This is a genomic window from Achromobacter sp. 10T422 (genome assembly GCF_056394065.1).
On sequence record NZ_JBFTHD010000006.1, the window covers coordinates 167,902 to 278,810 of the forward strand.

At 64.9% G+C, this 110,909-nt stretch carries 108 protein-coding genes and 6 tRNA genes (2 of these 114 only partly in view); 71 read left to right on the plus strand and 43 right to left on the minus strand.

All coding sequences use genetic code 11. The features are described 5' to 3' along the window. The 4 genes from phnF to phnN form a co-directional block, all read left to right on the plus strand. Nucleotides 1-710, plus strand: partial view of a phosphonate metabolism transcriptional regulator PhnF gene (gene phnF / locus AC1DB0_RS17220; protein ID WP_447982407.1) — the 3' portion only. The gene continues 13 nt to the left of window position 1, outside the view; 710 of the gene's 723 nt are visible here — the last part of the coding sequence; the start codon falls outside the window, past its left edge; its stop codon occupies nt 708-710. Nucleotides 711-822: 112 nt separating this feature from the next. Then, complete coding sequence (locus AC1DB0_RS17225; protein ID WP_476758011.1) at nt 823-2,016, plus strand: alpha-D-ribose 1-methylphosphonate 5-triphosphate diphosphatase; 1,194 nt, start codon at nt 823-825, stop codon at nt 2,014-2,016. Between the two features lie 2 nt (nt 2,017-2,018). Then, complete coding sequence (locus tag AC1DB0_RS17230) at nt 2,019-2,762, plus strand: DUF1045 domain-containing protein (protein WP_476758010.1); 744 nt, start codon at nt 2,019-2,021, stop codon at nt 2,760-2,762. A gap of 74 nt (nt 2,763-2,836) precedes the next feature. Next, nucleotides 2,837-3,421 (plus strand): phosphonate metabolism protein/1,5-bisphosphokinase (PRPP-forming) PhnN, encoded by a 585-nt coding sequence (gene phnN, locus AC1DB0_RS17235; protein WP_476758009.1) that lies wholly within the window; start codon nt 2,837-2,839, stop codon nt 3,419-3,421. A 150-nt stretch (nt 3,422-3,571) separates the two neighbouring features. On the opposite strand, the gene AC1DB0_RS17240 is transcribed toward phnN, so the two are convergent. After that, nucleotides 3,572-4,567, minus strand: a complete 996-nt coding sequence (locus AC1DB0_RS17240; protein WP_054422518.1) for a LysR family transcriptional regulator — start codon at nt 4,565-4,567, stop codon at nt 3,572-3,574. A gap of 109 nt (nt 4,568-4,676) precedes the next feature. On the opposite strand from AC1DB0_RS17240, the gene AC1DB0_RS17245 reads away from it, so the two are divergent. The 3 genes from AC1DB0_RS17245 to AC1DB0_RS17255 all read left to right on the plus strand — a co-directional run bounded on the left by AC1DB0_RS17245 (nt 4,677) and on the right by AC1DB0_RS17255 (nt 8,090). After that, entirely contained in the window at nt 4,677-6,536 is a 1,860-nt protein-coding gene (locus tag AC1DB0_RS17245) for a gamma-glutamyltransferase family protein (RefSeq protein WP_175171433.1), read from the plus strand. Nucleotides 6,537-6,609: 73 nt separating this feature from the next. After that, a complete protein-coding gene (locus AC1DB0_RS17250) occupies nt 6,610-7,584 on the plus strand; it encodes a Bug family tripartite tricarboxylate transporter substrate binding protein (RefSeq protein ID WP_054422520.1) in 975 nt (324 codons plus the stop codon). Then, nucleotides 7,581-8,090, plus strand: a complete 510-nt coding sequence (locus AC1DB0_RS17255; protein WP_175171431.1) for a GAF domain-containing protein — start codon at nt 7,581-7,583, stop codon at nt 8,088-8,090. Before AC1DB0_RS17250 ends, AC1DB0_RS17255 begins: the two co-directional genes overlap by 4 nt. Before the next feature lie 43 nt (nt 8,091-8,133). Here AC1DB0_RS17255 and phnE read toward each other — a convergent pair whose 3' ends face one another. From phnE to phnC, 3 genes are all read right to left on the minus strand, one after another. Next, a complete protein-coding gene (gene phnE, locus AC1DB0_RS17260; RefSeq protein WP_054422522.1) occupies nt 8,134-8,928 on the minus strand; it encodes a phosphonate ABC transporter, permease protein PhnE in 795 nt (264 codons plus the stop codon). 123 nt (nt 8,929-9,051) lie between these two features. Beyond that, nucleotides 9,052-10,035, minus strand: a complete 984-nt coding sequence (gene phnD / locus AC1DB0_RS17265) for a phosphonate ABC transporter substrate-binding protein (RefSeq protein WP_054422523.1) — start codon at nt 10,033-10,035, stop codon at nt 9,052-9,054. Between the two features lie 205 nt (nt 10,036-10,240). After that, on the minus strand, nt 10,241-11,083 hold the full coding sequence (gene phnC, locus AC1DB0_RS17270; RefSeq protein WP_175171430.1) for a phosphonate ABC transporter ATP-binding protein: 843 nt from the start codon (nt 11,081-11,083) through the stop codon (nt 10,241-10,243). 207 nt (nt 11,084-11,290) lie between these two features. Here phnC and AC1DB0_RS17275 point away from each other — a divergent pair, with 207 nt between their 5' ends. The 5 genes from AC1DB0_RS17275 to AC1DB0_RS17295 all read left to right on the plus strand — a co-directional run bounded on the left by AC1DB0_RS17275 (nt 11,291) and on the right by AC1DB0_RS17295 (nt 13,927). Beyond that, on the plus strand, nt 11,291-11,722 hold the full coding sequence (locus tag AC1DB0_RS17275) for a GFA family protein (RefSeq protein WP_447982413.1): 432 nt from the start codon (nt 11,291-11,293) through the stop codon (nt 11,720-11,722). 52 nt (nt 11,723-11,774) lie between these two features. Continuing rightward, entirely contained in the window at nt 11,775-12,146 is a 372-nt protein-coding gene (locus tag AC1DB0_RS17280; protein ID WP_175171428.1) for an ArsR/SmtB family transcription factor, read from the plus strand. Continuing rightward, nucleotides 12,139-12,678, plus strand: a complete 540-nt coding sequence (locus tag AC1DB0_RS17285; RefSeq protein WP_054422527.1) for an SRPBCC family protein — start codon at nt 12,139-12,141, stop codon at nt 12,676-12,678. Before AC1DB0_RS17280 ends, AC1DB0_RS17285 begins: the two co-directional genes overlap by 8 nt. A gap of 522 nt (nt 12,679-13,200) precedes the next feature. Then, nucleotides 13,201-13,464, plus strand: coding sequence for a translation initiation factor IF-1 (infA, locus tag AC1DB0_RS17290; RefSeq protein WP_006221179.1), 264 nt, complete (start codon nt 13,201-13,203; stop codon nt 13,462-13,464). A gap of 175 nt (nt 13,465-13,639) precedes the next feature. Next, nucleotides 13,640-13,927, plus strand: a complete 288-nt coding sequence (locus AC1DB0_RS17295; RefSeq protein ID WP_175171426.1) for a hypothetical protein — start codon at nt 13,640-13,642, stop codon at nt 13,925-13,927. A 135-nt stretch (nt 13,928-14,062) separates the two neighbouring features. Here AC1DB0_RS17295 and AC1DB0_RS17300 read toward each other — a convergent pair whose 3' ends face one another. From AC1DB0_RS17300 to mog, 3 genes are all read right to left on the minus strand, one after another. Beyond that, nucleotides 14,063-14,947, minus strand: a complete 885-nt coding sequence (locus AC1DB0_RS17300; protein ID WP_476758006.1) for a peptidoglycan DD-metalloendopeptidase family protein — start codon at nt 14,945-14,947, stop codon at nt 14,063-14,065. A gap of 8 nt (nt 14,948-14,955) precedes the next feature. Continuing rightward, nucleotides 14,956-15,294, minus strand: a complete 339-nt coding sequence (locus AC1DB0_RS17305; RefSeq protein WP_054422529.1) for a hypothetical protein — start codon at nt 15,292-15,294, stop codon at nt 14,956-14,958. Between the two features lie 79 nt (nt 15,295-15,373). Continuing rightward, entirely contained in the window at nt 15,374-16,006 is a 633-nt protein-coding gene (gene mog / locus AC1DB0_RS17310; protein WP_346551015.1) for a molybdopterin adenylyltransferase, read from the minus strand. A 262-nt stretch (nt 16,007-16,268) separates the two neighbouring features. On the opposite strand from mog, the gene AC1DB0_RS17315 reads away from it, so the two are divergent. The 4 genes from AC1DB0_RS17315 to AC1DB0_RS17330 all read left to right on the plus strand — a co-directional run bounded on the left by AC1DB0_RS17315 (nt 16,269) and on the right by AC1DB0_RS17330 (nt 19,950). Further along, complete coding sequence (locus tag AC1DB0_RS17315) at nt 16,269-17,393, plus strand: D-alanyl-lipoteichoic acid biosynthesis protein DltD (protein WP_054422531.1); 1,125 nt, start codon at nt 16,269-16,271, stop codon at nt 17,391-17,393. Nucleotides 17,394-17,406: 13 nt separating this feature from the next. Further along, the gene (locus AC1DB0_RS17320; RefSeq protein WP_255696068.1) at nt 17,407-17,532 is read left to right on the plus strand and encodes a hypothetical protein; all 126 of its coding nucleotides are present in this window, start codon (nt 17,407-17,409) and stop codon (nt 17,530-17,532) included. A gap of 107 nt (nt 17,533-17,639) precedes the next feature. After that, nucleotides 17,640-19,115: an inorganic phosphate transporter gene (locus tag AC1DB0_RS17325; RefSeq protein WP_342067040.1), complete on the plus strand. Its 1,476-nt coding sequence runs from the start codon at nt 17,640-17,642 to the stop codon at nt 19,113-19,115. Between the two features lie 175 nt (nt 19,116-19,290). Beyond that, entirely contained in the window at nt 19,291-19,950 is a 660-nt protein-coding gene (locus AC1DB0_RS17330) for a DsbA family protein (protein ID WP_054422533.1), read from the plus strand. A gap of 101 nt (nt 19,951-20,051) precedes the next feature. On the opposite strand, the gene AC1DB0_RS17335 is transcribed toward AC1DB0_RS17330, so the two are convergent. The 4 genes from AC1DB0_RS17335 to AC1DB0_RS17350 all read right to left on the minus strand — a co-directional run bounded on the left by AC1DB0_RS17335 (nt 20,052) and on the right by AC1DB0_RS17350 (nt 22,464). Further along, complete coding sequence (locus tag AC1DB0_RS17335) at nt 20,052-20,399, minus strand: AzlD domain-containing protein (protein ID WP_175171422.1); 348 nt, start codon at nt 20,397-20,399, stop codon at nt 20,052-20,054. After that, entirely contained in the window at nt 20,396-21,109 is a 714-nt protein-coding gene (locus AC1DB0_RS17340; RefSeq protein ID WP_476758005.1) for an AzlC family ABC transporter permease, read from the minus strand. The genes AC1DB0_RS17335 and AC1DB0_RS17340 overlap by 4 nt, the downstream gene beginning before the upstream one ends. A gap of 96 nt (nt 21,110-21,205) precedes the next feature. After that, on the minus strand, nt 21,206-21,520 hold the full coding sequence (locus tag AC1DB0_RS17345; RefSeq protein ID WP_054422535.1) for a chaperone modulator CbpM: 315 nt from the start codon (nt 21,518-21,520) through the stop codon (nt 21,206-21,208). 2 nt (nt 21,521-21,522) lie between these two features. Beyond that, nucleotides 21,523-22,464, minus strand: coding sequence for a DnaJ C-terminal domain-containing protein (locus tag AC1DB0_RS17350; RefSeq protein WP_476758711.1), 942 nt, complete (start codon nt 22,462-22,464; stop codon nt 21,523-21,525). Nucleotides 22,465-22,704: 240 nt separating this feature from the next. Between AC1DB0_RS17350 and AC1DB0_RS17355 the strand changes: the two genes are divergently transcribed. The 6 genes from AC1DB0_RS17355 (at nt 22,705) to fabI (ending at nt 29,630) form a co-directional block, all read left to right on the plus strand. Further along, the gene (locus AC1DB0_RS17355) at nt 22,705-23,034 is read left to right on the plus strand and encodes a DHCW motif cupin fold protein (RefSeq protein WP_054422537.1); all 330 of its coding nucleotides are present in this window, start codon (nt 22,705-22,707) and stop codon (nt 23,032-23,034) included. A gap of 116 nt (nt 23,035-23,150) precedes the next feature. Continuing rightward, nucleotides 23,151-23,786, plus strand: coding sequence for a glutathione transferase (gene yfcF, locus AC1DB0_RS17360; protein WP_175171420.1), 636 nt, complete (start codon nt 23,151-23,153; stop codon nt 23,784-23,786). 237 nt (nt 23,787-24,023) lie between these two features. Then, the gene (locus AC1DB0_RS17365) at nt 24,024-26,648 is read left to right on the plus strand and encodes a DUF3141 domain-containing protein (protein ID WP_476758003.1); all 2,625 of its coding nucleotides are present in this window, start codon (nt 24,024-24,026) and stop codon (nt 26,646-26,648) included. Continuing rightward, nucleotides 26,645-27,589 (plus strand): phosphate acetyltransferase, encoded by a 945-nt coding sequence (locus AC1DB0_RS17370; RefSeq protein ID WP_054422540.1) that lies wholly within the window; start codon nt 26,645-26,647, stop codon nt 27,587-27,589. Before AC1DB0_RS17365 ends, AC1DB0_RS17370 begins: the two co-directional genes overlap by 4 nt. A gap of 71 nt (nt 27,590-27,660) precedes the next feature. After that, entirely contained in the window at nt 27,661-28,845 is a 1,185-nt protein-coding gene (locus AC1DB0_RS17375) for an acetate/propionate family kinase (protein ID WP_476758002.1), read from the plus strand. Next, nucleotides 28,842-29,630, plus strand: a complete 789-nt coding sequence (gene fabI / locus AC1DB0_RS17380; protein ID WP_054422542.1) for an enoyl-ACP reductase FabI — start codon at nt 28,842-28,844, stop codon at nt 29,628-29,630. Before AC1DB0_RS17375 ends, fabI begins: the two co-directional genes overlap by 4 nt. Nucleotides 29,631-29,709: 79 nt before the next feature. On the opposite strand, the gene AC1DB0_RS17385 is transcribed toward fabI, so the two are convergent. Then, nucleotides 29,710-31,398 (minus strand): SulP family inorganic anion transporter, encoded by a 1,689-nt coding sequence (locus AC1DB0_RS17385; protein ID WP_181953184.1) that lies wholly within the window; start codon nt 31,396-31,398, stop codon nt 29,710-29,712. A gap of 320 nt (nt 31,399-31,718) precedes the next feature. On the opposite strand from AC1DB0_RS17385, the gene AC1DB0_RS17390 reads away from it, so the two are divergent. Beyond that, nucleotides 31,719-32,711 carry a Bug family tripartite tricarboxylate transporter substrate binding protein gene (locus tag AC1DB0_RS17390; protein WP_476758001.1) on the plus strand — a complete coding sequence of 331 codons (993 nt, stop codon included), beginning with the start codon at nt 31,719-31,721 and terminating at the stop codon, nt 32,709-32,711. A 132-nt stretch (nt 32,712-32,843) separates the two neighbouring features. Here AC1DB0_RS17390 and AC1DB0_RS17395 read toward each other — a convergent pair whose 3' ends face one another. From AC1DB0_RS17395 to tkt, 3 genes are all read right to left on the minus strand, one after another. Next, nucleotides 32,844-34,040, minus strand: coding sequence for a phosphoglycerate kinase (locus AC1DB0_RS17395; protein WP_054422544.1), 1,197 nt, complete (start codon nt 34,038-34,040; stop codon nt 32,844-32,846). A 93-nt stretch (nt 34,041-34,133) separates the two neighbouring features. Next, the gene (gap, locus tag AC1DB0_RS17400) at nt 34,134-35,144 is read right to left on the minus strand and encodes a type I glyceraldehyde-3-phosphate dehydrogenase (protein ID WP_006221200.1); all 1,011 of its coding nucleotides are present in this window, start codon (nt 35,142-35,144) and stop codon (nt 34,134-34,136) included. A 14-nt stretch (nt 35,145-35,158) separates the two neighbouring features. Continuing rightward, complete coding sequence (gene tkt, locus AC1DB0_RS17405; RefSeq protein WP_476758000.1) at nt 35,159-37,195, minus strand: transketolase; 2,037 nt, start codon at nt 37,193-37,195, stop codon at nt 35,159-35,161. A 241-nt stretch (nt 37,196-37,436) separates the two neighbouring features. Here tkt and AC1DB0_RS17410 point away from each other — a divergent pair, with 241 nt between their 5' ends. Continuing rightward, nucleotides 37,437-37,859, plus strand: a complete 423-nt coding sequence (locus tag AC1DB0_RS17410; protein ID WP_476757999.1) for a hypothetical protein — start codon at nt 37,437-37,439, stop codon at nt 37,857-37,859. A gap of 33 nt (nt 37,860-37,892) precedes the next feature. Further along, entirely contained in the window at nt 37,893-38,624 is a 732-nt protein-coding gene (locus AC1DB0_RS17415) for a 16S rRNA (uracil(1498)-N(3))-methyltransferase (RefSeq protein ID WP_175171414.1), read from the plus strand. 96 nt (nt 38,625-38,720) lie between these two features. On the opposite strand, the gene AC1DB0_RS17420 is transcribed toward AC1DB0_RS17415, so the two are convergent. From AC1DB0_RS17420 to AC1DB0_RS17435, 4 genes are all read right to left on the minus strand, one after another. Then, nucleotides 38,721-39,188 carry a barstar family protein gene (locus AC1DB0_RS17420; protein WP_054422548.1) on the minus strand — a complete coding sequence of 156 codons (468 nt, stop codon included), beginning with the start codon at nt 39,186-39,188 and terminating at the stop codon, nt 38,721-38,723. Next, entirely contained in the window at nt 39,185-40,414 is a 1,230-nt protein-coding gene (locus AC1DB0_RS17425) for a patatin-like phospholipase family protein (RefSeq protein ID WP_425286181.1), read from the minus strand. Before AC1DB0_RS17425 ends, AC1DB0_RS17420 begins: the two co-directional genes overlap by 4 nt. After that, a complete protein-coding gene (locus AC1DB0_RS17430; RefSeq protein WP_342067605.1) occupies nt 40,395-42,683 on the minus strand; it encodes an NADP-dependent malic enzyme in 2,289 nt (762 codons plus the stop codon). The genes AC1DB0_RS17425 and AC1DB0_RS17430 overlap by 20 nt, the downstream gene beginning before the upstream one ends. 136 nt (nt 42,684-42,819) lie before the next feature. Then, entirely contained in the window at nt 42,820-43,707 is an 888-nt protein-coding gene (locus AC1DB0_RS17435; RefSeq protein WP_476757998.1) for an FAD-binding protein, read from the minus strand. Between the two features lie 43 nt (nt 43,708-43,750). Here AC1DB0_RS17435 and AC1DB0_RS17440 point away from each other — a divergent pair, with 43 nt between their 5' ends. Beyond that, nucleotides 43,751-44,911 carry a pyridoxal phosphate-dependent aminotransferase gene (locus tag AC1DB0_RS17440; RefSeq protein WP_175171411.1) on the plus strand — a complete coding sequence of 387 codons (1,161 nt, stop codon included), beginning with the start codon at nt 43,751-43,753 and terminating at the stop codon, nt 44,909-44,911. Nucleotides 44,912-44,992: 81 nt separating this feature from the next. Here AC1DB0_RS17440 and AC1DB0_RS17445 read toward each other — a convergent pair whose 3' ends face one another. After that, on the minus strand, nt 44,993-45,811 hold the full coding sequence (locus AC1DB0_RS17445) for a lytic transglycosylase domain-containing protein (RefSeq protein ID WP_054422551.1): 819 nt from the start codon (nt 45,809-45,811) through the stop codon (nt 44,993-44,995). Nucleotides 45,812-45,893: 82 nt separating this feature from the next. Between AC1DB0_RS17445 and ubiD the strand changes: the two genes are divergently transcribed. Next, the gene (gene ubiD, locus AC1DB0_RS17450; RefSeq protein ID WP_175171410.1) at nt 45,894-47,438 is read left to right on the plus strand and encodes a 4-hydroxy-3-polyprenylbenzoate decarboxylase; all 1,545 of its coding nucleotides are present in this window, start codon (nt 45,894-45,896) and stop codon (nt 47,436-47,438) included. Nucleotides 47,439-47,531: 93 nt separating this feature from the next. Here ubiD and AC1DB0_RS17455 read toward each other — a convergent pair whose 3' ends face one another. From AC1DB0_RS17455 to AC1DB0_RS17470, 4 genes are all read right to left on the minus strand, one after another. Next, a complete protein-coding gene (locus tag AC1DB0_RS17455; RefSeq protein ID WP_175171409.1) occupies nt 47,532-47,879 on the minus strand; it encodes a hypothetical protein in 348 nt (115 codons plus the stop codon). A gap of 3 nt (nt 47,880-47,882) precedes the next feature. Then, nucleotides 47,883-48,299 (minus strand): phage holin family protein, encoded by a 417-nt coding sequence (locus AC1DB0_RS17460; protein ID WP_054423290.1) that lies wholly within the window; start codon nt 48,297-48,299, stop codon nt 47,883-47,885. Nucleotides 48,300-48,368: 69 nt separating this feature from the next. Then, complete coding sequence (locus AC1DB0_RS17465) at nt 48,369-48,686, minus strand: ElaB/YgaM/YqjD family protein (RefSeq protein WP_006221213.1); 318 nt, start codon at nt 48,684-48,686, stop codon at nt 48,369-48,371. 83 nt (nt 48,687-48,769) lie between these two features. Then, complete coding sequence (locus AC1DB0_RS17470) at nt 48,770-49,495, minus strand: hypothetical protein (protein WP_082387012.1); 726 nt, start codon at nt 49,493-49,495, stop codon at nt 48,770-48,772. 239 nt (nt 49,496-49,734) lie between these two features. On the opposite strand from AC1DB0_RS17470, the gene cysG reads away from it, so the two are divergent. Further along, the gene (gene cysG / locus AC1DB0_RS17475) at nt 49,735-51,132 is read left to right on the plus strand and encodes a siroheme synthase CysG (protein ID WP_476757997.1); all 1,398 of its coding nucleotides are present in this window, start codon (nt 49,735-49,737) and stop codon (nt 51,130-51,132) included. A gap of 60 nt (nt 51,133-51,192) precedes the next feature. On the opposite strand, the gene upp is transcribed toward cysG, so the two are convergent. The 3 genes from upp to AC1DB0_RS17490 form a co-directional block, all read right to left on the minus strand. Further along, nucleotides 51,193-51,831, minus strand: a complete 639-nt coding sequence (upp, locus tag AC1DB0_RS17480) for a uracil phosphoribosyltransferase (protein WP_054422556.1) — start codon at nt 51,829-51,831, stop codon at nt 51,193-51,195. A gap of 156 nt (nt 51,832-51,987) precedes the next feature. Further along, nucleotides 51,988-53,436 (minus strand): D-alanyl-D-alanine carboxypeptidase/D-alanyl-D-alanine endopeptidase, encoded by a 1,449-nt coding sequence (gene dacB, locus AC1DB0_RS17485; RefSeq protein ID WP_054422557.1) that lies wholly within the window; start codon nt 53,434-53,436, stop codon nt 51,988-51,990. Nucleotides 53,437-53,547: 111 nt separating this feature from the next. Continuing rightward, nucleotides 53,548-54,702 (minus strand): ABC transporter substrate-binding protein, encoded by a 1,155-nt coding sequence (locus AC1DB0_RS17490; protein WP_476757996.1) that lies wholly within the window; start codon nt 54,700-54,702, stop codon nt 53,548-53,550. Nucleotides 54,703-54,928: 226 nt separating this feature from the next. On the opposite strand from AC1DB0_RS17490, the gene queA reads away from it, so the two are divergent. The 7 genes from queA to AC1DB0_RS17525 all read left to right on the plus strand — a co-directional run bounded on the left by queA (nt 54,929) and on the right by AC1DB0_RS17525 (nt 62,414). Further along, nucleotides 54,929-55,987 carry a tRNA preQ1(34) S-adenosylmethionine ribosyltransferase-isomerase QueA gene (gene queA / locus AC1DB0_RS17495; protein WP_476757995.1) on the plus strand — a complete coding sequence of 353 codons (1,059 nt, stop codon included), beginning with the start codon at nt 54,929-54,931 and terminating at the stop codon, nt 55,985-55,987. Then, on the plus strand, nt 55,984-57,120 hold the full coding sequence (gene tgt, locus AC1DB0_RS17500; RefSeq protein WP_476758712.1) for a tRNA guanosine(34) transglycosylase Tgt: 1,137 nt from the start codon (nt 55,984-55,986) through the stop codon (nt 57,118-57,120). Before queA ends, tgt begins: the two co-directional genes overlap by 4 nt. Before the next feature lie 249 nt (nt 57,121-57,369). Further along, nucleotides 57,370-57,714, plus strand: a complete 345-nt coding sequence (yajC, locus tag AC1DB0_RS17505) for a preprotein translocase subunit YajC (RefSeq protein ID WP_006221220.1) — start codon at nt 57,370-57,372, stop codon at nt 57,712-57,714. Between the two features lie 113 nt (nt 57,715-57,827). Beyond that, nucleotides 57,828-59,708, plus strand: a complete 1,881-nt coding sequence (gene secD, locus AC1DB0_RS17510) for a protein translocase subunit SecD (RefSeq protein ID WP_054422561.1) — start codon at nt 57,828-57,830, stop codon at nt 59,706-59,708. Between the two features lie 54 nt (nt 59,709-59,762). Further along, a complete protein-coding gene (gene secF, locus AC1DB0_RS17515; protein WP_054422562.1) occupies nt 59,763-60,698 on the plus strand; it encodes a protein translocase subunit SecF in 936 nt (311 codons plus the stop codon). Between the two features lie 281 nt (nt 60,699-60,979). Then, nucleotides 60,980-61,657: a VOC family protein gene (locus AC1DB0_RS17520; protein WP_476757993.1), complete on the plus strand. Its 678-nt coding sequence runs from the start codon at nt 60,980-60,982 to the stop codon at nt 61,655-61,657. 37 nt (nt 61,658-61,694) lie between these two features. After that, nucleotides 61,695-62,414 carry an alanyl-tRNA editing protein gene (locus tag AC1DB0_RS17525; protein WP_054422564.1) on the plus strand — a complete coding sequence of 240 codons (720 nt, stop codon included), beginning with the start codon at nt 61,695-61,697 and terminating at the stop codon, nt 62,412-62,414. Nucleotides 62,415-62,599: 185 nt separating this feature from the next. On the opposite strand, the gene AC1DB0_RS17530 is transcribed toward AC1DB0_RS17525, so the two are convergent. After that, nucleotides 62,600-63,367 carry a phosphatase PAP2 family protein gene (locus AC1DB0_RS17530; RefSeq protein ID WP_082387013.1) on the minus strand — a complete coding sequence of 256 codons (768 nt, stop codon included), beginning with the start codon at nt 63,365-63,367 and terminating at the stop codon, nt 62,600-62,602. Nucleotides 63,368-63,538: 171 nt separating this feature from the next. Between AC1DB0_RS17530 and miaB the strand changes: the two genes are divergently transcribed. The 5 genes from miaB to lnt all read left to right on the plus strand — a co-directional run bounded on the left by miaB (nt 63,539) and on the right by lnt (nt 69,158). After that, nucleotides 63,539-65,005: a tRNA (N6-isopentenyl adenosine(37)-C2)-methylthiotransferase MiaB gene (gene miaB, locus AC1DB0_RS17535; RefSeq protein ID WP_054422565.1), complete on the plus strand. Its 1,467-nt coding sequence runs from the start codon at nt 63,539-63,541 to the stop codon at nt 65,003-65,005. Then, nucleotides 65,002-66,027: a PhoH family protein gene (locus AC1DB0_RS17540; protein ID WP_054422566.1), complete on the plus strand. Its 1,026-nt coding sequence runs from the start codon at nt 65,002-65,004 to the stop codon at nt 66,025-66,027. The genes miaB and AC1DB0_RS17540 overlap by 4 nt, the downstream gene beginning before the upstream one ends. Next, a complete protein-coding gene (ybeY, locus tag AC1DB0_RS17545) occupies nt 66,017-66,493 on the plus strand; it encodes an rRNA maturation RNase YbeY (protein ID WP_156336562.1) in 477 nt (158 codons plus the stop codon). Before AC1DB0_RS17540 ends, ybeY begins: the two co-directional genes overlap by 11 nt. Nucleotides 66,494-66,642: 149 nt before the next feature. Further along, nucleotides 66,643-67,533 carry an HlyC/CorC family transporter gene (locus AC1DB0_RS17550; RefSeq protein WP_441372332.1) on the plus strand — a complete coding sequence of 297 codons (891 nt, stop codon included), beginning with the start codon at nt 66,643-66,645 and terminating at the stop codon, nt 67,531-67,533. Next, nucleotides 67,530-69,158, plus strand: coding sequence for an apolipoprotein N-acyltransferase (gene lnt, locus AC1DB0_RS17555; protein ID WP_054422569.1), 1,629 nt, complete (start codon nt 67,530-67,532; stop codon nt 69,156-69,158). The genes AC1DB0_RS17550 and lnt overlap by 4 nt, the downstream gene beginning before the upstream one ends. Nucleotides 69,159-69,229: 71 nt before the next feature. Here the strand turns inward: lnt and AC1DB0_RS17560 are convergent, their stop codons facing one another. Next, on the minus strand, nt 69,230-70,285 hold the full coding sequence (locus AC1DB0_RS17560; protein ID WP_476757992.1) for an aldo/keto reductase: 1,056 nt from the start codon (nt 70,283-70,285) through the stop codon (nt 69,230-69,232). Nucleotides 70,286-70,295: 10 nt separating this feature from the next. Beyond that, nucleotides 70,296-70,439 carry a hypothetical protein gene (locus tag AC1DB0_RS17565; RefSeq protein WP_447982422.1) on the minus strand — a complete coding sequence of 48 codons (144 nt, stop codon included), beginning with the start codon at nt 70,437-70,439 and terminating at the stop codon, nt 70,296-70,298. A gap of 207 nt (nt 70,440-70,646) precedes the next feature. Here AC1DB0_RS17565 and AC1DB0_RS17570 point away from each other — a divergent pair. From AC1DB0_RS17570 to AC1DB0_RS17610, 9 genes are all read left to right on the plus strand, one after another. Then, a tRNA-Ala gene (locus AC1DB0_RS17570) sits at nt 70,647-70,722 on the plus strand. A 34-nt stretch (nt 70,723-70,756) separates the two neighbouring features. Continuing rightward, nucleotides 70,757-70,832, plus strand: a tRNA-Glu gene (locus tag AC1DB0_RS17575). Between the two features lie 69 nt (nt 70,833-70,901). Continuing rightward, nucleotides 70,902-70,978, plus strand: a tRNA-Asp gene (locus tag AC1DB0_RS17580). A gap of 103 nt (nt 70,979-71,081) precedes the next feature. Then, nucleotides 71,082-71,157: transfer RNA gene (locus tag AC1DB0_RS17585), tRNA-Ala, on the plus strand. 45 nt (nt 71,158-71,202) lie between these two features. After that, nucleotides 71,203-71,278: transfer RNA gene (locus AC1DB0_RS17590), tRNA-Glu, on the plus strand. An 81-nt stretch (nt 71,279-71,359) separates the two neighbouring features. Beyond that, a tRNA-Asp gene (locus AC1DB0_RS17595) sits at nt 71,360-71,436 on the plus strand. Nucleotides 71,437-71,755: 319 nt separating this feature from the next. Continuing rightward, nucleotides 71,756-73,249 (plus strand): helix-turn-helix transcriptional regulator, encoded by a 1,494-nt coding sequence (locus AC1DB0_RS17600; protein ID WP_420840162.1) that lies wholly within the window; start codon nt 71,756-71,758, stop codon nt 73,247-73,249. A 254-nt stretch (nt 73,250-73,503) separates the two neighbouring features. Continuing rightward, a complete protein-coding gene (bioB, locus tag AC1DB0_RS17605) occupies nt 73,504-74,601 on the plus strand; it encodes a biotin synthase BioB (protein WP_476757991.1) in 1,098 nt (365 codons plus the stop codon). Next, entirely contained in the window at nt 74,598-75,563 is a 966-nt protein-coding gene (locus AC1DB0_RS17610; RefSeq protein WP_476758054.1) for an EamA family transporter, read from the plus strand. Before bioB ends, AC1DB0_RS17610 begins: the two co-directional genes overlap by 4 nt. A gap of 10 nt (nt 75,564-75,573) precedes the next feature. Here the strand turns inward: AC1DB0_RS17610 and AC1DB0_RS17615 are convergent, their stop codons facing one another. Together AC1DB0_RS17615 and AC1DB0_RS17620 are read right to left on the minus strand one after the other, a co-directional pair. Continuing rightward, nucleotides 75,574-77,178, minus strand: a complete 1,605-nt coding sequence (locus tag AC1DB0_RS17615; protein WP_476758053.1) for an MFS transporter — start codon at nt 77,176-77,178, stop codon at nt 75,574-75,576. Between the two features lie 86 nt (nt 77,179-77,264). Continuing rightward, entirely contained in the window at nt 77,265-77,768 is a 504-nt protein-coding gene (locus tag AC1DB0_RS17620; RefSeq protein WP_054422572.1) for a peroxiredoxin, read from the minus strand. Nucleotides 77,769-78,033: 265 nt separating this feature from the next. Here AC1DB0_RS17620 and AC1DB0_RS17625 point away from each other — a divergent pair, with 265 nt between their 5' ends. Continuing rightward, the gene (locus AC1DB0_RS17625) at nt 78,034-78,459 is read left to right on the plus strand and encodes a hypothetical protein (RefSeq protein WP_175171512.1); all 426 of its coding nucleotides are present in this window, start codon (nt 78,034-78,036) and stop codon (nt 78,457-78,459) included. 1,272 nt (nt 78,460-79,731) lie between these two features. On the opposite strand, the gene AC1DB0_RS17630 is transcribed toward AC1DB0_RS17625, so the two are convergent. Next, nucleotides 79,732-80,616, minus strand: a complete 885-nt coding sequence (locus AC1DB0_RS17630; RefSeq protein ID WP_054422573.1) for a dienelactone hydrolase family protein — start codon at nt 80,614-80,616, stop codon at nt 79,732-79,734. 64 nt (nt 80,617-80,680) lie between these two features. After that, nucleotides 80,681-84,400 (minus strand): DUF748 domain-containing protein, encoded by a 3,720-nt coding sequence (locus AC1DB0_RS17635; RefSeq protein ID WP_476757990.1) that lies wholly within the window; start codon nt 84,398-84,400, stop codon nt 80,681-80,683. Between the two features lie 136 nt (nt 84,401-84,536). Here AC1DB0_RS17635 and moaC point away from each other — a divergent pair, with 136 nt between their 5' ends. Genes moaC through AC1DB0_RS17660 form a run of 5 tightly spaced genes read left to right on the plus strand, consistent with a single transcriptional unit; the run spans nt 84,537 to nt 87,472 of the window. Further along, nucleotides 84,537-85,025 carry a cyclic pyranopterin monophosphate synthase MoaC gene (moaC, locus tag AC1DB0_RS17640; protein WP_175170036.1) on the plus strand — a complete coding sequence of 163 codons (489 nt, stop codon included), beginning with the start codon at nt 84,537-84,539 and terminating at the stop codon, nt 85,023-85,025. Next, complete coding sequence (locus tag AC1DB0_RS17645) at nt 85,006-85,257, plus strand: MoaD/ThiS family protein (protein WP_054422576.1); 252 nt, start codon at nt 85,006-85,008, stop codon at nt 85,255-85,257. The genes moaC and AC1DB0_RS17645 overlap by 20 nt, the downstream gene beginning before the upstream one ends. A 5-nt stretch (nt 85,258-85,262) precedes the next feature. Beyond that, the gene (locus AC1DB0_RS17650; RefSeq protein WP_054423294.1) at nt 85,263-85,745 is read left to right on the plus strand and encodes a molybdenum cofactor biosynthesis protein MoaE; all 483 of its coding nucleotides are present in this window, start codon (nt 85,263-85,265) and stop codon (nt 85,743-85,745) included. Next, nucleotides 85,742-86,263 (plus strand): molybdenum cofactor biosynthesis protein B, encoded by a 522-nt coding sequence (gene moaB, locus AC1DB0_RS17655; protein ID WP_476757989.1) that lies wholly within the window; start codon nt 85,742-85,744, stop codon nt 86,261-86,263. Before AC1DB0_RS17650 ends, moaB begins: the two co-directional genes overlap by 4 nt. A gap of 3 nt (nt 86,264-86,266) precedes the next feature. Further along, nucleotides 86,267-87,472: a molybdopterin molybdotransferase MoeA gene (locus AC1DB0_RS17660; protein WP_476757988.1), complete on the plus strand. Its 1,206-nt coding sequence runs from the start codon at nt 86,267-86,269 to the stop codon at nt 87,470-87,472. A gap of 40 nt (nt 87,473-87,512) precedes the next feature. Here the strand turns inward: AC1DB0_RS17660 and mobA are convergent, their stop codons facing one another. From mobA to AC1DB0_RS17675, 3 genes are all read right to left on the minus strand, one after another. Next, nucleotides 87,513-88,142, minus strand: coding sequence for a molybdenum cofactor guanylyltransferase MobA (gene mobA, locus AC1DB0_RS17665; protein ID WP_476758052.1), 630 nt, complete (start codon nt 88,140-88,142; stop codon nt 87,513-87,515). A 16-nt stretch (nt 88,143-88,158) separates the two neighbouring features. Next, entirely contained in the window at nt 88,159-89,274 is a 1,116-nt protein-coding gene (gene moaA, locus AC1DB0_RS17670) for a GTP 3',8-cyclase MoaA (RefSeq protein WP_476758713.1), read from the minus strand. A 68-nt stretch (nt 89,275-89,342) separates the two neighbouring features. Beyond that, nucleotides 89,343-90,422 (minus strand): substrate-binding domain-containing protein, encoded by a 1,080-nt coding sequence (locus tag AC1DB0_RS17675; protein WP_346551067.1) that lies wholly within the window; start codon nt 90,420-90,422, stop codon nt 89,343-89,345. A gap of 144 nt (nt 90,423-90,566) precedes the next feature. On the opposite strand from AC1DB0_RS17675, the gene AC1DB0_RS17680 reads away from it, so the two are divergent. The 7 genes from AC1DB0_RS17680 to AC1DB0_RS17710 all read left to right on the plus strand — a co-directional run bounded on the left by AC1DB0_RS17680 (nt 90,567) and on the right by AC1DB0_RS17710 (nt 99,807). Next, nucleotides 90,567-91,124: a formate dehydrogenase subunit gamma gene (locus tag AC1DB0_RS17680; RefSeq protein WP_476757987.1), complete on the plus strand. Its 558-nt coding sequence runs from the start codon at nt 90,567-90,569 to the stop codon at nt 91,122-91,124. Next, nucleotides 91,121-92,701 (plus strand): formate dehydrogenase beta subunit, encoded by a 1,581-nt coding sequence (locus AC1DB0_RS17685; protein ID WP_476757986.1) that lies wholly within the window; start codon nt 91,121-91,123, stop codon nt 92,699-92,701. Before AC1DB0_RS17680 ends, AC1DB0_RS17685 begins: the two co-directional genes overlap by 4 nt. A 15-nt stretch (nt 92,702-92,716) precedes the next feature. Then, nucleotides 92,717-95,593, plus strand: a complete 2,877-nt coding sequence (fdhF, locus tag AC1DB0_RS17690; RefSeq protein ID WP_054422584.1) for a formate dehydrogenase subunit alpha — start codon at nt 92,717-92,719, stop codon at nt 95,591-95,593. A 36-nt stretch (nt 95,594-95,629) separates the two neighbouring features. Then, a complete protein-coding gene (gene fdhD, locus AC1DB0_RS17695) occupies nt 95,630-96,463 on the plus strand; it encodes a formate dehydrogenase accessory sulfurtransferase FdhD (RefSeq protein ID WP_476758051.1) in 834 nt (277 codons plus the stop codon). An 18-nt stretch (nt 96,464-96,481) separates the two neighbouring features. Then, a complete protein-coding gene (locus AC1DB0_RS17700) occupies nt 96,482-96,739 on the plus strand; it encodes a formate dehydrogenase subunit delta (protein WP_054422586.1) in 258 nt (85 codons plus the stop codon). Nucleotides 96,740-96,865: 126 nt separating this feature from the next. Further along, nucleotides 96,866-98,533: an OFA family MFS transporter gene (locus AC1DB0_RS17705; RefSeq protein ID WP_054422587.1), complete on the plus strand. Its 1,668-nt coding sequence runs from the start codon at nt 96,866-96,868 to the stop codon at nt 98,531-98,533. Between the two features lie 140 nt (nt 98,534-98,673). Beyond that, nucleotides 98,674-99,807, plus strand: coding sequence for a methyltransferase (locus AC1DB0_RS17710; RefSeq protein ID WP_054422588.1), 1,134 nt, complete (start codon nt 98,674-98,676; stop codon nt 99,805-99,807). A gap of 140 nt (nt 99,808-99,947) precedes the next feature. On the opposite strand, the gene AC1DB0_RS17715 is transcribed toward AC1DB0_RS17710, so the two are convergent. From AC1DB0_RS17715 to AC1DB0_RS17725, 3 genes are read right to left on the minus strand one after another with little or no spacing between them, the layout of a single operon-like run. After that, a complete protein-coding gene (locus tag AC1DB0_RS17715; protein WP_476757984.1) occupies nt 99,948-100,736 on the minus strand; it encodes a DUF1345 domain-containing protein in 789 nt (262 codons plus the stop codon). 31 nt (nt 100,737-100,767) lie between these two features. Further along, on the minus strand, nt 100,768-101,292 hold the full coding sequence (locus tag AC1DB0_RS17720) for a chromate transporter (RefSeq protein WP_054422589.1): 525 nt from the start codon (nt 101,290-101,292) through the stop codon (nt 100,768-100,770). Beyond that, on the minus strand, nt 101,289-101,864 hold the full coding sequence (locus tag AC1DB0_RS17725) for a chromate transporter (RefSeq protein ID WP_454669628.1): 576 nt from the start codon (nt 101,862-101,864) through the stop codon (nt 101,289-101,291). The genes AC1DB0_RS17720 and AC1DB0_RS17725 overlap by 4 nt, the downstream gene beginning before the upstream one ends. Before the next feature lie 140 nt (nt 101,865-102,004). Between AC1DB0_RS17725 and AC1DB0_RS17730 the strand changes: the two genes are divergently transcribed. The 4 genes from AC1DB0_RS17730 (at nt 102,005) to AC1DB0_RS17745 (ending at nt 104,743) form a co-directional block, all read left to right on the plus strand. Beyond that, the gene (locus tag AC1DB0_RS17730) at nt 102,005-102,937 is read left to right on the plus strand and encodes a LysR family transcriptional regulator (RefSeq protein ID WP_054422591.1); all 933 of its coding nucleotides are present in this window, start codon (nt 102,005-102,007) and stop codon (nt 102,935-102,937) included. A gap of 9 nt (nt 102,938-102,946) precedes the next feature. Beyond that, the gene (gene murI / locus AC1DB0_RS17735) at nt 102,947-103,750 is read left to right on the plus strand and encodes a glutamate racemase (RefSeq protein ID WP_175170044.1); all 804 of its coding nucleotides are present in this window, start codon (nt 102,947-102,949) and stop codon (nt 103,748-103,750) included. A gap of 121 nt (nt 103,751-103,871) precedes the next feature. Then, a complete protein-coding gene (locus AC1DB0_RS17740) occupies nt 103,872-104,297 on the plus strand; it encodes a universal stress protein (RefSeq protein ID WP_054422593.1) in 426 nt (141 codons plus the stop codon). Nucleotides 104,298-104,314: 17 nt separating this feature from the next. Next, nucleotides 104,315-104,743 (plus strand): universal stress protein, encoded by a 429-nt coding sequence (locus AC1DB0_RS17745; RefSeq protein ID WP_054422594.1) that lies wholly within the window; start codon nt 104,315-104,317, stop codon nt 104,741-104,743. A 27-nt stretch (nt 104,744-104,770) separates the two neighbouring features. Here the strand turns inward: AC1DB0_RS17745 and AC1DB0_RS17750 are convergent, their stop codons facing one another. Genes AC1DB0_RS17750 through AC1DB0_RS17760 form a run of 3 tightly spaced genes read right to left on the minus strand, consistent with a single transcriptional unit; the run spans nt 104,771 to nt 107,195 of the window. Beyond that, on the minus strand, nt 104,771-106,174 hold the full coding sequence (locus AC1DB0_RS17750) for a sensor histidine kinase (RefSeq protein ID WP_427945408.1): 1,404 nt from the start codon (nt 106,172-106,174) through the stop codon (nt 104,771-104,773). After that, nucleotides 106,171-106,833, minus strand: a complete 663-nt coding sequence (locus AC1DB0_RS17755; RefSeq protein ID WP_054422595.1) for a response regulator transcription factor — start codon at nt 106,831-106,833, stop codon at nt 106,171-106,173. Before AC1DB0_RS17755 ends, AC1DB0_RS17750 begins: the two co-directional genes overlap by 4 nt. Further along, the gene (locus AC1DB0_RS17760) at nt 106,833-107,195 is read right to left on the minus strand and encodes a PepSY domain-containing protein (RefSeq protein ID WP_420865312.1); all 363 of its coding nucleotides are present in this window, start codon (nt 107,193-107,195) and stop codon (nt 106,833-106,835) included. Before AC1DB0_RS17760 ends, AC1DB0_RS17755 begins: the two co-directional genes overlap by 1 nt. 178 nt (nt 107,196-107,373) lie before the next feature. Between AC1DB0_RS17760 and AC1DB0_RS17765 the strand changes: the two genes are divergently transcribed. The 5 genes from AC1DB0_RS17765 to AC1DB0_RS17785 all read left to right on the plus strand — a co-directional run. Then, nucleotides 107,374-107,712 (plus strand): PepSY domain-containing protein, encoded by a 339-nt coding sequence (locus tag AC1DB0_RS17765; protein WP_476757982.1) that lies wholly within the window; start codon nt 107,374-107,376, stop codon nt 107,710-107,712. A 96-nt stretch (nt 107,713-107,808) separates the two neighbouring features. Continuing rightward, complete coding sequence (locus AC1DB0_RS17770) at nt 107,809-109,122, plus strand: PQQ-dependent sugar dehydrogenase (RefSeq protein WP_476757981.1); 1,314 nt, start codon at nt 107,809-107,811, stop codon at nt 109,120-109,122. A 170-nt stretch (nt 109,123-109,292) separates the two neighbouring features. Then, nucleotides 109,293-109,745 (plus strand): azurin, encoded by a 453-nt coding sequence (gene azu, locus AC1DB0_RS17775; protein ID WP_175170049.1) that lies wholly within the window; start codon nt 109,293-109,295, stop codon nt 109,743-109,745. 114 nt (nt 109,746-109,859) lie between these two features. Next, nucleotides 109,860-110,564 (plus strand): SDR family oxidoreductase, encoded by a 705-nt coding sequence (locus tag AC1DB0_RS17780; protein WP_054422599.1) that lies wholly within the window; start codon nt 109,860-109,862, stop codon nt 110,562-110,564. Nucleotides 110,565-110,664: 100 nt separating this feature from the next. Next, nucleotides 110,665-110,909, plus strand: the beginning of a protein-coding gene (locus AC1DB0_RS17785; protein WP_476757980.1) for a DUF1800 domain-containing protein. Its footprint extends 1,270 nt past the window's final position; 245 of the gene's 1,515 nt are visible here — the first part of the coding sequence; it begins with the start codon at nt 110,665-110,667; its stop codon lies beyond the right edge, outside the window.

A 110,909-nucleotide genomic window follows, 5' to 3' on the forward strand; every position in this document is an offset into this window, starting at 1 on the left:
GTTCCGGCATCGCCGTCTGGCGGCAAATTGGCGAGTCCCTGGCGGACGACATCCGCAACAAGCTCTACATGGCGGGCGAACAGCTGCCGTCCGAGCCGGAGCTGGCCGCCAAGTTTTCCGTCAACCGCCACACCATCCGGCGCGCCATGGGCGAGCTGGAGCAAAGCGGCCTGGTCCGGATCGAACAGGGCCGCGGCACCTTCGTGCAGGAACATGCCATTGATTACGCCATCGGCAAGCGCACGCGCTTTTCCGAGAACCTGCGCAGCCAGGGCGTGCTGGGCCATGTGGAATCAATGGGCAGCCAGACCTTGCGCGCCGCCGACATCGCCAAGCACCTGGGGCTGACGCGCACCGCGCCGCTCTTGCGCGTGCAGATCGTGGGCAAGGCCGAGAACCGGCCGATCAGCGCTTCAGAACATTTCTTTGACGAAAAGCGCTTTCCGGATTTTGCCGACCGCCTGACCGCGTTGCGTTCGGTGTCGAAGGTGTACGCGCACTACGGCATTGGCGACTACACGCGCAAGTGGTCGCGCATTACCGCCACCCTGCCCTCGCCTGAAATCGCGCGTCTGCTGGGCCAGCCCAAGACGCGCCCGATTCTTCAGGTGGAAGCGCTGAACGTGGACCAGGACGGCGCGCCGCTGCAATACAGCATCACCCGCTTTGTGGGCGATCTGGTGCAGTTGATGGTGGCGGACGACAGCTGAACGGCATGGCCGCCGCCGCCCGTGGCGTCACGGCGGCGGCTGAAACTGAAATTGAAAGCAACTCTACTCATCTAGACATCTGGTTGTCATGCAACGTCGATAACGTCACGCTATGAACTCACACGCCCCCTCGCCCCTGGCCGGTGTCACAGGCCAACGCATCCTGACGCCGCGCGGCGTCGAACAAGCCAGCCTGCGCTTTCAAGGCGAGCTGATCGCTGACGGCGGGCCCGCGCCCGCCCGGGGCGCACCCTGGTTCGACGCGGACAACCTGCTGGTTTTGCCCGGCATTGTTGACCTGCATGGCGACGCCTTCGAACGCGCCATCATGCCTCGTCCCAGTGTCACCTTTCCGTATGACAGCGCGCTGTTCGACGTCGACCGCCAATTACTCGCCAACGGCATCACCACCGAATTCCACGGCGTCACCCTGTCTTGGGAAGGCGGCTTGCGCGGCGAAGCCTATGCCGAACGCATGTTCGACGCGCTGGACCGCATGAAGCTCATGATGGGCGCGCGCCACTACGTGCATCTGCGGTTCGAAACGCACCACGTGGGCGGCGTGGATTTGGCTCAACAGTGGATACGCGATGGCCGCGTGCGCTTTCTGGCCTTGAACGACCACCTGCCCAGCATGGCGCGCCGCCTGGGTGACGACCGCAAGCTGATGCAATACGCCAACCGCGCCGAATGCGATCTGGACACCTTCCAGGAGCGCATCCGCGCGGCGATGTCTGCCGCGGATTCCGTGGCCGACGCCATGCGCGAGCTGACCCTGTGTGCGCAAGCCGCCGGTTTGAAGGTGGCCTCGCACGACGACCCCGACGCCGCCACGCGCCGTTACTACCATCAGCTGGGCTGCGGCGTGGCGGAGTTTCCGCTGACCCGCGACGCCGCGTGCGTGGCGCGCGACCTGGGCAACTCCGTGGTGTTCGGTGCGCCCAACGTCGTGCGCGGCGGCAGCCACACGGGTGCGCCCAGCGCCACCGAGATGGTGCGCGACGGCTTATGCGACATCCTCACGTCCGACTACTACTACCCTGCCCCGCTGGCTGCCGTGATGCGGCTGGTGCAGGACGGCGTGCTGCCGCTGGCGCAAGCGTGGAATCTGGTGTCGATGAATCCGGCACGCGCCGCGGGCTTGAAAGACCGTGGCGCGCTGACGCCGGGGCTGATTGCCGACGCCATTGTCGTAGACGACCATATTGCCGGGCTGCCCCGCGTGGTGGCCGCGATTGTCGGCGGCGAACTGCGCTACGCCACGCGCGCATTCGGCGACGACCACAGCCACCGCATGGCGGCCTGACCATGCCGCTTGCCCATCGCTACGCCCTGTACCTGGCGCCCACCGGCCCGTGGCGCGAACATGGCAGCCGCTGGCTCGGCCGTTGCGCCGACACCGGCCTGGCCCTGCCGTCGTTGCCGGGCCAGTTGGACACGCCGCCAGCCTGGACGCAGGCGCCGCGTCACTACGGCCTGCATGCCACCTTGAAGGCGCCATTTCGCTTGCGCACGGGCGCCACGCCGCAAGCCGTGGACGCCGCCGCACGCGAACTCGCCCGATCCAACCAAGCATTTGATGTCGCGCTGGAATGCGAAACGCTGCGCGGTTTTCTCGCGTGGTGCATCGCCGAAGATGACGCCCAAGGGCAAGCCCACATCCAGGCGCTGGCCAATGCGGCCGTGCAGCAGCTCGATGACTTGCGCGCTCCGCCCACGCCTGAGGAAACCGCACGCCGCCAGCCGCAATGGCTATCGCCCGAACAGCAGGCCATGCTGGCGCGCTGGGGCTACCCCTACGCCTTCGACACCTACACGTTCCACATCACGCTGACGGGAAAGCTCAGCGGTGATGCGCTGGAACAGGCGCAACGCCGCGTCGCGGCCTTTGCCGACCCCTTGCGCGGCCAGCGCATGGCGGTGCCGGGCGTCAGCGTGTATGTGCAGGCCACGCCCGGCGCGGATTTTGTCGCGGCGCGCCACTACCATTTCGATGGCGCGCATACGGATGCGATCGGGGCGGACTATCTGCAAGGGCCCGCGGCGCCATGACACTTCCTGACCCATCTCCTGCCCTGGTTCCAGCCCCATCTGCTGCCCCGGTTCCATCCCCATCTGCTGCCCCCTTGCCCACATTCGTCACGCCGCCCGCCAGCGGCGCGCGGCTGATCTACTTGATGGGCGCATCAGGCAGCGGCAAGGACACCTTGCTGCGTCTGTTGCGCGCGCATCTGACGGATGACGAGCCGGTGCTGGTGGCGCACCGCTACATCACGCGTGACAGCGGCGGCACCGAAGATGCGCTGCGTCTGTCCACCGAAGAATTCGCGCGCCGCGCCGCGCTGGGATGCTTCGCCCTGCGCTGGGCGAGCCACGGCTTGCATTACGGCATCGGTATCGAGATCGACACCTGGCTGGCGTATGGCGCGGCGGTGATTGTGAATGGGTCGCGTGAACACCTGGAACAGGCGCATGCGCGCTACCCGGCGATGACGGCGGTGGAAATCACGGTCGACCCCGCAAGGCTTGCCGAACGGCTGGCGGGACGCGGACGAGAAAGCGCCGAGCAGATCGTGCAACGCTTGTCGCGCGCGACGCAGGCGTTCGCGGTGCCGCAGAGCTGCGCGTTGAAGCGGATCAGCAATGACGCCGAGCCGGAAGCGGCGGCCGCGACGCTGCTGGGGATCGCGCGGGACATGCTGGCGCGCTAAGTTTGGCTGACTATGGCTGGCTGACTATGGCTGGCTGACTATGGCTGGCTGACTACGGCTGGCTGACTACGGCTGGCTTGCTACGCCTGGCTGACTACGGCTGGCTTGCTACGCCTGGCTGACTACGGCCGGCTTGCTACGGCTGGCTTGCTAACCGCGCGGGGTCGACACCGCGTTACCCGCCGCACTGGCCACCGCCCCTTCCGGCAGCGCGCCATCGCCACACAATTCCGAAAGAATTTCGGAAAAGCGTTCTTCCGCCGCCAGCACCTGGTCCCGCTTGCGGCGGATCAGATTGATCGGCGGCAGCTCCCAGCCGAAGTCCCAGGGCAGCATGCCCAGCTTGCCGCGCTGGCAAAGTTCGCGCGCGATGTCTTCGGGCACCACCGACATCAGCGATTCATTCATCGTCAGCATGCCCTCGATCACATCGGTGGAATAGGCCTCAAGCACGGGGGACGGCGCACGCAGCCCCGCGCGGATGAAGTGTTCGATGATCAATTGACGCGTAGGCGTATTCGCCGCCGGCAATACCCAGTTCATTGCCGCCACCGCCGCCCAGTCGGGCTTGCGGCGCGCAAGCCGCTGCGCCAGCCGGCTATGCGCAATCAGCCGCGGCCGTTGACGGTACAGCACGCGGTGGATCAGGTCGTCCAGCATCACCGTGGACGTCGCGCGGCTGATGACGCAATCCAGCTCGTGCCGGCGCAGCATGGGCACCAGATGATCGGTGGTGGCGCGGTGCAGCGTCAGCGTGACGCCATAGCGCTGATGCAGCCGGCTGATGGCCGCCGTCAACAAGGCGCTGGACACGTAGGGCACCACGCCCACGTTCAGGTGCGCGGAATGGCCCGCATGCAGCGCTTCAACTTCGCGCGCCCACAAGTCCAGATCGCTTTGCATGTGCCGCGCGCGCACCAGCGCCAGATCGCCCAATGGCGTGGGCAGCAGGCCGCGGCCGCTGCGCACGAACAGCGGGCCGCCGAAGATGTCTTCAAGCTCGGCCAGCGCCTTGGTGACGGCGGGCTGGCTGATGCCGGTGGCGGCGGCCACACGGGTCAACGAGCCATGCGCGGCGATGTTGATCAGCAGCGCCAGATGGCGGTGCTTCAGGCGGTTGGCCAAACGGGCGGCATCCCAGCTCACGGTTTTCTCTATAACTATACGGTTATCGAATTATGCCAATAAATATGAATCCAGTTATTTCACGATCCTATACTTCAGGCATTCCCAACCGCTGCCGGCCCCGTCGACCATGAGCGCATCCGCACCTTCACCCGCATCTCCGTCGTTCACCACCCGCCCTGAAATCCGCGGCACCTTCGGCGTGGTCTCGTCCACGCACTGGCTCGCCTCGCAAGTGGCGATGGGCGTGCTGGAGCGCGGCGGCAATGCGTACGACGCGGCCGTGGCGGGCGGCTTCACCTTGCAGATTGTGGAGCCGCACCTGAACGGCCCGGGCGGCGAAGTGCCCATTCTGTTCTGGAGCGAAAACGAAAAGCGCATGCGCGCGCTGTGCGGCCAAGGCCCCGCGCCCGCGCTGGCCACGCCCGCTTACTTTCGTGGGCTGGGCGTGGAGCTGGTGCCGGGCATCGGGCTGCTGCCCGCTACCGTGCCGGGTGCGTTCGGCGCGTGGCTGACCCTGCTGCGCGACTACGGCACCTGGGAATTGGCCGATGTGCTGCAGCCCGCCATCGACTATGCGCAGAACGGCTTTCCGCTGGTGCCGCGCGTGTCGCAAGCCATTCTTGCCGTGCAGGCCTTGTTCCGCGACGAATGGACGAGCTCGCGCGATGTCTGGCTGCCCGATGGCCGCGTGCCCGCGCCCGACGCCTTGTTCCGCACGCCCGCCATCGCCGCCACCTACGCCCGCATCCTGGACGAAGCGCATGCGGCCAGCAGCGACCGCGTGGGCCGCATCGACGCCGCGCTGGCCTGCTGGTATCGCGGATTTGTTGCCGACAAGATCGACGCCTTCTACACCCACGAAGCCGTGCGCGACACCACCGGCCAACGCAATCGCGGCCTGCTGCGCAAGTCGGACATGGCCGATTGGCGCGCCACGTATGACGAACCCGTTACCACGCAATACGGCCGCTACACGGTGGCCAAATGCGGCGTGTGGTCGCAAGGGCCAGTGCATTTACAGCAGCTGGCCATGCTGCGGCATCTGGGTGTGGATGGCCTGGACCCGACCTCGCCCGAATTCGTGCACCGCATCGCCGAAGCCGCCAAGCTGGCGTTCGCCGATCGCGCCGCCTGGTATGGCGACCCCGATTTTGTGCAGGTGCCGCTGGCTGCCTTGCTGAGCGATGCCTACGCCAAGACGCGCGCCGCCAGCATTCTTGGCACCGCGTCTGCCACCTTGCAACCGGGCAGCCCGGCAGGCGTGGCGCCGCGCCTGCCCGACCTGGCCGCTGCCGACCGCACACTGGCCGCCTCCGACACGCGCTTTGGCGTGGGCGAGCCGACGTTTGCCGCCTTGCCGCCCGTGGCCGAATGGGCCGCACGCGAAATCTTCGTGGGCGACACCTGCCAGATCGACGTCATCGACCGCGACGGCAACATGGTGGCGGCCACGCCGTCGGGCGGCTGGCTGTCGTCCAGCCCGGTCGTGCCGGGGCTGGGCTTTCCGCTGACGACCCGTTTGCAGATGACGTGGCTGGACGACGGCGTCGCCGGCCAGCTGCAACCGGGCAAGCGCCCGTGCACGACGCTGTCGCCGGGCCTGGTGCTGCGCGACGGCCAGCCTTATATGGCGTTTGGCACGCCGGGCGGCGATCAGCAGGATCAATGGACGGTTGCCTTTTTCCTGCGCCACGCCATGGGCATGAATCTGCAAGAGGCCATCGATGCGCCGTCCTGGCACATCGACCACTTCCCCGGTTCGTTCTGGCCGCGCACGCAAACGCTGAACCGTCTGACGGTGGAATCACGATTGCCCGAGGCCACCATTGAAGCGCTGCGCGCCGCCGGCCACGACGTCAAGGTCGGCCCCGCGTGGTCCGAAGGACGCATCAGCGCCTGCACACGCGAACCCGGGGCGGGCGGCGGCCTGCTGCTGCGCGCCGGCGCCAACCCGCGCGGCATGCAGGGTTACGCCGTTGGCCGATAGCCACACAACGAACACGCATCTATTTTCTTTCCAGCCGGCGTCCAGACCGGCACTGACACAAGGGGTAAACATCATGAAAGTGCAATTCAAACGACTGCTGCGCGCGTGCGCGCTGGGCCTGGCCCTGGCCGCACCCGCGGTGTCGCAGGCCGCCTGGCCTGAAAAGCCCATCACGCTGATCGTGCCGTGGGCGGCAGGCGGGTCCACCGACATCCTGGCGCGCGTGCTGTCCGAAGGGCTGACCCAATCGCTCGGCCAGCCCGTCATCGTGGAAAACCGTTCGGGCGCATCGGGCAACATCGGCACCGCCTTCGTCGCGCGCGCCAAGCCCGATGGCTACACGCTGCTGGTCGGCTCGATGAGCACGCACACGATGAACCAGGCGCTGTATTCCAACATGCCGTTTGACGGCGTGAAGGACTTCACGCCCATCGCCGAATTGGCGTTGGTCACCAACACGATGGTGGTGCATCCGTCGGTGCCGGCCACCAACGTGAAGGAATTCGTCGACTACCTGAAAGCGCACCCGGACACCGTGGCGTACGCGTCCGCCGGCCAGGGTTCGACCAACCACCTGAGCGCCGCGCTGTTCGAAAAAGCCGCTGGCGTGAAGATGATGCACATCCCGTATCGTGGCGGCGCGCCTGCGGTGCTGGACACGGTGGCGGGCCGCACGCAAGTGCTGTTCAGCGCCGGTACGCAAACCCTGCCGCACGTGCAGACGGGCAAACTGAAGCTGCTGGCCGTCACCGAAGAAAAGCGCTCGCCACTCATGCCCGACGTGCCGACGGTAGCCGAAACGCTGCCGGGCTACGAGCTGTCGGTTTGGTACGGCGCGTTTGGCCCCGCCGGCATGCCGCCTGAACTGACCGCCCGCCTGAACCGCGAAATCAACCTGATTCTGAAGCGTCCCGACGTCATCAAGAAAATGGGCGACATGGGCGTGCTGCTGACGGAGACCACGCCGGAACAATTCGGCCAGATCCTGACGCGCGACGCCGACAAGTACGGCAAGCTGATCAAGGAATTGGGAATTACCGCCGAATGACATCGCAACCGACTTCCGTCACGCCAGCCTTGGCCGGCGTGCACGCGGTCGCGCTGGCGTACGCCGCCGCCGACGCCACGGCGGCGTTCGCGGCGATCGACGCCTACGCCCGCGCCTCGCTTGAACACACGCTGTGCACCGTCAACCGCTACGACGCCGACGCCATGCGCGTCGTGCGCCTGTACAGCTCCAACCCCAAGGCTTACCCGCCCGGCGGCAGCAAAGACAAAAACGGCACCCCCTGGGGCCGCCATGTGTTGCTGGAGCAACGCGTGTTCGTGGGCGAAGGCGTCGACGCCATCCGCGAATTCTTCAACGACCACGACGCCATCCGCGAGCTTGGTTTGCAATCGGTGATCAACGTGCCCGTCGTCTACGGGGACACCTGCCTGGGCACGGTGAACTTCCTGATGACGCGCGCGCAAGTGTCCGAGGCTGATGTTGACAACGCAAGACTGGCGGCGCTGCTGGCGCTGCCGGCGTTTCTGGCGTTGCGGCAGGCGTAAGTCAGTTGGGCCGCCTGCACAAACAGGCCCCCACTCCGCATTGCTAAATCAACGCCCGCCGAATCCTTGACGACAGCATGTCGATCACGATCACGAACGCGACGATGATGATCATCACTGCGCAGGTTTCGGCGTAGCGGAAGCTGCGGATGATTTCCCACAGGACGGTGCCGATGCCGCCCGCGCCCACGATGCCGACGACGGACGCCGACCGCACGTTGGATTCAAAGCGGTACAGCGAATACGAGATCCACAGCGGCAGCACTTGCGGGATGACGCCGTAGACGATTTCTTCCAGTGCGTTGGCGCCGGTGGCGCGCACGCCTTCGACCGGACGCGGGTCGATGGCTTCGACCGCTTCGGAAAACAGCTTGGCCAGCACGCCCGTGGTGTGTACCCACAAGGCCAGCACGCCGGCGAACGGCCCCAGGCCGACGGCCACGATGAACAGCATCGCGAACACCATTTCGTTGATGGCGCGGCACGCGTCCATCAGGCGGCGCATTGGCTGGTAGACCCACGCGGGCACCATGTTCGACGAGCACAGCAGCCCCAGCGGCACCGCCACGACGATGGCCAGGAATGTGCCCCACACCGCGATCTGCACCGTCACGATCATCTCGTCCAGGTACATGCGCCAGTCGCGGAAATTGGGCGGGAAGAAGTCGGCGGCGAATTGGGCCATGTTGCCCGAGTCGCGCAACAGGTCCATCGGCCGCATGTCCGCGCCCTGCCATGACATGACCAGCAGCGCGAGGACGACGGCCCAGACAAGCAGGACCGGCAGCGACGAACGCGGCGCGGCAGGCAGGCGGGAAGAGTGAGTGGCTAGGTTCATGGCGTCAGGCGGTCCGCGTGATGGCGTTCAACAAGGGCAAGGCCGGCGCACCTGATGGCGCGCCGCCTGACCGTCTTAATGCTTGGCCAATTGCTTGGCTTACTACGTGGCTAATTGCTTGGCTTACTGCTTGGCGACGGCGGGCTGGCCCAGGCTGGCCAGCTTGCTATCGATGTCCGCCAATTGCTTTTGCTTGTCGGCTTGGCCCAGCGTGCTGTCCGCTTCGACCTTGGCCTTTTCACGCGCCAGTTCGATCTGGCGGATCGGCACCAGTTGCTGGTTGTCGGACGCGCGGAAGCCCTGGTAAGTCAGCGCCTTCAGGTTGGCCATTTCACGCTCGGCGTCCTTGCCCTTGCCGTAGTTGATGAAGAAGTCGCGGATGCGGCCCTTCAGGTCAGCCGGCAGGTCGCTGCGCATGACGAGCGGGTCAGCCGGGATCAGCGGCGACTTCCACAGCACGCGCACGCTGTCGTTGGCGTCTTTGCCGGTGCTCAGGCGATAGCGCTCCAACGCTTCGGTGTTATTCACCGCCACGTCTACCTGCTTGTTGATGACGGACAGCAGGTTGGCTTCGTGGTTGCTGGCGCGCACCGTCTTGAAGAAGGTCTTGGGTTCGATCTTGTTGGCGGCCCACAGGTAGTAGCCAGGCACAGCGGTGCCGGACGTGGAGTTCGGATCGCCCGCGCCGTAGCTCAGCTTGCCGCCGCTTTTCAATACGTCGTCCAGCGTTTTCAGGTTGCTGTCCTTGTTGACGATCAACAGCGACCAGTAGCCCGGGTTGCCGTCCTTGTCGATGACCGAGGCGAACACTTCGCCCTTGGCGCGGTCCACGGCCTCGATGGCCGACTTGTTGCCGAACCAGCCCATCTGCACCTTGTTGAAACGCATGCCTTCGATGATGCCGGCGTAGTCCGACGCGAAGAACGGTTTGACCGGCACGCCGATGGCGCGGCTCAGGTCATCAATGACGGGCTGCCAGACGGACTTCAGGTTGGTCGACGACTCGGTCGAGATGATGCCGAAGTTCAACGTCTTGGCGTCTTGCGCGTAAGCCTGCGTGGACAGCGCGGCGGCGGCGATCAGGGTGACGAAGGTTCTGCGTAGCATGGATGGCTCCGGGGGAAATGGCCAAAAGTGACTGGGGCGAAAGTGACTGGGGTAGAGGTGACCGAGGGGCAGAACAGGCCGCGTGTGAGGCTGCATGTCAGGCCGCATGTCAGGCTGCACGTCAGGCCGCATGTCAGGCTGCACGTCAGGCCGCATAGGAGGCTGCATGCCAGGCCGCATGTGAGGCTGCATGTCAGGCCGCACGTCAGGCGGCTTGCGCCAGCTGAGACAACGGCGCCAGGCCCGGCATGGCCGGCGCCTGTTGCGTGTATTCGGGAAGCAGCTCGCTGAGTTCCGATCCGTACAGGTTGCGCAGCATCTCGGGCGTCAGGTCGGCGGCGCGGCCGTCGTAGACGACCTTGCCGTGGCGCAGCGCCACCACGCGCGGGCAATAGCGCAGCGCCACATCCACCTGATGCAGCGACACCACCACGGCCACCTTGCGGCTGCGGTTGATCTGCGCCAGCGTGTCCATCACGCGGCGCGACGATTCCGGGTCCAGCGACGCGATGGGTTCGTCCGCCAGGATCACGCGGGCGTTTTGCACCAGCGTGCGCGCAATCGCGGCGCGCTGCTGCTGGCCGCCCGACAAGGTGGAGGCGCGCTGAAATGCGTAGTCGTCTATACCAACCTGCGCAAGCGCATCCAGGCCCTGGCGCACTTCAGCGCGCAGAAACCAGCGGGTCAGGCTGCGCCACAGCGGCACACGCGGCAACAAGCCCGTCAGCACATTGGTGATGACCGGCAGGCGGCCCACCAAATTGAATTGCTGGAACACGAAACCGATGCTGGCGCGCGCACGGCGCACGTTGCGGCTCAGGCGGCCATTCTGTTGAATGAGCTGGCCATTGACCGTCACGCTGCCCTGGCCCGCATCACCCGCGACAAAGCCCGCCAGATGACGCAGCAAGGTGGATTTGCCCGAGCCCGATGCGCCCAGCAAGGCCACCATTTCGCCGTCGGCGATTTGCAGGCTGACGTTGTCCAGCGCTTTGGCGCCGGCATGGAACGTCTTGCTCAAGGCATGTACTTCGATGGCGTACGTCATCGCTTGATCCCCTTGTATGTGGTCATTGCGGCATTCTGTTTTGGGCGCATGACAGCGCGATGACCCGGAGATTGAATCCGTTGACAGAAAATACGGGGTCAGCAATCGATTGAAAGACCTGCGTCATAAATGCCCCGGCCGGCCTGTCGCAGCGGTTTGACGGCGCGGGTATATTCGAACTGTTTCCCCACTTGCCGGGCGGTCATCATGATCAAAGGTTCCTGCCTCTGCGGCCGCGTTGAATATGAAATCGACGGCCCTCTCACCAACGCCCTCAATTGCCATTGCGTGATGTGCCGCAAGTCGCATGGCGCCGCCTTTCGCAGCCGAGCGTCGGTTCAAGTCACCGACTTCAAATGGACCAAGGGCGAAAACCACGTCACCTGGTATGCCTCGTCGCCGGGCAATTACCGCGGTTTTTGCGAAGCCTGCGGCACGCCGTTGCTCAGCCGCTTCGACCAGACTCCGGACACCTATGGTTTGCCATTGGGCGCCCTGGACGATGATCCCGGCATCAAACCTTCCGCGCACTGTCATGTAGGCAGCAAGGCGCCGTGGTTCGACATCACGGACAACCTTCCGCAACACCCGGGCGCCATCGAAGACGCGCACGAACCCGCCGCGCAGGCCGTTACATAAATTCTCAACCTGATGGTTGAACAACTGCGGTGGCCGATTTATATTCAACCGCATGGTTGAACTTATTCCCTCCCCCGCTCTGGATGCCGTCTTTCGCGCGCTGGCCGACCCCACGCGCCGCGACATGCTGCGCACCCTGGCGCAAGGGGATCACACCATCGGAGAGCTGGCCGCGCCCTTGCGCATGAGTTTTGCTGGCGCCTCCAAACATGTGCAGGCCCTGGAACGCGCCGGTCTCATCCGGCGCACCATCCATGGCCGCACGCACGTGTGCAGCCTGAATCCCGAACCCATGGCCGAGGCCATGCAGTGGCTGCGCTTCTATGAACAGTTCTGGGCGGGCAAGCTGGATGCGCTGGAATCGGCGATTGCCGCCAGCGCCGGCGTGGCCCCGTCCACTTCCCATGGAGAGCAACATGAGTGAACACGGCGTCGTCCTGGACCCCACTTCCCTGCGCTTTACCCGCACGCTTCCCGCCAGCGTGGAAACCGTCTGGGCATTTCTGACCGAATCCGACAAGCGGGGCCGCTGGCTGGCCACTGGCGACATGGAGCTGCGCGAGGGCGGCGGCGTGACCTTGCGCTTCGTGCACGCGGACCTGTCATCGGTAAAGGAACCCACGCCCGAGCCTTACAAGCCGTATGAGAACGGCGTCACAACCCATGGCGTGATCACCCGGTGCGAGCCGCCCCGGCTGCTGGCCTTCACATGGGGCGGATCGCAGGGCGTGCCGTCCGAGGTCACGTTCGAATTGACGCCGCAAGGCGAAGGCACGCTGCTGGTGCTGACACACCGCAAACTGAACTCGCGCAACGACATGGTGGACGTGGCAGGCGGATGGCACACGCATCTGGGCGTGTTGTCGGCCCGCTTGGCAGGGCGCGATCCCGGCCCCTTCTGGTCGGCGCATCGCGGCTGGGAAGCCGACTACCAGGCGCGCATCCCGGGGGCGTAGAGTCGTTCAGCAACAACTATCACGGCGCAACGACAGATAAAAACTGGCTAATCGTTGCGCTTTGCTGTAACATCAGTCCGTGATTTTTCCGCAAAAACCGGGCTTCGGTCACTCTGCGTACCCAACCTGTACTCCTTCGGGTCAATCCCCTAGATACCCAGGCAGTTCCCGGTTTGGGAATGGATTTGGGAACAAATCGCACCTCTGCCAATTGCGCCGCGTTACCCCAGCACGACCCCCGCGCCGCCCGGCATTGCAGCAAACGATCCAACCCGCTTCTTCCGGCGCTGTGCGCTTGCACGGTGCCGCGACCAAGCCGCGCACCGCGCGCACATTGCCCACGCTGCGCGAGTATCCGTCATATCAGACATCCCCTTGTGATGCCGTGGCCCTTACCCGCGCTTGCCCGAACGTTTTACGTTCAAACCGCTGGACCTGGTTATCTGTGTCCAACGCGCTTGCCGCTACATGCGGCGCGTCATGCCGCCGGCCTGGCTGCGCGTATTGATCAAGGAGTAGAGAATGGCTAAAGAAGAACTCATCGAATTGGATGGCATTGTTGACGAAGTGCTGCCCGATAGCCGCTACCGCGTCAAACTGGACAACGGCATCGAAGTCGGCGCCTACGCCTCCGGCCGTATCCGCAAGCACCGCATCCGCATCTTGGCGGGCGACCGCGTCACCCTGGAAATGTCGCCTTATGACCTGACCAAGGGCCGCATCAACTTCCGCCACAAAGACGAACGCGCTCCCGCGCCGCATCGTCCCCAGCAATACCGCCGTTAAGCCAGGGCCTCAGGGCCGGCTCTGGGCCGGCTCCCTGACCCTGCTGCGCGCGGGCCTCGGGCCAAGACTGGCCTTAAGCCCAAGCCGCGACATGCCGTAATGCGTGGGACGTCCATTCGTGAAAGAATGGCCCCCAAGTCAGGCGCAATGTCTGACGGGATACGCATGAAGCAAGATGGATCTCAAACAAGAATTGCAAGCCGCTGCTGACCAGCTTTCCCTGGCACGACGAAGGTTCGTGAAGGGGGAAGAAGGCCTGCGCCTGCTCAATCAGTCACGCGAGGCGTTCATCAACAGCCTGCGCAATACCGGCCTGACCTACGCCGAAGCCAAGATCAAGTACGACAACTGCCTGGATGACCAGGAAGCCGAGCAGCTCCACGTGCGCCAGCAGATGGAGTATGCCGAGCGCATGCACCAGTTCGTGCTGAACAAGATAGCGCAACAGACCGCCACGGTCTGACGCGCGCATGGCCGGGCTGGGCTGGGCTGGGCTGGGCTGGGCTGGGCTGGGCTGGGCTGGGCTGGGCCAGGTTGGGCCGAGTTTGGTCAGATTTGGCGGCAGTGACCCCGCCGCCGCCCAGCGTAGCCCCCCCGATCAGGGCTTGAACGCCCCGATGAAAATGGCGGGGTCCACCCGCGCATCGTTCAGGCTGACATTCCAGTGCAGATGCGGCCCGGTCGCCCGGCCCGTCGCCCCCACCTTGCCCACCACACCGCCACGCGGCACCTCGTCGCCCACCTTCACATCGATGGCCGACATGTGGCAGAACATGCTGACGAAGCCTTGGCCATGGTCCAGGAACACCGTCTTGCCGTTGAAGAAATAATCCCCCACCAGCACCACGATGCCCGCTGCCGGCGCCTTGATCGGCGTACCCGCCGGCACGGCGAAGTCCAGCCCGGAATGCGGGTTGCGTTCCTGGCCGTTGAAAAAGCGCCGCAAGCCGAAGGGGCTGGACAGGCGCCCGCCGTTCACCGGACGGTCCAGCAACAGGTTGCTGGGCGTGACGCCCGCGCGATACGTCCGATTGGCCGCGCTTTGCTCGGCCATTTCGCGTTCGATGCGCTTCATGTCGTCGGGATTGGGGTCCACCTGACGCGGATTCTTCAGCGTGATGTGCTGCGCCACGTATTCCTTGGCGCCCACCTTGAACGGCAGCTTGCGCGGGCCGCGCGCATCCGTCACCACCGCCTGCTGTTCGCCAGGCTTCACGCTGAGCGGAATGCCGATGATGGCGATCCACTGCTTGCCCCCTTCGCGCACGACCAGCACGCGGCGGTCCAGGAACGTGACTTCGGGCGCGCGCTCGGCGTCACCCAGCGGCAACACGGCAACGCCGCCCGGCACGGGCGCATTGAGTTTGCGGGTGATGAAGCCCTGCTGCGCCTGAGCGCGAGCCGGCAGGCTCAGACTGAGGGCGGCGGCGGCAAGACCCAAGCGCAGGATGTCGCGGCGCTGGAATGCAACGGTTACGGGCATCGGGGCGCTTACAGGCACAGGTTCGCCGGTTCGATGATGCTTTGATCGCGGCGCGCGATGCGGGTCGACAGGCGCGTTTCGGTCTTGCCCTTCCAGGTGGTCGTCGTCAGCACGGCTTCGACGCCCAGGCTGTCTTCCTGGACCAGTTCAAAGCCGTTGCGCACGGCGTTCTGCTTGAAATTGACGCCCATATTCTTCCAGGCGGAGGCCACGCAGGTCGTGTAGTCCTCGGCCGTGCGCTGGGTGGCGCCATAGAAGACCGGGTCGCGCTGGCGCACGTCTTTGACATTGGCGCAGGCCGACAGGGCAGCCAGGACGGTAAGGGACAGGGCGATGCGAACCTTCATACGGTCAGACTCTCAAGCAGAAAATGGTGGACGGAAGCGGGGTGGACAAAAGCGGCCAAAACTATAACGCAGCGGTCAATCAGGCCTTGGGCGCGCGGCGGGCCGATTTGGGGCGGAAGGCGTCGATGACCTGGGCATGCGTTTCCGCGTAGGGGCCGCCGATCAGGTCGATGCAATAGGGAATGGCGGCGAAGATGCCAGGCACGAGCACGGCGCCGTCGTCGCCCTTCAGCCCTTCCAAGGTCTCGCGTATGGACTTCGGCTGGCCAGGAAGGTTCACGATCAGCGCGGCATGCGACGGCGTTTCGCGGATGACGGCGACCTGGCGCGACAAGATCGCCGTGGGCACAAAACGCAGGCTGATCTGGCGCATCTGTTCGCCAAAGCCCGGCATTTCCTTGGTGCCGACCGCCAGCGTGGCCTCGGGTGTGACGTCACGGCGAGCCGGCCCGGTGCCGCCTGTGGTCAGCACCAGGTCGCATCCGCAGATGTCGACCAGTTCAATCAGCGTTTCGGAAATGCGGGCCGGTTCATCGGGAATCAGCCGGTCCACCGCCTGCCACGGCGACGCGAGCGCCGAGCCCAGCCATTCGCGCAGCGCGGGCAGCCCCTGATCCTGGTAGGTGCCAGACGAGGCGCGGTCAGAGACGGACACCAAGCCGATGATCAGGTCGTCGGGATGGCGGCGGGCGATACGGGGGATGGCGGTCATGGGCGGCTGATATCGGTAAGGAGATTTGGGAAGACAGCGCGGCGCGGTCAATCCTGGAAATCCTTAAAGCGCGCCGCGATGTCGATGCTATCGCATTCTTTCCCAGGAGGAAGCGCTGCCCCGGCCGGCTCAAGCGCCCTCGCCTTGTGGCAAAAATGCGAATCGCCGCCGCTTGGGGTTTGCCGCGCTTGTTCCGGTCATACGCGCTGGATAACATCCGCTAACAATCTAATTCGAGTTTCCAGCGCGCCCGCCTCATTCCATGTTCAAACGCACTCTTCGGCAGCACGCGCTGGCCGCGGCRCTGGCCCTGTCCGCCGCCGTCGTTGCCGGCTGGGTCGCCTGGCACCCGCTGGCCTTGAAGACCGAGCCAGTCCCCGCCGCCGCACCCGGCATCTACATCCCCAACCTGGGCAACACCCTGAATGAGCAGACGCGCAACCTGTCGCGGCTGAGCCAGGCGCTGCGCACCGGCGACCGGCTGGTGATCCTGGGGTCGTCCGAGCTGACCAGCAACGACCTGCGCTTCGTGCCGTATCGCTACCTGGCCGACGAATTGCAGATGCCCGTGCTGGCGTATGGCCATTCGGGCTTCCAGTCTCTGGGCATGCAGTTTGTGCTGGCCGCGCTGGCCAATGACCTGTCGCCCGCGTCCCGGGTGGTGATCATGCTGTCGCCCGGCTGGTTCGATGGCGACGGCGGACTGAGCGCGGACGAGTTCAACGAACACGCCAACCCGCTCTTGCCGCGCCTGCTCAAGCAGCCCGAGGGCCGGGCGGAACTCGCCCGCTGGCTGCAAGACAAGGGCGACGCCCGCGTGGCCTGGTCGATGATGGCCGAACAGGCCTACGTGTTGCGCCAGCGCCTGGTGGATCTATGGGCGCCCGCGTACGCCGCATCCGCCCCCGTGCAGGAACCGGAAGGCCCGGCCGCCGCCGCGCGCGTCGTCGACTGGGATGCGCTGGCCCAAGAGGCCCAAAGCGCGGAACAGAGCCTGATGGCCGGCAACCGCTATGCCGTTCGCGATGACTTCTTCAACAAGTACCTGCGCACGATTCCCGAAGGCGGCAAGACCGCCTACCAGCCACAGCCCCTGACCGGGCGCGACGAGCTGCGCGAATTGACCGCGCTGATGGCGCTGCTGCGCCAGCACAACGTGAACGCGCTGTTTGTGATGCAGCCGCTGCACCCAATGGTGTTCAAGGATCTGAATCGCTTTGAACCCGTGCAACGCGAAGTGGCCTCGTTGTGCCAGCGCTACGCCATGACCTGCATGGACATGTACAGCGCGCCGTTCGAAGTCGGGATGCTGCGCGACGTGCAGCACCTGGGCGAACTGGGCTGGCTGCGCGTGAATCAGAAAATCGCCGAGACCTTCCGGCCATGACAGGCGCCCAGATATGAAAAGAACCCTTTGGCTGTGCCTGTTGTATCTGGGCGTGCTGGCCGTGCTGCTGATTCAGGCCGACACGGCCGCCAACCTGGGCAAACCGATGGAAATCGAGTTCCAGTACTCCAAGTTCTGAAGCGGCTGACGGGGACGGACCAGGCTTTGGTTTTCCAACGCAACCAGGGTCAGGTCACAAATCTGCAATAATCGGCTCCTCTCGCCGGAACCTCGCCCCCCGCCTCCATGTTCGACCTCTTCCACGGCCTAGATCTCTGGGTCGGCCTCAGTCTTGTGCTGGCCCTGACATTCGTCCTGGCCTTTGAATTCATCAATGGCTTTCACGACACGGCAAACGCCGTGGCCACGGTCATTTACACCAAGGCCATGCCGCCGCATCTGGCGGTAGTGCTGTCCGGCATTTTCAACTTCCTGGGCGTGCTGCTGGGCGGCGTGGGGGTGGCATACGCCATCGTGCACCTGCTGCCGGTGGAGCTGCTGATCAATGTGGATACGGGACGCGGGCTGGCCATGGTGTTCGCCATGCTGGCCGCGGCCATCGCCTGGAACCTGGGCACCTGGTACTTCGGCATCCCGGCGTCAAGCTCGCACACGCTGATCGGTTCGATCCTGGGCGTGGGCCTGGCCAACGCCTTGATCACCGACTTGCCGCTGGCCGATGGCGTCAACTGGGGCAAGGCGGTCGATATCGGCCTGTCGCTGGTAGCCTCGCCCATCGCCGGCTTTGTGGTGGCGGGCGGGTTGTTGCTGCTGCTCAAGCGGTGGCTGCCGGTCTCGAAGATGCACAAGACGCCTGACCAGCGCCGCGCCATCGACAACAAGAAGCACCCGCCCTTCTGGAATCGCCTGGTGCTGGTGCTGTCCGCCATGGGCGTGAGCTTTGTGCACGGCTCCAATGACGGGCAAAAGGGTATTGGCCTGATCATGCTGGTGCTGATCGGCATCGTGCCGGCCAACTTCGTGCTGGATACGACCAGCACCACCTACCAGATCGAACGCACCCGCGACGCGGCGAACCATCTGAACGTGTTCTACCAGCGCAACGAAGCGATGCTGGGCGACTTCCTGGCGCTCAAGCGTTCGGATTCCACCACCGAACTGCCGCGCAATTTCCGCTGCGACCCCGAACTGACCGTGCCGACGATTGCCGCCCTGCAAACCGACCTGGCGGGCGTCAGCAACTACGCCGACCTGTCGGCAGAAAAGCGCATCGACGTCCGCCGCTATCTGCTGTGCCTGGACGATACCGCCAAGAAGGTGTCGCGCATTGAAGGGCTGCCCGCCCGTGAACGCGCCGACTTGCAACGCCTGCGCGCCGACCTGACCGCCACCACCGAATACGCGCCCTTCTGGGTGATCGTGGCGGTGGCCCTGGCGCTGGGCGCGGGCACCATGGTGGGCTGGCGCCGCGTGGTGCTGACCGTGGGCGAGAAGATCGGCAAGCAAGGCATGACGTATGCGCAAGGCATGTCGGCGCAGGTGACGGCGGTGGCCGCCATCGGCCTGGCCAACGTGTTCAGCCTGCCCGTGTCCACCACCCACGTGCTGTCCTCAGGCGTAGCAGGCACGATGATCGCCAACAAGACCGGCCTGCAAGGCAACACCGTGCGCAACATCCTGCTAGCCTGGGTGCTGACCCTGCCCGCGTCGATGGCGCTGGCGGCCGGCCTGTTCTGGATCGGCGTGCAGATCGCGGGGTAATGGCTGGCTGTGGTTGGCCAATGGCCGGCTGATGGCCCGCTAATGGCTGGCTAATGGCTGGCTAATGACCGGCTAATGGCAAGACGGCCGTGCGGGCAATCCGCACGGCCGATGCAACACTCTGGCAACCGCGCCAGGGCTGTTTTTCAGCAAGGCCCGCGTCTACCATGGCGCCATGGCTACCTCGACCCCCACCCTGCATTACATTTTTGATCCGCTTTGCGGCTGGTGCTATGGCGCCGCGCCGCTCGTGGACGCCGCCCGCCGCGTCGCCGGCCTGCAAGTCACGCCCCATGGCGGCGGCATGATGACCGGCGGCAACCGCCAACCCGTCTCTGACGCCTTGCGACGCTACGTCATGCCGCACGATGAACGCATCGCGGGCCTGACGGGCCAGACTTTCGGCAAGGACTACTTCGACGGTTTACTGCGCGACACGGGCGCCGTGTTCGACTCCGAACCGCCCACCACCGCCATCCTGGCTGCGCAAACGCTGGCGGGCCGCGGGCTGGACTTGCTCAAGCGCTTGCAAGTGGCGCACTACGTGGAAGGCAAACGCATTGCAGACCCGGTGGTGCTGAAGTTGCTGGCTCGCGAAATTGGCCTGGACGGCGATGCGTTCGATGCCGCCTACGCAACGGCCGAAGGCGCGGATACCGCCGCCCACATCGCGGCCAGCCGGAAGCTGCTGGCACAGGTGGGCGGCACGGGCTTTCCCACCATGGCGCTAGAGCAGGACGGCGTGTACACGCTGCTGGAACCGGCCAAGTATCTGGGCCGTCCGGAACTGTGGCAAGCGGATTTGCAGGCGCGCGTGCAAGGCAAGAAGGCGTAAAACAAGGGGCGGCGTTCAGCCCGCTGGGTTCAGTACGCCGCAATCACCCCGCTGCACTCACCCCCGCTGCATTCACCCCCGCCGCGTTCACCCCGCCGCGTTCACCCAGCCAACGCCAGCAACACGCCATACCCCGCCATTCCCAACAACACGGCGACGCCAGTATTGGCGACAAGGCGCGCGGCCACGCCCGTGACGACCAAGCCACCCACATAAGGCGCGATGCGGGCGGCGTCCGCCCCCGCATCCATCAAGTCAGGCACGATCACCGCCGCCGCGATGCCCGCCAGCAAGCTGGGCCCCAGCGCGGCCAGCGCCGAGCCTTCGCGTGACAAATGGCGCAACAGGCGGCTGCGTTCGGACAACATGAAAGGCAGCGCGCGCGTCAGATACGTAATGACGGCCATCGCAATCACCGCGCCCCAAAAACCCAAGCCTTCGGCGTTCATGCTGACCTCTTCAAACGGTAGGCCACGCAGCCGACGATGGCGCCGACCAGAATCGCCAGCGTCGTATGGCCCATGGCGGCCGCGGCGGCCGCGCCCGCCACCGCGGCGATGACGGGCAAGCCCATGCCGCGCTTGGCGCTCTGGCACACCAGCGCCATGAACAACGCGGGCAAGGCGAAACGCATCACTTGCGACAGCATCGGGTAATGGCGTTCCAGCCCGTCGCCCGCGTAGACACCCACCGCCGTGCCGGCGATCCACGTCAGCCAGGCGCCCAGCCCCAGCGCAATCATCCAGCCCTGGCGCCGCGCAGGCGGCACGGTTTGCAGGCGATTGAAGGCCGTGGCGAAGACCTCATCAGTCAGCAGAAATGCGACCTTCAACCGGTCGCGCAGCGCCGCCGGCAGAAAGCGCGACAGCAGCGGGCCATACAGCAGATGGCGCGCATTCAACAGCGAACACAGCGCCACCACCCATAACCAGGGCGTGCCGGCCTTGATCGAGGCCAGCAGCAGGAATTGGCTGGCCCCGGCGTAGACAAATACGGAAATCAGGATGACTTGCAGCGGGGTCAGCCCCGCCGCCATGCCCGCAATGCCGAACGTCACGGCCACCGGGAAGTAGCCGATCATGACGGGCAGGCAGGATTTCAGGCCATCCAGGCGCGCGCTGGCCGCGGGGGCCTGCGCGGAAGGGGAAGACGTCTCCAAGATGCGTTTCGCTTGTTTGTTGTGGCAAAGCAAGCGCGTAGTTTACTGGCCCCTTATCCCCTCTTCTGCCCCTCTGCCCCTCTGCCCCGGCCGTAATCAGCGGTCCGTTCCCTCCAGCGCACGCAGGTGCGCCTTCAGGCGGCGCACTTCCTGGCTCAGGTCCAGGATCAGCGCCACGGCATCCAGGCTGGCGCCGAAATCATGCTCAAGGCGGCGGGCGTGCAGGGCGCGCTGCAAATCGACGCTGTAGAAGCACCATTCCGCCTGCTGGCCGCTGGCGTTGACGATGCCGACCTCTACCAACTGAGCGACCCATTCCACTTCCGCGCCGCATGCGCGCGCCAGGTCGTCCGCGCTGAGCGGCTGTGATTTGCCCACGACGGTGGCGCTGGTGATGACAACTTTCTTCATGATCAAACCCCCATGTGGCGCCGTGGGTTGAAGGGCACGTCTTGCTGGAGCTTGCGGTAGGCCGCCTTGGCCGCCTCGCTATCGGCAGGCGGCAACACCAGGTCCAGCACCAAGTACAAATCGCCCGGCGGATCACCTGGTATGCCGCGCCCGCGCAGACGCAGCTTGCGCCCATTGCCCGAGCCAGCCGGAATCGACACTTCAACGGTGCCGCCCGGCGTGGGCGTGTTCACCTTCGCGCCCAGCGCGGCTTCCCAGGGCGCCACCGGCAGCGTCATGTAAAGGTCACGCCCTTCCGCCCGATATTGCGGATGCGGCTTGAAGCGCACTTCCAGGTACAGATCGCCATTTTCTCCGCCGCCGTAACCGGGCATGCCCTGCCCCRACAGCCGGATGTACTGGCCTTCACGCACGCCCGCCGGAATGCGCACGCTGAGCGTGCGCGTCTTCATGTGGGGGCGGCCCTGGTCGTCCATCTCCATGGCCCGTAGGCTGATGTCGCGCGTCGCGCCCTTGAGCGCGTCTTCCAGGTCGACTTCGATGGCGGCGTGATGGTCGTCTCCGCGCGCACGAAAATCCTGCTGGCGCGCGCCGCCGCGCTGGCCGCGTCCGCCAAACAGTGACGAAAAGAACTCGCTGAATTGCGCTTCGTCGCCGGGCGCTGCGCCGCGGTGGAATTCGAAGCCTTCGTCCCAGCCTGGCGGCGGTTGGAAGCCGCCATCGGGCGACACGCCAGCCGCAAGATTGTCATAGGCCAGGCGCTTTTCTTGGTCGCGCAAGACGTCATAGGCCTCGTTGACGTCGCGCATGCGGACCTCGGCGTCGCTTTCCTTGCTGACGTCCGGATGGTATTTGCGGGCGAGTTTGCGGTATGCGCGCCGGATTTCGTCTTCCGACGCGCCGCGCTCCACCCCAAGAATGCTGTAGTAGTCCTTGAACTCCATGTTCCAGCCCACCTTAACGGTTTCGGCCGCGCGCGGCGGCGCCGCATCCGGCCTTGAATATCAAGAAGATAGGGGTTGCGAACCGATTTTTCAATGTCATTCGCCAGGGCGGCTGGCCGCGTTTGGAAGCATTTGGGCCGTAAGCGTCAGTGACTTGTCGCATCAGTGGCGTAGTATCTGATTTTTACCGGTCGGCCCCACCCTTTGCCCGTCCGCCCGGATCACCCCGCAGGATTCACGATGAAGATGAGCAACATCCCCTTCGGCACCACTGATTGGTCCGAAGTCGAACGCACCGAACACGCTGGCGACACCGGCATGGCGTACTGGCGCACCCGCCAGTTTGGCGACCTGCGCGTGCGCATGGTCGAATACACGGCCGGTTACCTGGCCGACCACTGGTGCAGCAAAGGCCACATCCTGTTCTGTCTGGAAGGCGAGCTGCACACCGAACTGGAAGACGGGCGCCAATTCCTGCTGACCCCGGGCATGAGCTACCAGGTGGCCGATCAGGCCGAACCGCATCGCTCGTCCACCGCCACGGGCGCCAAGCTCTTCATCGTTGACTGACGCGCCGGCGCGACACGGCGAATTGCAATTGCGTTACGCTTTGCAATTCGCATGGCCTCCCGCCACGTGTCGATTCCGTACCGCCATCGCAACCCCCGCCTGACCGGAGACATGATTTGGGCGCCCCGATTACGCTATACGTCGATTCCCAGTTCCTTAGCCCCTACGCCATGTCGGTGTATGTGGCGCTGACCGAAAAGCAGTTGCCTTTCGAAGTGCGCCCCATTGACCTGAGTGCGGGCGAGCAACGCATGCAGCCCTATCAATGCCGCGCGCTGACGGCCCGCGTGCCAGCGCTGACGCATGACGACTTCAACCTGACCGAGTCGAGCGTCATCGAGGAATACCTGGAAGAAGTCTTCCCCGCGCCCAAGCACGCGGCGCTGTATCCCCAAGGCATCCGAGAACGCGCCCGCGCCCGCCAGTTGCAAGCGTGGCTGCGCAGCGACCTGGGCGCGCTGCGCCAGGAACGCCCTACTGAAACCGTGTTCTACGGCCAAGCCGGCCAGCCCCTGTCCGACGCCGCGCACGCCGCGTCGGCCAAGCTGATCCAGGTGGCCAGCTACCTGGTTGGCGTGGGCCAGACGACGCTGTTCGACGACTGGTGTATTGCCGACCTGGACTTGGCGGTGACGCTCAAGCGCCTGGCGCTGGATGATCTGCCCGACCCCTTGCGCGCCTACGCCGATGCCCAATGGCAACGGCCCTCCGTCCAGAAATGGCTGGAGCACAACGCCGCCGCGCGGGACTGACTCCCCCGCAGGCGCCGCGATGCCATGGCCCCAAACAGCTGAAGCCCTCTCCAAAGCCGTGCGTCACGCCCTGTTAAGCAGGGACAGATAGCACGCTTTTTTTTGACCGGGATCAACCCATCTTATGTTGCAGCGCAGCATCCGTTGCGGTGTAATGGGGAAGTCAACTCGGCCGGTTCCACTCGGGAATCGGCCCGGCGGCCTTTCGCCGCCGGGAGCAACTTACAGGAGATCGCCATGGCCGGTTCCGGCAACGATCGCGTCCCCACCCCGTCCTTCAACCCCTGGACGGCCGCCTACGAATACGCCGTGGATGCCTGGCAGCGTGGCGTGCTCTACGCCGATGTGCTGCGCCAGCGCGGCAACCAGTACCACGAACACATGGCCAAGCGCGCGCCCAACGTGCTGAGCATGGAGTTTGAGCTGGTGCTGGATGGCCGCGAATTGCCGCGCCCCGTTAACTACGGGCTGTTGCGCATCAAGCCGCCCGCCGACGTGGAAACGGACCCGATCAAACGCCCCTTCCTGGTCGTGGACCCCCGCGCCGGACATGGCCCCGGCATTGGCGGCTTCAAGCCTGAAAGCGAAATCGGCGTGGCCGTGCGTGCCGGCCACCCCTGCTACTTCGCCACCTTCCTGCCCCAGCCCATGCCAGAGCAGACCGTCGAAGACGTGATGATGGCGGAAGCGCACTTCCTGGAAGAGATCATCGCGCTGCACCCGGACGCGGAAGGCAAGCCTGTTGTGGTCGCCAACTGCCAGGCCGGCTGGCAGATCATGATGACGGCGGCGATTCGCCCGGAACTGTTCGGCCCCATCATCGTGGCCGGCGCTCCGCTGTCGTATTGGGCAGGCTGGCGCGGCATGAACCCCATGCGCTATTCCGGCGGTTTGCTCGGTGGCAGCTGGCTGACGGCGATGACCAGCGATCTGGGCAATGGCAAGTTCGACGGCGCCTGGCTGGTACAGAACTTCGAAAACCTGAATCCGGCCAACACGCTGTGGTCCAAGCAGTACAACCTGTACTCCAAGGTGGACACCGAGGCCGACCGCTACCTGAGCTTTGAAAAATGGTGGGGCGGCCACGTCTTTTTGAACGGCCCCGAAATTCAGTACATCGTCGACAACCTGTTTGTCGGCAACCGCCTGTCCACCGCAGGTCTTGTGACGTCTGACGGCATCCGCATCGACCTGCGCAACATCCAATCGCCCATCGTGGTGTTCTGCTCCAAGGGCGACAACATCACGCCCCCGCCGCAGGCGCTGGGCTGGATTCCCGACCTTTATCAGAACGAAGCCGAAGTGCTGGCGCACGGCCAGACCATCGTCTACGCCGTGCATGAGAGCATCGGCCACCTGGGCATCTTCGTGTCGGGCAGCGTGGCCCGCAAGGAACACCAGGAATTCACGTCGAACATCGACATGATCGACGTGCTGCCGCCCGGCATCTACGAAGCCGAGATCGTCGACAAGACACCCGACACGCCCAACGCCGACCTGGCGTTCGGCAACTACGTGCTGTCGTTCGAACAACGCAAGCTGGACGACGTGCGCGCCATCGTCGACCGCAAGGAAGAAGACGACCGCCGCTTTGCCGCGGTTGCCCGCATTTCGGACATCAACCTGGGCATGTACCGCAGCTTCATGCAGCCGTGGTTGCGCGCCATGGTCACGCCGCAATCGGCCGAATGGAGCCAACGCCTGCATCCGCTGCGCCTGCCCTACGAGCTGATCTCGGACCGCAATCCGATGATTGCGCCCATTGCCAAGGTGGCCGAGCAGGTGCGTGAAAATCGCCAGGAAGTATCGTCGGCCAACCCCTTCCTGATGGCGCAGGAAATGTTCTCAAACTGGGTCGAGACCAGCCTGAACATCTGGCAGGAAATGCGCGACTCGGCTGATGAGCGCACGTTCATGAGCGTCTATGGTTCGCCGCTGGTGCAGGACCTGGCCGGCTTGGGCGCGAAGTCTGGCCCGCCGCGCAAGCACCCGGGCGTGTCGCCGGAACATCGCCGCTTCATGGAAGAACGCGCGTCTGAGTTGCGTTCGCTGGTGCAGGAAGGCGGCTTGCGCGTCGCAGCCATTCGCATGCTCTTGTATGTATCCGGCGCGGAAGGCGGCCTGGACGAACGCAGTTTCGCCTTGATCCGCAAGATGCGCGCCGAATCCGACAACGCGATGACCTTGCAGGAATTCAAGGACGTCACGCGCGATCAGGCCTTGATCCTGACCCTGGATTCGGATGCCGCCATCCAGGCCATGCCGCGACTGCTTGAAAATTCGCCCGCTGCCGCCATCCGCGGCACGCTGCGCAACATGAAGCATGTGCTGGAAGCCGCCGAACCGCTGAGCCCCGCTGCACGCGAAAGCCTGGCGGAAATGGAGCGCATCTTCGAAACGGCCGAGCGCCGTGCGCTCAAGCGCGAACAGGGCAATGTGACCAAGCTGCCGGAGCCGTCCGCCCCGATCATGACGCTGGTCGAAGCGGCGGCAAGCGTGCCCGCCAAGAAGGCGGTGCCGCACCCCGAGGCGGCAAAATCCGCCGCGGCCGAACTCGAGGCGAAAGCGCCGGCGAAGCGAGCAGCCAAGGTAGCGACCAAGACGGCTGCTAAGACGGACACTAAGACAGACACTAAGACAGACACTAAGACAGACACTAAGACGGCCCCTAAGACGGCTGCTAAGACGGCGACAAGGACGGCGACCAAGGCAGCAGGCAAGACCGCCGCCAAGCCGGCCACGACGGCGGCTACCAAGGCAGCTACGAAGGCGGCCACGTCGTCGGCCACCAAGACGGCCGCGCCCGCCAAGCGCGCCGCCAAGCCCGCCGCCCGTCAACCCGCCAAGGTGAAATCCGCATGACGCTGCCCACCTCGACGCATTACGACAAGCTCATCGCGCGCGCGCAGACGCTGGAACCGGCCTTCTGCGCCATCGCCCACCCCTGCGACGAGCCGTCGCTGTCGGCAGCGTTGGAAGCGCGCGACCTGGGCCTGTTGCACCCGATTCTGGTGGGCCCGGAAAAGAAGATCCGCGACACGGCCGCCCAGTTCAACCTGAACTTGGGCGACGCCCGCATCGTTGACGTGCCGCACAGCCACGCGGCCGCCGAAACGGCCGTGGCGCTGGTGCGCAATGGCGAGGCCACCTTGCTGATGAAGGGCAGCCTGCACACCGACGAGCTGATGCATGAAGTGGTGGCGCGCACAACAGGCCTGCGCAGCGGCCGGCGCATCAGCCATGCATTCATCATGGAAGTGCCGACCTACGCCGAGCCGCTCTTCATCACCGATGCCGCCATCAACATCTTCCCCGACCTGGAAACCAAGGCCGACATCATCCGCAACGTGATCGACCTGCACCAAGGCCTGGGGCTGGGCGAACCGCGCGTGGCGATTTTGTCGGCGGTGGAACAAGTCACGCCCAACATTCCCAGCACCATCGAAGCCGCCGCGCTGTGCAAGATGGCTGACCGTGGCCAGATCACGGGCGGCTTGCTGGACGGCCCGCTGGCGCTGGACAACGCGATCAGCCCGGACGCCGCGCGCATCAAGGGCATCCGCTCGCCCGTGGCGGGGGTGGCGCAAGTGCTGGTGGTGCCCGATCTGGAAGCCGGCAACATGCTGGCCAAGAACCTGACGTTCCTGGCCAACGCCGAAGCCGCCGGCATCGTGCTGGGCGCGCGCGTGCCCATCATCCTGACCAGCCGGGCCGACAGCCCGCGTTCGCGCCTGGCCTCTTGCGCCGTGGCGGCGATCTACGCGCACCACCTGAGCCAGCAAGCAGCCCGTCCGCTGGCCTGACACGTTGGCCTGAAACGCTGATCTGAAACGCGGGGTTGATCCCCGCCCCATTGCTACCGGATTCCAGAGCCATGAGCGACACCATTCTCGTCATCAACGCCGGCAGTTCCAGCATCAAGTTCTACCTGTACGACATCGACGACAAGCAAGAACTCGCGCCGCGCCTGGGCGGGCAGCTGGAAGGCATCGGCACGTCACACCCCCGCTTGCGCGTGCGTGCCGCCGACGGCCAGACGCTGGTCGAACGCGACATTGCGCCCGCCCACGCCGCCGACGTGCCCAACGGTCAGGAAGTGGTCGGCACGTGGCTAAGCGGCCATCTGGGCGGCGCGCCGCTGGCGGTGGGCCACCGCGTGGTGCATGGTGGCCCGGATTTGTCCGAACCCGTCCTGATCGACGACGCCATCCTGGCCAAGCTCGACACCTTCACCCCGCTTGCGCCGCTGCATCAGCCAAACAATCTGGCGCCCATTCGCGTCATCCGCGAACGCCGCCCGTGGATTCCGCAGGTGGCGTGCTTCGACACCGCCTTTCACCGCAGCCATTCCGATGTGGCCGACCGCTACGCGCTGCCGGAATCGCTGTATCAGGAAGGCGTGCGCCGCTACGGCTTTCACGGTCTGTCTTACGAGTACATCGCGCAGCGCTTGCGCCAGGCGCTGCCTGACCTGGCGATGGGCAAGATCATTGCCGCGCATCTGGGCTCGGGCGTGTCGGCTTGCGCCATGTTTGAAGGCAAGAGCGTGGACAGCACGATGGGCTTCACGGCACTGGAAGGCCTGCCCATGGGCACGCGCCCCGGCCGGCTGGACCCGGGCGTGGTGCTGTGGATGATGGAACGCGGCATGGACCACGACCAGATCGAGCACCTGCTCTATCACGACTGCGGCATGAAAGGCCTGTCGGGCATCAGCAACGACATGCGCGAACTGCTGGCCAGCGATGCGCCCGCCGCGCAATTGGCGCTGAAGTATTTCGCGTGGCGCGTCGCCGAAGGCATGATCGGCCTGGGCTGCGCCATGAACGGTATCGACGGCATCGTCTTCACCGCCGGCGTGGGTGAAAATTCTGCCGAAATCCGCCAAGCCATCGCCGACCATTGGAGCTGGCTGGGCATCAAGCTGGACCCCGAACGCAACGCTCATCACGGGCCGCGCATCTCGACCGACGACAGCCGCATCGGCGTGTATGTGGTTCGCACGAACGAAGAGCTGATCATCGCGCAGCACACGCTGGCCTTGGTGCGTCAACGATGAACGCGCCCACCCTCAACCCGGCGCTGCCATTGGCCGGCAAACGTGGACTGGTTACCGGCATCGCCAACGCGGATTCCATTGCCTGGGGCTGCGCCAAGGCGTTTCGTGCGATGGGCGCGGAGCTGGCCGTAACCTACCTGAACGACAAGGCCCTGCCGCACGTGGAGCCGCTTGCGCGCCAGGTGGATGCGTCATTGCTGATGCCGCTGAACCTGTTGAACGAGGGCGAACTGGAAGCCGTGTTCGACCGCGTCACCGCCGAATGGGGCCAGCTGGACTTCGTGCTGCACTCCATCGCATTCGCGCCGCGCGCCGATCTGCACGGCCGCGTCACCGACTGTTCGCGCGAGGGCTTTCTGCAAGCGATGGACGTGTCGTGCTGGTCATTCATCCGCATGGCAAAACTTGCCGAACCGCTGATGGCCAAGGGCGGCGCCCTCTTCTGCATGAGCTATTACGGCTCGCAGATGGTGGTGGAACACTACAACATGATGGGCCCGGTCAAAGCCGCGCTGGAATCCGCCACGCGCTATCTGGCCGCCGAACTCGGCCCGCAAGGCATCCGTGTGCATGCGATATCACCGGGGCCGCTGAAGACGCGCGCCGCCTCGGGCATTGCGGAGTTCGACGCCTTGCTGGACCGCGCCCAGTCCAAGGCGCCGGCGCGCAGCCTGGTGTCGATTGATGACGTGGGCGAAGCCACCGCCTGGCTCGCCACCGACGCCGCCCGCCTGATGACGGGGCAGACGCTGTACATCGACGGCGGCTATCACATCATCGATTAGGGGCACGGCAACCTCGGGGCAACGTCGGAGCAACCCCGGGGCAACGTCGAAGCAACCTCGGGGCGACGTCAGGCCAAACTCAGGCCAACGTCTCTGGCGCTGGCTGACGCCAACGTTCAATCGCTTCCACCGCTTGCTCGGGGCTGCCGAAGATTTTGTCGCGGCCGATCTTCTTGACCAGCCCCGAGCGTTCCAGCGCCATGCGGAACTGGCCGTGGCCGCCCGCCACCAGCAGGGTGATGTGGCGGTCGTCGAGCTCGCGCTTGAGCTCGTACAAGGCTTCCACCGCGTCGGCATCGGCCTGCGTCATGGCTTCGGCGTCCAGCACGAACCATTGCACATCGCCAGCCTGGTCCATGACTTCGCGCGCGCGGCGCCGGAAGGCGTCGGCGTTGAAGAACCACACCGACGATTCAAATAGCCAGATCACGGCGCCCGGCACCGGCTGCGCTTCGGGATTCAGGTGCAGCTTGCCCAGCACGGATTCGCCCGGCAACCGGCCCAGCAGCGCATCACGCGGGTTGCCTGACACGTACATCGCGTACAGCAAGGTCGCGCCCACCGACACGGCCACGCCTTGCAGCACGCCGAATCCCACCACGCCTACCGCTGCCAAGATGCCGAATGCCAGTTCGATGCGGGAAATTCGCGCCAGCCGCATGAAGGCTTTGACATCAAACAAGCTCACCGCAGCCAGCAGCAAGATGGCTGACAGCACCGCTTGCGGCAGCCAGTACAACGGCTCACTCAAAAGACCCACCACGATCGCCAGCGCCATCGCCGCGCTGATACTGACCAAGGGCGATGACCCGCCCGCCACCAGCCCCACCGCCGTGCGCGAATCGGCGCCCGTCACGACGAAACCCTGGAACAGGCCTGCCGCGACGTTGGCCGCGCCGAACCCCACGAGCTCGCGGTTGGGGTCAACGTGCTCGCCCGTGCGCGCGGCAAAGCTGCGCGCGGTGACGATGCCGCTGGAAAAGCTGACCACCAGCACGCCCGCCGCGCCCAACAGCATGCTGTCCACGCCTTCAAGCCGAACGGGCAGGCTGATGCCGGGCAAGCCGGCAGGCACTTCGCCCACCACCGCAATGCCCAGCTCGGGAAAGTTGAATAGCCACGACAGCAGGCAGCCGCCCAGCACCAGCAAAATCGGCCCCGGCCACGCCGGGCGCCAGCGTTTGAGCCCCACCAATAGAATGCACGACGCCAGCCCCAGGCAAAGCGTTGGAATCTGAATTTCCTGAATGCGGCGCGACAGCTCCAGAAACGGATGCACCAGCCCGCTATTGCGCAAGCCCACGCCCGTCAGGCCACTCAGTTGCGACATCGCCAGCGTGATGGCCACGCCCGCCATGTAGCCGATCAGCACGGGGCGCGACAGCAGGTTGGCCAGCACGCCCAGCCGCAGCACGCGCGCGATCAGGCAGCCCACGCCTACGGTCAGCGCAATGCCCGTGGCCGCAACCAGGCGGTCTTCGGGCGAGGTCAGCGCCATACCCGTCAAGGTGGCGGCGATCAGCGTGCAGGTAGCGGTGTCCGGCCCCACGATCAGCGTGCGCGACGAGCCGAACAAGGCGTAGCCCAGCATGCCCGCAATGGCGGCCCACAGGCCGGCAACGGGCGGCACGCCCATCATTGCGGCGTACGCCAGCCCCACCGGCAAGGCCACGGCCGCCACGCTCAACCCGGCCATGACGTCACGCCGCGCCGAGTCTCGCGTGATGCCACGGAAATTATTCAGGCCGGGAAAGAAACGTAGATTCATGGTGCTGCGAACGACCTGAAGGTTGAGATGACGCAAGGCGCGTGAGGACCGCCAGCCTACACCAAGGGCAGGCGCACCAAACCGTTTTAGATCAAACGACCGCCGCGTGCCATCCCTCAATCCATTCGCATTCCATTCCCGCATTCCATTCCCTTATGGAATAGAGTTTGTTGATTATTTATCTCTTTTGCAGGAAAGGAGGATTGCGTAGAGTCCCTCGCATAAGAAAAGCGGCGACACGCCGCGTCATTGCACACCGACACGGCCCGCCGCCTCGCCCACCCGATGCGGATACAACGGCCGGCACATCTGGAGACTCCATGTCCTACGCCTTCCTGCGGCGCGCCAGCCGCGCGCTCGCTGTCGCCGGGCTTGCCGCGCTTGCCGCCGGCATCGCCCCCGCCGCCTACGCCCAAAGCTACCCCGAGCGCCCCATCAAGCTCGTCGTGCCATGGCCCCCGGGCGGCGCCACTGACTCGCTTGCGCGCCTGCTGGCGCAACGCCTGACGGAACGCCTGGGCCAGACGGTGATCGTGGACAACAAGGCCGGCGCAGGCGGCAATATCGGCACGGCGTCGTTCGTGCGCGAAAAGGCGGATGGCTACACGCTGCTGATGGCCACCAGCTCCACCAACGCCGCGAACCCGCATCTGTATTCGCGCCTGGGGTTCGATGCGTCCAAGGACTTCGCGCCCGTCGCTTTCGTGGCCGAGATCCCGAACATTTTGGAAGTGCCCAAGCAGTCACCCTTCAAATCGGTGGCGGACCTGGTGGCCGCAGCAAAGGCTGAACCGGGCAAGCTGAATTACGGCTCGGGCGGCGTGGGGTCGTCGCAGCACCTGGCGGGCGCGCTGTTCAAGCATCTGACCGGTGCGGACGTGCTGCACATTCCCTACAAGGGCAGCGGCCCCGCCGTGTCGGATCTGCTGGCCGGACAAGTCGACATGATGCTGGACACGGGTTCATTGGCCCAGGTTCAAGCAGGCGCGTTGCGCGCGCTGGCCGTTGCGTCGCACCAGCGTTTGCCGGCGTTGCCGGACGTGCCCACGTTCGAGGAAGCCGGGGTGCCGAAGATGATTGCGTCGGCCTGGTACGGCATCGTCGCCCCTGCCGGCACGCCGGCCGATGTGGTGCAACGCCTGAACAAAGAAGTAAACGCCGTCACGGCCACGCCGGAAGTGAAGCAGCGCATGGAAAGCATGGGCGCGCTGGTGCCGGCCGGTCAAACGCCGGAGCAGTTCAGCGCGTTTATTCAATCTGAAATTGCGCGATATGCAGAGATCGTGAAGATCTCGGGCGCGAAGATGGAATAGCCACCGGCATCTGGCGCCGGCATCTGGCGCCGGCATCTGGCGCCGGCACATCTGGCTGCACGAAAAAAACGCCCCGAAAGGGGCGTTTTTGCATGGCGCGCGGACACGTTGCGAACGTGCCCGCCCCGCCATTTACTTTGCCGCGCGGGCTTCCAGCACGGCCACGGCCGGCAGGGTTTTGCCTTCCAGGAATTCCAGGAATGCGCCGCCGCCCGTCGAGATGTAGCCGACTTGTTCGCCGATGCCGTACTTGGCGATGGCGGCCAGCGTGTCACCGCCGCCCGCAATCGAAAAGCCGTCCGATTCCGCGATGGCGCGCGCCACCACTTCGGTGCCGTTGGCGAACTGGTCGAATTCAAACACGCCCACCGGGCCGTTCCAGACGATGGTGCCAGCCTTCTTCAGGATCTCGGCCAACTGCGCCGCGGTCTGCGGGCCGATGTCCAGAATCATGTCGTCGTCGGCCACATCGGTGGCGGCTTTCACAGTCGCTTCAGCATCCGCGCCGAACGCCTTGGCGCACACCACGTCCACCGGAATCGGCACGGCCGCGCCGCGCTGCTTCATCAGTTCGATCACGGCGCGCGCCTGATCCACCTGGTCGGGTTCCGCCAGCGACTTGCCAATCGGCAGGCCAGCGGCCAGCAGGAAGGTGTTGGCGATGCCACCACCCACCACCAGCTGGTCAACCTTGTCGGCCAGCGATTGCAGGATGGACAGCTTGGTCGACACCTTGGAGCCGCCCACGATGGCGACCAGCGGGCGCTTGGGTTCATGCAGCGCACGGCCCAGCGCGTCGAGCTCGGCTTCCAGCAAGGGGCCGGCGCAAGCCACGGGCGCAAAGCGCGCGATGCCGTGCGTGGTGGCTTCGGCGCGGTGGGCGGTGCCGAACGCGTCGTTGACATAGACGTCGCACAGCGCGGCCATCTTCTTGGCCAGCGCTTCGTCGTCTTTCTTTTCGCCGACGTTCACGCGGCAGTTTTCCAGCAGCACGACCTGGCCGTGATCCACCTGCACGCCATCGACCCAGTCACGCACCAATTGCACGGGCATGCCCAACAATTCGGACAGGCGCTGGCCAACCTTGGCGAGCGAGTCGGCTTCGGTCAGCACGCCTTCTTTCGGGCGGCCCAAGTGGGACGTGACCATCACGGCGGCGCCGGCATCCAGCGCCAGGCGAATGCCGGGCACCGACGCACGGATGCGGGTGTCTTCGGAAATGCGGCCGGCATCATCGAACGGCACGTTCAAGTCGGCACGAATGAACACGCGCTTGCCGGACAGTGCGCCGGACTTGGCCAGCGCGGACAGGGTATTGACCTTGGACATATTTGAATTCCTACGATGGGCGAACAAAGGGGACGAACCCATTTTCCGCAATGGCGGAAAACAAATCCGTCCCCTCTGGACTGACCGTGTTGCTTACTTGGCCGACATCAGCGCGACGGTGGTGTCGAGCATGCGGTTCGAGAAGCCCCACTCGTTGTCGTACCAGGACGAGACCTTGACCAGACGGCCCGAGACCTTGGTCAGCGACGCGTCAACGGTGCTGGAGGCCGGGTTGTGGTTGTAGTCCACCGAAACCAGGGGCTCGGTGTTGTAGTCCAGAATGCCCTTCAACTCGCCTTCCGACGCCGCCTTCAGGATGCTGTTCACTTCTTCGGCGGTCGTGTCGCGGCTGGCCACGAACGACAGGTCAACCAGCGACACGTTGATGGTCGGGACGCGGATGGCGTAGCCGTCCAGCTTGCCGTTCAGTTCCGGCAGCACCAGGCCCACGGCGGCGGCAGCGCCGGTCTTCGTGGGGATCATGCTCATCGTGGCCGAACGCGCGCGGCGCAGGTCTTCGTGATAGACGTCGGTCAGGACCTGGTCGTTGGTGTAGGCGTGAACGGTCGTCATCAGGCCGTTTTCCAGACCCAGCTTGTCGTTCAGCGGCTTGACCAGCGGGGCCAGGCAGTTGGTGGTGCACGAAGCGTTCGAGATGACGGTATCCGTCGACTTCAGCACGCCGTGGTTCACGCCGAAGACGATGGTGGCGTCCACATCCTTGCCGCCCGGGGCCGAGATGATGACTTTCTTGGCGCCGCCCTTGATGTGCGCGCCGGCCTTTTCCTTCGTCGTGAAGAAGCCCGTGCATTCCAGAACCACGTCGACCTTCAGCTCGCCCCAGGGCAGTTCAGCCGGGTTGCGGTTGGCCAGCACGCGGATCTTGTCGCCGTTGACGACCATGAAGTCGCCGTCGACTTCGACGGTGCCCGGGAACTTGCCGTGGGCGGTGTCGTAACGCGTCAGGTGCGCGTTGGTCTTGGGATCGCCCAAGTCGTTGATGGCGACGATTTCGATATCGTGCTTCTTGCCACCTTCGTAGTGGGCACGCAGGATGTTGCGGCCGATGCGACCGTAACCGTTGATGGCGACGCGAATAGTCATACTAAGCTCCTTTTTTACAAAACCTGTTTGACGGTCTCGGCCACCTTGTCGGCGGTCAGCCCGAAGAACTTGAACAGTGCGCCGGCCGGAGCGGACTCACCGTAGCGGTCGATGCCGACCACGGCGCCTTCAAGGCCCACGTACTTGTGCCAGAAGGCGGTGACGCCGGCTTCGACAGCCACGCGCGGCAGGCCCTTGGGCAGCACGGATTGTTTCCAGGCGGCATCTTGCTTATCGAACACGTCGGTGCTGGGCATGGAGACCACGCGCACAGCAACGCCTTCCTTGGCCAGCTGCGCCTGCGCGTCCAGCGCGATGGCCACTTCCGAGCCCGTGGCGATGATGACGGCGCGGGCGCCTTCGGCATCGCGCAGCACGTAGCCGCCGCGCGCAATGGCGTCAACGGTTGCGGCGTCGCGCGGCACGAACGGCAGGTTCTGGCGCGACAGCAACAGGGCCGTCGGGCCGCCGTCATGGACGTCCATGCCGATGCTGGTCGGGCGCGTCACGGCGGCATTCCAGGCGACGGCGGTTTCAGCCGTATCGCAAGGACGCCAGAGCGACAGGTTGGGGATCAAACGCAGGCTGGCGGCGTGTTCGATGGATTGGTGGGTCGGGCCGTCTTCGCCCAGGCCGATCGAATCGTGCGTGAACACGTGCACCACGCGCTGCTTCATCAGCGCGGCCATGCGGATGGCGTTGCGCGAGTAGTCGGAGAACGTCAGGAACGTGCCGCCGAAGGGCAGGTAGCCGCCGTGCAGGGCCACGCCGTTCATGATGGCGGCCATGCCGAATTCGCGCACGCCGTAGTTGATGTGGCGGCCGAACTGGATGCCCTTGTCACCGGCGCGAACGGCGGCAACGCCCTTCCAGTCGGTGAAGTTGGAACCGGTCAGGTCAGCGGAACCACCCAGCATTTCGGGCAGCACCGGCGCCAGCGCGCCGATGGCGAATTGCGAGGCCTTGCGGGTGGCCACGGTTTCGGCCTTTTCCAGCGTGGCGTTCAGGAATGCCTTGAACTGTTCGTTGTAGCCTTCGGGCATGTCGCCCTTCATGCGGCGCGTGAATTCAGCGGCTTCGGCGGGGAATTCGGCGGCGTAGGCGTCAAACGCAGATTGCCATTCGGCTTGGGCGGCTGCGCCCTGCTTGCGGCCATCCCAGCCGTCGTACACGGCTTGCGGAATCTGGAAGGGTTCCGACGACCAGCCCAGCGCAGCGCGCGTGGCGGCGATTTCGTCCTTGCCCAGCGGTGCCCCGTGCACGTTGTGCGTGCCGGCCATGTTGGGCGAACCCTTGCCGATCACGGTGCGGCAGATCACCAACGTGGGCTTTTCCGATTGCGAACGCGCGGCCTTGATGGCGGCGTCCACGGCGGCGACGTCATGGCCGTCTACGCCACGGATCACGTTCCAGCCGTAGCCTTCGAAACGCTTGGCGGTGTCGTCGGCGAACCAGTGTTCAACGTGGCCGTCGATGGAGATGCCGTTGTCGTCATACAGCACGACCAGCTTGGACAGCTTCAGCGTGCCGGCCAGCGAGCACACTTCGTGCGAGATGCCTTCCATCAGGCAGCCGTCGCCCGTGAAGGCGTAGGTGTGGTGGTCGACGATGTTGTGGCCGGGCTTGTTGAATTCAGCAGCCAGCAGCGCTTCAGCCAGCGCCATGCCCACGGCGTTGCCCAGGCCCTGGCCCAGCGGGCCGGTGGTCGTTTCCACGCCCGGGGTGATGCCCACTTCGGGGTGGCCCGGCGTCTTGGAATGCAGCTGGCGGAAGTTCTTCAGTTCTTCGATCGGCAGATCGTAGCCCGTCAGGTGCAGCAGGGCGTAGATCAGCATCGAGCCGTGGCCGTTGGACAGCACGAAGCGGTCGCGGTTGGCCCAGGCGGGATCTTTGGGATTGTGGCGCAGGTTGCCCGTCCACAAGGCTTGGGCGATTTCCGCCATGCCCATGGGTGCACCCGGATGCCCGGAGTTCGCTTGTTGCACGGCATCCATCGCGAGGGCGCGGATGGCATCCGCCAAGGCAAGTTTAGGGGCGGTCGGATTGCTCATTCGGAAGGCTCTTTGAAGCTGACCCGTCTACAGGAAATATAGGGGCCAGTTGAGTGGGTTGCGAAGCAGACGATTTTAGCATCAGGGGATTTCCCTCACGCCATCCCCCTTAAGCTCGATGTAATGCGCGATGTAATCAGCCGTTTCCGCGAGAGAAGTATTAGCGTACATCCCACAATTGCGGGAATGTGGTCTGACATTCAGGATGTGGCCCTGTACCTCTCTACCGGAGCCGCCTACCATGGGCCTCATGCTGAACCTCACCATTCCTGTCGAAGGCATCATGGCATTGCGCACCGCCCTGGGCGAAGAGCGCGCCATTGCGGTGGCGCGCGCACTGGAGCACGCCCAGATCAAAGGCGAAGCCGAACTGGCCGCCAAGCTCCGGCAGGACTGGCGCAATGAAATCGCCACCATGATTGCCCCCTTCGCGCGCCGTGAAGAACTGGCTGAAATCCGCAATCAGATTGCGCAGTTGCCCACCCGCGAAGAACTCAAGCGTTTCGCCACCCACGAAGATCTGGCCGACCTGCGCGCGCAGTTCATGCGCCTGGACAAGAAAATGACCGTGGGGTTTCTGACTCTGCTGGGCCTGAACCTGGCGTCCAGCGCGCCCACCTTCCTGGAATGGGGGGTCAAGATGGTAGGCTACGCGCTCAAATAATCTGATCGCCCGCCCCTTCTTCGCCAGAACCCCATGTCCGCCCCCCGCTTCTTTTGCGACATCCCCCTTTCCGCCGGCACCCGCATCGCCTTGCCCGAAGCGCTGGCGCACCACGCACTGCGCGTGCTGCGGTTAAAAGCCGGTGAAACCGTTGTGCTGTTCAATGGCCAGGGTGGCGAGTACCCCGCCGTGCTGGACGTTGAAGGCAAGGCGGGCTTTGCTCAACTGGGTGATTTCACCGCCCGCGAAGCCGAGCTTGGCGGACGCATCACCCTCGTGCAGGGTCTACCTTCGGGCGACAAGATGGATTGGGTGGTGGAAAAAGCCGTGGAACTGGGCGCCGCGCGCGTCAGCCCCATCGCCGCGCAACGCAGCGTGCTGCAACTGTCTGGTCCCCGGCTGGATAAGCGCGTGGCGCATTGGCAGCGCATTGCGCAATCCGCCGCCGAGCAATGTGGCCGCAACCGGTTGATGGCAGTGGATGCCCCGCAATCGCTGGCCGACTGGCTAGCTCTGCCTGCCGAAGGCCCGCGCCTGTTGTGCCACCCCGAAGCGGCTGACGACCTGGCTGGCGCGCTGCGCGCCACGCCCGGCGTGCAGGCGCTGACCTTGTTGGTGGGGCCTGAAGGGGGCTGGTCTGACAAGGAATTGGAACTCGCCCGTCAGGCGGGTGTGCAGGCCGTGCGATTCGGCCCGCGTGTGCTGCGAACCGAGACCGCCGGGCTGGCGCTGATATCTGCGGTCAGCGCCTTGTTGGGCTGGTAGCGTTTGAGCTGGCGGTTTAGCTGGCGGTTGGACTGGTAGCGGTTGAGCTGGCGGTTGAGCTGGCGGTTGGGCTGGTAGCGGTTGGGCGGGTAGCGATCAGTCGTTTTCGCCGTAAGGCGCAGCCGCAATGCCGGGCTCCGGGTCGGGGTGCTTGCCTGCGTGTTCAATAACAAACGCAAAGATGCGCCCGTTCTCGCGGGCAAAATCGGCTGCGTCCGAACACACCGTTTCAATGCGGGCGGCATCCTCTTCCAAGACCGGGTCGCCGGAATGCAGCCGGTACAGCCACAGCACGACGCCAATCTTGTGATCCAGCACCGTGTCGCACAGGCAGTCATAGAGCGCATCCAGGTTGCCGCCGAAGTATTCGGGGAAGTCCACCGCCTTGACGATGGCGCGCAGCACCGCAGAACGGCTCCTGGCAGGATCGCAGTTGGCAACGAACAAGGACAGGCCCAGTTCGTGGGAGGCATCCACCACGGCCTTCTTGTCCAGCCCTTCATGAGGAAGCGCTCCGCCGCGCAGAAGCTGCTTCTGCAACGTAGATTGGCCATTGCGCGTCATGCCTGAGCCTCCTTGAAAAAGGCGATCACTTCGTCGTTACGCTGCATCGTATCGGCATAACCCAGATCGATCAATCGCTTGGTGTAGCTGGATTCGAACAAGAGATAGGACATCAGGGCCCCGCCTCCTGGACGGCGTGGATCGGACGATACACCGAGTACGCGGAAAAGAGCACGGGCTTGTGCAGGCATGTCGTTCAAGTGTTCCAGCGCCATCGTGTCCAGCGACTGGCTGGGCGTGATCGTCAGCACCTGAATGCGCCGCACATTCACGGTCGCGCCGTCCGGCGTGGCGTGGTCCATCAGGTAATTGATGCGCTCCAAGCGCTCAACATCGACCGACAAGCCATCCAGGAAAATGCTAGACAGCGCATGGCCGCCCACTTGGGCCAAAGAGGGATACGGCGGCGAATCCGCCCGGTGCTCGGGGTGGGTGTCGTCGCGGAACCCTGTGCCAATCACCATCACCCGATGCGCCCCCAGATGGATGGCCGGGCTGATCGGGGCCAGTTGCCGCATGGAGCCGTCGCCGCACCACTCGCCCTTGCCATGCACCTGCACCTGGCGGGCGGGGAACACGAACGGAATCGACGACGACGCCATCAGATGATCAATGCTGATCGGCGTGGGGATGGCCAGGCGCAGATATCGGTGCCAGGGCTCGATGGGCGTGTGCGCCTGGTAGAACGTCAGATGCTCGCCGCTGGTGTAGCCCGACGCGGTAATCGCCAGCGCCGACAGCGAACCGCGTTCAAGATTGGACCGCAAGTTGCCAAAGTCCAGCACCCGCCCCAGCAGGGCTTCCATGGGGCTGTTGTCCAGCAGCGATTGCGGCCGCTTGCGCGTCAACCCCGAATACATCCAGCCCAGCGCCAGCAGGCCCAGCCAGCGCACGCCCGTGCGGATCAGGCCCGGCGCGTCGGCGCGGTAAATCATGTCGGTGTTCAGCGACGACCACAGCCGGCGGATGCGGCGCACGCCCAGGTGCGGGCGGTCGGCGCGGCACGCCAGCGCGGCGGCGTTGATCGCGCCGGCAGAGGTGCCGCAGATGATGTCGAAGGGATTCTGGAAGCGCGAGTGCCAGTCGGGGTCCAGCAGCTCCATGATGGCGCTGAGCACGCCGACCTGATAGGCGGCTCGCGCGCCGCCACCCGTCAGGACCAGACCGGTCGGCGTGCGTGGGCACGCCGGGCCGGCGGGACTGACTTCAACGTGGCGTGTTGACATCGACCACAGTCATCGCGGTCATGTTGACGATGCGGCGCACGGTCGAGCTGGAGGTCAGGATATGCACCGGCGCATTGCAGCCCAACAGGAACGGGCCCACCGCCACGTTGCCGCCGGCTGCCGTCTTGAGCAGGTTGTAGGCGATGTTGCCGGAGTCCACGTTCGGGCACACCAGCAAATTCGCTTCGCCCTTCAACGTGGACGACGGCAGGATGCGCATGCGCAGCGCTTCGTCCAGCGCGCAGTCGCCGTGCATTTCGCCGTCGATTTCCAGGTCGGGCGCTTGCTCGCGCACGATTTCCAGCGCACGGCGCATCTTGGCGCCAGACGCCGAACTGCCCGATCCGAAGTTCGACCGCGACAGCAGCGCCACCTTCGGCGCCAGGTACATCCGGCGCATTTCGTTGGCGGCCGCGATCGTGAATTCCGCGATCTGTTCGGCCGACGGTTCGTCGTTCACGTGCGTGTCCACCAGCACCACCGTGCGCTCGTTGAGCAGCAGGATGTTCATGGCGGCATACACGTTGTGGCCGGGGCGGCGGCCAATCACTTCATCTACAAAACGCAGGTGATCGTGATACGCGCCCACCGAGCCGCAAACCATGCCGTCGGCGTCGCCCAAGTGAACCATCATCGCGCCAATCAAGGTCATGCGGCGGCGCATTTCCACGCGCGCCATTTCCTTGGTGATGCCGCGGCGGCACATGCGTTCCCAATACGTCGTCCAGTATTGATGGAAACGTTCGTCGTATTCCGGGTTGGTGACTTCAACGTCTTCGCCCAGACGCAAGCGCAGGCCCAGCTTTTCGATGCGGGTCAGCAGCACCGACGGACGGCCCACCAGGATGGGACGCGCCAGGCCTTCGTCCACCACCACTTGCACGGCGCGCAGCACGCGTTCGTCTTCGCCTTCCGCAAACACGATACGGGCCGGGCCGCCTTCGCGCACGATGCGCTTGGCCGCCGAGAACAGCGGCTTCATGAACGCGCCCGAGTGGTACACAAACTGCTGCAACTGTGCTTCGTAGGCTTCCAAGTCAGCCAGCGGGCGCGTGGCGACACCGCCGTCCATGGCGGCCTTGGCCACGGCCGGGGCGATGCGCACGATCAGGCGCGGGTCGAACGGCTTGGGAATCAGGTATTCGGCGCCGAATGAAATATCGAACGTGCCATACGCCGCGGCGACGACTTCGTTCTGCTCTTCCTGCGCGAGCTGGGCAATGGCGTACACCGCCGCCTTTTCCATTTCACGCGTGATGGTCGTGGCGCCCACATCCAGCGCACCACGAAAAATGTACGGGAAACACAGCACGTTGTTGACCTGGTTCGGGTAGTCCGAACGGCCCGTAGCCATGACCACATCGTCACGTACCGAGTGCGCCAGTTCCGGCAGGATTTCCGGGGTCGGGTTGGCCAGCGCCAAAATCAGCGGGCGCGTGCCCATGGCGGCAACCATCTCGGGCTTCAGCACGCCGCCTGCCGACAGCCCCAGGAACACGTCGGCGTCCTGGATCACTTCGGCCAGCTTGCGGGCGTCGGTTTTCTGCGCAAAGCGCGCCTTGTCCGGGTCCATCAACACGGTGCGGCCTTCATAGACCACGCCTTCAATGTCCGTCACCCAGATGTTTTCCAGCGGCAGACCCAGGTCCACCATCAGGTCCAGGCAAGCCAAGGCAGCGGCGCCCGCGCCCGAGGTCACAACCTTGACCTTTTTGATGTCTTTACCCACGACCTTCAGGCCATTGATGAACGCGGCCGAAACACAGATCGCGGTGCCATGCTGGTCGTCATGGAAAACCGGGATCTTCATGCGTTCACGGAGCTTGCGCTCAACGGTGAAGCATTCGGGTGCCTTGATGTCTTCCAGGTTAATGCCGCCGAACGTGGCTTCCAGGCCGGCGATGATTTCGACCAGCTTGTCCGGGTCGGTTTCGTTGATTTCGATGTCAAAAACATCCAGGCCGGCGAACTTCTTGAACAGCACCGCCTTGCCTTCCATCACCGGTTTGGATGCCAGCGCGCCGATATTGCCCAGGCCCAGCACGGCCGTGCCGTTGGTGATCACGCCCACCAGGTTGCCGCGCGCGGTGTAGCGGAACACGTTGGCCGGGTCGGCCACGATTTCCTCACAGGCCGCCGCCACGCCGGGCGAATACGCCAACGCCAGATCGCGCTGGTTCGTCAGTTGCTTGGTCGGCGTGACCGAGATTTTGCCGGGGCGCCCATGCTCGTGATATTCAAGGGCGGCTTTGCGAAGGTTGGCATCCATAGGGGCGGCTACTAGCTAATAAGTGAGACACGGAGAGGGAGGAATTCTATTCCCATGACGGCCAGCGCGATACGTCTGCGGCGAGCCACCCTCTTAATTGGGGACGAGCGGCGAAATCTTACAACAAGCTGAATTTCTATTCGGTAGCGCGGGGCAGGAATAAGGGAAAACGACCATCCGGGTCGAACAAGGTCTTCACTCGCCCATCCAGCCGCACGGTCGCCAGCCCCGGGGTTTCGGGCGCGGGGCCGGTCTCGTTCCAGGCCGGAGCATCCGTCAGCGTCACGCTTTGCACCCACGCCAGCGTGCCGCCATGCCCGAGCAGCAGATGCGCCAGGTTGACGGTGGCCGGGGCCAGGGGTTTCAGTGCATCCAGGCGGTAGCGGCCCAGCCAGTGATAGCCATCGTGCGTGGCGAAAGCATCGCCGCCCGAAGCCAGCTGGAACAGCGCGGGCACCAGGCTTTGCACGGTGGCCGAGCGCAGGGGCTGCACGTCGGCCTCGCCGAAGGGGCCAAGCGTTTCTTCGATGCCATCTGCCAGCATCACGTCCACCGCCAGCACGCCCGAGGCCGCACACTGCCCGGCAGGCCAAGGCGCGGGCGCCGCCAGCCATTCGGCAAGGGTCATGGCGCCCGGAAAATCCGCGAATTGCCGCAACCCGGCTTGGGCCAAGGCAGCCAGCGGCACGCCTGGCTGGGCCCGCCAGCGCGGCTCACCCGCCAACCGGGCCAGCCCGGTCAATGCGGAAGGGTCGATGCGCAGCCGCGGGCGGGCAGACAGCGCATACGGCCCGGTTGCCCCTTCCAGCGTCATCACAATGCGGTACTCCGCGCACAGCGTGCGCGCATGCGCGACATCAGCGTCGCGCGTCGGCGTCAGAATGGCTTGCGCCCCGCCGGGGCCGTCTTCGCCCAGGTCTTGAACCTGCCCTTGGCAAAGCAGCTTCAGACGCTGCATGAAGGCTGCCCACGGAGTCTGGGCAGGCCGCCGGCCTAGCAGGAAGGCGCGCCGGGATGGCTGCATGACTACAATTCCTTTTTCGCTACAAGACGCTTTCGAGAATCCAATGCCCCGCTTAGCTACTCGCACTCATGATTTTCTGACCTTTCACGCGGTCGAACTCTTCAAGCAAGCGCAAGCGCTGCAAGCGGCGGGCAAGGACATTATCAGCCTGGGCATTGGCGAACCGGACTTTACCGCGCCCCCTCAAGTGGTGGAAGCGCTGGAGCGCGCCGCACGCGCCGGGCTCAGCGGCTACAGCCCGCCCGCAGGTATTACGCCATTGCGCGAAGCCATTGCGCAGTTCTACCACGACCAGTTCGGCGCCAAGATCAATCCGGCCCGCGTCATCGTCACCGCCGGCGCGTCGGGCGCGTTGACGCTGGCCTGCGCGGCGCTGGTCAATAGCGGCGGCGAAGTCCTGATGCCGGACCCGGCCTACCCTGCCAACAGCAACTTCGTGCTGGCTGCAGGCGGCGTGCCGCGCCTGATTCCAAGTTCGGCCGAGAAGCGCTTCCAGCTGTCGGCCCAGGACGTGGCTCAGCACTGGACGCCTGCCACGCAAGGCGTCATGGTGGCCTCGCCCAGCAACCCCACTGGCACCAGCATCGCCCACGACGAGCTGGCCGAGTTGTTGGCGCAAGTGCGCGCCCGCGACGGCTTCGCCATCGTCGACGAAATTTATCTGGGCCTGTCTTATGACGGCCAGCCGCGCTCGGCCCTGACGCTGGACGATGACATCATCGTCATCAACAGCTTCTCGAAGTACTTCCACATGACGGGCTGGCGCCTGGGCTGGATGATCGTGCCTGAAGACATGGTGGCGCCGGTAGAAAAGATTGCCGCCAGCCTGGCCATCTGCGCGCCCACGCTGGCGCAGCACGCCGCGCTGGCGTGCTTTACTGAACAGGCCATGAAAACGTTTGAGCACCGCCGCGAAGCCTTCAAGCAGCGCCGCGATTACCTGCTGCCCGAATTCGAGCGCCTGGGCATCCAGGTGCCGGTCAAGCCGGACGGCGCGTTCTATATCTACGCCGACATCAGCAACCAGGGCATGGACAGCAACACGTTCTCGCAGCGCCTGCTGCTGGAAGCGGGCGTGGCGGCCGTGCCGGGCGTGGACTTCGGCCCCGCCCACGGCGCGCACACCATGCGCTTTTCGTATGCCACCGGCCTGGACCGCCTGGAAGAGGCGGTGGCGCGAATCGGTAAATTCCTGGGTCGTTGACCCCCAAAGCACAAGGCGCGCTCCAATGGAGCGCGCCTTGCGGGCTTGCAGGCAGGCGTGGCGACGTGCCGGTTTCCGGACTTAATCCCGAGCCAGTGCAATACCCGAGGCCAGCGCCAGGCGCCGGCGTTCAGCCTGCACCTTTGCGCCATAGCCGTTGTCGTCTGGCCCGGTGGAACCCACGTAGCAGGCCAGGCCGCCATCGACGGACCCGCGCCGGTTGATACAGTCGCGCAAGATCGTGGCCCCGACACCAATATTGGCGATCGGGTCCAGCGCCGTCTTGCCGACCGCGTCGAACTTCTCCTGGTGCACGCTGGTCATGACCTGCATCAGGCCCTGCGCGCCCACATGGCTTTCGGCCAGCGGGTTGTAGCGGGACTCGATGGCGATCACCGCCAGCACCAGCAAGGGGTCCAGCTGCTTTTCGCGGCTGACCTTATACACAGTGTTCAACAGCGGACCGGTGGCGTCATAGGCCACCTTGTACTTGCGCGAGATATAGTTGCGCAATGCTTCGGCTTGCGGACCGGTCGCCACCAAGGCGGGCTTCTTCGGTACGGGCGGCGCGACGCGAGCCGGCCCCAGCATGCCGGTGGCATTGCTGGCGGGAGCGGTTGGAACGGCCATGGCAATCGCCGACGCAGTGTCGGAACCCAACTCGGAGCCGACATCGGATTCGGTGCCGGATTGCATGGATGAAGGCGCTAGGGCGGTCAACAAGGCTTTGTGCACTTGCAATGCCTGATCGCGCAAACCAGGCAGGGCAAATCCCATGCTTACCGTCACAATCACCGCGATGCCCAGATAGACTGAGCAGATACGCAAGGACTCGGCAAGATATTCGTGCACTCCTTGGGCCATATTCCTGAACAGGTTGGCCACTGACGCATCGGGCATAAAAACCTCCTGCGTGAAAAAGAGGGAGTCAATGTTAACCTCTCTTTCTCCGTAAAATGTAACCAAATCGCTGGGATCTGTAGTGAAATACCGCGACCTTAGAGACTTCCTCGCCCAACTTGAACGCATGGGCGACCTCAAACGCATCGGCGCGCCGGTGTCCACCCGGCTGGAAATGACGGAAATTTCCGACCGTGTGCTGCGCGCCGAAGGCCCCGCCCTGCTGTTCGAAAAAGCCCAGCACGACGGCAAGCCGGCCGAGATGCCTGTGCTTACGAATCTGTTCGGAACGCCGTCGCGCGTGGCCCGCGGCATGGGCGCCGACAACGTCAGCGCGCTGCGCGACATCGGCGAGCTGCTGGCATCGCTGCGCGAACCCGAAGCGCCCAAAGGCCTGCGCGATGCGCTGGCCAAGGTGTCGATGCTGAAGGCCGCCTTGTGGGACATGAGCCCCAAGAACGTCAAAAGCCCGGCCTGCCAGGAAGTGGTCTGGGAAGGCAAGGACGTGGACCTGACCCGCCTGCCCATTCAAACCTGCTGGCCCGGCGACGTGGCGCCGCTTCTGACGTGGGGCCTGGTGATTACGCGCGGCCCTAACGCCAAGCGCCAAAACCTGGGCATCTACCGCCAGCAATTGCTGGGGCCGAACAAGCTGATCATGCGCTGGCTGTCGCACCGCGGCGGCGCGCTGGACTTCCGGGACCACGCCCTGGCCAACCCGGGCACGCCGTTTCCCATCGCCGTTGCGCTGGGCGCTGACCCGGCCACCACCTTGGGCGCCGTCACCCCCGTACCCGACAGCCTGTCCGAATACCAGTTCGCCGGTCTGCTGCGCGGTTCGCGCACCGAGGTGGCGCAGGCGCTAGGCAGCAATTTGTCGGTGCCGGCCTGGGCAGAAATCGTGCTGGAAGGCCATCTGCTGCCGTCTTCCGACCCGCGCGCCATCAAGCCCGTGGTGCCGGAAGGCGTGAACCCGCCGCCCAACAGCGACTACGAAATGGCGCTGGAAGGCCCCTACGGCGACCACACCGGCTACTACAACGAGCAAGATTGGTTTCCCGTCTTCACGGTCGAGCGGATCACGATGCGGCGCAATCCCATCTATCACTCCACCTACACCGGCAAACCGCCCGACGAGCCCGCCGTGCTGGGCGTGGCGCTGAACGAAGTGTTCGTGCCGCTGCTGCGCCGTCAGTTGCCGGAAATCGTGGATTTCTACCTGCCGCCCGAAGGGTGCAGCTACCGCCTGGCAGTAGTGTCGATCCGCAAGCAGTACGCGGGTCACGCCAAGCGCGTCATGTTTGGCCTGTGGAGCATCCTGCGCCAGTTCATGTACACCAAGTTCATCGTGGTGGTGGACGAAGACATCAACCCGCGCGACTGGAAGGAAGTGGTGTGGGCGATGACCACCCGCATGGACCCGGTGCGCGACACGCTGCTGGTGGAAAACACGCCGATCGACTACCTGGACTTTGCATCCCCGGTCTCCGGCCTGGGCGGCAAGATGGGCCTGGACGCCACCAACAAATGGCCGGGCGAAACGAATCGCGAATGGGGTACCCCCATCACGATGGACGCCGACGTCAAGAAACGCGTGGACGACATCTGGGGCCAATTGGGCCTGTAAGCCCGCTCAAGTCACCACAAAGAAAAAACCCCGTCCGTAACGCGTTACGGACGGGGTTTTTTATTGGCAAGGCGGGCTGCGAGACGACGATTACTACGAGCCGTCCCGCGAGCTTTGCCAGAGCTTGTACAACTGCCAGCCGACCAATGCGCCCCCGGCAATCTTGAGCACCTTGGACCGGTTGCCGCCACGCATGAACAACGTGGACAACGACGAGCTGACCAGCGGATAACGGCGCGCCATCGTGATGGCCTGCAATGCCCAGCGCGAGGCCCCGCCTGCCGCCAACCGAGGCAGCAAGCCCCGGATGATGGATGCGGGTTCCAGCTTGTGGCCCGTCGACACGATATTCTGCGCCAGCGATTCGCGCTCGATGGCTGCGCGCGCGCGCAGCAATTCGATACGCACGGCGCGATCAACGATAGGAGACCTTTTCGACATGGTTCAGTCCTCCTCGCGTCGGCGCGTGGGCGGGGGATCGTCGTCTTGCGCATCGCGGATGCGTTCCAGCAATTCCGCATCACGGCCCAGTTCTTCGAGCGTGGCCGCGAAAGGCGGCGCGCCGTAGACCAAGCCGTGCCGCACCACCAGCAACAAGGCCACGCCGACAATGCCGTAGAAGGCAGCCAGCAGGCCCAGGGCCAGATAGCGGTCTTCTGTGGGCCAGAACAGCACGGCGACAGTCACCGTGAACACCAGCACCGCCAACGTCAAGAAGAGCAACGCGGCAAATGCCATGCCCAACAGTTTGAGCAAGCGCGATTTTTCGTCGGCGGCTTCCAGCGCCAGCAACTCGAGGCGCGTGCGTACCAACCCGACCAGGCTGGACGCGACTCCGAAAACAGATTTTCGTAGACCCATGGCATGAAGGACACCGGGCGGGCAGCGCGGCAAGATGCCGGCGCGGCCCGCCCGGACGTCCAAGCCTTATCAGCGGCGGCTGATCAGCAAGCCGAGCAGCAGGCCGGTCACGCCTGCGATCCCGATGGCTTGCCAGGGATTGTCGTGCACGTAGTCGTCGGTGGCGCGAGCGGCTTTGCGGCCACGCTCCAGCACGGCGTCTTGGGCTTCGTATAGGGCTTCGCGCGTGCGCTTAAGCGAGGTCATGGCGCGGTCACGCAGTTCGTTTGCCTTTTCGCCGGTGGTGCCGGCCGCTTCGCGCAGCAGGTTTTCGGCGTCATTCAAACTGGTCTTGACACTGTCGATGAGTTTTTCTTTTGCGACTTCTTCGGATTTTCTCGTGGCCATTTTTTGAGCTCCTGTTGTGTGTCTATGACGAAAACATCATACCAGCCGCCATGCCCGCAGCATGGCCCGCTTGATACTGTGTGCTACTTGATCTGCGTAATTTCAACGGCTGACTTTACACCGCCTTGATCAATGTCTTGCTTCATCACCAGGTTCACCGCGGGGCAATACCAATCGGTGACGGTCGTGTTCATGCCGGGGATCGGAATGGTCAAACCTTGGAAGGTCGCCATCGTGGGGTCCGAGTTGCGCGTATACGTGATGGGATGGCACGACTGGTTGCCCAGCGCCGTGTTCACCGCCTTCTTCTGGCCCACCGATTTTTCGCCGATGCGCACCGTTGTGCTGGGCTGGCCGCCCACTGGCGCTTCCTTGCCGATCTTCAAACGGAACGACGAGCCGGGCAGTTTTTGTCCCGGGTTGAGCTTGCCGTCGTACGCGAACAAACCCAGCATGCGCAAATCAAACTGGCCTTCGGAAGGTTGCGGGGCTTCGCCCGCATTGGCGTAGCGCAAAAAGGTGGCTTGGCCGCCCTTTACCGTCATCAAATAATCCAGCTTGGACTTGCCCGGCGGCAGGCCTGCATAGCTGAACGTGGCGACGCCTTGCACGCGTGCGCGGCAGTTGTCGCCATTGCTTTTTGTAACCTCGGCGAAGGTCAGGTCAGCGCCCAAGGACAAGTTGCCCGAGCCGGTCAGTTGCACCGCGCCGCCGTCATGCATGAACTGCGCATCGCAAACGCCGGCCTGCGCCGACGCGGCCGCGCCCAGCGCGCCCGCCGCCAAAATCAGGGATGCCATTTTTCGCATCGTCACATGCCACTCCATATATCCGGAAAGCGCCGCCCGCCCGAGCGAACGGCGGTTTGATACTACACCGGTTAAACCGGGCGGCGTATGTCGGAACGTGTCCGAAACGCGCGTTCACATAGCGCCCCCGTCAAATAAGTTCTGGAAATATGGATTCATGAAATCAAAAGTTGTGGGGATGTAAACCCGTCCCTATCATCGGGTGATATTTTGCCGGGGACACCCGAGGCGGCTAAGAGATGAAGCTTTTCCCGATTTTTGCCGATCTGAAAAATCGGCGGGTGCTGGTGGTGGGCGGCGGCGCGGTGGCGGAGCGCAAGACGCTTGCCCTGCTGGAAGCCGCCGCAGATGTCGTTGTGGGCGCGCCGGAACTCACGCCTGCGCTGACGGCGCTTGCCGCAGACGGCCGCATTCGCTATTTGCCCGGCCGTTTCGACCCAGCCTGGCTGGACGACGTCTGGCTGGTGGTGGCCGCCACGGACGACCGCAGCGCCAATGCCACCGTATCGGACGCGGCCAGCGCGCGCCGCATCTTTGCCAATGTGGTGGATGACCCCGAACTGTCGTCCTTTCAGGTGCCGTCCATCGTTGACCGCTCGCCCGTCATCGTGGCCATTTCATCGTCGGGCGTGGCGCCCGTGCTGGCGCGCCGCGTACGCGAGCGCATCGAATCGCTGTTCGACCACACGCTGGGCCAATTGGCCGCGCTGGCCGCCACTTACCGCAAGCGCATTCGTGCAAGCCACCCGGATCTGGGCGCGCGCCGCCGCTTCTACGACTGGCTGCTGGACGGCCCCGTCGCTGGCTTTCTGCGCCAGCAGCAACCCGCACAGGCCGAAGCCGCGTTGTCTGACGCGCTGGACACGCCCATCGCGCCTGCCGACGGCAGCGTCGTGCTGGTCGGCGCCGGCCCTGGCGACCCCGGCCTGCTGACCTTGAAAGCATTGCGCGCGCTGAACGAAGCAGACGTCATTCTGTACGACCGCCTGGTCAGCGACGACATCATGTCGCTGGCGCGCCGCGATGCCGACCGCGTGCCCGTAGGCAAGCTGCCCGGCGAAAACCACCACGCCACGCAGGCCCGCATCCACGCGCTGCTGGTGGAACATGCGCAAGCGGGCCGCCGCGTAGTGCGGCTGAAAGGCGGTGACGCGTTTATTTTTGGCCGGGGCGGCGAAGAACTGGAATATCTGCGCACGCACGGCGTGCGTTATGAAGTGGTGCCGGGCATTACCGCCGCACTAGCCTGTGCGGCCTATGCGGGCATTCCGCTCACGCACCGCGAGCACGCGCAATCGGTACGCCTGATCACGGCGCATTGCCGCGAAGATGAAGACAACCTGGATTGGCCCGCGCTGGCGCGTGAAAAGCAGACGCTGGCGTTCTATATGGGTGTGGGGCAGTTGGACCTGCTGACCCGCAGGCTGCTGAACCACGGACGCGCCGCCCAGACTCCGTTCGCGTTGATTGAAAACGGCAGCCGGCCGGAACAGCGGGTGCTGTCCGGCACGCTGGAGGCGTTACCCCGATTGGCGGCGGAACATGGAATTCATTCGCCCGCATTGTTGATTGTGGGCGAGGTCGCCGGTCTGGCGCCAAAACTCCAATGGTTTGGGCTGCATCTGGAGGGGCGGTGACCGGCTGAGGAAAAGGCCGGGGGAACGCAAGGTGACGCAACGTCACCCCGGCCCTACCTTTCAATCCGTCTTTTGCGTGGTCCCGAAAATGCGGTCGCCCGCATCACCCAGGCCCGGCATGATGTAGCCGTGTTCGTTCAAGCCGTCATCGATGGACGCCGTATAAATATGCACGTCCGGGTGCTTGGCCAGCACGGTGTCGATACCCACCGGTGCCGCCACCAGCACCAGCGCGCGGATTTCCTTGCAGCCGGCGCGCTTGAGCAGGTCGATAGCAGCAACCATGGAACCGCCCGTGGCCAGCATGGGGTCGACGATCAGCGCCAGGCGCTGGTCCAGTTCGCCCACCAGGCGTTCCAGGTACGTGTGCGCTTCCAGCGTTTCTTCGTTGCGGGCCACGCCCACCACGCTGACCTTGGCGCCCGGAATCAGGCTGAGCACGCCGTCCAGCATGCCGATGCCAGCGCGCAAAATCGGCACGACCGTGACCTTTTTGCCCGCAATTTTCTCGACTTGAACCTGGCCACACCAGCCTTCCACGGTGGTCGGCGCCAGCGGCAGATCCTTGGACGCCTCATAGGTAAGCAGCGCGCCCACTTCCTGCGACAACTCACGGAAGCTCTTCGTGCTGAGGTCTGCGCGACGCATGATCCCGAGCTTATGGCGGATCAGCGGATGGCGGATTTCGTGCACAGGCATGTGCGTAACTCTCCAGAATATTGAAATACAGGGGTTATCGCCTCGGGGGAACCAGACCGGCGCAACGCGTTTGCGTCGCCCGTTTTCGAGCCACACCCGAGGATCGTAATCGGTTTAAGAAAGTTGTGGCCTGTTGTTGCGGCCTGTTGTTGTGGTCTATTGATCGGCAAGCCAGGCGATGAGCGCGTCGTCAAACGCGCGGACAGCGCCCGCCTGCTCATGGTTGACGATGCTGACCACCACATAGCGCTTGCCGCTGGCGCCCAGCACGTACCCGGCAATCGAGCGCACGTCGCGCAGCGACCCCGTCTTCAGGTGGGCCATGCCCTGCGTGCCATCGCCTTTCAGGCGGCGGCGCACCGTGCCGTCCACCCCTGCAATGGCGAAGGACGAAATGTACTCCGGCATGACCGGCGAATTCCAGGCCACGGTCAACATCGAGGCCAGGCTGTCAGCCGACACGCGCGCATCACGCGACAGGCCCGCGCCGTTGTCGATGACCAGCTCCGGCATGTCCAGCCCCTGCTTGACCAGCAGCCCCTTGGCCACGGCCTCGCTGCTGCCCACGGTAGCGGGCCGGCGGCCGCGTTCGGCGCCCAAGGTCAACAGCAGCGTGCGCGCCATGACGTTGTTGCTGCGCTTGTTGATCTGGCGGATCACCTCGGCCAGCGTCGGCGAATCATGCGAGGCCAGCACCACGGCGTCAGCCGGCACCATGCCCGCCCGGACCTGCCCCTTGAACGTGCCGCCCAACTCCTTCCAGAGCATGCGGAAGATTTCGGTGGCGTAGTCGGGTTGCGACAACGCCAGCCGGTACAAACTGAATTCGCCGCAAGAACCCGCCACTTTGCCGCCCACGCGGATCGTCACGCCTTGTTGGGTGATGAGCGGCTCGGTCGTCACCACCGGGGGGCCGGGGCAGCGGATGTCGCTCCATTCCACGCTGCCTTCGATCTTCAGGCCGGGTAACGGCGGATCGATCAGCGGCACCCATTTATGGGCGGCGGCGTCTGGCGTGAACAGCAGGCGCAGCGCGCCGAAACCCACCATCAGGGCGTCGGGGCTGGCGTTATAGGCGCGGTCCGGGGCGCCATCGAAGGCGCCCGGGTCGGTTGCAACCTGGCCGAAGATGCTGCGGTCGATAACCAGATCGTTGATCTGCTTGACCCCGCGCAAGCGCAGTTCGCGCAGCAACGCCCACAGGTCTTGCATCAGAAATTGGGGGTCGCCGCCCGCCCGCAGATACAAGGGGCCGGCCAGCACGCCCTTGGCGTCGGGGCGCGCGCCCGGCGCCGTCATGAATTCCGTGCGCCAGACATAGTTGGGGCCAAGCTCGGACAGCGCGGCCCAGGTGGTAACCAGCTTCATCACCGAGGCCGGGTTGCGAGCCTCCTTCGCGTTCAGCGCCACCAGACGCTGCCCGCCAAGCTCTTGCACGACCAGCGACAGCGCGCTGTCGGGCAGCTTGGTGGCCTTCCAGGCGTTGACGACGTTGGGCGGCAAGCCCTGGACTTGCGCGCAGGCCGCCCCCGCGGACAGGGCCAGCAGCCCGCCGGCCAGCCATTGCTTCAGCCCGCCCACCCGCTTATTCGCTTGTCCCGTCATGCCTTGTCCACCCGGTTGCTAGTCCTGCAAACCCGAGAGCATACAAAACCTGAGACGGTTACGGGCGGCCAGGCCTGCTGGAAACCGCCCGCCCGCCCCGCACCCGGCGGTTTACTGCAAGCGCCACTTGCCGGCCGCCACCGTCGCCATGACCAGCGCCCGCTCGTCCAGCCCGTTGTGATCGGTGGGGCTCATGCTGACCACGCCCGTCGCGGTCGGCAGGTTCTTGACGTTCTCCAGGGCGTCGCGCAGCGCGGCCCGGAACTCGGGCGTGCCGGGCTTGGCCGCTTTCAGCGCGACGGGAATCGCCTGTTGCAGCAGCAGGCCCACGTCCCAGGTGTAGGCCGCGAAGAGCGACACGCTGCCCGCCCCGTTGGCGGCCTCGTACTTTTTCGCGAACGCCTGCGCCGTGGCCTTGACCGGGTTGTCAGCGGGCAGCAGGTCAGCCACCATCACCGGCCCGACCGGCACCCAGGCGCCCTCGCAGGCCGTGCCGCACACGCGCAGGAAATCGTTGTTGGCCACGCCATGGTTGAAATAGATCTTGCCCTTGAAGCCGCGTTCGCGCAGCGCCCGGGCGGGCATGGCGGCCGGCGTGCCAGACGCGCCCACCACCACGGCGTCGGGCGCCGCGCCGATCAATTTCAAGGTCTGGGCGACGGCCGAGGTGTCGGCCGGCGCGAAGCTTTCTCTGCCCACCACCTCGATCCCGTGCTTCTTGGCCGCCTTCTCGACTTCCACCCAGAAGGTCTCGCCCAGGGCGTTGTTGAATCCGATGAAGCCCAGCTTCTTCACGCCATTGGCGGCGGCGTGGCGGGCGATGCCCTCGGCCATCAGCGAATCGGAGTGTGGCGTTTTGAACACCCAGCGCCGTTTGTCGTCCACCGGGTCAATCAGCCGGGCCGACGAGGCCAGCGTGATCACGGGCGTGGCCCCGGTTGCCACCGTATCCAGCATGGCCATCGTGTTGGGCGTGGTGGTGGAACCGATGATCAGGTCCACCTTGTTCTCGGAGATCAGCTTGTGGGAATTGCTGACGGCCCGGGTGGTGTCGGAAGCGTCATCCAGGACTATGTATTCAACCTTCATGCCGCCGATTTCGGTGGGCAACAGGCTGATGGTGTTGCGTTCGGGGATGCCCAGCGACGCCTGCGGGCCGGTCGTGGACAGGGTGGCGCCAATCTTCACTTGCGCCAGCGCGGGCGAGCCGCCCGCCATCATCAAGGCCGCCAGGGCGGCGGCCATCAAGGTGCTACGAGGGGTCATGCGCGGTCTCCTTGGGTGCGCGGATGTCGTTGTAGGAACGGCGCCGATCCGCTACGGCGGTGAACGCAGTTATACGGCGGGAATGGCGCGGCGCAACCCCCTCGGAATCCCCTCTGTTCCGCCCCTATTAACCGTCCCCTTTACAATAGTCGGTTGCCCCGAGCTCGCCCGGCCGTCGCGGCCTGCGTTTTGCGCCGCCGGCCCTCACTGACAGACAGATACCCGCGTGACCCAGTCCCTGACCGTTTCCGATTTCAATTACGAGCTGCCGCCCGAGCTGATTGCGCAGACGCCCGCCGCCGAACGCACAGGCAGCCGGCTGCTGCATCTGGACGCCGCAAGCCAGCTGCACGACCGCCAATTCGCCGACCTTGCTGGCCTGCTGCGCCCGGACGACCTGCTGGTCTTCAACGACACGCGCGTGATCAAGGCGCGCCTGGCCGGGCACAAGATCACGGGCGGCAAGATCGAAGTCCTGGTCGAACGCATCACCGAACCTGACCGCGTGCTGGCCCATGTGCGCGCCAGCAAGTCGCCCGGCGCTGGCATGGTGCTGCGCCTGGCCGACGCGTTTGACGCCACGGTGCTGGGCCGCGAAGGTGAGCTTTTCGACATCCGCTTCCCTGGCCCCGTGCTGGACTTGCTGGACGCCCATGGCGCGACCCCGCTGCCGCCCTACATCACGCACGCGGCCGACGCCGGCGACGATGACCGTTATCAGACGGTCTACGCCCGCGAACCGGGCGCGGTAGCGGCGCCCACGGCCGGCCTGCACTTTGACCAGCCCACGCTCGACCGCCTGGCCGGCCTGGGCGTGGCGCGCGCTTTTGTCACGCTGCACGTCGGCGCAGGCACGTTCCAGCCGGTGCGCGTGGACAATCTGGCCGACCACATCATGCACGCCGAATGGTTCACGGTGCCGCAGGCTACCGTGGACGCCATCGCCGCCACTCGCGCCAAGGGTGGCCGCGTCATCGCCGTTGGCACCACCAGCGTGCGCGCCCTGGAGTCCGCCGCTGCACAGACCGAAGGCCGAACGGCCCCCGGCCTGCCGCTGGCTGCCGCCCAAGGCGACACCCGCTTGTTCATCACGCCCGGCTACACGTACCGTGTGGTGGACGCGCTGGTCACCAACTTCCACTTACCCCAGTCGACCCTGCTGATGCTGGTGTCGGCGCTGGCCGGCGTCGAGCCGATCCGCCGCGCCTACGCCCATGCCGTGGCCCAGCGCTACCGCTTCTTCAGCTATGGCGACGCCATGTTTATCGAGTCCCCCGCCCCATGACCGGACTGAATTTCGAACTGCTCGCCACTGACGGCGGCGCCCGCCGCGGCCGCATCACGCTGAATCACGGCGTGGTCGAGACGCCCATCTTCATGCCTGTGGGCACCTATGGCAGCGTGAAGGCCATGATGCCGCACGAGCTGAAAGAGATCGGCTCGCAGATCGTGCTGGGCAACACGTTCCACCTGTGGCTGCGCCCGGGCACGGAAATCATGGAGAAGCACGGCGGCCTGCACGGCTTCATGCAGTGGGACAAGCCCATCCTGACCGACTCGGGCGGCTTCCAGGTGTTCAGCCTGCAAGGCATGCGCAAGATCACCGAGGAAGGCGTGAAGTTCGCCTCCCCGATCGACGGCGCGCGCCTGTTCCTGACGCCCGAAGAATCCATGCGCATCCAGCGTTCGCTGAATTCGGACATCGTCATGGTGTTCGACGAATGCACGCCTTACGAAATGGACGGCCGCCCGGCCACGGTGGAAGAAGCTGCCCGCTCGATGCGCATGTCGTTGCGCTGGGCGCGCCGCTCGCGCGACGAATTCGACCGCCTGGGCAACCCGAACGCGCTCTTTGGCATCGTCCAGGGCGGCATGTACGAATCGCTGCGCGATGAATCGCTGGCGGGCCTGCAAGACATCGGTTTCCACGGTTACGCCATCGGCGGCCTGTCGGTGGGCGAACCCAAAGAAGACATGATGCGCATCCTGGCGCACGTGACGCCCAAGCTGCCGGAGCAAGCCCCCCGCTACCTGATGGGTGTGGGCACGCCGGAAGACCTGGTCGAAGGCGTGAGCCGCGGCGTAGACATGTTCGACTGCGTCATGCCCACCCGCAACGCGCGCAACGGCTGGCTGTTCACCCGCTTTGGCGACGTCAAGATCCGCAACGCCAAGTACCGCGACGACACCCGCCCGCTGGACCCCAGCTGCTCATGCCACACCTGCGGGAATTTTTCGCGCGCTTATCTGCATCATTTGCAGCGGGCCAACGAGATCACCGGCGCGCGCCTGAACACGCTGCACAATCTGCATTTCTATCTGACTATCATGAAGGAAATGCGCGAAGCGATCGCCGCCGGGCGTTTCGACGCATGGCGCGCGCAGTTCGCCGCCGACCGGGCGCGCGGCATCGAATAAACCGGCCTTTTTCCAGGGAGGCCTTTTCTATCGGGAATTCGCCCCCATAGATTCGGTTCCCTCCCTAGTGAAAGGCTGGCAATAAGATAGATACAATAGTCGGCTTGCCCTATCCATGGCTCGCGCGGGGATGGGCGCATAACAAGACAGCTAAGAGGTTTGACGCTGACCCACGGTTACACAGAGAACCCGGGCATCGCCAGCCGTAGCAACAAACAACCCAAACAGACTTAAACGCAGGAGAATTCAATGTCCGTTATCGATACCGCAAGCCTCGTCGTGGCTCAAGCCGCCGCCCCTGAAGGTAATGCGTTGATGGGCATGTTGCCCATCGTCCTGATGTTCGTGATCCTCTATTTCCTGATGATCCGTCCCCAGATGAAGCGTCAGAAAGAGCACCGTAACCTGATCGCCGCCCTGGCCAAGGGTGACGAAGTGGTCACCGCCGGCGGCATGCTCGGCAAGGTCACCAAGGTCAACGACAGCTACGTGACCGTTGAAGTCTCCGAGCTGGCCGACAAGCCCGTCGAAGTGATCATGCAGAAGTCGTCGGTTTCGACCGTGCTTCCTAAAGGAACCATCAAGGCCCTTTAAGCGTCTAATAGAGCCCCATCGGGCTCTTAATTACGTTTGATGGGACCCACCGCCGCCCGCCGCGTTCATCGCCCGGGCGGCCCTTTTATCACCCTGACATGAAGTAGCCGGCAATGAACCGCTATCCCCTCTGGAAGTACATTACGGTCCTGATCGCGGTCATCATTGGCCTGCTGTACACGCTTCCCAATTTCTACGGCGAATCCCCTGCCGTCCAGGTGTCCAGCGCCAAAGCCACCATCAAGGTCGACGCGGCCATGCTGAGCCGGGTCGATCAGATCCTGACGGACGCCAAAATCCCCAACGAAGGGGTGTTCTACGAACAGAACGGCACGCTCGGCACCGTGCGCGCCCGCTTCTCCTCGACCGACCTGCAATTGCAGGCGCGCGATCTCATCGACAAATCCCTGAATACCGTCGCAGGCGACCCGCATTACACCGTGGCGCTGAACCTGCTGCCCGCCTCGCCCGCCTGGATGCGCGCGATGGGCTGGTTCGCCCCCAAGCCCATGTACCTGGGCCTGGACTTGCGCGGTGGCGTGCACTTCCTGCTGCAAGTCGACATGCAGGGCGCGCTCACCGCCCGCTACGACTCGCTGTCGGCCGACGTGCGCTCGGTGCTGCGTGACCAGAAGGTCAACGTCGCCAGCGTCGAACGCTCCGGCATGGGTGTGGCCGCCACGTTCGCCAACAACGACGACCGCGACCGCGCCATCTCGACGCTGCGCACCCGCCTGCCCGACCTGGAATTCACCGAGCGCGAAGAAGGCGGCAAGCCGCTGCTGATGGGCGCCCTGAACCCGGCCGCCGTCCAGCGCGTGCAAGACTCGGCGCTCAAGCAGAACATCAACACCCTGCACAACCGGATCAACGAACTGGGCGTGGCCGAACCGGTCATCCAGCAACAAGGTTCGGACCGCATCGTGGTGCAACTGCCCGGCGTGCAAGACGTGGCCAAGGCCAAGGAATTGCTGGGCCGCACCGCCACGCTGGAAATCCGCATGGTTGACGACACCCCCACCGCGCAAGCCGCGCTGATGGGCGGCACCGTGCCGTTCGGCCTGGAACGCTACAACGACCGCGACGGCCGTCCGATTCTGGTTCGCCGCCAGGTCGTCCTGACGGGTGAAAACCTGCAAGACGCCCAGCCCGGCCGCGATTCGCAAACCCAGCAAGCCGCCGTCCACCTGACGCTGGATTCCAAGGGCGCCCGCATCTTCCGCGACGTCACCCGCGACAACATCGGCAAGCGCATGGCCATCCTGCTGTTTGAAAACGGCAAGGGTGAAGTGGTCACGGCGCCGGTCATCCGCAGCGAAATCGCGGGCGGCCAAGTGCAGATCTCGGGCAGCATGAGCTCCGAAGAAGCTGCCGACACCGCGCTGCTGCTGCGCGCCGGCGCGCTGGCCGCACCGATGTCCATCATCGAAGAACGCACCATCGGCCCGAGCCTGGGCGCCGACAACATCTCGAAGGGCTTCCATTCGACGCTGTACGGTTTCCTGGCCATCGCTGCCTTCATCATCCTGTACTACCACTTGTTCGGCGTGTTCTCCACCGTCGGCCTGACGCTGAACGTGCTGTTGCTGCTGGCGCTGTTGTCCATGCTGCAAGCCACGCTCACGCTGCCCGGCATTGCCGCTATCGCGCTGACGCTCGGTATGGCCATTGACTCGAACGTGCTGATCAACGAGCGGATACGGGAAGAATTGCGCGCGGGGGCTTCTCCGCAGCAGGCCATTCACCAAGGTTTCGAACGCGCCTGGGGCACCATTCTTGACTCCAACCTCACGACGCTCATCGTCGGTCTGGCGCTCTTGGCCTTCGGTTCGGGTCCGATCCGCGGCTTCGCGGTGGTGCACTGCCTGGGCATCCTGACCTCGATGTTCTCGTCGGTGGTGGGTGTGCGCGCGCTGGCCAATCTGTACTACGGCCGCAAGAAGAAGCTCACCACGATTTCCATCGGCGAAGTCTGGAAACCGAAGGCTAACTGACAATAAGGCGGGCGGCGCAAGCCGCCCTCCACAGAAAAGAACCGAAGGCGAAAAATGGAATTTTTCCGTATTCACCGCACCATCCCGTTCATGCGCCACGCGTTGGTGCTGAACATCATCAGTCTCGTCACGTTCGTCCTGGCGGTCTTCTTCATCCTCACGCGCGGCTTCCACCTGTCGATCGAATTCACCGGCGGCACGGTCATGGAAGTCAACTACGCCCAGACGGCGCAGTTGGAAAACGTGCGGGGCGTGGTGTCCAAGCTGGGCTACACAGACTTCCAGGTGCAGAACTTCGGCACCTCGCACGACGTCATGATCCGCCTGCCGCTGCAGGAAGGCCAAACGTCGGCGACCCAAAGCGAAACCGTCATGGCCGCGCTGAAGACGGCCGACTCCGGCGTCGAACTGCGCCGCGTGGAATTCGTGGGCCCGCAAGTCGGCCAGGAGCTGCTGCACAACGGCTTGATGGCGCTGCTGGTCGTGGTCATCGGCATCATGGTGTACCTGGGCTTCCGCTTTGAATGGAAGTTCGCCGTCGCCGGCGTGATCGCCAACCTGCACGACGTGGTGATCATCCTGGGCTTCTTCGCCTTCTTCCAGTGGGAATTCTCGCTGTCGGTGCTGGCGGGCGTGCTGGCAGTGCTGGGCTACTCCGTGAACGAATCCGTGGTCATCATGGATCGTATCCGCGAGAACTTCCGCAAGTACCGCAAGGCGGACGTGCAGGAAGTCATCAACAGCGCCATCACGCAAACCATCTCGCGGACCATCATCACCCACGGTTCGACGCAGATGATGGTGCTGGCCATGCTGTTCTTCGGCGGCCCCACCCTGCACTACTTCGCCATGGCCCTCACCATCGGCATCTGGTTCGGCATCTACTCGTCGGTGTTCGTCGCCGCCGCGCTGGCCATGTGGATGGGCGTGAAACGCGAAGACCTGATCAAGCCGGTCAAGAAGGAAGGCGAGGAAGGCGAAGTCGCCTGATCCCCAGCTAACTTAGGCTTCAGACAAAAACCCGTCGCTTGTGCGACGGGTTTTTTGTTTTCTGCTTGCTTTGATTCCTGGCCCTGCACACCTCGGTCTCTACGAATAGCCGCACGGGGCCGATGCGTCTACCTTTGCCGTTCTCGCCGCAAGGCGTATTGAAATATATCGGCAATCGGACGCGGCGGGCATCATCGTCACGGCCTGATTCGCACTGTACCGATGGCATGCCTGCGGGTGTACGGGTACGAATCCGCCAGCATTCGCTACCATAGGCCACCATGAAACTCACCATTGATCATCTCGTCATTGCCGCGGCGGATCTTGCCAGCGGTACGGAATATGTCGCTGACCTGTTGGGTATTGCGCCCCAAGGCGGTGGCGCGCACCCGCGCATGGGGACCCACAACCGCGTGCTGGGCATGGCGGACGGCGTGTATCTGGAGGTCATCGCCATTGATCCCGATGCGCCCGCCCCCGAGCGGCCACGCTGGTTCGGGCTGGATCAGGGCGCGATGCGCGCGCGGCTGGAACAGGGGCCTTTCCTGGCGCATTGGGCCGCGCGGGTGGAAGCGCCGCTGGATCTGACCCACATGCAGGCCGAGCACCCCGACCGCATAGCGCCCGTCATCCCCATGACGCGTGGCGACCTGCGCTGGCGCTTGACGGTGCCAGACGACGGCAGCCTGCCCGTCTGGCGCGAAGCGGGCCACACGGTCGGCGATGGCCTGCTGCCCACGCTGATTCAATGGGATGTGGACACTTACCCCGGCGTCAGCTTGCCCCGCCAGCCCCTGAAACTGCTGCGGCTGACCGGTCACCACCCGCAGGCGGGCTTGCTGCGCCAAGGGCTGACCTGGATGGGCGCCGATACCCTGATCGACCTGGAACAAACTGACGGCCCGCCGCGCCTGACTGCGCTGATCGACACGCCACACGGGCAGAAGACCCTGGCGTAGATCGTGGCCCCCCAAAAAAACCAACCGGAGACTCCGCATGACCGCCACCCGCAAACGCTTTGACGACGAGCCCTATCTGGACCAGTGCCAAGCCACCGTCATCGCCGTCAACCCCGAAGGCGTCGAGCTGGACGAGACCATCTGCTATGCCCGCAGCGGCGGCCAAGCTGGCGACAGCGGCACGCTGACCCTGGCCGACGGACGCGTCCTGACGCTGGCAGACACCGTCTACGCCGACGACCGCCAGCGCATCCTGCACGTGCTGACGCTGGCGGACGGCGACACGCCCCCGCAAGTGGGCGACCGCGTCACCGTCGCCATCGACTGGGCGCGCCGCCATCGCCTGATGCGCCTGCATACCTGCCTGCACCTGCTGGGGTCGCTGGTGCCCGCACCCGTGACGGGATGCAGCATCTCGGCCGACTCCGCCCGCATCGATTTCGACCTGCCCGAATCCACGCTGGAAAAAGTGGAACTGACCGAACGTCTGAACGCACTGATCAGCCGCGACATCGACGTCACCGTGAACGGCATCACGCCTGAGGAACTGGCCGCGCAGCCTGACCTGGTGCGCACCGTGGGCGCCGCGCCGCCGGCAGGCACCGCCAAGATCCGCATCATTGAAATCCCGGGGGTAGACCGCCAGCCCTGTGGCGGCACCCATGTGCGCAATACCCGTGAAATTGGCCCGGTGGCGATTGCCAAGATCGAAAAGAAAAGCCGCACGAACCGCCGCGTGGTCGTCAATTTCGCCTGAAGCTCCGCCGTAGAGCTTTACCGAGAAGCTCCGCCGTAACGCTTTACCGTGAAGCTTTACCGTGAAGCTTTACCGTGAAGCTTTACCGTGGAGCTTTACCGTGAAGCTTTACCGTGAAGCCCTCGAACGTTGCGATAAAAAAAGCCGCGATTCACATCGCGGCTGTTTTTCTCCAGCAAGCCCCTTCACGCTTTTTTCCACCAACGCCAGGGCGCGCGCAACGGCCATTGATACTTGCTGCACAACACGCGCGGCGCCAGCACATGGCCAACCAGCACGGCGATGCCGGCCGCCGTCATCACATCCGACAGGTAGTGGTCCAGGTTAACCAGGCGGCTCATCGCCACCAGCGTGGCCAGCAGCAGAAACGCCACGCGCCAGCGCGGGGCCAGGATGCTCAGCACCACCGCCACGGCGAACGCCGCGTAGGTGTGGCTGGACGGAAAGGAATTGAACTGCTGCACGCGCGAAAAGGACTCGCCCAGGCCGTAGATGCCTTTCTCGAAAAACAATTCAGGACGGGCGCGCGCCACCGAACGCTTGAGCACCAGCACAATCAGCCCGCCCACCGCCATGGTGGACAGCATCAGCAAGCTGCCGCGCGCCATGCTGGCATAGCTCATGCGCAAGGGGTTGCGCCAGCCGCGCGCCAGGCCCACCAGGCCGATCACGTAGAACGCCAGCGCCACGCCAATGTACGGGCCGCTTTCACCCATCTGCCCGACCCATTCGAACGACTCGTTCACGCCGTCGGACACCGACTGCTTGATCCAGATGGCCAGCGGCAAATCCACCCAGCGCGCACACGCGCCCGCCAGCAGCGCCAGGCCGGCGCCCAACAACAGCCAGACGGCCAGCGAAAACGGGTTGCGAACCTCGTCCTGCACAGGCAGGCCAGGCGCGGCGGAGGCGGCAGGAGCGGCGACCGGAGGCGTGAGAGGGTTGGAGTTCATCGGTACCGCTCAAAGAGAATAAGAAATGTTACTGCGGGCTGAAATTCGGCCGGCTCGCTATCGTAACGGCGCCCGCGCGCCAGACCAAGAAACAATTTTCACGCAAGGGTTAAAATCCCGCCTTTCCACCCCTTTCAGCCCCCGGGATCTACACCCGTCACGGCGAACATCATGCAAGCAACCTCCCTCAAGCGTGAAAACGCGCCCGCGCGCGATGGCGACACCGCCGCAGCCCCCAATTCCGACGCCCTGGCCGACGTCCTGGCCGCTACCGAAGCCGGTTCCCCCCGCAAGCTGTACATCCGCACCTTCGGCTGCCAAATGAACGAGTACGACTCGGACAAGATGGCTGACGTGCTGCGCGACGACCAGGGCCTGGAACTGACCGACAACCCGGAAGAGGCCGACGTCATCCTGTTCAACACCTGTTCGGTGCGCGAAAAGGCGCAAGAAAAAGTGTTCTCGGACCTGGGCCGCGTGCAGCACCTGAAAAAGACCAACCCGAACCTCGTGATCGGCGTGGGCGGCTGTGTGGCCAGCCAGGAAGGCGAGGCCATCGTCAAGCGTGCGCCTTACGTGGACGTGGTGTTTGGCCCGCAGACGCTGCACCGCCTGCCCGACCTGATCGCGCGCCGCCGCGCCGAAGGCCGGTCGCAAGTAGACATCAGCTTCCCGGAAATCGAAAAATTCGACAACATGCCGCCCCCGCGCGTCGATGGGGCGACGGCATTTGTGTCGATCATGGAAGGCTGTAGCAAGTACTGCAGCTTCTGCGTCGTGCCGTACACGCGCGGCGAAGAAGTCTCGCGCCCGTTCGAAGACGTGCTCGTTGAAGTGGCTGACCTGGCCGACCAGGGCGTGAAGGAAGTGACGCTGCTGGGCCAGAACGTGAACGCCTATCGCGGCAAGATGGAAGGCACGGACGAAATCGCCGACTTCGCCATGCTGCTGGAATACGTGCACGAAATTCCCGGCATCGAGCGCATCCGCTACACGACCTCGCACCCCAAGGAAATGACGCAGCGCATGGTGGACGCCTACGCCCGCCTGCCCAAGCTGGTGTCGTTCCTGCACCTGCCCGTGCAGGCCGGCAGCGACCGCGTGCTGGCCGGCATGAAGCGCGGCTACACCACGCTGGAATTCAAGTCGGTCGTGCGCCGCCTGCGCGCGGCCCGCCCGGACCTGACCCTGTCTTCCGACTTCATCGTGGGCTTTCCCGGCGAAACGGAAGAAGACTTCGAAAAAACGATGAAGCTGATCGAGGATGTCGGTTTCGACACGTCGTTCTCGTTCGTCTATTCCCGCCGCCCGGGCACGCCCGCCGCCGACCTGACGGACGACACGCCGCAAGACGTGAAGCTGCGCCGTCTGCAGCGGCTGCAAGCCCTGATCAACGAGCAGGCGGCCACCATCGCCCGCAACATGGTCGGCACGCGCCAGCGTCTGCTGGTGGAAGGCCCCTCGCGCCGCGATCCCAACGAACTGATGGGACGCACCGAGAACAACCGCATCGTGAATTTCGCCGCGCCCGCGCGGCTTATCGGACAAATGGTCGACGTCATCATCACCGAAGCGCACACGAATTCGTTGCGCGCCCGGGTGGCCGATGTGGACCGCGTTTCCCAAGAGGCTGAATGACCACTCCCCGCTCCCGCGCCCGTCGCAGCATGCCCGCCGTCGTCAGTCTGGATGGCGACAACACCCACCTGGCCAATCTGTGCGGCCCGCTGGACGAAAATTTGCGGCAGCTTGCCGACGGCATGGGCGTCACGCTCTCGCGCCGTGGCAGCCGCGTCACCATTGAAGGCGAACGGGCCGAGCTGGCCGGCCGCGTACTGCGCCGATTCCACGAACAGGCCGTACACCGCGCCTTGTCGGTGGATGATATCCAGCTGGGTCTGGTGGAAATTGGCGTGGGGCGGCAAGAAGACAAGCCCGAGGCGGAACAGGCTCGCGAAGCCGATCCGCTGCCGGCCCTGGACGACGAAAGCGACAGCATCGCGCTACGCACCAAGCGCAGCGACTTGCGTCCGCGCACGCCGCGCCAGCGCGACTACCTGAACAACATCCTGAAGCACGACATCACGTTTGGCGTCGGCCCGGCCGGCACCGGCAAGACCTGGCTGGCCGTGGCGTGCGCCATCGACGCGATGGAACGCGACACCGTGCAGCGCCTGGTGCTGACGCGCCCGGCGGTTGAAGCCGGCGAGCGCCTGGGCTTTCTGCCCGGCGATCTGGCCCAGAAGGTGGACCCGTATCTGCGCCCCCTGTATGACGCGCTGTACGACTTGATGGGGTTCGAGAAGGTGCAGCGCCTGTTCGAAAAGCAGACCATCGAAATCGCCCCGCTGGCCTACATGCGCGGCCGCACGCTGAACCACGCCTTTGTCATCCTGGACGAAGCGCAGAACACCACGCCGGAACAGATGAAGATGTTCCTCACGCGGATCGGCTTTGGCAGCAAGGCCGTCATCACCGGCGACCCGTCGCAGGTGGACCTGCCGCGCGGCCAGGACAGCGGCCTGGCCCATGCGGTCAAGGTGCTTGAAGACGTGCAGGGCATCGCCACCACCCGTTTCACCAGCCGCGATGTTGTGCGCCACCCGCTGGTCGCCCGCATCGTCGACGCCTATGACCGCGCCTCTGAAAATGACGCCTGAGCTGTCCCTGTCCGTCCAGTACGGGGTTGAAGAAGCCCGCCTGCCCCGCTGGCGCCTGCGCCGGTGGGCGCAGCGCGCACTGGCCGCCGCGGCCGAAGACGGCCTGGTCGATTTTTCGGCCGCCGAACTCAGCCTGCGGCTGGTCGGCACGGCCGAGGGCCGCCGCCTGAACCGCGATTTCCGCGAGCGTGACTACGCAACCAATGTGCTGACGTTCGAGTACGGCGTCGACCCGCTGGGGGTCGCGCGCGGCGACATCGTGATGTGCGTGCCCGTGCTGGTGCGCGAGGCCCGCGAACAGCGCAAAGCCCTGCTGGACCACGCTGCCCACCTGACCATCCACGGCGTGCTGCATTCGTTGGGCTATGACCACATCAAAGCCCGCGACGCCAAGCGCATGGAGGCCCTGGAAACCGCCACGCTGGCGCAGATGGGCATCACGGACCCGTACCTCATTACGGAATAACGGCGTTCGGGTCTACCCCTAGAAATTGCGGAAAATGGCGGCCAGCAAGGCGCAGATGCCGTCGTTTGGACCCATTTTCAGGGGCGCAGTTACAAACGGGAAGCCAGTTTCGGTTATGCTGGCCCCTCCATAACTTGTCCTCCCGGACGATGTCTGACCCTTACCCTGCTCCCGAAGCGACCTCTGCTCGCTCAGCCAAACCCGCCACCAAATCCCTTCTAGACCGCCTGCTTTCCCTTGTGCGCCGAGAGCCCGAGGACCGCGAAGGCATCAAGGCCATTCTGGAAGCCGCCCACGACCGCCACCTGCTGGACGCGGAGTCCTACAAGATGATCAAGGGCGCGCTGGCCGTGTCCGAAGGCACTGTTGGCGACATCATGGTCCCGCGCTCGCGCATGGATCTGCTGGACGTCACGCAGCCCATCCCGTATCTGGTGGCCTCGGTGATCGAAACCGCACACTCGCGGTTCCCGGTCTACGAAGGCGATCGCGACAACATCATCGGCATCCTGCTGGCCAAGGATCTGCTGCGCTGCATGCTGGAACCCGGCATTGAAGTGCGCACGCTGGTCCGCCCCGCCGTGTTCATCCCCGAATCCAAGCGCCTGAACGTGCTGCTGCACGAATTCCGCGCCAGCCGTAACCACCAGGCCATCGTCATCGATGAGCATGGCGGCATTTCGGGCCTGGTCACGATGGAAGACGTGCTGGAACAGATCGTCGGCGACATCGAAGACGAGTTCGACGAAACCGAGGAAGACGAGATCTTCCCCGAAGGCGAGAACCAGTGGCGCGTCTTGGCGGCCACCGACATCTCGCACTTCAACGAGGTGTTCGGCTGCCAACTGCCGGATGACGAATACGACAGCGTCGGCGGTTGGATGGGCGGCCAGTTGGGCCGCATTCCTCGCCGCGGCGACATCGCCGAATTCGACGGCCTGCGCATGGAAGTGGCTCGCGGTGACGCGCGCCGCGCCATCTGGCTGCGCGTCAAGCGCAACAACCCCACCCAACCCCCCCGCCCCAACGACGACGCATGAGCCGTACCCCGCGCAGCCGACTCCTGCGCGGCGCCGCCGGCCTGATGCTGGCGGGCGCCGTGCACGCCCTGACTTTTGCGCCCGGCCCCTTGCCGGACTGGGCGTTGGCCATCACGCAAATCCTGGCGCTGGCCATCGCCGCGCGGGTCACCTTGACCGCACCGTCGGCCAAGCAGGCCTGGATGCGGGGCTGGCTGTTTGGATTCACCACGTACGCGGTGGGCCTGTATTGGCTGTTCATCAGCATGCATCGCTACGGCGATCTTGCCGCGCCGCTGGCTGTGGCCGGCGTGCTGGCCTTGTCTGCCTTCCTGGCGTTGTTTCCCGCCACGGCCAGTGCGCTCACGCGCCGCTTTGCGCCGCTTGCGCCCGACTCAAAACCGTCCGCCATCCTGGCCTCCACGTTGACGTGGGCCGCCATGTGGGCGGGTTTCGAATGGCTGCGCGCGGTGCTGCTCACGGGCTTTCCGTGGCTGAACATCGGCTACGCCCATGTGGACAGCCCCATCGCGGGCTGGGCGCCGGTGCTGGGCGTGCACGGCATGGCGTTTGTGGCGGCGTTCGTTGCCGCCGCCATCGCCAGCCTGTGGCAACCGTCGCGCAAGAAAGCGATGGATTCGCGCCAGGCCATGGCGGCGGGTATCGCGGTGGCGCTGGCTGCCGCGGGCTGGCCGCTGTCGCGCGTGGACTGGTCATCGCCCACCGGCGACCCGCTGAATGTGCGGCTGATCCAGGGCAACATCGAGCAATCGCAAAAATTCGACCCGGCGCTGCTGGAACAAAGCCTGGTGCGCCATCTGGAAATGACGGCCTTGCCGCCCGCCGCTGGCGTGCCGGCGCCGCAACTGGTTATCTTGCCGGAAACCGTGCTGCCCGTATTTCAGGACCAGCTTGATCCGCGCATCTGGGACGCCTGGCGCGGCGTGGCGGCGCGCGGCAACATGACCATTGCCATGGGCGTGCCGCTGCACGACCGCATCAACGGCCGCGAACGCTACACCAACAGCGTGATCGGATTCGACGGCAACACGCCGGTCGAGCAACTGGTGGGCGGCAGCACGGCCATGCGCTACGACAAACGCCATCTGGTCCCGTGGGGCGAATACGTGCCGCCGGGCTTTCACTGGTTCGTCGACATGCTGAACATTCCGCTGGGCGACTTTGATCGCGGCGGCGAACGCCAGACGCCGTTCGCGGTGGGTGGCCAGCACATCGCGTTCAACATCTGCTACGAAGACCTGTTCGGCCCCGATCTACTGCCGGCCTTGCAACCCGGCGACAACGGCGAACCGGGCGCGACCATCCTGGTCAACGTCAGCAACCTGGGGTGGTTTGGCGATTCCTGGGCCTTGCGCCAGCACTTGCAAATTGGCCGCCTGCGCACGATGGAAACCGCGCGCCCCATGCTGACCGCCACCAATACCGGCATCACCGCCGCCATCGACGCCAAGGGCCACGTTGCGGCTCAGCTCGCGCCGCTGCAAGCGGGCGTGCTGCCGGTGTCGGTGCAAGGCATGACCGGGTTGACGCCCTATGCGCGCTTCGGCGACAAGCTGGCGTTGGCGCTGGTGGGCTTGGCGCTGATCGCCGCCATCGGTACTGGCCGGAAATCCCGCCGGCCCTGATCCCGTATCAAGCGAACAGGCGCCGCCCCTGATCTCCAATCAAGCGAACAGGGGCCGCCCCTGTCTTCGTATCAGGCGAACAGGTTGGCGGGCAGTTTGCCGCTGTCTTGCGGCGGACGCAGCGGCCCCGAACCCGCGCCCGTCAGCTCAATCGCTTCGGCGATGATGTCCAGATCGTCACTATCCAACTCCAATTCCGCCGTCCCCAACAGGCCATTGACCTGCGCGGCGCTACGCGCGCCCACGATGGCGCCCGTGACGCCCGGCCACGCCAGCGTCCAGGCGGCCGCCACCGCCGCCACCGTGGTGCCATGCTGTTCAGCAATGGGTTTGAGCGCGTCGGCCAAGGCCAGATTGCGCTCCAGATTCGGGGACGTAAATTCCGCGTTGCGTGAACGCCAGTCATCCGCTGGCAGCGCCCGCGCTCGCGCCGCCGAGAAGCCGCCGGTCAACAGACCGGACTGCATCGGGCTGTAGACGATGACGCCCACATCGTGCTCCGCGCACCACGGAATCAAATCGGCGCCCGCGCCGCGTTGAATGGCCGAAAACGGCGGCTGCAACGAATCCACCTGCCCCAACCCACACGCGTCCTGCAACTGCGCCAGGTTGTGGTTCGACAAACCCACCGCCGCGACCTTGCCTTCCTGCTTCAAGTCGAGCAAGGTCTGCCAATAGGTTTCGATGGGCGTGTCGTCGCCCGCCGGCCAGTGCATTTGGTAGAGGTCAATGCGCTCTATACCCAGCCGGCGCAGCGAGTCTTCGACTTCACGGCGAATGCTGGCGGGGGCTCCTGTGCGGCGAGGCATCGCTTGCGGATTTTCCGTGGACCACGTCAACCCGCATTTCGTGAAGACATAAGGCCGTTCGGCGGGCGCCATCTGCGCCAGCGCGCGGCGCACGATCTCTTCGGAATGCCCCAGCCCGTACACCGCCGCGGTATCGATCCAGTTGATGCCGCGATCTACCGCCAGACGTATCGCGGCAATCGAGTCCGCGTCGTCCTGCTGCCCCCAGCCGACTGCCCATCCATTGCCGCCGATTGCCCACGCGCCGAGTCCGATGCGCGTAATGTCCATGCCACTGCGGCCCAGCGGCCGAGTGGGTAAAGAAGTGTTTGTGCGCATGCCGGATGTCTCAGGTTGGCGCGGCGCTTTTTTTTTGCTTGAAAGCCGCATGATGAACAAAAAAATTTCCCTTCACGATATCACTGTCACAAGCCTTTGATTTTTCTGGATTCTGCACCAATCGCCCGGCACCCGCAGCCGAAAAATCGCTCAAGAAATGCGCAAAAAAAGGCGCCCTGCCCCTAATTTTTTTGAAGTTTTATGCTTTTTGCGCCACATCGACTTGCACACCCGATTTTGTTCGTGCATAATCTCGTTTCTTCGCCAACGGCACTAAACAAAACCGGCAACGAACTACGAAAAACGCACCATAAAACGTGTGTTCAACTCGTAAAACGTAGCAGGAATTGATTAGAGAAACGGGGGTATAGCTCAGCTGGGAGAGCGCTTGCATGGCATGCAAGAGGTCAGCGGTTCGATCCCGCTTACCTCCACCAGTCAACAGCGAAGAATGCGGTACAGCAAGTCCAAGTCCCCTTCGTCTAGAGGCCTAGGACATCACCCTTTCACGGTGAGTACAGGGGTTCGAATCCCCTAGGGGACGCCAGTTTACTGGCAGCAGTAAAGCAGTAGATAAGTGCAGTTGAAGTGACAAAGTAGTTGAGTAAGCCGCTGCGGAGCGGTAGTTCAGTTGGTTAGAATACCGGCCTGTCACGCCGGGGGTCGCGGGTTCGAGCCCCGTCCGCTCCGCCAAAAGCTCTCGCTCTGAGTCTTTCAAGAGCTCCGTCTTCGGGGCTTTTTGCTTTTATAGAGTGTGAGACCTTGTTGTCTGTAGTGTGAGACATCAAGTGCCCTGGGGGGTATAGCTCAGCTGGGAGAGCGCTTGCATGGCATGCAAGAGGTCAGCGGTTCGATCCCGCTTACCTCCACCAGTAAGCAGTACAGTAGTAAAGTTGTTTGCAGTTCTGTTAGTTCAGGTCCCCTTCGTCTAGAGGCCTAGGACATCACCCTTTCACGGTGAGTACAGGGGTTCGAATCCCCTAGGGGACGCCAGCTTTTCTGGCATGCAGTACCTAGTAATATCAAGCTGCCTTGACACCGCAGTGTAGTAATGAAGTTCAGTTAAGCCGCTGCGGAGCGGTAGTTCAGTTGGTTAGAATACCGGCCTGTCACGCCGGGGGTCGCGGGTTCGAGCCCCGTCCGCTCCGCCAAGCACTTTGTGCTTGTCAGCATCGCAGCATGCAAATCGCAGTACCCGCCTAGAGCTCCGGATTCCGGAGCTTTTTGCTTTTCAGCGCCTGCATTTTTTCAGCGCCTGCATTTTTTCAGCGCCTGCTTTTTTCATGCGCCTCTCTTTTTCAGCGCCCGCACTTTTTTCGTGCATGCCACGCATGCGATTCGATGCGCGAGCGCCGCGCCTCTCTCTACCCTCCCCCCCGCCGCTAAGACTCGTTCGTTTTGCCCTCTGGACAGCATCGCCATGCGCCTGCATTCTGTGTGCTCATGCCATGCGAACCCGAAGAGGACTACGTGACCGCAAACGCCGCCGCCCCCCACGCGCATCGCCAGCACCTGCAGAGCATCATCGCAGGTTTGAATGAAGGCATCATCGTGCTTGAACCCGACGGCTCCATTGCCTGGGCCAATGACAGCGCACTTGAGTTGCACGGCGCAGAATCATTGGAAGCACTGGGCGACACGCCCGCCGGCTATCGCAAGCATTACACACTGACCTATCGCAACCATCACCGCGTGCCTGCGCGCCAGTATCCGCTGGACCGCCTGGCCGCTGGCGAAGCGTTCGATGACTTGCTGCTGGACCTTGGCCGCAAGGACGACGAAGACTTCCTGCGCAACGTCCGTGCACGCGGCTTGAATCTGGAAGGAGACAGCGGCGCCGACTACCGCGTGCTGATCCTGCATGACCAGACCGAGCAAATCAACGCCGAGCAGCGCTTTGAACGCACCTTCGGCGCAAACCCCGCGCCCGCGCTTATCTGCCGCTTGTCAGACCTGCGCTACGTCAAAGTGAACCAGGGCTTTCTGGAAATGACGGGCTACACGCGCGACGCCGTGCTGGGCAAGTCGGCTTATGAACTGGATGTGCTGGACGGCGGCGAAGACAAAGAAGAGGCCGTCGCCAAATTGAACGAAGGCGAGACCATTCCCCAACGCGAAGGCGTGGTGAAGCTGGCCGATGGCGGCGCCAAGTTCGTGATGGTGGCGGGCCAACCCATCGACATGCAGGACGAGCCCTGCATGCTGTTCACCTTCATCGACCTGGAAGCGCGCAAGCGCACCGAACTGGCGTTGCGGGAAAGCGAAGAGCGCTTCTCGAAAGCGTTCCTGCTTGCGCCCGTGCCAATGGCGGTATGCGAAGGCGACACGCTGCGCGTGCTGGACATCAATGACGCGTTTGCGGCGGCGACCGGCGCTTCGCCGGAAGCAAGCGTGGGCGAAGTGCTGACCGACGTGGGCTTGCAGCCCTACGAAGGCATGGCCACGAGCCTGAAGCGCGGGGACAGCGCGCGCAACCGCGAGGCCACGCTACGCACGCAGGAAGGCGACACGCTGAACTGCCTGGTATCTGCCGAGCCCGTCATGATCGGCGGACAGCGCCGCCTGCTGATCGTGATGCAGGACATCACCGAACGCAAACGCTCTGAAACCGAACTGCTGACTGCGATTGAAGCGGTGATGCAGGACACGTCGTGGTTCAGCCGCGGCATCATCGAAAAGCTGGCCCAACTGCGCGAACCCGCGCCCGCCTCTCGCGACGTCGCCGAGCTGTCGCAACTGACGGCACGTGAACGCGAGGTGCTCGGCCTGCTGTGCCAGGGCCACGATGATGATGGCATCGCCAAGAGCCTGAATTTGTCGCGCAATACGGTGCGCAACCACGTAGCCACCATCTACAGCAAGATTGGCGTGCATCGGCGCAGCGCGGCCATTGTGTGGGCGCGCGACCGAGGCATCACGGGGCACGAAGCGGGGCGCGCGAAGGACAAACCCGCCAAAGACTGACCTTGGCGCTTGGTTATTTACAATTTGAATCAAAATATCCGGGGTGTTCGCGTCGGCGAAGATGCCATCGCGTTAGACAACGCCGCCTGCTTAAATCGCCTATTTGATTCAAAAATGCCGGCAACCCGCCGGCATTTTCACGCCTGCGGCCTGCATTGCGCAAACCCTGCGCAGGTTCTTACGATCCGCCGATCCCGTGCTTGCCCGTTCCGGACAAGCGGCGCGATCCCCGTAAGACCGACAGGAGCCCGTTCATGCAGACCGCCTATATCCCCGTCCCGACAACGTCCAAGCACACGCCCGCCCCCGCCTGGAGCACCGCGGACATCATGGCGCTTTACGAGCTGCCGTTCATGGACCTGGTGCATCGCGCCCAGCAGACGCACCGCGCGCATTTCGACCCGAACGCCATTCAGTTGTCGAGCCTGCTGTCGATCAAGACCGGCGGCTGTCCCGAAGACTGCGCGTATTGCCCGCAGTCTTCGCATTACGACACCGGGCTGGATGCCGACAAACTGATGCCGCTGGACGAGGTTGTCGCCGCCGCCCGCGCGGCGCAAGCCGGTGGCGCGCAGCGCTTCTGCATGGGCGCCGCGTGGCGCAGCCCCAAGCCGCATCACCTGGAAGCCGTGGCCGAGATGGTGACCGCGGTGAAGGCGCTGGGCCTGGAGACCTGCGTCACGCTGGGCATGCTGCGCGACGGCCAGGCCGAACAGTTGAAGGAAGCCGGCCTGGACTACTACAACCACAACCTGGATACGTCGCCCGAGTTCTACGGCAAGATCATCTCCACCCGCACGTACCAAGACCGCCTGGACACGCTGGACCGCGTGCGCGACGCCGGCATCAACGTGTGCTGCGGCGGCATCGTCGGCATGGGCGAATCGCGCCGCGAACGCGCCGGGTTGATCGCACAGCTGGCCAGCATGGAGCCGTACCCCGAGTCGGTGCCGATCAACAACCTGGTCCAGGTGGAAGGCACGCCGCTGGCGAATGTGGATGCGCTGGACCCATTCGAATTCGTACGCACCATTGCGGTGGCGCGCATCACGATGCCGCGCGCCGCCGTGCGCTTGTCGGCAGGCCGCGAGACCATGGACGACGCCTTGCAGGCCTTGTGCTTCATGGCCGGCGCCAATTCCATGTTCTATGGCGACGCGCTGCTCACCACCGCCAACCCGCAGATGGAAGCCGACCAGCGTCTGCTGGAACGCCTGGGCATGCGGGTCGATGCAACGCAGCATCATGCCCAGCAGCCTGCGCAACCGAACGCGCAACAACACACGCAGCAGCATCCGCAACAGCATCCGCAACCCCACACGCAACCACGCGAAGGCGTCACGTGCCGCTGACCCCGGGCGTGCTGTATCTGCTGGCCAGCGTGGGGTGCAGCGTCACCGTTGCGGTGCTGCTGAAGCTGGCGCGCCGCTACGACATCGACGTGCGGCAGGCCATTGCCGTCAACTACGCGGTGGCCGCCCTGCTCTGCTGGGCCGTGCTGCGCCCGGACACGGCCACGTTGATGACGCCACACACACCGTGGGCCGTGCTGGCGGCGCTGGGCGTGCTGTTGCCCAGCGTGTTTCTGGCGATGGCGGCGGCGGTGCGGCATGCGGGCATCGTGCGCAGCGATGCGGCACAGCGGCTCTCGCTGTTCATCCCGCTGTTGGCGGCCTTCGTGCTGTTCGGCGAACCCGTCAGCGGCCGCAAGCTGGCGGCGATTCTGCTGGCCTTCACGGCATTGGCGTGCCTGTTGCGACGCGCGGGGTCCGGTCGCTCGGGACACCGTAACCCGATGCCCGGCCATCCGGCATCTGGCAGCCCGGCATCTGGCAGCCCGGCATCTGGCCACCCGGCATCCGGCGGCTCGTCTACTGGCCCAGCGGCACCGGACGGCCGAAGTCTGTGGGTCTGGCCGCTGGTGGTGTGGGCAGGCTATGGCGTCATCGACATCCTGTTCAAACAGGTGGCGCGCGCGGGTACGGCGTTCTCGGGCGGTTTGTTGTTGGCGTTTGTGCTGGCGGGGCTGCTGATGCTGGCCTATCTGCTGGCCCGCCGGGTGCGATGGGAGCGCCGCCATCTGCTGGCCGGCGTGGCGCTGGGGCTCGCCAACTTTGGCAATATCCTGACCTACATCCGCGCGCACCAGTCGCTGCCGGAGCATCCTGCGCTGGTGTTCGCATCGATGAACATGGGCGTGATTACGCTGGGTACGCTGGTGGGCGCGCTAGCGTTCCGCGAGCCGCTGACGCGCATCAATGCGCTGGGCATCGTGCTGGCGCTGACCGCGATCGTGCTGATGGCGCCCTGGTAAGGGCGCAGGGTCAAGTGCCGGTGCGGCGTTGGGGTTCGGAAGCGTCAGCCTCGGCTGCCGCTTCTGTCCTGGCGCCGATTGCCCTAGCGTCGACGGTTCCTGCTTCGGGGAGCCCACCAGCATGGGCTGCCCCAGCATCGGCTGCCGCAGCATGGGCTGCCCCAGCATGGGCTGCCCCAGCTTCTGCTGCCCCAGCTTCTGCTGCCCCAGCTTCTGCTACCCCAGCTTCTGCTACCCCAGCTTCTGCTACCCCAGCTTCTGCTACCCCAGCATCGGCTGCCGCAGCCTGGGCTGCCTCAGCATCGCCCGCGACATCCGTCACAGGCGGGGCAGGCGCGGCCGACGGGTCGGGTTGCACCATTTCCATCGCAATATCGTTTTCAGGATCAACACGCGGGTCCAGCACCGCCGAGGCAGGCGAGCTTTGCAGCGTGTCGGGCATCGGCACGAAATGCGTTGGCGCTTCGTCGACCTGATGCGCGCCGGTCACGCGGGTCGGGCGCACCTGCCAGACCAGGATCAACGCGCAAGCCGAGATGAACACGTAGTACATGCTGGGGCCAGCCAATGACATCAGCAGCCCCGCCACCATGGGGCCGATGCACGCGCCCACGCCGTAGGTCATGAGCAGCACGGCGGACAGGCTCACGCGGCGCTCGGATTCAACGTGGTCGTTCGCGAACGCCGCGCCCAGCGGATACAGGGTGAATTGCAAAATGCCGAACACGCACGACAGCGCCACCATCGCCCAATACGGCAAGGTCAGCCAGCCCCACATGACCGTGGGCAGCAGCACCAGCAGCAAGGCGTTGAAACGGATCAGGCCCGCGCGGTTGATGCGGTCAGACAGCCAGCCCATCGGCCATTGCGACAACAGGCCGGCGGTAACGGCGGCCGCGACAAAGATAGCCGCCTGCGACGTCGACAAACCATGCTTGGCGCCATAGACGGCAGCCAGGCCATAGAAGGCGCCGGATAGATTGCCCGCCACGAACAACACCGTCATCGACAACGGCACGCGGCGCATGAAGAAGCGGATATCCAGCGGCGCAGGCAACGGCGTGGGCGGGTGAGAACGCGCGGTAACGGCAATAGGCACCAGACACAGCACCAGGCACATCGCGACGAGCGTCAAGGGACGCAGGTCCAGCGTGGCGTAGGCGGTCAGCGCCAGTTGCCCCAGCACCGTGCCCAGCCCGGACACCACCATGTACACCGAGAACACCCGGCCGCGCTGATGGTTTTCCGTCTGCTCATTCAACCAGCTCTCGATGACCATGAATTCGGTCACCATCACCACGCCTGAAATCACGCGGAACACCAGCCACAGCGGCATGGAGTCGACCAGCGTCTGGGCCAGGATCATGCTGGTGGCGATGGCCGCACAGGCAACGAACGCGCGGATATGTCCCACGCGGATGATGAGCTTGTGCCCCAGCCGCGCCCCGCACACCAGGCCCAGGTAGTAGCCGGCGATCAACGCGCCGATCCACACTTCGCTGACGGACTGTGACGTCAGCCGAAGACCCATATAGGTGTTGAACAGACCCGTGCCGATAAGCATCAGCAAGGTCGCGAAGTACAGCGACGAGAAAGAGGAGATGGTGGCGAGCATGGCGTTGGCAACCGCTGCTGGCAATAGCACGGCAGGCTGCAAAGGCAACCTGCCGCGTTGAGCGGTAAGACAGGAACTACGTTAGATCAGACTTGCGACAACATCGTGGCGGCGTCGCTGACTTCGAACTTGCCAGCCGCTTCCACGTTCAGTTGCTTGACCACGCCGTCGACGATCAGGGCCGAGTAGCGTTGCGAACGCACGCCCATGCCGCGCGCGATCAGGTCCAGTTCCAGACCCAGTTCCTTGGTCCACAGCGCCGAGCCATCGGCCAGCATGCGAACCTTGCCTTCGGTCTTCTGTTCACGGCCCCAGGCGCCCATGACGAAGGCGTCGTTGACGGACACGCACCAGATTTCATCCACGCCCTTGGCCTTCAAGGCGTCGGCTTGTTCCACGTAGCCAGGCAGATGCTTGGCGGAGCAGGTCGGGGTGAAAGCGCCCGGCACGGCGAACAGAGCGATGGTCTTGCCGCGGGTCAGGTCAGCGACCTGGAACGCGTTGGGGCCCAGCGAGCAGCCGGCGGTTTCGGTTTCGATGAATTCGGTCAGGGTGCCATCCGGCACGCGGTCGCCGACTTTGATCGTCATGTAAATCTCCAGGATGTAGGGGGTGATGCATTGAGGCAGGAGCGCCTCACATCCGCCATCATAGTTCCTGTATGGCTCACTTGCTGCGTGAGACCGCGCAAGGAAAGAAAGTCGCACAGTCTGAAACGACTCCATACCCTGGCTACATGGCGAGGAAACGGCTGCTTGCCATAATGATGTAGTAACCCACGCCCGCGGCGCTTGGGGTTCCCGTGTGTGTTCAGTGCTATTTCCAGCCCTGCGGGCATTGAGCGGAGATTCAATGATGCGAAAGATCTTGACCGGCTTGGCTTGGGTCCTGGCCACCGCAACGGCCCCGGCCTGGGCCGCCCCGGATGCGGCCGATCAGGCCCAATACGATTCCTTCGTTGTCGCGGCAGGCGCCTCCAATGGCGCGGCCCGTGCTTGTGGCGCATCGGAACCGGATTTGGCGCAGCATCAGGCGACGTCTAAGAAAAACCTGATGCAGTACGCAGAGGAGTATGGATTTTCGTCTAAGGAATACGAGGGCTTGTTTCAGAAGGGCCTGGGAGACGGGAAGACGATGATGGAGGATATGAAGCGGTCTGGCGTAGATGGATGCCGGGGCGTGCTGGGGAGCTTTCAGAACGAGCGGGTGATGGGATATGAGGAGATGAAGGGGGTGTTGGCAGAGGTTAGTGATGGGTTGCCGGGGGAGAAGGCGCAGTAGCTTTTTTTGACGTGGGGTTGTTGGTTCTTAAGGCGCCCGACGGGCCGGTGCCTGGGGGTGGGCGGGTCAACGATTGCGGTCCGGAGCCTTCGCTCCGGACGCTCCCTTCGTCATCCTCGTTGCGGCCTGCGGCCGCTGCCTTCGGATTCCCTCGGGCTTATCGACTCCCCGCCCACCCCCAGGCACCGGCCCGTCGGGCTCTGCTGGTTGAATCTTGGCGGCCCCGGGGGAGAACGGTGTGCTTGGGGTTCTGCTGCACCAAGAGAGGTGGTGGAAGATCTTGCGGGGCCCGCCCCCGGCCGGCCGCGCGGGCGGCCTTGGGGGGCTTACGCGTTGTGGTGCATCGTGACGAAGTTCGCTTCGCGTGTGGCTGCTGGGCGCCGGTTCTTTTTGGCGCTGGTGGCCGTTTGAAGCAATTTGCGGTGTCGTCCCTTGTCGGCCGCGCGGGCGGCCTCGGGGACTTGGCGGTGTCTGACGTTGGGATGATGCCGCTGTGCGCTTGCAGAAAGTGGCCTTGCGGGGCTTGCCTCAACCCGGCCGCCTGGGCGGCCTTTTGAGGCTATCGTGATGTGCTGCGTCGTGACGGTGTTGATTGTCTTCGTGGGAAGAATCGCTTGACGATGTTGATTGTCTACGTGGGAAGAATCGCTTGCCGCGATTGCTGCTGCAAGTCACCCGAAACCTATCATTCACCCAAGCATGATGCCCGTCACTTGAACCCAAGTGCGTGGCGCGCAACGGGTTGCCATGCGCAAGACAGTGCGCGCCGCGCGCCACCCTTTACCCCCCCCAAAAAGCTGCGGCGGGCCATTAGAAAACCACTCCGCAAACTCGCGAAGCGAACACTGCTCAAACGCCCACCGCCGCGTATGCCGAGTAAGGCCGCCCGCGCGGCCGCCACTCGGCGGGCCCCGCAGCACTCGTGGCTAAGGCACACCCTAGCAGCTCGACATGCCAAGACAGCGGCAGCCCGTCGGCGCGATGGCCCTGGCTGCGCGCAACCTCGATGCGCCCGAGGGAATCCGAAGGGAGCCGAAGGCGGACAAGGATGACAACGGGGCAGTCCGGAGCGAAGGCTCCGGACCGCAATCGTGGGCGCGCGCAGTCAGGGCCACTGCGCCGACGGGCGACCTACGAAGACCGTCAACCGTCCCACGAAGACCATCGACCACCCCACGAAGACCGTCAACCGTCCCACGAAGACCATCGACCTCCCCACGAAGACCGTCAACCGCCCCACGAAGACCATCAACCGCCGCAAAAAAACTCCCCCTAAACTCCAAGCCCGTTCTGCTTGAACCAATCCAACATCCGCGTCCAAGCCTGCTCCGCCTCCGCCTTCCGATAAGACGGCCGATAGTCCGCATGAAACGCATGCGGTGCATCCGGATAGACATCGATCCTTGACGCCTTGGCCGCAGCCGGCCCCTTCGCCAGTTCGATCCGCATCTTATCCACGTCCGTCTGCGGAATCCCTGCGTCCTTGCCGCCGTACGCGCCCAGCACCGGCGCCTTCAGCTCGTTCACCAGGCTCAACACCGACTTCGGCTTCAGCTCGCTCGGTTCGCCCGCCAATTGGCCGTAGAACGCCGCGCCGGCTTTCAGTTTCGGGTTGTGGGCTGCGTACAGCCACACTTGGCGGCCACCCCAGCAGAAGCCCACGATGCCCAGCTTGTCAGCGTCGCCGCCATTCGCCGCCGCCCATTTCGCCGTCGCATCCAGGTCGCCCTGCACTTGAATGTCTGGCACTTTGCCGATCACCTCGGCTTGCAGCTTTGGAATCTCGGTGTACTTCGACGGATCGCCCTGGCGCGCGAACAGCTCCGGGGCAATCGCCAGATAGCCCAGGTGAGCCAGACGGCGGCAGACGTCCTGGACATATTCATGCACCCCGAAAATCTCGGACACCACAATCACCGTCGGCAGATTCTTCTTGCCCTGTGGCGCGGCGCGATACGCAGGCATCTTGCCGTCAGTCGTGGGGATATCGATCTTGCCGGCCGTCAGCCCCTTGGCGTCCGTGGCGATGGCGGTCTGAGCCACGGCGGGGCCGGCTGCCAGCGAAAAGCCGGCGGCGACGGTTGTGGCGATGAAACCCCGGCGGTCCAGCCGCAAAGGCGGCAACAGGCTGTCGAAGTGCGCGTCCTGATCTTTCATCGAGAATCTCCTGGCAAAAGTAGGCCGGGGGACGCGATGCGCACCCCCGATTGACCGGCTGGTTTCACTTCAGGGAGAAGTCCACGCGCGAGGGTTGCCCCTCGTCCTTGATGCCGTCCGCGTCCAGCTGCGGCGCAACGATGAAGACACGATCCGCGAGTCCTTCCTGGGCTTGCAACTTCTCATACACCGCCTGCGCGCGGGCATCCGCCAATTGGCGTAACTGCTCATCCCCCACCGGCGCCACGCTGCGCAACATTGCTTCCATCTGGTCCGGCGGCACCGACTTCGACATGCCGATGAAGTTGCGCGGCTTGTCCTTGATGTCGGCGTCGTCGTAGACGGCTTCCAGATACTTCGCGCGTTCAGCGGGCGAAACCTTGACGCCCGCCACGTTCGGCTTCTTGCCGCGCGGCGTGGTGTCGGCGGCCTTGGCGGCGCGGATCTGGTTGTCGACCCAAGCTTGGCGCAGGCCGTCCAGATCGGTCTTGGGATCGGCGCGGCCGCTGATGTCCATCTTCAATGCAGGGCGATCCGTCAGCGCTTTGGTCAGCGTGTCGATACGCTTGAGCGTGTCTTCCGTCAGCGCCGCGCTGCCAGGCGCGAACTCCACGTAAGACAGTTCTTCGCCGCCCCCGAAAGCAGAGGCCAGCAGGCTGAACGGCGACGTCACCGCTTTGACCACCAGGTTCATCAGCACGCGCACCACGATGCCGCCCACCGAGAACTCGGGGTCGTCCAGCGAACCCGAGATCGGCAGGTTGATATCGATATTGCCACGCGAATCCTTCAACAGCGCCACGGCCAGCAGCACCGGCAGTTTGGTGGCGTCGGGGCTGTTGGTCTTGTCGCCGAACGTCAGCTGGTTCAGCACCACGTGGTTCGAGGCTTGCAGCGCGCGGTCCTTGATCTTGTATTCAAGGTCCACCGACAGCTTGCCGCGCTTGATCGGGTAGCCGACGTACTTGGCCGAATACGTGTTGAAGCGCGGCAAGTCCACGCCCTTGGCCGACGCCTTCAAGTCCAGCGTCAGGAACTTGGCGAAGGGCTGCACGATGCCGCTGATCGACAAAGGCGCCGTGGTGTAGACGCGACCCGTCACCTTGACCTTGGCGGGCTGCGGATTGGTGGACGATACGGCCGTGATTGCGCCTTCGATGGCGGACAACTCCGCCACGTAATTCGGTTTGACGAAGCGGTCGGTAAACGTCATGCGGCCGCGCGTCAGCGTGACGCTGTTGACCGCAATGTCCGGCATGCCCGCGCTTGCACTGCCCGAGCTGCCCTTGGCTGCGGCGGCGGGCGCGGCAGCAGGCGGGGCCGCTTGCCGGCCCGGCGTCTGCGTGTCTTGCGTGATCGAGCCGCCTGCCTGCCCAGGCGCGGCGATCAGGTCCATCACGTTCAGCCGGCCCTGCGCGTTCAGCAGGATGCGGCCGTAGAAGTCTTCCAGCGCGATGTCGCCCAGCTTGGCCGCGATCTTGTCGCCGGCCACCGACACGTCCATGCCCACGAAACCCAAGCGCTTCCAGTTCAGGAAGTCGTCGTTGTTGACGCGGTCCTGCAAGTCGACGCCGGTGACTTCGACGCCGCCCTTCCAGTTGACCTTCATCGGCGCATTGCCGGCCGCGGCCGCGAAGTCGACGTTGCCTTTGGCGCCCAACGTAATGGCGCGCACCGTCGCATTCAGGCTGGATGCGGCATACGGCGCGAACGCGGCCACGTTCAGCTCGGACAAGTCCACCGACGACTTCAGCGTCAGCGGCTGCGGCGTGAATGCGCCCTTCAAGTCCAGCTTGCCGTTGCCCTGGATGCCGGCGGCAGCCACCGTGAAGTTGCTTTGCCCTGGGCCCATGGCCAGGCGGTCAGCGGTGACGTGCAGCGTTTGCAGGGCGATATCCAGCGCGGGCTTGAGCGATTCGTCGCGCGCCTTGAATTGCGTCAGGTCGGCTTGCACGGCCGTGGCGGACGCATCAATCACGCCGCCCTTTTCTTTGACATGGACCTGCGCAGAGGCGCCCAAGCGGCCATCTTGCAGCAGGATCGGCGCCACGCTGCGCACGGCAGGTGCAAGCGGCGCCAAGGCGATGTTGCCCATCCGTACGCCCAATTCCAGCGACAGCGGCTTCAGCTCCAGCGGCCCCTTGGCGCGTATCCAGCCGCCGTCGGTGCTGTTGTCCACGGTCAGCCAGAGGTTGACAGGCTGGTCCTTGACCTCGGGGATCTCCACGCCTTCCACAGTGACGGCCATGCCGGTCATGACGTAATCGAGCTTGCTGATCGCGTCGGTGACGTAGAGCTCGCCTTCGTGCAGGTTGAAGGCATCCAGCGTCACTTTCCATTCCGCGGGAGCGGGGGCTGGCGGCGTGGTGGCGGCGGTAGCGGGTGCGCCGGGTGCGGCGGGCGTGTTCGGTGTGGGGGATGTGCCGGGCGCGGGCGGCGTGTTCGGGGTGGTGGATGTGCCGGGCGAGGCCGGCGTGTTCGGTGTGGTGGGTGTGCCGGGCGAGGCCGGCGTGTTCGATGTGCCGGGTACGCCGGGCTTGCTGGGCACGGCGGCCGCGTCAGGCGTGGCTGGGGTTTGTGCCGCACCGGCCTCCGGGGAGACCTGGGCCTTGGTTTCCGCCTCGGCCTTCGCCGCCGCCCCTTTGGGCTCCACCTTCAGCCCCATGTCGCGCTTGAGCTTGTCTGCGACCGGCGTTTCAGTCGGCGCAATGCCGCCCAGCTCCTTCAGCTTTGCGACGACGTCCTGCCAATTCAGATGTTCGTTCGTATAGCGGCGCACATGAATCTGCGGCGCCCACAGGCCGATTTCGCCGATATAAAGCTGGCGTGCAATCGGCTCCAGTTCAAGACGCGTGACCGTCAGCGCGCTCCAGGCGGCCAGGCGGTCGCCAGAGGTGTCATGCAGATCAAAGCGGCGCAGGCCCAGATCACCCACCACGCGGATTTTCGGCGGCGCGTCCTTGGGCTGCTCGAACACAACTTGAAGATTGGAATCCAGCAGCGCGCTGTCCAGCTTGAACGGCAGCGGCATCGGCCACACGTCCGCCCACTTTTCCAGTTGCAGGCCGTTGAAGGCCACGCGCAGGGTCGATGACGGCACCTTGTCGAACGGGCGGGCCACGCCCGTCAGGTCGAACGGGCTGCCGTTGATGCGCAAGTGCAGCCGGGGCTGCACGTCGATGTCGGTGGCGTAACCGAAGTTGGAAATGAACGGCACGCCCACGGCCAGCTCATCCACCACCTGCTTGCGGCCGGTGACTTTGTCATCCAGCGTGATGGTGCCGCCCTCGATCACCATGTTGTTCAGCGAAAAACGCGGCAGGCCTTCGTCGGGCTTGGGCGGTTCTGCGGGCTTGGCGGCGGACAATTCCTCAATGCGTTGGGAAATATCAGAGAAGTTGAAACGCGTGACGTCTTCGCGCACGACGCTGATGGTAGGCTGGCGCAGCGTCAGACGATCAACGACGGGCGCAAACCAGAACAGCGAGCTCCAGGCGGCGCTGGCATCCAGTTCGGCCAGCGTCAGCAGCGGTGTCTGCGAACCCGGCTGGGCAACGGCCAGGTCGCGGGCGCGGAGGGTGAGCGTGAAGGGATTGAAGCTGATCTTGCCGACGGAAACGTCGCGGCCAATCATCTTGGATACGTCGTCCGTCAGGACGTTGTGCAGTACCTTGGGGACTTGCCAGGCGGCAACGCCGAACAGGATCAGCACAAACGCCACGATGCCCACCAGGATCTTGCCGGCGCGCCGGGTGAGCCGAAGCTTTGGCATCCGCACGGGCATCGAGAGTCTCCTGATACGAGTTGAAGGCGATTATCGCGCCCTGGTTAACGCTCGTCTATCATAGGCGCAACAGCGGCCCGCCCGGCCTGCCGGGACCGCACTTTTCAAACATTAACAATTCTCGATCCCGATTCCCATGCCCCCGACCACCCCCACTTTGAGTCATCTGGATGAAGCCGGCCAGGTCCGCATGGTCGACGTCATCGCCAAGACGGATACCGAGCGCGTAGCGATTGCCACCGCCAGCGTCCGCATGAATGCCGTGGCCTATGGGCTGTTGACGCAGCCGGGCCAAGGCAAGGGCGAAGTGCTCAACACCGCGCGCGTGGCCGCCGTGCTGGCCGCCAAGCGCTGCGCCGAGCTGATCCCGCTGTGCCACAGCCTGCCGCTGGCGTTCGTCGGCGTGGACTTTTCTTTGGACGACGCCGCGCATCGCATCGACATCCTGGCCACGTGCCGCACCAGCTACAAGACGGGTGTGGAAATGGAAGCCATGATGGCGTGCAGCGTGGCCGCGCTGACCATCTACGACATGTGCAAGGCGGCCGACAAGGGCATCGTGGTTGAACAAGTTCGCCTTAAGTACAAGGCGGGAGGAAAAAGCGGTGAATGGCGCAACGATTAATCTCCTGTACTTCGCCCGCGTGGCGGAGCTGGTCGGCAAGCGCACGGAAAGCTGGCCGCTCGATGGCGACTCCACGGGCGCGCAACTGCTGTCCGCGCTGGGCGCGCGTTATCCCCAGCTGGAACCTGCCAGCCGTTTGAAGCTGGCCATCAACCAGACCCATTCCAAACCGACGGCCGCGATTCGCCCGGGCGATGAGGTCGCCGTGTTCGAACCCGTCACCGGAGGTTGAACGCCATGATCAGCGTCCAGGAAGCCGATTTCGACGGCGCCGCGCTGACGGCCGCGCTGCGTGACAGCGCCGGCCCCGGCGTGGGCGGCATCGTCACCTTCGTGGGCTATGTGCGCGACTACGCGCCCGATGCGCCCACCGACACGCTCTTTCTTGAACACTACCCCGGCATGTGCGAGCGCGAGCTCGAAGCCATTGCCGCCACCGCCCGCGAACGCTGGAAGCTGGCCGGCACCGTGATCGTGCACCGGGTGGGCGCGTTGCACCGCAATGCCCAGATTGTGTTCGTGGCGGCCGCCAGCGCTCATCGCGGCGACGCCTTTCGCGGCTGCGAATACATCATCGACGCGCTGAAGACGCGCGCCCCCTTCTGGAAGCGCGAGACGCTTGCGGGCGGCAGCAGCTTCTGGGTCGAACAACGCCAATCCGACCAGGACCGCACGGACTCCTGGGATGAAGACACCGCCCCCTCGAAGGAACGCCCATGAGCGAAGCCATCCCCATCTCTCTGGCCTGCGCCGTTCTGACCGTCAGCGATACCCGCAGCGCGGGTGACGACACGTCCGGCAACCTGCTGGCCCATAACCTGGCGCATGCGGGCCACCAGTGCGTGCGCCGCGACATCGTGCGCGACGACATCTACCAGATCCGCCGCGTCATCAGCGACTGGATCGCCGACCCTGAAGTGCAGATCATCCTGACGACAGGCGGCACGGGCTTCTCGCATCGCGACCATACGCCGGCGGCCATCGTGCCGCTCCTGGACCGCGAGATTCCCGGCTTTGGTGAACTGTTCCGCCAGATTTCCTACACCGAGATCGGCAGCTCCACCATCCAGTCGCGCGCGTTTGCCGGGTCGGCCAACCAGACGCTGATTTTCTGCCTGCCCGGATCGAACAACGCCTGCGAAACCGCCTGGGCGCAGATCCTGCGCGAGCAGTTCGACAGCAGCCACCGCCCGTGCAACTTCGCCTCGCACTTCAAGCCCACTGAAGAAGACCACTGACCCATGCTGGATTTTGATCAAGCCCAGACCCTGCTGGCCAATGCCGCAGGGCCGCTGCAACGCCGCGACGACATCCCCCTGAACGACGCCGCGGGCCGCGTGCTGGCAACCGACCTGGAAGCCACCGTGGACATCCCGCCGGCCGACAACAGCGCCATGGACGGCTATGCGCTGCGCGTGGCCGATTGGCAGGCCGGCGCCCGCCTGCCCATCCAGCAACGCTGCTATGCCGGCGACGTGCCCGAACCGCTCAAACCCGGCCACGCCATCCGCCTGTTCACGGGCAGCCTGATTCCCGATGGCGCCGATACCGTCGTCATGCAGGAAGACACGGTCGAAGCCGACAACCAGGTCGAGATCACACGCCAGCCCGCGCCCAACCAGCACATTCGCCGCCGTGGCGAAGACACGCTGACCGGCGCGCCCTTGCTGGCCGCAGGCACGCTGCTGCAAGCGGCGCACGTGGCGCTGCTGGCGTCGCAAGGGCTGGCCAGCGTGCCGGTCGTGGGCCAGTTGCGCGTTGGCATCCTGACCACCGGCGATGAGCTCGTGCCGCCCGGCACGCCGCGTGCGCCGGAACAGATCTACAACTCCAACGGCCCGATGCTCGCCGCGCTGGTGCGCGGCCTGGGCGCCCTGCCCGTGCACGTCTTGCATGCGCGCGATACGGAAGCCGATCTGCTTGCTGCCTTCAAGACCTTGCTGGCCGATTGCGACTTGGTGCTGAGCGTGGGCGGCGTGTCCGTCGGCGAGCGCGACCTGGTCAAGCCGGCGCTGGCCACGTTGGGCGGTGAACTGTCGCTGTGGAAGGTGCGCATGAAGCCCGGCAAACCGGTCGCGCTGGCAAAGATTGGCGGCACGCCCGTCGTCAGCCTGCCCGGCAATCCGGTGTCGGCCTATGCCGTGTTTGCGATGCTGGTGTCGCCGCTGGTGCGCCGCATGCAGGGCCGCGAAACCATCTTCCCGCCTGTCAGCCTGCTGCCTTTGCGCACCGAGCGTCCGCGTCAGGATGGCCGCGAAGAATTCCTGCGCGTCCAGTGCCGCACGGCCGAGCATGGCGGCAGTGAATTGGTGCCTTACGGCCACCAGGGGTCAGGCGTGATCAGCTCAATGCCGTGGGCAACAGGGCTGGCGCGCTTGCCGGCCGATGTCCTGGTCAACGATCAGGATCGTGTGCCGTACTACGACTTGCGCCACTGGCTGGCGTAGCGGGTGACGTAGCGGCTGGCGTGGCGGCTTACTGGGCGGCTTACTTGGCGGCTGGCGCCGCGGCGGTCGCATGACAGCTGGCGTATTGCGCCGCCGCGGCCAATTCCTCCGCCGTGTTGACGTTCATGAAGGCGTCGGGCGTGTCGTCAAAACGCGCTTCGACGCCGCCCATGCGGGCTTGCCACAAGCCCACTTTGCGGTCGCCCGCCCGCAGATATTCAAGCAAGGCCGGCAGCAGCGTCGTGCGTAAGGCCATGCAGGCCGAATGCTGCTGGCCGCCAGCCACGGCGTGCGCCAGCGGTGCATCGGCCGATGCCGCCGCAGCGATCAGCCGCGCCGCCAGATCATCAGGTAGAAAAGGCGTATCGCACGGCGTCACCACCAGCCAATCATCGTGTTCAGCGGCGGCCGCAGTCAGCCCTGCCGCGATGCCCACCAACGGGCCTTGAAACGCGCCCAGCTCGGGCTCCCCGTCGGCCACCACCTGGCCGTATTGCGCATAGCGGTCCAGATGCCGGTTGGCGCTGATGATCACGCGCCCCACCTGCGGCGCCAGGCGGCGCGCCACGTGCGCCACCATCGGCTCGCCGTTCAACTCGACCAGCCCCTTGTCCTGATGCTGCATCCGAGACCCCTGCCCGCCCGCCAGGATCAGGCCGGCGATGCGCATGTGCGGCGTTGCGGAGTCAGCCACCGATGTAGCTCATTTCAACTTTGCGGCCGGGGTCGGGCGTGGGGTCGGCCATGTTGCGGCCGCGCAGTTCCGAGTAATGATCGTTGCGCCCCGACCAGATGCCCGCCAGGATGGCCGCCAATTCGGTGTCGCTTGCGCCATCGCGCAAGGGTGCGCGCAAGTCGTAACCTTCGTGCGCGAACAGGCACAGGAAGAGCTTGCCTTCCGGTGACAGGCGCGCGCGCGTACAGCCGCCGCAAAACGCATGCGTGACGCTGGAGATGACGCCGATTTCGCCGCCGCCATCCACATAGCGCCAGCGTTCGGCGACGCGGCCCATCTCGGTGGTTTGCACGGGTTCCAGCGCATGAACGGCGCCGATGCGGTCCAGCACTTCCTGGCTGGGCACCACTTCGGCCAGGTTCCAGCCGTTGGTGTTGCCCACGTCCATGTATTCGATGAAGCGCAGGATGTGGCCGCTGTGACGGAAGCGTTCGGCCATCGGCAGGATTTGCGCGTCGTTCAACCCGCGCCGCACCACCATGTTGACCTTCACAGGCGCCAGCCCGGCTTCGGCGGCGGCATCGATGCCGCGCAGCACGTCATCGGGCGTGAAGCCGCTGTCGCTCATGTCCTGGAACATGGCGGCGTCCAGCGCGTCCAGGCTGACGGTGACCCGCGTCAGGCCAGCCGCCTTCAGCGCCGCGGCCTTGCGCGCCAGCACGCTGCCGTTGGTCGTCAGCGTCAAGTCCAGAGGATTGCCTTCCAGCGTGCGCAAGCTGGCCAGTTGGCCCACCAGGTTTTCGATGTGTTTGCGCAGCAATGGCTCGCCGCCAGTCAGGCGAATTTTTTCCACACCCAGCTGCGTGAAGATGCCGGCCAGGCGGYTGATCTCTTCAAACGACAGCAGGTCGGCATGCGGCATGAAGGTGTAGCTGCTGTCGAACACTTCGCGCGGCATGCAGTACGTGCAGCGGAAGTTGCAGCGGTCCGTGACCGAAATTCGCAAGTCGCGCAAGGGGCGCGCGCGCGCATCCCGCGCGGGCTGGCCAGCCGGCGGCAGTTCGCCGGGCGCGGGCCAGGCCGAGCGGTCAGACCGGCGGTCGGCAAGGAAAATCACTTTGCTCATGGGGTGATCATATCTCGGCGTCGCGTTGCACTGGCGCAAGGTCATCCTGAAGGCAGGGGCATCGCCCTTCAGGCAAAGGCCTCTTCCAGCGTTTGTAAGCGCCCGGTGTCCCGGGCGTCGTAGCCAACCAGTTGCCCCACGTACCCCACGTAATCGGCGCTACGCATGATGCGCAGCAAATCCTGCATGGCCGGGGTTTCCAGCGACGATTTGCGGATGGCGAAAAAGTAGCGCTCGCGCACCAGCGGGATGAAGTCCAGCCCGAAACGGCAGGCGGCGGTTTCCACGCCCACGCCCGTGTCCGCCATGCCGCTGGCAATGTGCGCGGCAATCGCCATATGGGTAAATTCGTTGGTTTCGTAGCCCTGGACCTCGCCGATGGAGACGCCCGCGCGTTGCAGCATCAGCCCCACCAGGTAACGCGTGCTGGACCCGATCTGGCGGTTCACGAAGCGCACATCGGGGCGCGCCAGGTCGGCCATGCCGCGAATCTGCTTGGGGTTGCCCGCCGTCACGAACAGACCCGTGTTGCGCACGGCCAGGTGGATCAGCAGGTATTCATCCGCGTGCAGCCACTGCGCGTAGCGTTCCATGATGGGCGATTCGAAATCGCCCTGCGGCACCTGAAACCCCGCCAGATCGCATTCATGGCGCTCTAGCGAGGCCAGCGCCTCGATCGCCGTGCGGTAGCGCAGTTCCAGCCCGGGCTTTCTGCCGCCCATGTGCTGCATCAGCGATTCCACCGCAAAACCGTGGCTGGCATGCAGCCGCAAGTGCGGACCGCTTTCGGGCAGCAGCCGTTCCAGCTCTTCCTGCAATTCGGACGCCATGCTGTCCAGCGTGGGCATCAGCCGCGCTTCGATGCGGCGGTTGGCCCATAGCAGACGCTGCGCAAACGGCGCCAGCTGCGTGCCTTGGCGGCGATTGGTGATGAGCAATTGCGTGCCGAAGATGGTCTCGAAGCGGCGCAATACGCCCCACGCGTGCCGATAAGACAACCCGCAGGCGCGGCACGCGCCCGTGATGTTGCCGGTGGCGTCGATGGCGGCCAGCAAGGCCAGCATGTCCTGCAATGGCACGGGCGCCGAATCGTCGTCTGTCCCCAATGTCCATTGCGGCCGCAGGCCGATTCGGAACTTATATGTCATTTATTTCTTATTGAAGGCGTTCAAGTACGTGGTTAGAGTACACAAATAACGCGGCGGACGGGCATTTATTATGTTTTTAAAAACATATTAAACGCCACGTATTCCGGCCCACAACAACACCCAGTTCACCTGGAGGAGACCACCGTGCATCAGCGCGAGGCAAAATCCGATCTGGCGTCCAGCGGGGGCGCCCGGGGCGGCCCCCTGGCCCTGGACGCCGCTCAGCATTCCGCCACCCCCGCCATTGCGGCCACCGCCCGCATCGTGGCCAGCCTGAAAGACCTGCCCGGCCCCTTGCTGCCGGTGCTGCACCAGGTGCAACACGAATTGGGCTGTATTCCGGCCGAGGCGGTGCAAACCATCGCCGAGGCCCTGAACCTGTCCCGCGCCGAAGTCCATGGCGTCATCACCTTCTACCCCCATTTCCGCAGCCAGCCGGCCGCGCGCCATACGCTGGAAGTGTGCCGCGCGGAATCCTGCCAGGCCATGGGCGGCGACGATTTGGCCGCCCATGCGCAGGCCAAACTGGGTTGCGGTTTCTACGCCAGCACGCCTGACGGCAATTTCACGCTGGAGCCCGTGTACTGCCTGGGGCTGTGCGCGCAGTCGCCCGCCGTGATGATCGATGGCCAGCCGCATGCCCGCGTCACCCCCGACAAGCTCGACCGCTTGCTGACCCGCACGCTGGAGACCACGTCATGAGCGCCCCCATCGTCATCTACGTGCCGCGCGACGCCGCGGCGCTGGCCATGGACGCCGACGCCGTGGCGCACGCCATTGAACGCATTGCCGACGAGCGCGGGCTGTCCGTGCAGGTGGTGCGCAACGGCTCGCGCGGGCTGCTGTGGCTGGAACCGCTGATTGAAATCGCCACGCCTGAAGGCCGCATCGCCTACGGGCCGGTAGCGCCCGAAGACGTGGGCGGCTTGTTCGATGCAGGCTGGCTTACGGGTGACGCGCACGCGCTGCGCCTGGGGCTGACCGAAGACATCCCCTATCTGAAACAGCAGGAACGCCTGACCTTTTCCCGCGTGGGCGTGATCGACCCGCTATCCATCCAGGACTACGCCGCGCATGGCGGCCTGGCCGGGCTGAAGCGGGCGCTGGCGATGCAGCCGGCCGAGATCATCGACGAAATGGTCACCTCGGGCTTGCGCGGCCGCGGCGGCGCAGCGTTTCCCACAGGCATCAAATGGAAGACGGTGGCGGGTTCGCCCAGCGATCAGAAATACATCGTCTGCAACGCCGACGAAGGCGATTCCGGCACCTTCGCCGACCGCCTGCTGATGGAAGGCGACCCCTATGTGCTGATCGAAGGCATGACGATTGCCGGGTTGGCCGTGGGCGCCACCTATGGCTACATCTACGTGCGCTCCGAATACCCGCACGCCATCGAGACGCTGGAAGCCGCCATCGCGCGCGCCCGCAGCGTGGGCTGGCTGGGCCGCGACGTGCACGGCAGCGGCCGCCAGTTCGACCTGGAAGTGCGCAAGGGCGCGGGCGCCTACATCTGCGGCGAAGAAACATCCCTGCTGGAAAGCCTGGAAGGCAAGCGCGGCGTGGTGCGCGCCAAGCCGCCGCTGCCCGCGATATCGGGCCTGTTCGGCAAGCCCACCGTGATCAACAACGTGATCTCGCTGGCAACGGTGCCCATCATCCTGGCCAAGGGCGCGGCGTACTACCGCGACTACGGCGTGGGCCGCTCGCACGGCACGCTGCCGTTTCAGCTGGCGGGCAACCTGAAGCAAGGCGGCCTGGTGGAAAAGGCCTTCGGCCTGAGCCTGCGCGATCTGCTCTACACGTTTGGCGGCGGCAGCGCATCGGGGCGGCCCCTGCGCGCCGTGCAGGTAGGCGGCCCCTTGGGCGCGTATCTGCCCGAATCGCAATGGGACGTGCCGCTGGACTACGAGGCCTACATCCAGATCTCGGCCATGATCGGCCACGGCGGGCTGGTGGCGTTTGATGACACCGTCGACATGGCGCGCATGGCGCGATACGCGATGGAGTTCTGCGCCATCGAATCCTGTGGCAAATGCACGCCGTGCCGCATCGGCTCCACGCGCGGCGTCGAAACCATCGACAAGATCGCAGCAGGCGGGGCCGACACCAAACAACGTGAACAGCAGGTGCATCTGCTGCGCGACTTGTGCGACACGATGATGGGCGGTTCGCTCTGCGCATTGGGGGGCATGGCGCCCTACCCCGTGCTGTCGGCGCTAAACCATTTTCCGCAGGACTTCGGCATCGAGTCCCCGCAGTCTGCCGCGCACGCGGCCTGAACCCGAGAGACCACCATGCTAGAAACCGTCATCAAGCGCGACCGCGACATGGGCACGCCGGCGCGCGTCTCTGAAAAAACCATCACCCTGACCATCGACGGCCAGGAAATCCAGGTGGCCGAAGGCACCTCGCTGATGCGCGCCGCCGCCGAAGCGGGCATCAACATCCCGAAGCTGTGCGCGACAGACAGCCTGGAACCCTTTGGCTCGTGCCGGCTGTGCCTGGTGCAGATCGAAGGCCGGCGCGGTTATCCGGCGTCATGCACCACGCCCGCTGAAAACGGCATGGTGGTCTTTACCGAGACGCCCAAGCTGCACGAGCTGCGCCGCGGCGTGATGGAGCTGTACATCTCGGACCACCCGCTGGACTGCCTGACCTGCCCCGCCAACGGCGATTGCGAATTGCAGGACATGGCGGGCGTGGTGGGCCTGCGCAACGTGCGCTACGGCTACGATGGCGCCAACCACCTGGACGCCAAGACCGACGAGTCCAACCCCTACTTCAGCTACGACGCGTCCAAATGCATCGTGTGCAACCGCTGCGTGCGCGCCTGCGAAGAAACGCAAGGCACGTTCGCGCTGACGATCTCGGGCAAAGGCTTCGAATCGCGCGTATCGCCGGGGCAGGACCAGCCTTTCCTGGACAGCGAATGCGTGTCCTGTGGCGCGTGCGTGCAAGCCTGTCCGACCTCTACGCTGCAAGAAAAGACCGTCATCATGATGGGCCAGGCCGAACACTCGGTGGTGACCACCTGCGCGTATTGCGGCGTGGGCTGCGGCTTCAAGGCCGAGATGAAGGGCCAGGAAGTCGTGCGCATGGTGCCGTGGAAAGACGGCCAGGCCAACCGCGGGCATTCCTGCGTGAAGGGCCGCTTTGCCTGGGGCTACACCACGCATAAAGAGCGCGTGTTGAAGCCCATGATCCGCAAGCACATCACCGATTCCTGGAAGGAAGTGTCCTGGGACGAGGCCATCAACTATGCGGCGTCCGAGTTCCGCCGCATCCAAAGCCAGTACGGCCGCGACGCCGTGGGCGGCATCACGTCGTCACGCTGCACCAACGAAGAAACGTGGCTGGTGCAAAAGCTGGTGCGTGCCGCGTTCGGCACCAATAACGTCGACACCTGCGCCCGCGTGTGCCATTCGCCCACGGGGTACGGACTGAAGCAGACGCTGGGCGAATCCGCTGGCACGCAGACGTTCGATTCCGTCATGCACACGGACGTGGTCATCGTGATGGGCGCCAACCCCAGCAGCGGCCACCCCGTGTTCGCATCGCGGCTGAAGCGGCGGCTGCGGCAAGGCGCGCGTCTGATCGTGATTGACCCGCGCCGCATCGAACTGGTGAGCTCGCCGCACATCAAGGCCGACTTCCACTTGCAGGTGCGGCCCGGCACCAACACGGCGCTGCTGTCGTCGCTGGCGCATGTGATCGCCACCGAAGGCCTGATCGCCGAAGACTACGTGGCCGAACGCTGCGACACCAAGGCGTTCAACGAATGGCGCGACTTCGTCTCGCTGCCGGAAAATTCACCGGAAGCGATGGAGGAAATCACCGGCGTGCCGGCGCAAGCCGTGCGCGGCGCGGCGCGCTTGTTCGCCACCGGCGGCAACGGCTCCATCTATTACGGCCTGGGTGTCACCGAACACAGCCAGGGCTCCACCACCGTCATGGCGATTGCCAACCTGGCCATGGCCACCGGCAACGTCGGCCGCGAAGGTGTGGGCGTGAACCCGCTGCGCGGCCAGAACAACGTGCAAGGCTCGTGCGACATGGGTTCGTTCCCGCACGAACTGCCCGGCTACCGCCACATTTCCGACAACGTCGTGCGCGCGCAATTCGAACAGGATTGGGGCGTGACCTTGCAGCCCGAACCCGGCCTGCGCATTCCCAATATGTTCGAAGCGGCGTTGGGCGGCACGTTCAAGGGCCTGTACTGCCAGGGCGAAGACATCGTGCAGTCCGACCCCAACACGCAGCACGTGGCGGCGTCCCTTGCCGCAATGGAATGCATCGTGGTGCAGGACTTGTTCCTGAACGAGACCGCCAAGTACGCCCATGTGTTCCTGCCGGGCTCGTCGTTCCTGGAAAAAGACGGCACGTTTACCAACGCCGAACGCCGCATCTCGCGCGTGCGCAAGGTGATGGAACCCAAGAACGGCAAGGCGGACTGGGAAGTGACCGTCGCGCTGTCCAACGCGCTGGGCTATCCCATGCCCTACACGCACCCGCGCGAAATCATGGAAGAGATCGCGCGGCTGACGCCCACGTTCGCGGGGGTCAGCTACGAGAAGCTGGACAAGCTGGGCAGCCTGCAATGGCCGTGCAATGACGACGCGCCGGAAGGCACGCCCATCATGCACATCGACGCCTTCGTGCGCGGCAAGGGCAAGTTCATGATCACCAAGTACGTGCCGACCGACGAACGCAGCACGCGGCGCTTCCCGCTGCTGCTGACCACGGGCCGCATCCTGTCGCAATACAACGTGGGCGCGCAGACGCGGCGCACGCCCAACGTGATGTGGCATGGCGAAGACGTGCTGGAACTGCATCCGCAAGACGCCGAAGACCGGGGGGTGGCCGAAGGCGATTGGGTGGGCATCCAGAGCCGCGCAGGCGAGACCGTGTTGCGCGCCACGCTGACCGACCGGGTGCAGCCGGGCGTGGTATACACCACGTTCCACTTTCCCGAGTCCGGCGCCAACGTCGTTACGACGGACAGCTCCGACTGGGCGACCAACTGCCCCGAATACAAGGTCACCGCCGTGCAGGTCACGCGCGTGTCCCAGCCTTCGGAATGGCAGCGCCAATGGTCGCGCTTTGAAGACATCCAGCACAAGCTGCTGCGCGAGCGATCGCGCGAAAACGAAGCGACGCTGACCGGGAAATAACCCCTGCCGGCCTCGACCGCCCTGGATGCCATGACTATGCCGCCGTCTACGCCCCCGTCCCCGCCCACTCGCCCCGACTGCACGCAGACGCCGGTCACCCGCGTGCGGGACGGGGCCATCGCCCCCGCCCCCGAGCTCGACTTCGTGGCCGAGGAAACGCCGGTGGCGCTGGAGTTCAACGGCATCAGCCACGCCACCATGCTGGCCACGCCCGCCGACCTGGAAGACTTTGCGGTGGGCTTTTCGCTGTCGGAAGGCATCATCGACAGCGTCAGCGACGTGCGCGGCATTGACGTGCTGCCGCAATGCGACGGCATCGTCGTGCAGCTGGAGATCTCCACCGCTTGCGAAGTGCGGTTAAAGACCCGCCGCCGCGCCATGGCCGGCCGCACGGGCTGCGGGCTGTGCGGGGTGGAAACCCTGCCCGAAGTGCTGCGCCCGGTAGCGCCCGTGACCAACGGGTCCACAGTGCGTATCCAGGCCGTTTTGGCGGCCATGCGCGACATGCGCGCACGTCAGGCGCTGCACGACATCACGGGCGCCACGCACGCGGCGGGCTGGGCGGGCGCCGACGGCGCCATCGCGCTGGTGCGCGAAGACGTGGGCCGGCACAACGCGCTGGACAAACTCATCGGTGCCTTGGCGCGCCAGGCCATGCATGCCGGCGGCGGCATTGTGCTGGTGTCCAGCCGCGCCAGTTTCGAAATGGTGCAAAAAACGGCGGCGGCCGGCGTGGCGGTCTTGGCGGCGGTGTCCGCCCCCACGGCGCTGGCCATCCGCCTGGCAGAAGACGCCAACGTCAGCCTGGTGGGCTTTCTGCGCGGCGGCGACGCCACGCTGTACGCCCATCCCGAACGCTTCACCCCCTGAACGGAACCCTGACACGCAATGGAAATCGGCAATCTGATCCGCATGGCCAACCGCATCGGCCAGTTCTTTGACGCCATGCCGGACCGCCACGAAGCCCTGGAAGGCGTGGCCAACCATATCCACAAATTCTGGGAACCCCGCATGCGCAACGAGCTGCTGGGTTTTCTGGCGGCCAGCCCCAATGGCGACGCTGGCGATGAACAGTTGCATCCCCTGGTGCTGGACGCGGTCACGCAGAACCGCCAGCGCCTGACCCCGGCGCCCCGAGTGGGGTAGCCAGGCGGCACCGCTTTACCGCAGTCAGTTCGCAGCACGCAGTGACGGATTCAATAAACGAGGCCGCGCCCCCGTTCTATTTCCGGTCGGCGCGAGCGATAAAGCCGCACCCTACGAGGAGACCCCATGGAAAGTACCGCCACCTTGGACCTGCCCGGCTCAAAGCCGGGTTTTTTTGACAAAGAACGCACGATCGCCGGGCCTGGATTCTCACGCTGGCTGGTGCCTCCTGCCGCGTTGGCCATCCATCTTTGCATCGGCATGGCCTACGGTTTCTCGGTGTTCTGGCTGCCCCTGTCCAAGGTGGTGGGCGGCGCCAAGCCGCTCTCCTGCCCGGCCGACATGAGCCTGGCCGCGGAACTCTTCACCACCAGTTGCGACTGGAAGATTTCCACCATGGGGTGGATGTACACGCTGTTCTTTGTGCTGCTGGGGTGTTCCGCCGCGCTCTGGGGCGGCTGGCTGGAACGCGCCGGTCCGCGCAAGGCGGGCGTGGTGTCGGCGCTGTGCTGGTGCGGCGGCCTGGTCATTTCGGCCATCGGCGTGTACCTGCATCAAATGTGGATGCTGTGGCTGGGGTCGGGCGTCATCGGCGGCATTGGGCTGGGGCTGGGGTATATCTCGCCCGTCAGCACGCTGATCAAATGGTTTCCCGACCGCCGCGGCATGGCGACCGGCATGGCCATCATGGGCTTTGGCGGCGGCGCAATGATAGGCGCGCCCCTTGCCGACCTGCTGATGCGCCACTTCGCCACCCCCACGTCGCCCGGCGTCTGGCAGACCTTCCTGACGATGGCCGTCGTGTACTTCATCTTCATGATGTCGGGCGCGCTGGGTTACCGCGTGCCCCCCACGGGCTGGAAGCCGGAAGGCTGGACGGCGCCTGCCAAGCATGCCAACAACGCGATGATCACCAAGGGCCACGTGCACGTGAAGCGCGTCTGGGGCGTGCCGCAATTCTGGCTCGTCTGGCTGGTGCTGTGCCTGAACGTGACGGCCGGCATCGGCATCCTGGGCATGGCGTCCCCGCTTTTGCAGGAAGTGTTTGGCGGCGGCCTGATCAACAAGCCGGAACTGGGCTACGCCCAATTGGACAAGGATCAGCTGGCCGCCATTGCCGCCATTGCCGCGGGCTTTACCGGCCTGCTCAGCCTGTTCAACATTGGCGGGCGGTTCTTCTGGGCCAGCCTGTCTGACAAGCTGGGCCGCAAGCTGACCTATCTGATCTTCTTCGTGCTGGGCTTCGTGTTGTACGCCGCCATTCCGTGGACGGCGCACATGGGCGCGCTGGCCCTGTTCGTGGCCGCGTTCTGCGTGATCCTGTCGATGTACGGCGGCGGCTTCGCGACCGTGCCGGCGTACCTGGCCGACCTGTTCGGCACGCAGATGGTGGGCGCCATCCACGGCCGGCTGCTCACGGCGTGGTCGGCAGCCGGCATCTTTGGCCCGGTGCTGGTGAACTACATCCGCGAATACCAGTTGTCGATTGGCGTGCCGCGCGCGCAGGTGTACGACATCACCATGTACATCCTGGCCGGCATGCTGGTGCTGGGCTTTCTGTGCAATCTGGCGATTCGCCCGGTCAACCCCAAATACTTCATGACGGACGCCGAACTGGCGCAGGAAAAGGCCCTGGCGCATGAACGCGCAGCCGCCGCTGAAACGCACGGCGTGGGGCGCTCGACCTTCCGCACGCCCGCCGCCCTGGTGCTGTTCGCCTGGGCCTGCGTGGGGATTCCGCTAGCCTGGGGCATCTGGATCACGCTGCAAAAGGCGGTTGTCCTGTTCCACTGAAAGCGGCACATCCGCGCGGCGCCGGGCGCGCCGCGCACCGCCCCGGGGCGCGAAACTGCTACATTGGCAGCCCGCGCCCTTTCTTTTTATCTCCCCTACATGATCCTGCCCCGTCCCCCCGTCCTTGCTGGAGCGACACATTGACCGCCCCTGAACTGCACTGGGTAGAACAAGACGCCCCCCGCTCCGCCCGCTGGCTCTCTGAAACCGGCGCCACGCCGCCCAAGCGCGTGGTCGTGGTGGACGACACCCTGACCGCGGACATGGCCTACCGCCAGGCCTGCGAAGGCGTCGGCCTGCTGTGGCGCGGCGACTTCCAGAACGCGCGTCTGCTGCTGCAAGCCATGACCCGCCGCGTGGACAAGCGCCCGCGCAAGCCGGTCGACACGCTGCTGGAAGCCTTCAACCAGCACCGCCAGATTCAATCCCAGCGCGCCCGCATCCTGGGCATGCTGCTGATTCCGTTTGACGCCGGCCACGGCATTTCGCTGCGCCGCGCGCCCGACGCGCGCCAAGCCTGCGAAGAAGTCCACGGCCCCGCCGACGAGCCCTACGTGGCATCGCTGCGCGAACTACTGGGCATGATCGGCGCCTTCGAATGGCGCAAGAAGGGCGTGGAAATTCCCGTCCTGAACAACCGCATCCACCCGCACTACGGCGTGTTCTCGCCCCTGCGCGGCGAATACGTCGAACTCGTGGCCAACACCCCGATGCCGCGAGGCAGCGTGGCCTTTGATATCGGCACCGGCACCGGCGTCCTGGCCGCCGTGATTGCGCGCCGTGGCGGCAAGCGCGTCATCGGCACCGACCAGGACCCGCGCGCGCTTGCTTGCGCCCGCGAAAACCTGGAACGGCTGGGCCTGTCCAAGCAGGTCGACATCGTGGAAGCCGACCTCTTCCCCGAAGGCCGTGTGTCGTTGATCGTCTGCAACCCGCCGTGGCTGCCCGCCCGTCCGAGTTCCCCGGTTGAACACGCCGTGTATGACCCCGACAGCCGCATGCTGCGCGGCTTTCTGAATGGGCTGACCGAGCACCTGACGCCCAACGGCGAAGGCTGGCTGATTCTGTCGGACCTGGCCGAACACCTGGGCCTGCGCACGCGCGAACAGTTGATGGAAATGATTGATGCGGCCGGGCTGCGCGTCATCGAACGCATCGACACGCGCCCCACGCACGCACGCGCCAAAGACCCGAGCGACCCGCTGTACGCGGCGCGTTCGAAGGAAGTGACGTCGTTGTGGAGATTGGGCGCGGCGGCTGCACCGGCTGCTTGATTGACTGCCTGATAAGTCGCCTGATTGGTAGCCTGACCCGCACGCATGCGCGCATGAACGCATGAACGCATGAACGCATGAATGCATGAATGCATGAACCATAACGCGGCCCGAAGACTGTTCTTCGGGCCGCGTTTTTTTCAGGCCTTGCCCGCAGCCACGTTCACGCTGATCGCAATGATGAACACGTTGAAGAAGAACGCGATGACGCTGTGCATCAGCGCCATGCGCCGCACCCGCCGGTTGACGATCTGCACGTCAGACACCTGGAAGGTCATGCCCAGCACCATCGCAAAATAGGCGAAGTCCCAGTAATCCGGTTCCTGCGTGCCGGGGAAATCCAGCCCCTTGTGCGTGCCGCTGCGATGGCCGTAGTAGCCATGCGCGTAGTGCAGCGCAAAGATCATGTTCATGTAGAGCCACGACAACACGATGGTGGCCGCAGCCGCCAGCATGTCGACCACGCCGCCCACGCTGCTTTCGCCGCGCAATTCCACCCACAGCGCCACCAGCACCATGATGGACAGCGCCACGCTGCTCCAGAGCACGCCCATGCGCCCGACGTCCTGCTGCTTGGCGTGCACCCGCATCGAGGCCGAGCTGGCCTGGCCGAACACCCTGGCGGTCAAGACCAGGAAGACCAGCGCCGCGGCGTCAAAACCCAGCAGCAGCGCCAGGCTGGGCGAACGGCCCAGCGCGTAGGCCGCGCCACCCGCCACCACGAACAACAGGCCGCACATCACCAGCCGGCGGTGCGCATGGAAGAACGGCAGCCTGTCGACGGAAGCGGCGGAATTATCGTGGGGGCCGTCGTGGGAATTGCCCTGCGGCTTGTCGTGTTGATCTTCGTCCTGGCCTTCGTGTTGGCCTTCGTGTTGGCCTTCGTTCTGGCCGTCGTGCTGCGGCTCGTCCGGGATCGGCTTCGTCATGCGGGCTCCTGCGTGCGGCAAGATCCTTACGCTAACCGATCGCCACCAAACCCACCAGCGCGCCGCCGAACAGCAACCATAGCGGGTGGATGCGCGTGGTGCTGCCCAGCACCGCCACCACGGCGGTGATCGCGCCCAGCAGCCAGGTATGCGCCGACGCCTCGGTGATGAGCGACGCGCTGGCCGCGACCAGCCCGACGGTCATCGGAAAAATACCCGCCTGAATCACGCCGCGCCACGGGCGGTCTTTGAAGCGTTCCCACAAGCCCAGCGCCAGGATGGTGATCAACGACGACGGGCCGAACTTGGCGATGGTCGTGACCAGCATCCCCCACCACCCCGCCACGTGCCAGCCCACCAGCGTCACCACCATCAGGTTGGGGCCGGGCGCGGCCTGGCCCAAGGCGAACAGGGCCGAAAAATCGGCCGCGCTCATCCAGCCATGCACCTCGACCACCTGGCGCTGCATCTCGGGCAGGATCGTGTTGCCGCCGCCGAACGCCAGCACGGACAGCTGGGAAAAGATCAGGGCCAGCGCAATCAGCGTATGGATCATCGACGTTGCCTCCACACGGCCAGGATGCTCAGCGGCGTCAGCACCGCCATCGTCGGCAGCAAGGGAATGCGCAACACGGCGATGGCCACGAAACAGATCGTGGCCACCACCCCAGCCAGCCAGTCGCGGCGCTTGATCACCGGCACGCCAATCTTGACCGCCATCGAAATCAGCAGCCCCGCCGCCGCCGCCGCCAAGCCCGCGAACAGGTGCTGGATGTGCGAATCGCTCTGAAAGCGGTCATACACCATGCCCAGCAGAATGACGATGGCCGACGGCGCCAGGATCAGCCCCATCAACGCCGAAAAGGCGCCGCGCGGCCCGCGGAATTTCATGCCCAGCGCCACCGACAGGTTGATGATGTTGCCGCCTGGCAGGAACTGGCACAGGCCCAGCAGGTCAGTGAATTCCGGCCCGCTTAACCAGCCGTGTTTTTCAACGACCATGCGGCGCGCCAGCGGCAGCGCGCCGCCGAAGGCCGTCAGGCCAAGCATGAGGAATCCGTAAAACAACTGCCCGCAAGTGGGCGCAGGCCGACACTCGGCCTCTAGGGTGGAGGGTGCTGCATTCATGGTGTAAGGGCCGGTCTTGGGGCCGGTAAGCAGGGGCTGGCGCGTCACCGCGCTGACAGAGAAATACCGAGTGGGAAGCCTACTCTTCGCTCAAGATAATGTCTAATATATGACCACTTAACCACTCATATCCAACCCATATGGCATCGGTCGACTTGCGCCTGCTGCGTTACTTCCTGGCAGTGGCCGAGGAATCCCATCTGACCAAGGCCGCCGCCCGGCTTGGCATCCGGCAGCCGCCGCTTAGCCAGCAGATTCGCGTGCTGGAACAAGAGCTGGGCGTGACCCTGTTTCACCGCCTGCCGCGCGGCATGGAACTGACTGAAAGCGGGCGCGCGCTGGTGGACGATGCGCGCAATATCCTCGCGCTGGTGGACCAGGCGGTCGATGGCGTGCGCCGCGTGTCCCAAGGCGAAGCCGGCCGGCTGACGGTGGGGTTCACCGGGTCGGCCGCGTTCCATCCCTTTGTGCCCACGGTCATCCGCCGTTTTCGCGAAAGCGCGCCCAATGTGCGGCTGGTGCTGGAAGAAAGCAGCACCGGCGAACTGCGCGAAGCGGTCAGCGAAGGCCGCGTGGACGTCGCTTTCATTCGCGGCGCGCACGGCACGGGTTCGGGCGTGTCCGAAGAAACCGTGCTGGAAGAAACCATGCTGGCGGCTTTTCCCGCCGACCATCCCGCCGTCAAGGGACGCGCGCGCAGCCAGATCGCGCTGTCCGAACTGGCCGAAGAATCCTTGATCCTTTACCGCCGCCATAGCGGCCCCGGTTTGTACGACGCCATCATCACCGCGTGCAGCGCATCGGGGTTCAGCCCGCGCGTAGCGCAGGAAGCGCCGCGCATGTTGTCCACGCTGAGCCTGGTGGCGGCCGGCCTGGGCGTGTCGCTGGTGCCGGCGTCGCTGCGCCGCGTGAACATCGAAGGCGTGGTGTACGTCAATGTCACCGGCCCCGTGGCGCTGCGCGCGCAACTGAACCTGATCTGGCGCGACACGCCGATGTCAGGCGCCACCCGCAAGCTGATCGACGAAGTGCGCCGGCATCGCGCCGAAGACCCCGGCCTGACTCGCGGATAATCCAGCACCATGCTTTCCGAATCTCCTATCGGTATCTATGACTCCGGCGTTGGCGGCCTGAGCGTGCTGCGCGCCATTCGCGACGCCCTGCCCCATGAATCGCTGCTATACGTGGCCGACTCCGCGCACGTGCCTTATGGCGAAAAGACGCAAGAGTTCGTCCTGCAACGCGCCTTTGCGCTGGCGGATTATTTCGTGTCGCGCCAGGCAAAAGCCATGGTCGTCGCGTGCAACACCGCCACCGCCGCCGCCATTGCCCAACTGCGCAAGCGCCACCCCGGCCTGATCATCATCGGCGTCGAACCCGCCATCAAGCCCGCCGCGCATCTGACGCACAGCGGCGTCGTGGGGGTGTTCGCCACCACCGGCACCTTGGCCAGCCCCAAGTTCGCCGCGCTGGTCCAGCGCGAAGCGCCCGAAGTCCGCATCCTGCTGCGGCCTTGCCCGGAATGGGTGCGGCTGGTGGAGCAAGGCGAACTCACCGGCCCCGCCGTCGATGCCGCCGTGCAAGCGCCCGTGGCGGAATTGCGCGCGGCCGGCGCCGACGTGCTGGTGCTGGGCTGCACCCATTTCCCCTTCCTGCGCGACGCCATCCAGGCGGCGGCCGGCCCCAGCGTGCCCTTGCTGGAAACCGGCGCCCCCGTGGCGCGCTGGCTGCGGCATCAGTTGCAGGAAAAGGGCTTGCTGCGCGCAACCGGCGCCGCAGACCTGCATCTGGAAACCACGGGCAGCGTCCCCGCGCTGGCGGCGCTGGCCAGCCGCTTGCTGGGCAAGCCGCATGAGGCGGCGGCCACGCCCGAACGCTGGCGCTGATCGCTTGCCTGCCGCGCGCGCGGGTTGATCCTGCGCAGCGTCCCTTGCGCGAAATCGGCGAATAATTGGAATACAGTGATCGCACAGCCTCTCGCGGCTCGCACATAACAAGGAGACGACCATGAAACGCGTCCTGATTCCCGTCGACGGTTCCAAACCCGCCGTCCACGCCGTCCAAGCCCTGCTGGCGGCCCGCGCCTACGACCCCGTCGAACGCGTGGACCTGCTCAGCGTCCAGATACCTCTGAAGTCCGGCAAGATCGGCCGCGGCCTGTCTCAAGCAGACATTGACGCCTACTACCAGGACGAAGGCCAGGCCGCCTTGCAGGAAGCCAGCCGCCTGCTGTCGCAAGCGGGCGTGCCCTTCGCCGTGCATGTTGAAATCGGTGAAGCGGCTGAAACCATCGTCCGCATCGCCGGCGAATCCGGCGCTGACGAAATCTTCATGGGGTCGCGTGGCCTGGGGTCGGTCTCGTCGCTGTTCATGGGGTCCGTCGCCACGCGCGTCCTGCACCTGACGGAATTGCCCGTCACCCTGGTCAAGTAATGCATCAAGGAGCATCCATGCTGAACATCCTGGTCCCCGTCGACGGCTCCGACAATGCCAACCGCGCCGTGCTGTACGCCCGCCAACTGGCCCAAGGCGCGCCCGCCGCGCGCATCCATCTGCTTAACGTGCAAACGCCCACGCAAGGGCGCGCCGGCGTTTCCCGTCTGATCACGCAAGACATGATCGACGAGTTCTACGCCCGCGAAGGCCAGGAGGCCACCGACGAGGCGCGCCAGCTGCTGGACACCACTGGCACCGACTACACCAGCCACATCGAATTCGGCCACGCCGCCACCGAGATCGCCGGCTACGCGCGCGACCAAGGCTGCGCCCGCATCGTGATGGGCACGCGCGGCCATGGCAACCTGGTCAACATCCTGATCGGCTCGGTCGCCAATCAGGTGCTGCAACTGTCGGACGTGCCGGTCACGCTGGTGAAGTAACGCGTCGGGCTGGCGCGTTTTTAGTATTCATATCGCGCCGGCAAGCCCCGGCAACGACAAGGACACGCGCAGCCCGCCCAACGGCGATGGGCTCGCGTGAACCTCGCCGCCATACGTGCCGACCAGATCGCGCACAATGTCCAGCCCCAGGCCCGAGCCGGGCAGTTGTTCGTCCATGCGCACGCCGCGCAGAAAGATGCGCTCGCGGGCATCGTCCTCGATGCCCGGGCCGTCGTCATCGATATGCATCAGCAAGCGCGCGCCGCTTGCCGGTTCCACCGATATCACCACCTGGCTGCGCGCCCATTTGCAGGCGTTATCCAGCAGGTTGCCCAACATTTCCTGCAAATCCTGCGGCTCGCCACGAAACACTTGCGCGCCGGTAAAGCCTTGCATGCTGATCTGCAAACCGCGCTGCGCATACAGGCGCTGCATGACGCGCACCAAGCCCGCCGCCGCGTCCTGCAACGGCGCGCGCCCATCGGCCGCGCCTGATGCGGCAGCGGCGCGTGCGCGGGCCAGGTGATAGTTGATCTGGCGGTTGGCCATCGCCACTTGTTCTTCCACCAACGCCGCTGGCACGCTCGCGTCGCGCGAGGCGGCATTGGCAAGAATGGTCAGCGGCGTCTTGACGGCGTGCGCCAGATTGCCCGCTTGCGTGCGGGCGCGCTGCACGATGTCGGCGTTCATCGCCAGCACCTGGTTGAAATCGTCCACCAGGGGTTGGATCTCGCTGGGGAACTGGCCGTCGATGCGGCTGCTGCCCGCATCCTGTTTCGCCAATTGCCGCCGCAGCCGAGCCAAGGGCCGCAAACCCACCACCACCTGCACCACGGCGGCCGCCGTCAAGCCAACGGCCAACGCGCCCAAGGCAATCGCCAGCATATGGTTGAAGCGCTCGATGGGTTCGGCCAGCACGTTGCGGTCGGCGGCCACAATCAGGCGCAAGGGCGCGGCGTCTTCTTCAGCCGGCTTCAGCACGCGTGCAAGCGCCGTCAGGCTGCGTCCGGCGGGGCCGGTAAGGTCATAAACCTGATCGCCGCTATCGGCATCGCGCGGCACGGGTTTCAGGGGTGCGTCCAGTGTCTGGTCCCACAAGGACCGCGAGCGCGCCACGCCCATGGCCGCCGGCTTGCCGCCATCCGCCAGCCGGTCCACCTGCCAGTACAAACCCGACAGCGGCTGCTCCAACCGGGGGTCGCTCAGCGGCGGCGACACCACCGGACGCCCGTCGGCGCCCATGTTGATGGCGGCGGTGAGCTGGTTCAGATGCAAGGTGAGCTCGGCCTGCAACTGCTGCGTGATGTGCTGGCGAAACAGGCTGGAAAGCCCCCACCCCGCCATCACCACCGCCACCAGAATCCAGGCCAGCGTTCCGGCCAGCAGGCGCAGCCGCAGCGAGCCCAGCACGCCCGCGCGCCGCGTCATCATTCGCGCGCCGCCAACCGGTAGCCCAGCCCGCGCACCGTTTCGATGGTGTCGGGCGGCAGCTTCTTGCGCAGCCGGCCGATGAAGACCTCGATGGTGTTGGAGTCGCGGTCGAAGTCCTGCGCGTACACGTGGTCGATCAATTCCGTGCGCGACACCACCTCGCCCGCGCGCTGCATCAGCACCGACAACACCTTGAACTCGTGGCTGGTCAGGGTCAGCGCCTGGCCGTCGATCGTGACCTTGGCCTGGCGCGTATCCAGCATCAGCGGGCCGCAACGCCATTGCGCGCTGGCGTGCGCGGTGCTGCGGCGTAGCAGCGCGCGCACCCGCGCCAGCAACTCTTCCATGTGAAAAGGCTTGGTCAGGTAATCGTCCGCGCCTGCGTCGATGCCGGCCACTTTTTCGTGCCAGTTGTCGCGCGCGGTCAGGATCAGCACCGGCATGTTGCGCTGGGCGGCGCGCCATTGCTTCAGCACCGTCAGCCCATCCATCACCGGCAAGCCCAAGTCCAGCACCACGGCATCGAACGCTTCCACATCGCCCAGGAAGCGCGCGGATTCGCCATCGCCGGATACATCCACCGTATAGCCCGCGCCGCGCAGCGCGTCGGCCAGCTGGCCGGCCAGCGTGGGTTCATCTTCAACCACCAGGATGCGCATCAGTCCTTGCCCTTGAATTTGATGTCGCGGCCCTTGACGGACAACAAGGTGCCGTCGCGCGCATCGAGCTTCAGTTTGAGGATGCCGCCGCCGCTTTGCAGCACGCGGATCTCGTAGATGAATTCGTCATCGTCTTCTTCGAATTCCACCTTGACGACCTGCCCGGGAAAATCGCGTTCAACGATGTCCAGCACCGCGCCCAGCGGCAGCACCTTGCCGGCTTCCAGCGCCTGGCGTGCGCGTTCGTGGTCGCTTTCGCCGGCCAGCCCGCTGACGGGGCCTGCGATCAGCGCAAGCGCCAAGGCGCAGCCCGACAGCAACAGGCCGCCGCGCTTGGACCATGTCAGGGGAAAATACCGCAATGCCGGACCTCTTTGGTGGGCGAATAAGGGGGAAAGGGAGCGTCTTTTATACCGCGCCGAGGATGAACCTGGGATGAACGGCGGCTTCAGAATAGGTTCATGCGCCAACCCGAATAATGGGCACATGGTCGCTGCAACGGCCAGCATTTTCCCCCTTACCCTTAGGAGATATCCCATCATGACGCGCATTCAAAAAACCCTGGCCGCCCTGGCAATTGGCGCATCCGCTTTGGTCGCTGGCACCGCCGCCCAGGCGCAAACCGCGGCTCCGGCTCCGGCCCCGGCTCAGGCTCAGGCCGCTCCGGCCGCTCAGACTGCACCGGCCGCCGCCCCGATGCTGACGATCCGCCAGGTCTACGACAAGATGGAAGCCGCCGGCTACCGCAATATCTCCGAGATCGAACGTTCCAGCAAGCACGGCTACGAGGTCAAGGCGTACGACCCGCAGGGCCAGCGCGTGAAGCTGCGCGTTGATCCGCAATCGGGCGCAGTCACGCGCAGCCGCTTCGACGACTGAACGCAGTGGGTCAACCGCGCCGGGGTAAACACGGCGGGGTAAAGACGATCCTTGGGGTGAGTATGATGAATCCATTCAAGATTACGGAGTCGCATCATGCCCACCCTGCGTCTCGCAGCGGCCGGCCTCACGCTGGTTACGCTTAGCGCCTGCGGCGAAGTCGCCACCTTGCCCGTTGAATCGGGCATGGGGCCGACCCCAAAACTGCCCGCCCCCAACACCACCCTGATTCCCACCGTCAACACGGCAAAAGCCGTGGGCTGGATCGCCGGCGCGCAGCCCGTGGCCGCGGCCGGCCTGGGCGTCAACGCGTACGCCAGCGGACTGGACCATCCGCGCTGGCTGTACGTGCTGCCCAATGGCGATGTGCTGGTCGCCGAGACCAACGCGCCGCCCAAGCCCGAAGATGCCTCGGGCGGGCTGAAGGAATGGGCCAGCGGCATCGTCATGAAACGCGCGGGGGCCAAGACCCCCAGCGCCAATCGCATCACGCTGTTGCGCGACACCGACCACGATGGCGTGGCCGACACGCGCAGCGTGTTGCTGCAAGGCTTGAATTCGCCCTTCGGCATGGCGCTGGTTGGCAACCAACTGTACGTAGCCAATGCCGACGCCGTCTTGCGCTTTCCCTATGAACCGGGCCAAACGCAAATCTCGGCGGCGGGGGTGAAGGTCACCGATCTGCCCGCCGGCATCAATCACCACTGGACCAAGAACCTGATCGCCAGCCCGGACGGCAGCAAGCTTTATGTGTCGGTTGGCTCGAACAGCAACGTCGCGGAAAACGGCATGGAGATCGAAGCCGGCCGCGCCGCCATCTGGGAAATCGATGTGGCCAGCGGCAACAAGCGGCTGTATGCCACGGGCCTGCGCAACCCGGTCGGCATGGCCTGGGCGCCAGATAACAAAACGTTGTGGACCGCCGTGAACGAGCGCGACGAATTAGGCAGCGACCTGGTGCCTGACTACATGACGTCCGTGCGTGACGGGGGCTTCTACGGCTGGCCCTACAGCTACTTCGGGCAGCACGTGGACACCCGTGTCACGCCGCCTCGGCCTGACTTGGTGGCCACCGCCATCGTGCCCGACTACGCGCTGGGGCCGCACACGGCGTCGCTGGGGTTGGCGTGGTCAGGCAACAGCCGGCTGCCCGCGCCCTTTGCACACGGCATGTTCGTGGGCCAGCACGGGTCGTGGAACCGCGATCCGCGCAGCGGCTACAAGGTCATCTTCGTGCCCTTCGCGCAAAACACGCCCGACGGTACAGCGCGTGATGTGCTGACGGGCTTCCTGAATGAAAGCGGCCAGGCGCAAGGCCGGCCGGTGGGCGTCGCCATCGACCGCCAGGGCGATCTGCTGGTAGCCGACGATGTGGGCAATGTGATCTGGCGCGTCAGCCCCAAACCCTGATCCGGTTGTGCGGCCGGCGCAACTCAATGGCGCCGGCTTGCGCTGGGTCAAACGGCCGCACGCGCGATTCCGCTTTCTGGCCTACAGTAGCGCGAGAATGTCGTATCGCCGGTTTCCAGCGCATCGCGCCGCCGGCAGTCCGCTCCCCTCGAAACATTGGAGGCATGAATATGGTGTTCAAGAAATTGTGCGTTGCAGCGGTCCTCGCTGTTGCGTCGGCCCCGGTCCTGGCCGCCGAATGCTCGATCGATATCGCTGGCAATGACCAGATGCAGTTCGACAAGAAGGAAATCACGGTCAGCAAAAGCTGCAAGCAGTTCACCGTGAACCTGAAGCACCCCGGCACGCTGGCCAAGAACGTCATGGGCCACAACTGGGTGCTGACCAAAACCGCCGACATGCAAGGCGCCGTGAACGACGGCATGGCTGCGGGCCTAGACAACGACTACGTGAAGAAAGACGACGCCCGCGTCATCGCCCACACCAAGGTGATTGGCGGCGGCCAAAGCGATTCCGTCACGTTCGACGTCAGCAAACTCGCTGCCGGCACCGACTACACGTACTTCTGCTCCTTCCCCGGCCACTTCGCGCTGATGAAGGGCACGCTGAAACTGGTCGACTGACCGGCGCTTGCCTGCACGGGCTCCTTGCCCCTGGTCCGCCAGGGGCAAGGAGCCCGTTTCCATTCGGCCACCCCTACAATGCCTGAGCCTCGAACACACGGAAAAGGAGCAGGCATGAGCACGGAAAAAGTAGCGATCGTGACGGCGGGCGGCAGCGGCATGGGCGCCGCCGCGGCGCGCAAGCTGGCGGCCGACGGATACCGCGTGGCCATTTTGTCTTCGTCCGGCAAGGGCGAATCGCTGGCGCAGGAACTGGGCGGGCTGGGCGTGACTGGCTCGAACCGTTCGCCCGAAGACCTGGCCCGTCTGGTCGAGACCACGCTGCAAAAATGGGGCCGCGTGGATGCCGTCGTGAACAGCGCCGGCCACGGCCCCAAGGGTCCGCTGCTTGAGATCAGCGATGACGACTGGCACCTGGGCATGGAGTTCTACCTGCTGAACGTGGTGCGCATCACCCGCTTGGTCGCCCCGGTGATGAAGCAGCAGAAGTCCGGCGCCATCGTCAACATTTCCACGTACGCCACGTTTGAACCCGAAGCGCTGTTCCCGACCTCCGGCGTGTTCCGCGCGGGTCTGGCCGCCTTCACGAAGGTCTTCTCGGACGAATACGCCGAACACAATGTGCGCATGAACAACGTGCTGCCGGGCTTTATCGACAGCCTGCCGGAAAAAGAAGACCGCCGCGTGCGCATCCCGATGGGCCGCTACGGCACCGCCGAAGAAGTGGCCGGCCTGATCGCCTTCCTGGCCTCCGACGCATCGTCCTACATCACCGGCCAGAACATCCGCATCGACGGCGGCATCACGCGTTCGGTCTGAGCCTCATGCTTATGGACTAAGCCTCTCGTCCGAATGACCGTATTGAACCGCGCCGCGCGGTTCAGTACCGTAGTTTTTCGCATTCGACGAGAGGCTGGCGATGACTGTCACCCCGGGCCAGGCGTCGCGCTTTCTGGCGCAAGCCACCTTCGGGCCCACCCCCTCACAGATTGATGCGGTTGTGCGCGACGGCTACGCCCCGTGGCTGGATGCCCAGCTGGCGATGCCGCCGTCGCAAACGCATTTCGACTGGCTGCTGCAACAGAAGAAAAACACCGAGGCCTTCAAGGGCAACGGCATCAATGCGCCGCTGGAATCCACGCTCTGGCGCAAATTCATCAGCGC

What these genes read in the sequence shown, in the direction of transcription:
- AC1DB0_RS17225 (WP_476758011.1), top strand. Translation starts at nt 823, where the DNA reads ATGAACTCACACGCCCCCTCGCCCCTGGCCGGTGTCACAGGCCAACGC.
- AC1DB0_RS17230 (WP_476758010.1), top strand. Translation starts at nt 2,019, where the DNA reads ATGCCGCTTGCCCATCGCTACGCCCTGTACCTGGCGCCCACCGGCCCG.
- AC1DB0_RS17245 (WP_175171433.1), top strand. Translation starts at nt 4,677, where the DNA reads ATGAGCGCATCCGCACCTTCACCCGCATCTCCGTCGTTCACCACCCGC.
- AC1DB0_RS17250 (WP_054422520.1), top strand. Translation starts at nt 6,610, where the DNA reads ATGAAAGTGCAATTCAAACGACTGCTGCGCGCGTGCGCGCTGGGCCTG.
- AC1DB0_RS17255 (WP_175171431.1), top strand. Translation starts at nt 7,581, where the DNA reads ATGACATCGCAACCGACTTCCGTCACGCCAGCCTTGGCCGGCGTGCAC.
- phnE (WP_054422522.1), bottom strand. Translation starts at nt 8,928, where the DNA reads ATGAACCTAGCCACTCACTCTTCCCGCCTGCCTGCCGCGCCGCGTTCG.
- phnD (WP_054422523.1), bottom strand. Translation starts at nt 10,035, where the DNA reads ATGCTACGCAGAACCTTCGTCACCCTGATCGCCGCCGCCGCGCTGTCC.
- phnC (WP_175171430.1), bottom strand. Translation starts at nt 11,083, where the DNA reads ATGACGTACGCCATCGAAGTACATGCCTTGAGCAAGACGTTCCATGCC.
- AC1DB0_RS17275 (WP_447982413.1), top strand. Translation starts at nt 11,291, where the DNA reads ATGATCAAAGGTTCCTGCCTCTGCGGCCGCGTTGAATATGAAATCGAC.
- AC1DB0_RS17280 (WP_175171428.1), top strand. Translation starts at nt 11,775, where the DNA reads ATGGTTGAACTTATTCCCTCCCCCGCTCTGGATGCCGTCTTTCGCGCG.
- AC1DB0_RS17285 (WP_054422527.1), top strand. Translation starts at nt 12,139, where the DNA reads ATGAGTGAACACGGCGTCGTCCTGGACCCCACTTCCCTGCGCTTTACC.
- infA (WP_006221179.1), top strand. Translation starts at nt 13,201, where the DNA reads ATGGCTAAAGAAGAACTCATCGAATTGGATGGCATTGTTGACGAAGTG.
- AC1DB0_RS17295 (WP_175171426.1), top strand. Translation starts at nt 13,640, where the DNA reads ATGGATCTCAAACAAGAATTGCAAGCCGCTGCTGACCAGCTTTCCCTG.
- AC1DB0_RS17300 (WP_476758006.1), bottom strand. Translation starts at nt 14,947, where the DNA reads ATGCCCGTAACCGTTGCATTCCAGCGCCGCGACATCCTGCGCTTGGGT.
- AC1DB0_RS17305 (WP_054422529.1), bottom strand. Translation starts at nt 15,294, where the DNA reads ATGAAGGTTCGCATCGCCCTGTCCCTTACCGTCCTGGCTGCCCTGTCG.
- mog (WP_346551015.1), bottom strand. Translation starts at nt 16,006, where the DNA reads ATGACCGCCATCCCCCGTATCGCCCGCCGCCATCCCGACGACCTGATC.
- AC1DB0_RS17320 (WP_255696068.1), top strand. Translation starts at nt 17,407, where the DNA reads ATGAAAAGAACCCTTTGGCTGTGCCTGTTGTATCTGGGCGTGCTGGCC.
- AC1DB0_RS17325 (WP_342067040.1), top strand. Translation starts at nt 17,640, where the DNA reads ATGTTCGACCTCTTCCACGGCCTAGATCTCTGGGTCGGCCTCAGTCTT.
- AC1DB0_RS17330 (WP_054422533.1), top strand. Translation starts at nt 19,291, where the DNA reads ATGGCTACCTCGACCCCCACCCTGCATTACATTTTTGATCCGCTTTGC.
- AC1DB0_RS17335 (WP_175171422.1), bottom strand. Translation starts at nt 20,399, where the DNA reads ATGAACGCCGAAGGCTTGGGTTTTTGGGGCGCGGTGATTGCGATGGCC.
- AC1DB0_RS17345 (WP_054422535.1), bottom strand. Translation starts at nt 21,520, where the DNA reads ATGAAGAAAGTTGTCATCACCAGCGCCACCGTCGTGGGCAAATCACAG.
- AC1DB0_RS17355 (WP_054422537.1), top strand. Translation starts at nt 22,705, where the DNA reads ATGAAGATGAGCAACATCCCCTTCGGCACCACTGATTGGTCCGAAGTC.
- AC1DB0_RS17365 (WP_476758003.1), top strand. Translation starts at nt 24,024, where the DNA reads ATGGCCGGTTCCGGCAACGATCGCGTCCCCACCCCGTCCTTCAACCCC.
- AC1DB0_RS17370 (WP_054422540.1), top strand. Translation starts at nt 26,645, where the DNA reads ATGACGCTGCCCACCTCGACGCATTACGACAAGCTCATCGCGCGCGCG.
- AC1DB0_RS17375 (WP_476758002.1), top strand. Translation starts at nt 27,661, where the DNA reads ATGAGCGACACCATTCTCGTCATCAACGCCGGCAGTTCCAGCATCAAG.
- fabI (WP_054422542.1), top strand. Translation starts at nt 28,842, where the DNA reads ATGAACGCGCCCACCCTCAACCCGGCGCTGCCATTGGCCGGCAAACGT.
- AC1DB0_RS17385 (WP_181953184.1), bottom strand. Translation starts at nt 31,398, where the DNA reads ATGAATCTACGTTTCTTTCCCGGCCTGAATAATTTCCGTGGCATCACG.
- AC1DB0_RS17390 (WP_476758001.1), top strand. Translation starts at nt 31,719, where the DNA reads ATGTCCTACGCCTTCCTGCGGCGCGCCAGCCGCGCGCTCGCTGTCGCC.
- AC1DB0_RS17395 (WP_054422544.1), bottom strand. Translation starts at nt 34,040, where the DNA reads ATGTCCAAGGTCAATACCCTGTCCGCGCTGGCCAAGTCCGGCGCACTG.
- gap (WP_006221200.1), bottom strand. Translation starts at nt 35,144, where the DNA reads ATGACTATTCGCGTCGCCATCAACGGTTACGGTCGCATCGGCCGCAAC.
- tkt (WP_476758000.1), bottom strand. Translation starts at nt 37,195, where the DNA reads ATGAGCAATCCGACCGCCCCTAAACTTGCCTTGGCGGATGCCATCCGC.
- AC1DB0_RS17410 (WP_476757999.1), top strand. Translation starts at nt 37,437, where the DNA reads ATGGGCCTCATGCTGAACCTCACCATTCCTGTCGAAGGCATCATGGCA.
- AC1DB0_RS17415 (WP_175171414.1), top strand. Translation starts at nt 37,893, where the DNA reads ATGTCCGCCCCCCGCTTCTTTTGCGACATCCCCCTTTCCGCCGGCACC.
- AC1DB0_RS17420 (WP_054422548.1), bottom strand. Translation starts at nt 39,188, where the DNA reads ATGACGCGCAATGGCCAATCTACGTTGCAGAAGCAGCTTCTGCGCGGC.
- AC1DB0_RS17425 (WP_425286181.1), bottom strand. Translation starts at nt 40,414, where the DNA reads ATGTCAACACGCCACGTTGAAGTCAGTCCCGCCGGCCCGGCGTGCCCA.
- AC1DB0_RS17430 (WP_342067605.1), bottom strand. Translation starts at nt 42,683, where the DNA reads ATGGATGCCAACCTTCGCAAAGCCGCCCTTGAATATCACGAGCATGGG.
- AC1DB0_RS17435 (WP_476757998.1), bottom strand. Translation starts at nt 43,707, where the DNA reads ATGCAGCCATCCCGGCGCGCCTTCCTGCTAGGCCGGCGGCCTGCCCAG.
- AC1DB0_RS17440 (WP_175171411.1), top strand. Translation starts at nt 43,751, where the DNA reads ATGCCCCGCTTAGCTACTCGCACTCATGATTTTCTGACCTTTCACGCG.
- AC1DB0_RS17445 (WP_054422551.1), bottom strand. Translation starts at nt 45,811, where the DNA reads ATGCCCGATGCGTCAGTGGCCAACCTGTTCAGGAATATGGCCCAAGGA.
- AC1DB0_RS17455 (WP_175171409.1), bottom strand. Translation starts at nt 47,879, where the DNA reads ATGTCGAAAAGGTCTCCTATCGTTGATCGCGCCGTGCGTATCGAATTG.
- AC1DB0_RS17460 (WP_054423290.1), bottom strand. Translation starts at nt 48,299, where the DNA reads ATGGGTCTACGAAAATCTGTTTTCGGAGTCGCGTCCAGCCTGGTCGGG.
- AC1DB0_RS17465 (WP_006221213.1), bottom strand. Translation starts at nt 48,686, where the DNA reads ATGGCCACGAGAAAATCCGAAGAAGTCGCAAAAGAAAAACTCATCGAC.
- AC1DB0_RS17470 (WP_082387012.1), bottom strand. Translation starts at nt 49,495, where the DNA reads ATGCGAAAAATGGCATCCCTGATTTTGGCGGCGGGCGCGCTGGGCGCG.
- cysG (WP_476757997.1), top strand. Translation starts at nt 49,735, where the DNA reads ATGAAGCTTTTCCCGATTTTTGCCGATCTGAAAAATCGGCGGGTGCTG.
- upp (WP_054422556.1), bottom strand. Translation starts at nt 51,831, where the DNA reads ATGCCTGTGCACGAAATCCGCCATCCGCTGATCCGCCATAAGCTCGGG.
- dacB (WP_054422557.1), bottom strand. Translation starts at nt 53,436, where the DNA reads ATGACGGGACAAGCGAATAAGCGGGTGGGCGGGCTGAAGCAATGGCTG.
- AC1DB0_RS17490 (WP_476757996.1), bottom strand. Translation starts at nt 54,702, where the DNA reads ATGACCCCTCGTAGCACCTTGATGGCCGCCGCCCTGGCGGCCTTGATG.
- tgt (WP_476758712.1), top strand. Translation starts at nt 55,984, where the DNA reads ATGACCGGACTGAATTTCGAACTGCTCGCCACTGACGGCGGCGCCCGC.
- yajC (WP_006221220.1), top strand. Translation starts at nt 57,370, where the DNA reads ATGTCCGTTATCGATACCGCAAGCCTCGTCGTGGCTCAAGCCGCCGCC.
- secD (WP_054422561.1), top strand. Translation starts at nt 57,828, where the DNA reads ATGAACCGCTATCCCCTCTGGAAGTACATTACGGTCCTGATCGCGGTC.
- secF (WP_054422562.1), top strand. Translation starts at nt 59,763, where the DNA reads ATGGAATTTTTCCGTATTCACCGCACCATCCCGTTCATGCGCCACGCG.
- AC1DB0_RS17520 (WP_476757993.1), top strand. Translation starts at nt 60,980, where the DNA reads ATGAAACTCACCATTGATCATCTCGTCATTGCCGCGGCGGATCTTGCC.
- AC1DB0_RS17525 (WP_054422564.1), top strand. Translation starts at nt 61,695, where the DNA reads ATGACCGCCACCCGCAAACGCTTTGACGACGAGCCCTATCTGGACCAG.
- AC1DB0_RS17530 (WP_082387013.1), bottom strand. Translation starts at nt 63,367, where the DNA reads ATGAACTCCAACCCTCTCACGCCTCCGGTCGCCGCTCCTGCCGCCTCC.
- miaB (WP_054422565.1), top strand. Translation starts at nt 63,539, where the DNA reads ATGCAAGCAACCTCCCTCAAGCGTGAAAACGCGCCCGCGCGCGATGGC.
- AC1DB0_RS17540 (WP_054422566.1), top strand. Translation starts at nt 65,002, where the DNA reads ATGACCACTCCCCGCTCCCGCGCCCGTCGCAGCATGCCCGCCGTCGTC.
- ybeY (WP_156336562.1), top strand. Translation starts at nt 66,017, where the DNA reads ATGACGCCTGAGCTGTCCCTGTCCGTCCAGTACGGGGTTGAAGAAGCC.
- AC1DB0_RS17550 (WP_441372332.1), top strand. Translation starts at nt 66,643, where the DNA reads ATGTCTGACCCTTACCCTGCTCCCGAAGCGACCTCTGCTCGCTCAGCC.
- lnt (WP_054422569.1), top strand. Translation starts at nt 67,530, where the DNA reads ATGAGCCGTACCCCGCGCAGCCGACTCCTGCGCGGCGCCGCCGGCCTG.
- AC1DB0_RS17560 (WP_476757992.1), bottom strand. Translation starts at nt 70,285, where the DNA reads ATGCGCACAAACACTTCTTTACCCACTCGGCCGCTGGGCCGCAGTGGC.
- bioB (WP_476757991.1), top strand. Translation starts at nt 73,504, where the DNA reads ATGCAGACCGCCTATATCCCCGTCCCGACAACGTCCAAGCACACGCCC.
- AC1DB0_RS17615 (WP_476758053.1), bottom strand. Translation starts at nt 77,178, where the DNA reads ATGCTCGCCACCATCTCCTCTTTCTCGTCGCTGTACTTCGCGACCTTG.
- AC1DB0_RS17620 (WP_054422572.1), bottom strand. Translation starts at nt 77,768, where the DNA reads ATGACGATCAAAGTCGGCGACCGCGTGCCGGATGGCACCCTGACCGAA.
- AC1DB0_RS17625 (WP_175171512.1), top strand. Translation starts at nt 78,034, where the DNA reads ATGCGAAAGATCTTGACCGGCTTGGCTTGGGTCCTGGCCACCGCAACG.
- AC1DB0_RS17630 (WP_054422573.1), bottom strand. Translation starts at nt 80,616, where the DNA reads ATGAAAGATCAGGACGCGCACTTCGACAGCCTGTTGCCGCCTTTGCGG.
- AC1DB0_RS17635 (WP_476757990.1), bottom strand. Translation starts at nt 84,400, where the DNA reads ATGCCCGTGCGGATGCCAAAGCTTCGGCTCACCCGGCGCGCCGGCAAG.
- moaC (WP_175170036.1), top strand. Translation starts at nt 84,537, where the DNA reads ATGCCCCCGACCACCCCCACTTTGAGTCATCTGGATGAAGCCGGCCAG.
- AC1DB0_RS17650 (WP_054423294.1), top strand. Translation starts at nt 85,263, where the DNA reads ATGATCAGCGTCCAGGAAGCCGATTTCGACGGCGCCGCGCTGACGGCC.
- moaB (WP_476757989.1), top strand. Translation starts at nt 85,742, where the DNA reads ATGAGCGAAGCCATCCCCATCTCTCTGGCCTGCGCCGTTCTGACCGTC.
- AC1DB0_RS17660 (WP_476757988.1), top strand. Translation starts at nt 86,267, where the DNA reads ATGCTGGATTTTGATCAAGCCCAGACCCTGCTGGCCAATGCCGCAGGG.
- mobA (WP_476758052.1), bottom strand. Translation starts at nt 88,142, where the DNA reads ATGCGCATCGCCGGCCTGATCCTGGCGGGCGGGCAGGGGTCTCGGATG.
- AC1DB0_RS17675 (WP_346551067.1), bottom strand. Translation starts at nt 90,422, where the DNA reads ATGACATATAAGTTCCGAATCGGCCTGCGGCCGCAATGGACATTGGGG.
- AC1DB0_RS17685 (WP_476757986.1), top strand. Translation starts at nt 91,121, where the DNA reads ATGAGCGCCCCCATCGTCATCTACGTGCCGCGCGACGCCGCGGCGCTG.
- fdhF (WP_054422584.1), top strand. Translation starts at nt 92,717, where the DNA reads ATGCTAGAAACCGTCATCAAGCGCGACCGCGACATGGGCACGCCGGCG.
- fdhD (WP_476758051.1), top strand. Translation starts at nt 95,630, where the DNA reads ATGCCGCCGTCTACGCCCCCGTCCCCGCCCACTCGCCCCGACTGCACG.
- AC1DB0_RS17700 (WP_054422586.1), top strand. Translation starts at nt 96,482, where the DNA reads ATGGAAATCGGCAATCTGATCCGCATGGCCAACCGCATCGGCCAGTTC.
- AC1DB0_RS17705 (WP_054422587.1), top strand. Translation starts at nt 96,866, where the DNA reads ATGGAAAGTACCGCCACCTTGGACCTGCCCGGCTCAAAGCCGGGTTTT.
- AC1DB0_RS17715 (WP_476757984.1), bottom strand. Translation starts at nt 100,736, where the DNA reads ATGACGAAGCCGATCCCGGACGAGCCGCAGCACGACGGCCAGAACGAA.
- AC1DB0_RS17720 (WP_054422589.1), bottom strand. Translation starts at nt 101,292, where the DNA reads ATGATCCATACGCTGATTGCGCTGGCCCTGATCTTTTCCCAGCTGTCC.
- AC1DB0_RS17725 (WP_454669628.1), bottom strand. Translation starts at nt 101,864, where the DNA reads ATGAATGCAGCACCCTCCACCCTAGAGGCCGAGTGTCGGCCTGCGCCC.
- AC1DB0_RS17730 (WP_054422591.1), top strand. Translation starts at nt 102,005, where the DNA reads ATGGCATCGGTCGACTTGCGCCTGCTGCGTTACTTCCTGGCAGTGGCC.
- murI (WP_175170044.1), top strand. Translation starts at nt 102,947, where the DNA reads ATGCTTTCCGAATCTCCTATCGGTATCTATGACTCCGGCGTTGGCGGC.
- AC1DB0_RS17740 (WP_054422593.1), top strand. Translation starts at nt 103,872, where the DNA reads ATGAAACGCGTCCTGATTCCCGTCGACGGTTCCAAACCCGCCGTCCAC.
- AC1DB0_RS17745 (WP_054422594.1), top strand. Translation starts at nt 104,315, where the DNA reads ATGCTGAACATCCTGGTCCCCGTCGACGGCTCCGACAATGCCAACCGC.
- AC1DB0_RS17750 (WP_427945408.1), bottom strand. Translation starts at nt 106,174, where the DNA reads ATGATGACGCGGCGCGCGGGCGTGCTGGGCTCGCTGCGGCTGCGCCTG.
- AC1DB0_RS17755 (WP_054422595.1), bottom strand. Translation starts at nt 106,833, where the DNA reads ATGCGCATCCTGGTGGTTGAAGATGAACCCACGCTGGCCGGCCAGCTG.
- AC1DB0_RS17765 (WP_476757982.1), top strand. Translation starts at nt 107,374, where the DNA reads ATGACGCGCATTCAAAAAACCCTGGCCGCCCTGGCAATTGGCGCATCC.
- AC1DB0_RS17770 (WP_476757981.1), top strand. Translation starts at nt 107,809, where the DNA reads ATGCCCACCCTGCGTCTCGCAGCGGCCGGCCTCACGCTGGTTACGCTT.
- azu (WP_175170049.1), top strand. Translation starts at nt 109,293, where the DNA reads ATGGTGTTCAAGAAATTGTGCGTTGCAGCGGTCCTCGCTGTTGCGTCG.
- AC1DB0_RS17780 (WP_054422599.1), top strand. Translation starts at nt 109,860, where the DNA reads ATGAGCACGGAAAAAGTAGCGATCGTGACGGCGGGCGGCAGCGGCATG.